The following is a 114212-nucleotide window of genomic DNA, read 5'->3' on the forward strand; positions in this document are numbered from 1 at the left end:
GGTGGCGTAGTCGCCCACGCACTCGACGGGGGTGACGTAGCCGCCGTCCTCGCGCTTGTCGACCAGCATCACGCCGGGAGCTTCGCGCAGGATGTCCTGCGCTTCGCTGGCGGAGATTTCCTTCTCGAACTCGATGTTCAGCGATTCCGAATGGCCGACGAAGACGGGAACGCGCACGCAGGTCGCCGTGACCTTCACCTTGGGATCGAGGATCTTCTTGGTTTCCGCGACCATCTTCCACTCTTCCTTGGTGGAGCCGTCGTCCAGGAAGACGTCGATATGCGGGATCACGTTGAAGGCGATCTGCTTGGTGAACTTCTTCGGTTCGGCCGGATCGCCCACGAAGATGTTGCGCGACTGTTCGAACAGCTCGTCCATGCCCGCCTTGCCCGCGCCCGACACCGACTGATAGGTGGAGACGACGACGCGCTTGATCGTGGCGGCGTCATGCAGGGGCTTGAGCGCGACCACCATCTGCGCGGTCGAGCAGTTGGGGTTGGCGATGATGTTCTTCTTCTTGTAGCCGTCGATCGCGTCCGGGTTCACTTCGGGCACGATCAGGGGCACGTCCGGGTCCATGCGGTAGAGCGACGAATTGTCGATCACGACGCAGCCCGCCGCCGCAGCCCTGGGCGCATATTCCGCCGTCGGGCCGGAACCGGCCGCGAACAGGGCGATGTCCCATCCGGTGAAGTCGAAATGCTCGATATTCTTGCATTTGAGCGTCTTGCCGGTTTCACCGAAATCGATTTCGGTGCCCTGCGACCGGGGCGAGGCGACCGCCGCGATCTCGTCAATCGGGAACTCGCGCTCGGCGAGAATGGTCAGCATTTCGCGGCCCACATTGCCCGTGGCACCAACGACGACGACCTTGTAACCCATGACTAAACACTCCACTCCATGCAAAATTGCGGAGTGCGCGGCATAGCGCCGTTGCGGCAATTGTCCAGTAGTAAGCGGTTCAGGGCGTGGAAGCGCGACTTTCCCCCGCTGGACCGGTGCCGTGGCGGTCGAGGAAATCCACTATGGTGCGCCAAAGGTGGACGGAGACGCCGGGGCCGCCGACACGGTGGGTCTGGCCCGGATAGGCCATCATCTCGAAGGGGACGGCCGCACCCTGCATCTTCGCCATGACGGCGGTGGCGTTGTCGAACACCACATTGTCGTCGGACATGCCGTGGATGAGGAGGAGGGGGTCCTTTATCTTCACCGCCTCCTCGACCGCATCGGAAGCGGGATAGGCGCTGGGCCTGTCCTGCGGCTTGCCCAGATAGCGTTCGGTGTAGTGGGTGTCGTATAGTTCCCACTTCGTGACGGGCGCGCCCGCGACGGCGGCGGAGAAAGTGCCGGGGGCCTTTTCGAGCAGCTTGAGGGACATGTAGCCGCCATAGGACCAGCCATAGGTGGCGATCCGTTGCGGGTCGACATAGGGCTGGCTTTTCAGCCATTCGACGCCCTTGAGCTGGTCGTCCACCTCGACGGTGCCCATGGCGCGGTAGATGTGATCCTCGAACGCCTTGCCGCGGTCGGGGGTGCCGCGATTGTCGATGGCGAAGACGATCCAGCCCTTGCTCACCAGATATTGATAGATGGGCGCGCCCCACTGGTTCGTGACCTGACGGCCCGCGCCGGGGCCGCCATAGTGCAGCATGAAGACAGGGTAGCGTTTGCCGGCCTCCATCGGCGGCGTCATGATGCGGGCGTGGAGGACGGTGCCGTCGGCGGCTTTGAGGGTCGAGAAGCGCGTCCTGGCGTGGGCGGCGAGATAGGGGGCATAGGGGTGGTCGCCCCGGATCGCATTCTCCTCCAGCCATTGGAGTTGCCTGCCGTCCGTGTCGGCGAGGTAGACCTGTTTGGGCTGGTCGGTGTTGCTGCGGGAGATGACGAGGCGGGTGGCCTTGCGGTCCATCACGGCGTCGTTCCACCAGCCGTCCTGGGTGAGTTGCCTGAGCGGCCCGGCCTTGGCGAGGGGGGCGGCGTAGAGTTGCTGCTCCAGCGGTGTTTCGCGGTTGGCGGTGAAGTAGACGAGGCTTTTCGCTTCATCGACGCCGATCACGTCGCGCACTTCCCATGCGCCGTGGGTAAGGGGCGTCCATTTGCCGTCGCGGACATGATAGAGATGGCCGTGGCCCGTCTTTTCCGACCACCACAGGAAGCTGCCGTCGCTCAATGGCCTGAAATTGTTGGAGAGGTTGATCCAGCTTTTCGCGCTTTCGGTGAGGATGACCTTCGCCTTGCCGGTGGCGGGATCGACGGCGAGGAGGTCTAGGCGCTTCTGGTCGCGGCTCTCGCGCTGGACGTAGAGGGTCCTGCCGTCCTTCGACCAGTCGACGCGGGCGAGGTAGATGTCGGTTTCGGGGCCGAGGTCGACCTTGATCCGGGCGCTGCCGTCCGGTTTCATGACGTAGAGGTCGATGAGGGCGTTGGGCGTGCCCGCGGCGGGGTAGCGTTGCTGGTAGACCTTCGTGCCTTCGCCGCCGATGGCGGTGCGGGTGACGATGCCGACCGGGCTTTCATCGACGCGGGCGACGGCGATCAGCGCATCGTCGGGCGACCACCAATAGCCGGTGCGGCGGTCCATTTCCTCCTGCGCGACGAACTCCGCGACGCCCCAACTGAGCGTGTCGCTGGCGTCGGTGGTGAGCTGGCGGGCTTCGCCGCCGATGGGCTGGACGAAGAAATTACCGTCGCGGACGTAGGAGACATATGCGCCTTTCGGGCTGACGACGCCGTTCAGTTCGCCTTCGGGGGAGGCGGTGAGGCGGGTGACCTTGCCGTCGAGGGCGGCGAGGTAGAGGTCGCCGTCCACGGGGACGAGGATGTGCCGGCCATCGGGCGACCAGTCATAAGTGGCGATGCCGGTGCTGCCCGCGACGGAGCGGTCGCGTTCGCGCTGCATCTTTTCGGCTTCGGAGAGTTCCGCGCCGCTGCCGGTCTTCTTCGAATCGACCAGCATCCGCTGCGCGCCGGTCGCTGTGTCGATGGCCCAGAGGTCGAGCCGGTCCTTTTCATCGGCGCGGGGCTTCAGCAGGGTGACGAGCGTGCCGTCGGGCGAGAGCTTCAGGGCGCGGGGCTGGGGGCCGGAAAGGTCGGGACTGGCGAAAACGCGTTCGAGGGTCAGCTTTTCCTGCGCCATGGCGGGGAGGGAAGAGGCGGCGAGGGCCGCGAGCAGCGCGGTCGAGCGGCGGAAGCTGGAGGGCATTGTCATCCTTTCGCGGCGGCGCTGTGCGGGAACGCCTTGTCCTGACGCTGGCTTAGCGCGCCTTGGTCGAAAAGATCAATGTCGGGACATATTATGTCCAGCCATGGCGGCGCTATCGTCCCGATACCAGCTTCTGGAGATCGATCATGGAGCGCAGGAGGCCCACCCCGTGCGGCCCGGCGATGAAGCGCGGTTCCCAGACGGGAGAGAATTTGTCCTTGTAGGCGCGCAGCCCTTCGAAGCCGTAGAAGCCGTCGCCATGCCGATAGAGAAAGGCCCCCGCCTTCACCCACAAGGGGGAAAGGCGGCGCGCCTCCATCCCCGACAAGGGCGCCAGCCCCAGCGTGAACCATGCAAAACCCCGGTCGCGGCCCCATTCCATCAGGCGCAGGAACAGAAAGTCCATCGCGCCATAGGGCATCACTTCGTCATGCCGCATCAGGTCGACCGACAATTCGTTGCGATTGGCGGTCGCCCAGATATTCGCGAAAGCGACGATCCGGCCTTCCCGCCGCACCACCGCGCAATCGAAACGGGCGACATAGGCGGGATCGAACCGGCCCATGCTGAACCGCTTTTCCCTGCGTCCCTTTTGCGCCAGCCAGCCATCCGAAATCCGCTGGAGATCGTCCATGATGCCGTCCAGCCGGGCGGCGGGAACCACTTCGAACGAGGCGCCTTCCCGGATCGCGCGCCTCGTCGCATAGCGCAGGGGCCGGGCCTCCGGACCGTCGAGGGTGAGGCGCTTCAGGTCCACCCGCGCCTCTTCCCCATATTTGACGATGCCCAGGCCCAGATCGACCGCGAGGGGCAGCGCCTCCAGGCTCAACTGGTAGAGGAGCAGGCGGCCCTGGCTCCTGTCCGCCGTCTCGCGCAATTGCCAGAGCAGGTCGGCCCATTCCGTCCGGTCGCCCACCGGATCGCCCATCACGATCCAGCTATGACCCTGAATCCGGTACATGAGGAAGGCCCGCCCCGTGGCGGAGGCGAGGAACAGCTTGTCCCCCGTCATCGCGAGGAAGGCGTCGGTGCGGTCGGCCAGCGCCAGCGCCTGTTGCGGCGGCGCGGCGGAAATGCGGCGCATCAGGCGCGGAGGCACTGCGGGCCGCCACAGCCGCCACAGCGCGGCGGCGACCACCAGCACGCCGCTCGCCAAAGCCGCGCGCAGGAAGCGCGACGCATCGCCGCGCGGGCCGAAGTCCCACCAGAGATGGGTCTGATAATCGACATGCTTATAGGCGAAGAAGCCGATCCAGATCGAAAGCCCCACCGCGACGGTCATCGTCGCCAGCCATGCGGGCGTCAGGACGGCGGCGGTGAATTGGGTGTGGCGGTAGAAGGCGCCGCGCGTCCATTGGAGAAGGGCGGTGATGAGCAGCAGGATGGCCGCTTCCTCATAATCCAGTCCCTTGACCAGCGAGAAGAGCGCGCCCGCGATCAGCAGCGCGCGCGTCATCCAGAAGGCCGCGTCCAGCCTGCGGTACAGGCCCGACGCCAGCAGGATCAGCAATGTCCCGACGATGCTGGCGGCGAAGTGCGACGCCTCCACGAGGAAGAGGGGAAGGAGGTGCGTCACCGAATGGAGGCGGGCGGGAATGGCGGGCAAGGCGCCGGAGATGAGCAGGATCATGCCGCCCACCGCCACCAGCAGCGCCAGCATGACCGGCGCAACGCCGGAGGCCGCGACCTGCGCCCCGTTCAGGAAACGCCCCATCGGCCGCCGCCAGCGGTGGCCTTCATGCCCGGCGATGGCGATGACGCCCAGCAGCAGCGGCAGCAGATAGTAGATGATGCGATAGGCGATCAGCGCGGCCAGCAGGCTGGGCCGGTCCACGTCCGGCAGGGTGGCGACGATCACGGCTTCGAATATGCCCAGCCCGCCTGGAACATGGCTGACCAGCGCCAGGATGATCGCCAGCACATAGCCGAGGAAAAAGGCGGGATAGAGGGAGAGGCCCACATGCGGCACGAGGATGTAGAGCGCGGCGCTGGCGGCGGCGAGGTCGACGCAGGACACCGCCAGCAGGGCCAGCGCCCGGCTTCGCGAGGGGAGGGTGAAGGTCAGGCCGAACAGCGTCGGCGCGCGCCCCTCCCGTCCCGCGCCCGACAGGGCAAGTGCGGCAAGCGCCAGTATCGCGATTCCCGCGCCCCGTTGCAGCGCCGGGGACAGGGTGACACCGCCCAGCGCGACGGCGGCGGGATGGAAGGCCATCAGCGCGCCCGCCATCACGAACACCCCGCCCCAGAAGGTGAGGCTGGCCGATGCGACGATGCGGGCGACTTCGCCTCCCGTCAGGCCCGCCGCCGCATAGATGCGATAGCGCGCCGATCCCCCCGTCAGCAGCGACAGCCCCAGATTGTGGCTCAGCGTATAGCTGCAAAAGGACGCCAGCGCCGCCGTGCGCCACGGCAGGACACGCCCGACGAGGCGCAGCGCGACGAAATCGTAGAAGGTGAGGGCGAGATAGCTGATCGCCGTCAGCCCTAGCGCGAACGCCATGCGCCGGGAGCCGATCATGTGGAATGCGCCCCTGACATCGCGCAGCCGCACTTCGGCAAGCAGGGCATGAAGCGCCGCCAGCCCCAGCGCGCATACCGCCAGCATCGCCAGCAGGCTCAACAGGGTGCGCCGCGCCGCGATCCAGTGCCGCAACGCCGGGACAATGCCGCCTTCCCTTTCGCGAGCGCCGGTCTTGTCAGTCATGACGAACGAGACCGGCCAGTATCAGGCCCGCCAGCAGGGACGCGTTGCGGTTGAAATGATGTCCGCCCGGCACCGTCACGACCTGCGCCAGCCCCCTGGGAATGGCGGGGCAGGCGCTGTCCGTTTCCGCTTGTCCCTTCACGCAGAGCATCGGCACGCCGCGCAGTTGCGCGATGGCGGGAACGGTCGGATAGCTGTCCCCGGAGGGCAGGTTGAGCCAGGAAGCGAGATGGAACTGGAAATCCGCCGAGGCGCTGAGGCCCAGCAGCGCCATCTTCTCCACCCGCGCCCGGTCGGCGGCGGGAAGATGGGCGACGATATGCGGCAGCACGTCCGCGCCGAAGCTGTAGCCGACCAGCAGCACCCTGGGCCGCTGCCAGCGATCCGAATAGCCCCTGATGATGGCGGAAAGATCGGCCGCTGCCCCTTGCGGTGTGCGCCGGCTCCAGAAATAGGACAGGCTGTCCATGCCGGCCACCGGCACGCCCGCCCGCACGAGCTGTCCCGCCACGGCCTTGTCCAGCCCGACCCAGCCGCCGTCGCCCGAATAGAGGACCGCCATCAGATCGGTCCTGGGCGCGGCGTCGTCGGTCACCAGGGTGATGGGCAGGCCGGCGGGAAGCGGGGGATGGCCGTGGGGCGGTGCTTCCGCTTCCGGCACGGGCGTCAGGAAAGGCATGAGTTGCCCCAGCGCCAGCATGTCGGTCGCCGCACCCTCCTGATCCCCTGCCTCGATCAGTCTTGCCGGTCCGGCCCGGTCGATGAAAGAGCGTAGGGCCTTTCCCGGCATGGAACGGGGGAGCGCCGCGCGGATCACGATCCATGGCGAGGGCAACGGTCCGGCAGGCGCGAAAATCCACTGGCGGCGATGCGGGGCGATCCGCGTCCGGACTTTCAAACTGCCTGATTTGCACCATGGCTTCCATCCGGGCAGGGAGGGAGAAAAGCCGATGGAAAGCGCGCTGGCATAGGAGCCGTCCGGTCCCGAGGCCAGCGCCGCATAGGCCAGCGCCCCGCCCTCGCCGCGTCCCACGATCATGGGCTTCCTGTAAAGCGGCACGGCCAGGCGGTGCTGAAGATCGCGGGCGAGGTCGATGATCGCATAATTGGGATTGATGCACCGGCTGGCGTGGCCCAGCCTCTGGAGAAAGGCGGGGGTGGATATGCCCGCCACCAGCATGTCGGCGTCGGCGAGGCGGCGGGCGAGAGCCTGTTCCTCCTGCCGCCAGCCATGGGCATCGGACAGCAGGAGGACGATGCCGCGCGGCGCGCGGCGCGGCCGATCGATCGCGATCCGTCCCATGGCCGGGAAATCATAGGCGAGATCGGCGGGCGGGCTTGCGGCGGCAGGGCGTCGCTCGGCGGCGCGCGACGGCTCCATGCCCGGCGGCATGGCCGTGAGGATGAACGCCGCCGCCAGCAGCAGCGCCCCGATCCCGATCATCGCGCGCCTGATCCGTTTGCCGATCATTCCCCGCCCTTCATGGTCTTTTCGATGCCGGGAACGATGGCGCGCAGGCCGCCCAGCACGGCTGCTGTCAGCGCTTTGTCGTCATGCCGCAGATAATGGTCGCCGGGCAGGCCGAGGATGCTGGCGGCGCTGCCCCTGAGCAGCGGGCAAAGGCTGTCCCGTTCCTCGACGCCATGGATGCAGAGCACGGGCGTCCAGCCGATCCCGCGCACCGCCTCCATCGGGCGGGCGTCGGGCTCTCCGCGATAGGCGAAACCCAGCGGGTCGGCCCGGAAATAGACGTTGCGCGCCGGGACGATCAGGACGATGGCGGCGATCCTGGACCGCAGGTCGGGAGGCAGGCGGGGGGCGGCCGTGGCCACGATGTCCGCGCCGTAGGATTGCCCGACCAGCACGATGCGGGAAGCGCGGTTGCGGTCCAGCGCGATGCGGATCGCGTTCCGGACGATCCGGTCCACCTGCGCGAGCGTGCGGCGGCGGGCGAACAGCATGGGCGAGGCGAAACCCGCCACGGGGAGGCCGTGCCCGCCCAGCGCCGTGGCGACCTGCCCGCTCATGCCGAAACGAAAGCCCATGTCGCCGGAAAGGAACATCGCCGCCACCGGCGCGCGCGCCTGCGCGGAAGGGAAAGGCCGCAAGGCCCGCCATTCAAAGTCCGTCCCATCGGAATAAGGGGCGGCGAACCATAGGGTCCCGATCGCCAGCAGGGCCAGGATAAGGCCGGTCGCCAGCACGGCGAGAAGCCGCCGGAAACCGCGGGAACCTCGTCCGATGCGGCCTGCCCGCATGGCCTGCAACCCTTTCATGCCCCTGTCCTCGATCATGAGAGGAGAGCGATACTGGACGGGGCGGGATTGCGGGGAGATCGTCGGCGTCTGAAATTTTCGCAATGTTGGAGGCGGCGAGGGCGCGGCCGCGGCCGTCGCCCTTCGCAACGATATGCTCCGGATCGCGTCATGGCCGTGGAATAATCCCGCGGCAGAGGCGTATGCTCCTATATGGCAATGCGCGTCTCCCTTCTCCCGGCCGTCGTGTGCGGCGGTCCCGACGGCCATGCCGTCCGCTTCAAGGCGGCGGGAAGCTAGAGTGGCGGCGGGTCCGATGGATGAGATAGGCAAGATGGATATCGAAGCCTATATCGATGGCGAGCTCGATCTGGCGGACCGTCTGGCGGTGGAAGATCATCTTTCGCGCAATCCCGGCCTTGCCGCGCAGGTGATGGCGGATTTTTGCAACCGCAGCGCGCTGCAATTGCTCGCGCTCCGCGATCCCGCCCGCCGCCGCCCGCCGTCGGAAAAAGAACGTCGCCGGGCTTTCTGGAACCGGACGGGCATGGGCATCGCCGCCGTCGGCCTGACGGCGGCGGCGGCCTGCGCGGCATGGGGCATGGCATCCCCGCCGCCATCCTATATCGAGCTGGCCGCCGCATCGCACAGGGCCATCCAGCAACGCGCCGGTCTCGCGGCCTATGAGCCGATTTCCGATCGCACCCAAACGCTGCTTTCCGCTTCCCGCATCGCCATTCCAAGATTGCCGCCGGACTGGCGGGTGTTCGATGTGGAGATGCTCCATACGAGCGGCCTGCCCGCCTTGCTGCTGGCCGTGCAGACGACCGAAGGCCGCGTCTTTTCCATCCTCGCCATTCGCGAGCGTTCCTCCGCGCCGCGCGATCCCGATACGGTGCGGGAGGGCCGCCAGTCGGTCGCCTATTGGCGCAAGGGCGATTTTTCCTATGCGCTGACGGGGGAGGGCGAACCGGACCAGATCGACGCCACGGCGGACGATCTGGCGGATTCCTGGAAAACATGACCTCCATCGACGAATGGATCGCCGGCCTGCTGGCGCTGATTACGGATAACGCGGCCTTGGCGGGACCGGTCATCGGCCTGCTGGCCTTCGCGGAATCGATGATCGTCATAGGGATGTTCGTGCCCGCCATCGCGTTGATGATGGCGATGGGCGGATTGATCGCGGCGGGATTCCTGGACCCGCTGCCCGTTTTGTTCTGGGCCATTGTCGGCTCCATCCTGGGCGACTGGATATCCTATCTTCTGGGCCGCTGGATCGGTCCTTCCGCCTATCGGCGCTGGCCATTGCGCCATCATCGCGCGGCCGTCGCCCGGACGCGCCTGTTCTTCCGGCGATACGGCTTCGTGTCCGTCTTCCTGGGCCGGTTCTTCGGACCGGTGCGGGCCACCATTCCGCTGGTGGCGGGCGTCATGCAGATGCCGGGACGCAGCTTTCAGATGGCCAATATATCCTCGGCCGTCATATGGGTTCCGGCCCTGCTGGCGCCGGGATACCTCGCGGGCGCGAGCCTGCCTGCGGAGATGCTCGACGGGCGGCTGATATTGGGGATGGTCGGGATATTGCTGTTCGTTCCCTTCCTCTTCGCCGCTATCGTGGGGCGTCTCATGCTCCGGCGGCGTTCGACGGGGCGCAGGCCGCCGCAGGTCCGGTCGCGGCCGCGATAAGCCGATGAAGATCCACTATCTGATCACCAGTCTCGAAAGCGGCGGCGCGGAAGCCGCGGTGCCGCGCATCGTCGCCGTCATGCGCAAGGCCGGGCATGCGGTGGAGGTGACCGCATGCGAGCCGCGCGACATGGCGGCCGCGCGGTTGCTGGACGAAGCGGGCATCCCCTATCGCCTCCTGTTCGACAGGCGGCGCAGCAAGCTGGCGACGATCCTGGCTTTCGTCCGCCTCCTCCGGCAGTCCCGCCCCGATGTGATATGGACGTCGCTGAGCGCGGCGGGGCTGGTCGGCATGATCGCGGGGGCGTGGCTGGGGATACCGGTGGTGAGTTGGAAGCATAGCGCCAGCATCCGGCTGCATACCCGCCTGACCCGAGGCTTGAGCCGTTTATGGGTGGCCGATTCCCCGTCGGTGGCGGCGTTCCTGACCAGCGGATTGAACATCCCGCCGGATCGGGTGATGACATGGCCGTTGTTCGAACGGCTCCCTTGCGGACAGGCGCCGCGATGGGACGGCCAGGGCGTGTTGCGGATCGGCAGCGTGGGCCGCCTTCATCCGGTCAAGAATTACGACCTGCTGATCGAGGCGGTGGCCCTGCTGCGGCAATCGCGCCCCGACCTGGCGGACAGGGTTCATCTGACCATCGTGGGCGATGGGCCGGAACGGGCCGCGCTGGAAGGGCTGATCGTCCGTCACGGGTTGCAGTCCATGGTCGCCTTGCCGGGGATGGCTTCGGATGTGCGGCCCTTTCTGGAATCCTGGCATCTCTATGCGCAGCCATCCCGCTATGAAGGCATGTGCCTCGCCGCGCACGAGGCGATGTCGGCCGGATTGCCGGTCATCGTCACGCCCGTGGGCGAACTGCGGGAAAGCGTTCGCGCGAGCGGAGGCGGGCTGTTGCTGGAAGGCGAGGTGGCTGCATCCTGCGCCGGCGCGATCGAGGCGCTGGCCGCGCGACCGGACAGGCTCGCGGCGATGGGGAAGGCCGGTCGGGCCTATATCGAGCGGACCTATGGCGCGGATGCCTTCGAGCGGGCGGGGCTGGCCGTCATGCGCCGGGTCGAGGCATTGGCCGGCGTGGCGGGCCAGGGCTGACCGCCAGGCCCAGGGCTTGCGCGCACCGGATCGCCAGATGGCGGAAGGAACGGACCGTCCGCTTGGCGTCGACCAGCGTGACCGGGCCCGCCTGCGACAGGGTGTGCAGGCCATCGACATGCGGATGGAAGGCATGGGGGGCGACGATATGGGGTCCCGCTTCGAAAGACGGCGCCGCAGCGTCGCGCCATCGCATTTCGCGGATCGAGATGGCCCCGCCATAGGTGCGCCGGCAGTCCTGCGTGGGCAGCAGCAGCGTTTCGCCGCGCCGGATCGGCGTGCCGCCCATCCGTGCGCCACCCTTGTCGAGCAGGACCGGCGCGTCGCCGCACGGCTCCCAAGGCCCCAGCAGATCGTCCGCGCGCGCCAGTTTGAGCGCGCTCGTCCGCCAGGGTTTCGGCGCTGGCGGCGTGTAGAATATCCACCAGCCGCGATCTGTGCGGACAGGCGTGGCGTCGATCGCCGCTTCCGGGAAGAGGAACCGTTCTTCCGGCTGCCAGCGCCAGGGGAAACGGGTCGCGCGATAGAGGGTCAGGCGGCCGGATTTATGGGCTTCGGGCAGCATCCATGTCTCTCCGTCCGCTTCGAATATGAAGGGATAGGAAAGATGCCAGGGCTCCCGCAGGACCGGGCCCCGCTCCACCAGCGCCAGATTTTCGTCCAGGATGAGAAGCTCGATGGCGCCATGGCGGGTGCGATAGTCGTAGGCCTCGACGAAAATATGGAGCAATCCGTCCTTCCACAGGCCGAAAGGATCGGCGATGAACCGCAGCGATCCTTCCGGAGGCAGCCACAGCGTATCGAACCCTTCGAGCGTTCCCGCCGCGACGATCCGGGCCATGGGCGCCTTGACCACGCCGACATGCCAGAGGTCCGTCCGGATCATCCCCGTCGATCCACCACCGTAAATGGCTCCTTATAGCGGGTAATGGGCGACAAGCGTTTCCAGCCGCTGCCGGATGTCGCCGTCAAGGGGGGTGGCTGTCCGATAATCCCGCGCGCCTGAAATCGCCTGTTCCACCATCTCATCATGCCGGCTTCCCATCAGGCCGTTGATCGCGCTGAGAAAGCGGGACATTTTATAGTCATGCTCATTGCGTTCAAGCGACCGCAGCGTGTCGTAGAAGGATGTGTGGCGGCTTACGATCTTGCGCATCGCGTGGAAGGCGTGGCCGGTCAGCTTTTCCTGGGCCAGGGCGTTCTTCAGGCGAAGGATTTCCGCCTTGCGATAGGCGAGGAAAGCGTCGGCGGTATCCAGCCGGATCGCGGACATCCGATGGCTGACGACAGCCCAGACCGGCTTTGACAGCAGCGCGCGGAGAAGCAGCGCATAACCCATGACGGCCCTGCGATGCCGGTTGCGGAAGGCATCCTGCAAATGTCCCATGATGGCGACCGTGATGCTGAAAAGCGGCGGGGGACGGTGGCGCGCATCATAGAGCGTGAGGGCGAAGCGGAGATGCTTGTACCTGGCGCGGATATGCTTGTATTCCCGGCGCCCGGCGGGGTCGAGGTCTCCCTTTCGAAGCAGGACATGCGTCAGCCGCAGCAGATCGGCGCGGCTGACTCCGTCGCTCCAGAATTGCAGGCAGAGCGCGAAGCAGCGCCGCATCCCGTCGCGGGTGCAGTCAAGCCTTATGGGATCGGGCAGGCTGACGACGGGATCGACGACATCGTCGATTTCCACAGCCTCGAAAAGGGCTTCGAGCGTTTCGGCGGGAAACCGTTCCCAACGAGGATGGTTCGTCACATCGCCACCTCTTCATGATGGGACAGCGATGCGCGTCCGCGATAGGCCGCCACGGTCGGGACCAGCGTGAAGAGCGCCTTGAGGATCATGCCCCCGACATAGGCGATCCCGGCCCCGATCAGTCCGAACCCGTGGATCATCGCGACCAGCATCACCCCATATGCCAGCGCGGCCAGTCCTTCCGCCACCAGCGCGGCGCGCTGGCGGCCCGCCATATAGAGGAGGGATTCCAGGGGGAAGGTCGCCGTCGAAACGACCAGCGAAGCCGCCATGACCTGCAAGAGGGAGAAAGCCTCCACATAGCGTTTCCCGAAGACCAGCGAGATCAACGGCTCGCCGCCGGCCATCACCACCAGCAGCATGACGAGACCCAGCCCCCCCGCCAGAACGCCGGTGCGGACGGCGAGCCGCCAGGGTCGCCTGCTGGCGGGGTCGAGCCGCATGATTTCCGGGTAGAAGCTCTTTTCCAGGAAATTGGCGGGCTTTCCCGCCGATTCGAAGAAGGTCGACGCGATCTTGAACAAACCGGCGGCGGCCGGGCCGAGCATCCCGCCGACGATCACGTTGCTGAGCGGGCCCCATGCCGACCAGATCGAATGGGCGATATTGGTGGTCCAGACGAAATCCCACGCCCCCCCGATCCGCCGCGCTGGCGCGAAAAGGCCCGGACGCAGCGCGTGATGGATGTCCCGGCGCTTCAATTCGCGGGCCGCGAAGAACCAGAGGAGCATGTCGCCCGCCAGTTCGGCGACATACCAGGTGATGACGAAGCCCGCGAAACCCAGGCCGCCGGCATAGCAGACGATCCCCCCGATTGCGGTGAGCAGCGGCGTCACGAGTTGCTGGACCGCGAGATGATCGAACCGGTCGAGCGTGCGCAAAATGCCGGTAGGGGTCGCGGCGGTCATGATGGGAATGAGCGTGCAATAGAGCAGGGCGAGATAGACATCCTCCCTCGCGATCCCCACCCACTGCGCGAGGAAGGGCAGAAGCGCCATGCCCGCGATCAGGCCAGCCGCCCCGCTGGCGAGATCGAGGCCGAAGGAGAAGCGGGTGACTTCGCGGAACCGGCCGATATCTTTCCGGACCAGAGCGGGCGCGCCGAAGCGGACGATGAATTGCCAGGTCTGGAACTTGACCAGCGCGCTGACCCCGCTGGCATAGGCCTGCACCACGGCCAGCGTTCCGAACAGGGCAGGGGAAAGGGCATGGCCGGCGCAGGCGAGGGCGATCAGGCTCAAGAGCGCGCCGCCCAGCTTCCCCGACCCCAGATAGGAGGCATTGCGCAGAATGGCGCGAAAGGCGCCATCGGAAAACCAGTGCTTCATCGGGACGCGGAATCAGGCTGGATCGTCATGCCGAACCGGTCCCGCAGCCATTGCGCGATCGCGGCCCTGGCGTTGGCTTCCACATTTTCCAGCGGTTCGTCCGCGTCGATTTCCACCACCGGCGCGCCCTGAAAGGTCAGGCGGGAAAGATCGTCGATCTTGCGGGCGAGGGCGGAGGCGCGATGGTCGGGCTTGCGGGCCTGCGCAACATCGAAGCTGACGTTGAGGCGGAGGACGAGATCCGGCGGATGGGCGACCATGGCGTCGAACTTGCGCCGTTCGCGGCGCGCGAGCCAGCCGACCAGACCGGAGGGGCGGGCGTTGCCCAGTCCCACCCCATCCATGGGGCCGGGCAATTCCACCTGCGGAAAACGGTCGGTGACGATGATATGGCCCGCGCGCCGAAGCGCCATCATGCGCCGGAACCGCCGTTCACGCCGGATGGCGAAGGCGTAGATGCCGACCGCCGTGACCAGTCCCGGTCCTGTCCCGGTCTGGGCCGCCTTTGCCTTCCTGTAGATCGAACGTTCCAGTTTCGGCCCCAGCAGCGGCAAGCGGGCGAGGGACCGGCCGATATTGCCGCTCTGCTTCCCCAGATGACAGACGACCGTCGGGCGGAACCCGGCCAGCCACGATCCCAGAAGGGCGGTCACGGTGGATTTGCCCGAACCGTCGCAGCCCACGACGGCAATCATCGGAGGCAGCGACGGAGGTTCGGAAGAAATCGTATCGGAAGACATGCAGTCCCGGACATTGCGAGGGTTGTGGCGCCAGCGGCTATAGGGAAATGGCTGGAAGCTGGCGATGGCGATTTGCTTTGCCCGAAAACGAACCGCCAGGCCCAGCCTATATCCTGTCATTCATGGTTGCGATGGGGCCGGAACTGCCTTTTCTATGGCGCGCAACGCGGTCGCCAGAACCTCCTCATATGGGCGCGTGGCATCGATCTCGACGATCCGGGCTCCATTATATTTTATGCGAGGCAGGGATTGGGCCTTGTCCCGCAGTTCGGCCAGCGGGTGATCGGATTTGCGCGCATGCGCCGTGTCCGCATCGATGACGAGGCGGATGACCAGCGCGGGCCTCTGCTCCGCCATCCGATCGTAGAGCTTCTGCTCCTGCGCCGCGAGCTTGCGGACGACCCAGTTCCTGCCGCGATCGACGGACAATCCGGGCCCGTCATAGTGGAAACCGGGAATCTCGGCCTGGGGATAGCGCTCCGCGATCATGAGGACGCCGCTCCGCGCCCGGTCCTTCAGCCGGCGCAGTTGCAGCACGCGCCACAAGGAGAAAAGATACATCACGCCCGCCGTGAACGTGCCCGGCAGTTTCTTCTTCATATCCTGCGCGCGGCGCACCTTGGCCGCGAGATAGCGTTCCAGTGCGGGCCCGATGAAGGGCCATCGCTTGATCTTGTCCCCGGTCTCGCCCGAGACGAGGCCCATATAGCGCCGCTCGGCCAATCGATGTTGCCGCAGGCCTGACGCGAGGTCCCGCGCAAGCCGGGTTTTCCCGGAGCCGTCGCACCCCACGACCGCGACGACGCCCGCCAATGTGGCGGCGGCGGGCAACCGGGCTGGTATGCGGAGCGCATGGATTTCTGTGGCGGGGCTCGGCGAAGGGGATTGACGCGCCAGTTTCAACGGATTCATGATATTCCTCGGGCAGATTATATCGTCGTTACCTGTGGTCGCCGACGCTCTAGGGATGTTGCGGGCCGCTTCGATGCGGCGGTGGTCAGGGCTGCGTGGGTTGCGGCCAGCGCGGCCTCCAGAACCGCGGGATAGGGCGCCGCCCCGTCGAGATCGACGATGGACGCCCCATTGAAGGCCAGTGTCGGGATCACGCGGACCTTGTCGCGCAACATGGCAAGCTTGTGGTCGGGCTTGCGGGCATGCGCGGTTTCCGCGTCGACGTTGAGCCTGATGACAAGGGTCGGGATATAGGCGGACATTTCCTCGTAGAGGCGCCGCTCGCGCGCGGCGAGCCAGCGGACGAAGGCCCCCGCCTTTGGCGTGACGGAGAGCCCCGGCCCGTCGAAATAGAAGCCTCCCGCCTCGGCCTGGGGGTAGCGATCGGTGACGATGACGCCGCCCTGGCGGTGCAGCGCCAGCATCCGCCGGAATTTGCGGCGGCGCCAGCGCGACAGGAGGTAGAGGGCGATGGCGGTCAAGGCATCGGGGTCGGCCGGCTTGCCTCCTTCGGCATGGGCGCGCCGGCTCTTGCGGACCAGGAACCGGCCGATGACCGGCCCCAGCAGCGGGACGCCGAGAATGGCGCGCAGGATATTTCCCGAATCCTGCCCCAGATAGACCCTGTGAGTCACGAATCCGTCACAGAGATGTGTGAATAGATCGGCCGTCAAAGTCGATTTGCCCGATCCGTCGCTGCCGACGACCGCGATCAGCCCGGCCAGCGGTTCCCGCGGGTGAATGCCCGGATTGCAGGCGAGGGAAGCCTCCCGGCCGACGCGCTGGTTATCCGGCGCCGTGTCATCCCGCCGGTAGAGATCGTAGGAACATGCTCTGCTCATAGAGCGGTATACGCTTGCGCCGCCGCCGCTATTCCGCCGCCCCGAAATGATTGCGGATAAGGCCCGTCCATCGGGACCGGGATGGGTGGCGGGACGCTTGCGATGGAAGCCGGAATGTCCGCGCGCGCCTGGCATGGCTGCGCGATCCGGCGGATTCAAGCCGGCGCGGCATGGTCAGGCGGAACGACGAAGACGCGATCGTCCCGCGCCTGTGGGGCGATGCGAGCCATCGCGCTCGCTTTTCCGGTTTTCGTGGATACCGCCATGTTGCAGCATGATCTGCCGGAACATGGTGGGCGCGACAGGGATTGAACCTGTGACCCCACCCGTGTGAAGGAGAGTGCCGTCTGTCACCTTCCGCCTTTGTCGTTATTGGCGTTCCCAGATTTGCGTCAATTTAAAAATTTCAATGTTTTCGGTGATTTGATACGTTATATGGGTTTAATCCGGTTTCCGGTGGGGATGAGGTGGGGAAGATTTTCGTGGCATTTTCTGGCCTAAGATTTATCTCTCATATCAGATTCCCCACTGAAAAATAGCCCATTGAAGTCGTCAGGATCGGAAGAAAGGAATGTATAATGACAGATGCTAGGCGTCCCATCGGTCGTCCCAGACGCTTTGCCAAATTTGAAGAGTTTGAAGCCTCCTTGCCAAGTCGCATGACCAAGCGTCCTGTCTATTGCGAGGGGATCGGCATTTTCAAAGGCGCGACCAACGCGACGGTATGGGTAAAAATCAGGCTGCCGCGTGGTGGCACATATCGGGGCCGTTCTATTCCGGCCGGTGGATCGGTCGAGCACAAGCTAGGCAAAAGGTCGTCCTGGGCTTGGCCGCAGCTTGTGGCGGAACGTGACCGCCTGCAAGGCTTGGCAGATCGCGGGGAGCCGCTGGAGGCCGCAGAAGTTGAAACTTTCGCCAAATATGCCTTGGAATGGCTTGAGCGAAAGAAGCCAACACTCAGAAGCTATGGTGTAACCAAGGGCAACATCATTTCTGCGCTGAATCCTTTTTTCGGGAAGAAGGCGCTCAATATCATCACCGTAGGCGACGTAAATCGCTGGATCGGACGACAGAGCGCCAGTTTGAAGCCCGCTTCCGTGCAACGGCAATTGAACGTGTTTAATGCTATCATGAATGATGCCGTCCGCAATGGACTGATCGACCGCAACCCATCTGACAGAGCGGACAGGATCAAAGGCGTTGAGCCACGGTTACGGTTTATCACAGAAAAGGAATGGAAGCAGATTCTTGCTACAGCGGAAGGCATTGAGAAGGAGCAGGATGAGAACAAGGAAAAGATACCTCACCAGATCAGGGGGTGGCTCCGGCATTATGTCGTGTGGGCATACAACTCTGGGATGCGGCGCGCCGAAATTCTCAATCTGACTTGGAATGAAGTGCGAGCAGTGGGCGAAGGCCATACAGTGGTGGAAGTCGCCAACACCAAAACAGGAAAGCCACGTTTCGTTACCTGCACCAAGGAGATGGAAACCATCCTTGCCGATCTTCGCGAGTTGAAGCGCCTTCCGGGAGACGAACGACTATTCCCCATATCCCTAACCACTCTCAAGCGTTCTCTGGCCCGTCTCTGGAAGAAGACCGGCCTACAGGATGTGCGATTGCATGATTTGCGCCGGACTCATGCCACCATATTAATCCAGCGGAACGTCGATCCTCGGACAGTTGCCGGGCGGCTGGGCCATTCGGGAACGGCAATGCTGGCTCGCCATTATGCGGTGGACCTTGGGGACATTGATGCCGCAAGGATATTCAATGCTCCTTTGGTGGAGGCTAAGCCAGTGGACAATGACAACGACCAAGAAGATGAGGTAAGGGCCGGAAATTCTCGTGAATTGGCGGCTTTTGACTAGTCTTTGGTGTGTGGGTTAGTTTGCGGGGTAAAAAATTAGCGGCGGGCAGTTGATTTCCGAGCAGGACGACATAAATCAAAGGTAGGAAGTGGAACGCTTCCTTTTAACGTGGGCCGTTCAAAAGCCTACAAGCGGCCAGTCCGGCGTTCGAGAAGGAGTCTCGACAGCAGAATTTGGCCGTCCGTGGATTGCTTCCAACAATGAAAGCGTTTTTCTATACCGACAAGGATATTGCTCGTCTTCTGAATCTTTCCCCGTCGTGGGTTCGAGGACAGCGACATAAGCGGGCGCATGACCTGCCACATATCTTCACCGTTGAGCCACGCTACATAGGCTCTTCTCCTCGTTACGTTGCTCAAGAAGTCGAGGCTTTTATCGCGGGCCTTGTAGCGTAAGGGGAGCAATCAACATGAAACATGACAACGCCGCCTCTTGGCGCGCCACGGGTTCACTCGCTTGCGCTAAATTCGTCAGCAAGGATATTGAACACCGCGATGGGGCAGCATCGGGTGATCCTGTTCCTTTCCGTCTTCCGACCGGCAAATTCTTTGATGACGCTTTGGATATTCGCGATCCAGAGGGAACGGTTCTCACAAACGAAATCATAGCTCTGATTGCTGCAATTGAGCAAAGGCGGAAAAAGCGCCGTCCAGTCGATGCGTCCAATCACTGGATTCTCGTTCGCAAGATATTGGCCAACGGATTGCGCTGCCATTTCCATAGGCGTCCGCCATACGTTGCCTATCTGCGTAGGACGGAAAGCTATCGGACTGGCCCGTCATGGTTGAACGGCAGGGCGATCGGACACGCTGTTGATCTCTTAGCCTCTCTTATTCACGACGCTCGGTTTCGGGTCCGCTCTGGGCATTTGCTGCGGCTGGCTGTATTGCGCGGACGACCGGCATCGCTGGCGTTTGTTTCACCGCATTCGGATTGATGGGCTTTTCGGGTTGAAGGGCTGGGCTCGGAGTTCTGCGGCGCTGCCGCATGGGCTACGTCGGCGCAGGCTTCAGCCGGAGAACGAGGGCGCGGAACAGGTCGGCATCCGGACAGGCGGAAGCGAAGGCAATGCGGATGCGGCTAGCACTTTCTACGACGCGCGCAGCGACCTTGAGCAGCCGCAGGCGCAAGGTGGTAAACTCCGCGCTTGCCAGAGCAGCGGTCCTGGGCATCGCCTGCTGGATGCGCCATAGCAGCCAGTATGCGGCAGTGTGCAGTATCAGGCGCATCTGATTGGCATTGGCCGAGCGGCACGAGGTTCGGTCGCTGGCGAGCTGGGACTTGTGGCGCTTGATCAGGTTCTCGGCCTGACCACGCGCGCAGTAGAGCGTGTCGTAGATGTGCTCGGCCGATCCTGTTGCCAACGAGGTGACGACATAGCGGATGTCCATGCCCAGCGTGCTGGCCTCGATCCGTGCAACGACGCGACGCTGGCACTTCCAGGTCTTTGCCCCATAGCGGGTCTCGGCATAGTTGCGCAGGACGGGACACTGACGCTGGGCGCGCTTGACCGCGCAGGCATCGGCGACCGCAACAATGGCGGGATCGGCGCGCAGCGCTGAATTGGTGGGCAGGCCGAACACGTAATCGACGCGGGCCGCATCGCAGTAGGCCATGACCTCGGGTCGACCATAGTGCCCGTCGCCGCGGATAGTGATGTGGGTATCGGGCCAATTACGGCGCAGGTGACGCACCAGGCGTCGGATGTGCCCCGCCGCCTCCTTTCCAGAAGGCGTCTTGCCTGTGCGCAGCAGCATGGCCACCGGCCTGCCGGTCGCGGTGTCGTAGATATGGATCGGTAGGAAGCAGCGCTCCCCATGATGCCCGTTCCAGAACGAGAGCTGTTGATAGCCATGCACGACGTCGCACGTGTCGTCGATATCCAGCGTGACCGCTGTCGGAGGGGCGGGATAGCTGGCGCAGTAGATGTCGATCATCGCGGCCATCATGCTGGCCAGTTCGCGCGTAGTCGGTGCATTTTCCCACCGGCTCATCGTCGGTTGGCTGGCCAGCCCCGCGCCCGATTCCGGCAGCTTGCCGAGCGCCAGGCGGAAGCCTGGATCGTCGCGCAGAGCATCGAGATCATCGGCATCCTCATAGCCGCACGCAATCGCGAACACACGGGCACGCAGAATGTCATCCAGGCGATGGATCACCCGCGCTGGATCGCGCGGATCGGCAATACAAGCCGCCAGGCGCTGGCAAATCCCCATCGCGCGCTCGGCCTGTGCAAGCAGTAGAACACCGCCATCCGAGGTAAGCCGGCCACCGTCGAACGCAGCTGTGATTTTCTTGCGGCCGACTGCTGGGAATCCAAATGAGCTTGCGATATCATCGTTCATGGCGGGTGTGGCCCGTGGCATTTTCTGCCCTGCGGCAGGTTCGGCTTAGACACCCAGTTCCTAATTCAGATCAGAGGCTTACGCCACTCCCGCCAACCCTTCAGGACACTTTTGGTGAATAAGGCGGGTTAGTGCAAGCGGGCTTGCTCACAACCTTGAAAGGAGAACCGGGCACGGCATCCACCTACAGGGCTACAGAGAAGCTCTACAGCGTTGCTGAAGGGCATGGCGTGACAGAACAAAGCCTGACGCTCAGATTGCCTCCTGAGCGGCTTGTGAGGCTCCGTAGGGGCAATTTTGAAACGCCACTACTCGACTTCGAGCCAACGGCTAATACCAATCATTGGGCCGTCCTGCTGGAGGCATATAACGGCTTTCTCGCCCAGCAAGATATAGCCCTTGATTTGTCAGCCGATGAGCAGACCGAATGGGTGAAGCGGTTGAACAAGGATAGGAAACGAACCGATCCACGAATTTGTAGGCCTGAATTGATCCAGACAGACCTTTACCGCCAATTTTGCCATGCCTCCTTTGAACAGGGTGGGCGGCTCTATGGCGGATGGTGGATCAACGCGCCAAAAGATTTGAGGAAGAAGATAACGATAAATGGTGAACCTGTTGCCGAATGTGACTATTCCGGTTGCGCTATCCGTATGCTGTATCACGAGAACCGCATAGAATATACAGATGACCCTTATTGGATAGGTATAGTGTCGGATTGCGAAAAAGCAGAAGGTCTTCCACCGGGTTATTTTCGAGAGGGCTTAAAGGCTATCACCCAAACATTGTTGAATGGTGATATGGAGAACCGCCCGGAAAACGCTCGAATATCCTTTTCCTTCAAACCGTATTTTTCTCGCCCGCAGGTTCGTAAGATGCTGTTGGAAAAGCATACTCCTATTGCATCGGCCTTTGGCTCGCGAGCGGGATTGCGGCTCCAACGAAAGGACTCTGATCTGGCTCTATCCATCATCACTGATTTGCGAGAGCAGGGGATAGTTGCCTTACCGATCCATGACTCCTTTTTAGTTCCTCAGAAGGATAAAGAAAATCTTATAAAGTCAATGAATTATCATTATAAGGAAATGATTGGATTTAATCCTATTATTAAATAAGTAATATATAATTACCACTTAGAAATCTTCATATAAGGGAACGAATAACTAAAATCCACACTGTTGCCTAGTAGCCATGGCTGATCCAATCTGGCGTCCATCCTTACCGATATACACTATCCTGATGGACGCCCCAGCTTGCATGAGCGGCTGCGAGCCGTCAAAGGCACAGATATTGTTAACCAGCCTAATACGCTGATCTTCGGTGAATCCCATTCCTTCCTTACTGATATTCGCGGTAAGGAGTAGCTGACTGCCAATGGCTTCAACCCTTGAGACGGTTGTAACGTCGTCAATCGCAACTGGGGTTTGAATCGAAGCAGCGGTATTGCGGAGGTAGCTTTCTAGCTGAGCCGATGAAATGGAAGCAGGTTGTGCCGCGCTGCCACCAGCCGGAGGTTTGTTGATATAGGCAGATGCCATTGGCGGGGCTGGCTTGCACGATTTTGCAATGTCGGCCCCTAACTCCAGTCGTCCTTTTTCCAAGGCAAAGCGCGCCGCTCCTTCGCAATCGCCATTTGCCAACATTTGCCCCACCTTCTTACGGAATGAGTTTTCTCGGCCACGAGCGATCAGAGCGCCGATCCCTTGGCCCAAGGCATAGCCGTCATCGGACTGGCTTGCGCCGCCCATGTCCATAGTGTTGCAGTGGACCATGCCGCTTCCCATCGCCATACAATTCGTGCTGCTCATCTGAGCGTAAGCATCATCTATTCCCGCTGTGAGATATAGCCCTGTCCCGATGGCAAAGCAGGCAATCCAAATTTTACATTTCCGTACATCGCACATAGCAGGCGGCCCCTGTTTCAATATGGCCAGAGAAAATAATCTAAAATATTTAATGATTCATGTAAAAAAAATTACATTTTATAATTTATGTGAAGACGATGCATTCTATTTTATAGAATCAACTGTAAGAAGAAATATGATGTTAAAAATATGATAAAAGTTACAATAGAAATTAAAAGAAGTGAAAGGAGAGATATTATTTTACCTCCTAGGGAAGAGGGATATTCTGAGACTATCTTACAGACACCGACTAAAACACGTTGAAAAATGTATTGAATTTCTCCGAATATGAGCGCAACGAACCCTGTTCCGATAATAAAGTATATGGGAAACAGAATTGAAATTAATGAGAAATTATATTTGAAAAATATAAAATATAATCCAAATATAATCCAAGATAATCCAGAAAATACTCTTAATCCATGGCGTAGAACTTTCATCTTTTTACTTGCGTCATTAAAATTATCATCTGGAGAATCGACTTCTTTGGACATTGCTTGTGAGTTTTGGGATGACTTGTAGAACAACAAGCCGATCAGGAATCCGATAGAGCAAACTGCAACGCCCGGCAGGATAAGGCGCTCAATACGGATCGACCATCCCGCTGCGTTTATCCAATAAGCTGATAGTGCAAAGAGAAACGTGCCTAGAGCGGTAGCCCCGACAACAGGGTAATTGGGCACCTTCAGACTCTCCTTGATGCCACCTCCAGCTATGAGCGCAAGGCAAGGTGCGATTAGCCCCGCCAAACCTAGCCAAAATTCACCTCGTAATATCGCTGGAACGCCAGTGAACATCACCGTGAGAAGGTATGTGAAAATTATCATAGCGCTCGCCCTCGCTGCCATTGAGTCCGGCGCTCCGCGAACCTTGATCCTTCAAGCATGAAGCAGCCTTTTCATAATCAGAAGCTGCTTGCATACCGATCAATAATTAAAAATGAGATATAAAAGCCCGTGGACTGAAAAGCCTCGTTTGCGGCCTAAGCTGTCAAATGGACGAGGAGGCAATCCTTCACGAATTGGGGAAAAGGATCAGGACGCAGCGCAAGCGGATCGGTCTGAGCCAAGAGCAACTTGCCCTTGTTGCGGGCGTGGATCGATCCTACTATGGTGCAGTCGAGCGAGGGGAGCGGAATATAACCTTCCTCGTTCTCTATCGCCTCTGTCTCGCGTTGAAATGCGACGTGGCCTTGCTGACGACAGGACTTCCGCCTGCAATCTCCCGTCGCGCCTGACCCTCATCACGAGTCCTATACGAATGGATAGCGTATCGAGGCTCGGCATGGCGGTTTGAGAATTGAGACTGGCTGGGTTAGTGATACACACCAACGGTTGAGATTCGTGTGAACGTCCCAAACGCTAATCGCTTTGATTTGGCGATTACGCACTTTAAACCTATGGCCGATAAGCGCCTTTTTCGCACCAAAAATGGGCGGGCATTTCTCCACCGCTTTGACGACGAATGTTCTCGTTTAGGATTTCTGCTGCAAATTCGCAGTTGCCTTGATTGTAGGGTTTAGGGTCGATGGCTGGTGCCCCTTTGTCAGCAGCATCAAATGTTGCCCAATGAACGCGATCAGCCGGACCCAGAGGTGAATTCCGATAGAGCGTATAGGTTGGTGTTGCCTCCGAGCTGTCAACGGGCACCGAAGATTCCGCAAAAGTGGGCATCTAAAATTCCCTAGTTTGGCGGGAGGGTTTGTGTCGGTGATCAGCCGTGATGGAGATCGGGCTTTTCCTTTGCTGGCGGGCGGCCGCGCCGTTTCGGCAAGGGCGGCGGGTTGATGGACGGTGCCATGCGCGCATGCTCGGGCAGGAGGTCGGCGTGCTGTCGCATGCGATAGCTGGAGCCCTCGATCTGGATGACCACAGCGTGGTGAAGAAGGCGGTCGAGCAGCGCGGTGGCCACCACCGGATCGCCAAAGACATCACCCCATTCGGCGAAGCCGCGGTTGGATGTCAGGATCATGGCACCCTTTTCGTATCGGGCGTTGACGAGCTGGAAGAAGAGATTGCCGCCGCCGGGCGTGACGGGAAGATACCCGATCTCGTCGACGACGAGCAGGGAGGATCGGCATAGGAAGCGGATCTTCTCGCGCAACGTGCCCTCGCGTTCAGCCTTGGTCAGTGAAGCGATCAGATCGGCGAGCGGGATGAAGTAGACGCTCTTGCCCGCCTTCACGGCCTCGACGGCAAGGGCCGTGGCGATATGGCTTTTCCCGGTACCGGGCGGGCCCAGCAGATGCACCACCTCGGCCCGGTTGATGAAGTCCAGGCCAGCGAGCGCCAGGATGCGGTTCCTGTCGAGCGATGGCTGGAAGGAGAAGTCATATCCGTCCAGCGTCTTGATGATCGGCAGCCTTGCCATGCGCAGGGCTGCCTTGATCCTGCGGTTCTCCCGGAGCGACAGTTCTTCGTTCAGCAATATGTCGATGGCCTCGATGCCATCGATTTTGCCCTGCTCTATGCCGCGCAGGGTGGCGTCGAGCATCTCCAGGGCGCGTGGCATTTTGAGATGGACGAGGCTGCGGCGGATATTATCGACGCGGGATGCGGCACCCCCATGGTTCATGGCCGGTCTCCCCGCGCCAGTTGGCTGCCGATCGCCTGATAGATGGCCAGGGAGCGCACGGCGACATGCTCGCCTACACGACCGATGGCGATTACCTCTTTGCCATGGATACGGCGCTTGGCGCCGCTGCTGCCTGTCCGATGCGCAGGATCGATCCTGTACTGCCGACGCCCCTCAAGAACCGGGTGCTCGGCAATGACCTGGCCCAGGTCTACGATCCGGATCTTGTCGGGTAACTGCTGGATTTCGACGACGCGCCGGGTGCGATCGGGAACGCTGTAGTAATTGCCGCCGACCGAGACCATCCCATCGTGGCTGACGCGGCGCTCCAGCTTCAGAACAGCGTCAAAGCGGCCCGCCGGGAGCAGCTGCAACTCAGGCTGCTCGGCGGCGAAGGCTTCAGCAATAATCCGCTGCGTCGTGCCGTGGACACGGACGTTGGCGACGGTATCGAGCCAGTCGATCAGCTGGACATTGAGATCGTCCAGATTGCGGAAGCTCCGGCCCAGGAAGAAGTCCTTGCGGATATAGCTGAATGGCCGCTCGACCTTTCCCTTGGTCTTGGCCCGATAGGGACGGCAGGCGCGCGGCACGAAGCGATAATGCCCGGCCAGAGCCAGCAATGATCGATTGTAGATGATGTGGCCCTGATCATCTTCCCCGGTCACAGCGGTTTTCATGCGATCGTAGAGGATCTCGATCGGGACGCCGCCGAGCGCTTCAAAGGCCTGCATATGACAGCGCAACAGGCTTTGGAGATCCTGATGCATGACGTAGCGCGCAAACAGGAAGCGCGAATGTCCCAGCACCAGGCTGAACAGCCAGACGATCCGGCTGACGCCGGGCTCATCGGTAAATTCGACGACGAACCGGGCAAAGTCGACCTGTGCCTGCACGCCAGGCGGCGTCTCGAACCGAACCTCAAAGGGCTTGGGGCCGTTTTCCGGCCGGATCGCTGCCAGGAACCGCTTTACCGCGGTATAGGCGCCCATATATCCCAGCTCACGGATTTCCCGCGTCAGGCGCGCCGCAGTCAGATCGGGAAAGGCCGTCACTCGCTCACGCAAAAATTCCAGATAGGGTGCCAGTTTGTTCGGTCGACCCAGCATGCGAGGGCCGTAAACCGGGGCCTCGATGCCCCGTTCGATATATTTTCGGATGGTCTTGGGATCGCGACCAGTGCGTCGGGCAATGGCGGATATCGATACGCCCTGCCGATGTAGTTCGAGGATCATCATCAATTCTCCAAGTCGGATCATCGGCCCCGTCTCCGCGTCTGCAAAGGAGATGAGGACAATGTCGGCTCATCTCATTCTGCCGGGGCTAGCCCCGGCAGAATGAGATGAAGGGGCCACCAACTAGGGAATTTTCAAAGCCCACTTTTGCGGAGAATTGCACGACCGATGACACGAGCAGCCGCCAAGTGCCACTGCACTCACTAAACTGATCCACCTCACTCTGGCTTCTCGACCGGCTTCCTTGAACTTTTTGAGTTGGGATTTATTCGGACGGTAGTGTGCGTGAAGTTCTGCAAAATCGCTTGAGGAGCGAGGCGGTCATGGCAGGCTGGTGATGTTCAACGTCACCGAGGAGACCCGCCATGACCAGGACCGAGATTAAGCCTGCTGTATCCGCTGTCAAAGAGTTGCTGGCGCAGGAGCCGGATGCGCTTCGCGAGATTGTGCGCAGCGTGATGCAGGCGATGCTGGAAGCCGAGATGGACGAGGCGCTGGGCGCGGGCAAGAGCGAGCGCAGCGATGCGCGGCTCGGCTACCGTTCGGGGCATTACCCGCGCACGCTGGTGACGCGGGTCGGCAAGCTGGAGCTGCGGGTGCCGCAGGACCGTGCCGGGCGCTTCTCGACCGAGCTGTTCGAGCGCTACCAGCGGTCGGAGCAGGCGCTGGTGGCGACGCTGGCCGAGATGTATGTCCAGGGCGTTTCGACGCGCAAGGTCAAGGCGATCACCGAAGAGCTGTGCGGCCATGCCTTCTCGGCCTCGACGATCTCGGCGATCAACAAGAAGCTCGATGGCAGCCTGGCGGCCTTTGCCCAGCGCCGCCTCGACGAGCCGTTCCCTTATCTGATCCTTGATGCCCGCTACGAGAAAGTGCGCGAAGGCGGCGTGGTTGGAAGCCAGGCGGTGCTGATCGCGATCGGCATCGACTGGGACGGCAGGCGGCAGATACTGGCCGTGGAGATGGCCAATCGCGAGAGCGCCACGTCATGGAAGGACTTCCTGCTGCGCCTGCGTGACCGGGGCCTGCATGGCACCGAGTTCGTCGTCGCCGACGATCATGCCGGCCTGCGCGCGGCGATCCGCGAGGTGCTGACCGGCGCCGCATACCAGCGCTGCTACGTGCACTTCCTGAGGAACGCGCTCGATCACTTGCCAAGGAAGGCCGACGACGACTGCCTGCAGGAACTGCGCTGGCTCTACGACCGGCGCAACCTCGCCGAGGCCCGCGCCGATCTCGCCCAGTGGCTCGCCCGATGGAGCGCCAAATATCCCAGGCTCACCGACTGGGCCGAGGAGACGATCGAGGAGACCTTCTCCTTCTACCGGCTGCCACGCAGGCATCACAAGCACATGAAAAGCACCAACATGCTCGAACGCTTCAATGAGGAAATCCGGCGGCGAACCTATGTCGTGCGGATATTCCCCAACGCCCCCAGCTGCCTGCGCCTGGTCCGCGCACTCGCCGTCGAAACCCACGAAAACTGGCTCGAAGCCAACCGCTACCTCAATATGGACGAACTGCGCGAGCAGAAGAAAACCGAACTACGCAAAGCCGCATGACCAGCACCATGACCGCCAATTTGCAGAACTTGACGCACACAACCATTCGGACTCACGACCAACTCCCTGATGTAGACTGTAGTAGGAATGCGGATCGCGGGCTTTCCCGGTTCCGTGCCTGTCGAGTGCCCCTCGATCCACTAAGCCATCCATAGTCCTCTTGGCAGTATGCCAGCGCGTGGTTTTCATGATTCTCAGCGCATCACTGACATTCATGCGGCCATGCTGCATTACAAAGTTCACGATTTTCCGCTCTTCGGGTGTGAGTCCAAAAGCAATCGCTTGCCCAAGCCGCATGTAAGCTTCACTGTCTAATGAATTGCTCCTGTCAGCGACATTGTTACGCAGTGTACATAATACGCTAAGTGACCCCATTCTTTCTTGCTTAAATTCAGGCGGCGGAAGGCTTGCGTTCTCCATTTCCGCAACCATGCGCCTAGTGCCTTCACTTATGCAGCGGACCTCCCCATATTCCCGTAATGCAAGCATCAAGAATAAATTGCGCGGCCTATGCGTCCCAACAATATTTTCAGCGGTTATTTGAGGCATGAAGCCACCTGGGCTTTCAATTTCTAATCTGTTGTCAAACATTCTAACAAAAATAGGAGCACTTTTAATGTGATATGATCTATGAACAACGGCATTGACGAGCATTTCGTACCAAGCATCGCGAGGATATTCAGGAACAGTTAAAAATTTACCTTCTCTGAATTCTGTAAACTCGCGGAGGTTATTATCGATTAGAGAAGCCGTATCCTTTATGACGTCTATCACCGTGCCGGATATTAGCCGGTCCTTGATGACATTGTATTCTTTTCCAGATTTAGCTTCGTTCCCATCATATCGTAAAAAGTGGACATAGGCCCCGGGGAACACGGTTTGAACATCACGCGCAAACAATAGTGCACAGGCATTGTTGCACACTAATACGCCACCCTTAGTTCGCGCAAGGTGCGCCGATTGCAATATTTGTTCGGTCGTATGATCCTGTGTGGAATCAACGTTCTTTCGTAGTAACGTCGAAAACCGAGATATTTTACTCATGTCGAAGTCATCAGGATAAATTAGACCACAAGGTTCTTGCTCAAATGAGCGCTCGCCTTTATCGATTCGTTTTTCTTGCTTCTTCTCTTCTGTTAACTTCCGACAATCTTGCCCTAGCCTCTCGTATGCCGTGCCATCAGTTAGTTGGACCACCTTGTCATCGACGTAATTTATTCGTGCCAATACGATGAAATCGTCTTCCCCTTTCTTATTCTTTATGTGCAATCTACGGGTCACGAAGCGCCCATCAGGGCAGAACGTATGCCCCATGCTCTCGGCACCGCTCAATTGATCTTGAGAGAGGTGCTTACAGCCGGACAGCGTTCCGTCATTCTCTACCCCGATTGCAAGAACGCCGCCATCAACGCTAGGTCCATTGCCGAATGCGGAGAGGTACTTCGCAAAGACGCGAGCGTCTGTGTTCCCAGCCTTTCTATCAAAGCGGGCATCTTCAGTCAGTCTGGCGAACAGCGATGGATCATCCGATTCATAAATCTGGTCGGGCTTGTATAACGCCTCAATGGGAGGCCTATCGAGTAGATCAAGAAGTGATAGCTGATTCATCACGCTGCATTCTACCATCTACTCGACGCCTAGTCGACGCCTAGTCGACACCTCTCGCCCGGTGCGGTTAGGGCTGTTGTAGAAGGATGAATTTCTATTTTTTTCCCGTAGCGGCGGAGGCCTATGAGAACGTGCGCTCCGCCAAGGTCATTCATACCCCCCCCCCCGGGAGGGGCGCCACCTTCACTTAATTGGACGGAAGACAATTAGGCAGGAGCGAATCCAGATAGGCAAGGCTCACCCCGGTTTTTAAAGGTGCTTGATGGGGATATGGTGGGGCATCAATCCGTCACCATTTTCTTTAATTTCCTAAGCCATTGAAAACCATCCATAAAGGATGGTGGGCGCGACAGGGATTGAACCTGTGACCCCACCCGTGTGAAGGGTGTGCTCTACCGCTGAGCTACGCGCCCGCTAAGGGAGGTGCGCCATTGGCACCCACGGCGCGGCCTGTCAAGCCGATGGAACAGCCCCCCCGCACAAAATGGTTATGCGCCACGCTTCTCCGCGCTATAGTCGCGGGGTTGTCGAAAAAGGAGTGCTTATCCCATGCGTCAAACCGCTGCCCTCATGATCGCGGGGCTTCTTCTTTCCGCTCTGGCCGCCTGCAATACGGTCAAGGGCGCTGGCCGGGATATCGAGTCCGTCGGCAGGGCCGGTGAGAAGGTCATCAACTGACCTCCCTCAACGTCCGATTACTGGAGGACGCGTCCGGCGAGGACGGACGCGTCCCTGAGCAGGCGGACGCCGTCGCAATCGGGCTCGCCGCAGTCGCAAACCTCCACCGTATAGCGGTTGCCGCACATCACCAGCACATCCTGATCGAAGGAATAGTTGGAAATTCCCGCGCGCTCGACCTTTTCGCGAGCTTTGGACTTGAGGGACATGCACGTCCTTTCCCTGTTGCTGCGATGCACAATGCCAGAGATGGAACTGTTGTTCCAGAGCGCGGCGGGCGATTGTCTCCGAAATGACACATTTGGACGGACGGCGGGCGGCGCTTGCATGGCCGCGCGGTCCATCCCATATGCCGCGCCATGAACGACCAACGCAGCAATTCCATGCCGGTCTGGCATGGCACCACCATCATGTCGGTACGCAAGAACGGGAAAGTCGTCGTCGCGGGCGACGGACAGGTTTCCATGGGGCAGACGGTGATGAAGCCCAATGCCCGCAAGGTGCGCCGCCTGCATGACGGGTCGGTGATCGGCGGTTTTGCGGGCGCGACGGCAGATGCCTTCACTTTGTTCGAGCGGCTGGAGGCGAAGCTGGAGCGGCATAACGGGCAGTTGATGCGCGCCGCCGTCGAACTGGCGAAGGATTGGCGGACGGACAAATATCTGCGCAATCTGGAAGCGATGATGATCGTCGCGGACAAGGATGTGACGTTGATCCTGACCGGCAATGGCGACGTGCTGGAGCCGCTGAACGGCGTGGCGGCGATCGGGTCGGGCGGGAATTACGCGCTGGCGGCCGCCCGCGCGCTGGTGGATTATGAGGAGGACGCCGAAGTCATCGCGCGCAAGGCGATGGCGGTGGCGGCGGACATCTGCGTCTACACCAACGATCAACTGACCATCGAGGAACTGGCGAGCGCGGCCTGACCGCTTGCCTCCCCTGCCTTTTTCCTGCGGATTTCACGAAAAGATGATGAACGACAACCTGACCCCCAAAGCCATCGTATCGGCGCTCGACGCGCATATCATCGGACAGGCGGACGCCAAGCGCGCGGTCGCCGTGGCGCTGCGCAACCGCTGGCGGCGGCAGCGCCTGCCCGCCGACCTGCGCGACGAGGTGACGCCCAAGAACATCCTGATGATCGGCCCTACGGGCTGCGGCAAGACGGAGATCAGCCGCCGCCTCGCCAAGCTGGCCGACGCGCCCTTCGTCAAGGTGGAGGCGACCAAGTTCACCGAGGTCGGCTATGTAGGCCGCGACGTGGAACAGATCGTGCGCGATCTGGTCGAGGAAGCGGTGCGGCTGGAACGCGACCGGCGGCGCGAGGCGGTGCGGGAGGCGGCGTCCGAAGCGGCGATGAACCGGCTGCTCGACGCGCTCACCGGCAAGGAAGCGAGCGAGGCCACGCGGCTGTCCTTCCGCCAGCGGATCGAGGGCGACCAGATGAACGATGTCGAGGTCGAGGTGGAAGTCTCCGACAGTCCCTCCATGCCGATGGAGATTCCCGGCATGGGCGGTCAGGTCGGCATGATCAACCTGTCCGACATGATGTCGAAAGCCTTTGGCCAGCAGCAGAAGAAACGGCGCAAGATGCGCGTCGCCGACGCGTGGGACAAGCTGGTCGAGGAAGAGCAGGACAAAAGGCTGGACCAGGACGATGTGGCTCGCGTCGCCATCGCGAGCGCGGAGCAGAACGGCATCGTCTTTCTTGATGAGATCGACAAGATCGCCGTCAGCGACGTGCGCGGCGGATCGGTGAGCCGCGAGGGCGTGCAGCGCGACCTGCTGCCGCTGATCGAAGGGACGACGGTTTCGACCAAATATGGGCCGCTCAAGACGGATCATATCCTGTTCATCGCGAGCGGGGCGTTCCATGTGGCCAAGCCCAGCGACCTGCTGCCGGAGTTGCAGGGCCGTCTGCCGATCCGGGTGGAGTTGAAGGCGCTGACCGAGGATGACTTCGTGGCGATCCTGTCGGACACCAAGGCGAGCCTCGCCGCGCAATATCGCGCCTTGCTGGCGACGGAGGGGGTGACCATCGACCTGACGCCGGACGGCATCCGCGCCATCGCCCGCATCGCGGCGGAGGTGAACAGCGAGGTCGAGAATATCGGCGCCCGCCGCCTCCAGACCGTGATGGAGAAGCTGCTGGAGGATGTGAGCTTCGAGGCGGAGGACCGGCAGGGCGAGACGCTGACGATCAACCAGGCCTATGTCGAAGGGCAATTGAGCAGCATCGCGCGGGATACCGACCTCAGCAAATATGTGCTTTAGCAGCAGCCGGGGTTGAAGCGCGCTATGCCGAAAAGGATGGAAATGTGAGCGGGACGCAGGTCGAAAAGCTGGAGATCGAGAGCTTCGACGGACTGCCCATCGCGGTGCATGTGATGGGCGCGGGGCGGGACGTGGTGCTGATCCACGGCTATTTCTCCAACGCCCACACGAACTGGATCCGCTATGGCCATGCGGAAAAGCTGGCCGCGAGAGGCTTCCGGGTCATCATGCCGGACCTGCGCGGCCATGGCGATAGCGGGAAGCCGCATGACGCCGCTTCCTATCCGCCCGATGCGCTGATGAAGGATGGGATGGCCCTGGTCGCAGCGCTGGGCCTTTCCGACTATGATCTGGGCGGCTATTCGCTGGGCGCGCGGACGGCGGTGCGGATGGTGGTGAACGGAGCCGCTCCCCGCCGGCTGATCCTTTCGGGCATGGGACTGGAAGGGCTGCGCCACACGAGGGGGCGAGGCGACTATTTCGAGCATGTGCTCACCCATCCCGGCACGTTCGAGCGAGGGTCGTCCGAATGGATGACCGAAGCTTTCCTCAAGACCACCAAAGGCGATCCGCAGGCGTTGCTGCATGTGCTGCAAACCTTTGTCGATACGCCGCGCGATGCCATTGCGGCGATCGCGCAGCCTACCGTCGTCATCAACGGCGCGGAGGACCATGACAATGGATCGGCCGAAGCGATCGTCGACCTGCTGCCCGATGCGCGCTTCGTCGAGATTCCCGGCAACCATATGAGCGCCGTCACGCGCAGGGAGCTGGGGGAGGCGATGGCGGATTTCCTGTCCGCTTGACTGTATCGCCTGCCTAAGTCACTTTGGCCCCATAGAGACATCTGCAAGGGGCTGTTTCCATGAAAATCCTCACCTCCATGGCCGCGCTTGCGGCTGCGCTCGTCATTTCCCCGGCCGGGGCGCAAGCCTCCACGCCGGCCGACGCCAACGCCTTTCTGGACAAGGCGGAAAAGGCGATGTTCGACCAGTCCTTGATCCAGAGCCGCGCGGACTGGATCAACGCCACCTACATCAATGACGACAGCGACGCGCTGGCCGCCTATTTCGGCGCGATCAACACGCGCATGACGGTGGATTATGCGCTGGAGGCCGCGCAGTTCATCGATACGCCGGGGCTGAGCGCGGAAACGAAGCGGCGGCTGACGATGCTGCGGACGGCGCTGACGCTGCCCGCGCCGACGACGCCGGGCGCGGCGGATGAGCTGAATGCGCTCTCGACCAGGCTGCAATCGGAATATGGCCGGGGCAAGGGGACGCTCCAGGGCCAGCCGATCAACGGCAGCGACATCGAGGCGGCGATGGGCACCAACCGCAATCCCGATGAACTCAGGGAGATGTGGGTCAGTTGGCACGACAATGTCGGCGCGCCGATGCGGAGCGATTATACGAAGCTGGTTTCCATCGCCAATGCGGGCGCGAAGGAACTGGGCTTTGCCGATACGGGCGCGATGTGGCGGTCCCAATATGACATGCCCGCCGACGATTTCGCGAAGCTGACCGACAGGATCTGGGCGGAGGTGAAGCCGCTTTACGACGAGCTTCACTGCTATACCCGGACCAAGCTCAACGAGAAATATGGCGAGGCGGTGCAGCCCGCCACCGGGCCGATCCGCGCCGACCTGCTCGGCAATATGTGGGCGCAGGAATGGGGCAATATCTATGACATCGTTGCGCCCAGGGGGGCGGGCGATCTGGGCTACGACATCGGCGACCTGCTGATGGCCAAGGGCTATGATCCGGTGAAGATGGTGAAGGCGGGGGAGGGCTTCTACAGTTCTCTGGGTTTCAAGCCGTTGCCGCAGAGTTTCTGGGAGCGGTCGCAGATCGTGAAGCCGCGCGACCGGGACGTGGTGTGCCACGCATCGGCCTGGGACCTCGACAACAAGGACGACATCCGCATCAAGATGTGCACGAAGGTCAACAGCGACGATTTCGTGACCATCCATCACGAACTGGGCCATAATTATTATCAACGGGCCTATCAGCACCATCCCTATCTCTATCTGAACGGGGCCAATGACGGCTTCCACGAGGCCATCGGGGATTTCGTCGCGCTGTCGATCACGCCGGATTATCTGGTGAAGATCGGGCTGCTCGATCCCGCCAAGGTGCCGGGCGCGGACAAGGATATGGGGCTGCTGCTGCGGCAGGCGATGGACAAGGTGGCGTTCCTGCCCTTTGGCCTGCTGATCGACAAATGGCGCTGGGGCGTGTTCGACGGGTCGATCGCGCCTGGCCGCTATGAGGAGGCGTGGAACGACCTGCGGCGGCAATATCAGGGCGTGGTCCCGCCCGTGTCCCGCGATGAGACGAAGTTCGACGCCGGGGCCAAATATCATATTCCCGGCAATACGCCCTATACGCGCTACTTCCTGGCGCGCGTGCTTCAATTCCAATTCTATGAGGCGGCGTGCCGACAGGCGGGGTGGAAAGGACCGCTGCACCGCTGTTCCTTCTATGGGAACAAGGCGGTAGGGCAGAAACTTAACGCCATGTTGGAAATGGGCGCGTCAAAGCCCTGGCCCGACGCATTGCAGGTTTTCACCGGACAGCGGGACATGTCGGGCAAGGCGATGCTCGCTTATTTCTCACCGTTGCAGAAATGGTTGAAAGAACAGAATAAAGGCAAATCTTGCGGCTGGTAATAACGCATTAAGCATATTAATGGCCGGTTTCGTGAACCCGGCCATCATTGTCCTTTCCCTGCTTTTCTTCACCAGTGCGATCATGGCGATCGCGATGGGAATCGCGTGGTCGCAATTCGGGCGCCGTCGCTATGTGCTCAGTTGGACGGTCGCCTATTGCATATCGGTCCTCCAATGGGTGCTGAACGGCGCGGGATTGTTGTTCGGCAGTCCCTTGCTGATCAGCATGGCGGCGCTGGCGATCATGGCGAGCGCGACGCTTACCTTCGTGGGCGTTTGTCAACGGGCGGGGGCGAGCGTGCCGTGCAAATGGCTGCTGGCGCCCGCCATGCCGTGCGCCCTCGCGAGCGTGTATGCGGCCTTCACGAAGAACGCGCCGCTCGAGGGCATGGCCAGCCCGGCCTATGCGGGGATCGCGATGCTTTGTTCCGCTCTTCGGCTCTGGCCGCGGGGTCGCCGATTCAGCGCGCCCGAGCTGGCCTTTTTCCTGCTGTTGCTGCTGTTCGCCGCCTTTGAGGCCTGTCTGGTGGGGAGCGCGGCGCTGAACTGGGGCCATCCCCGCGAGAACATGGACAGCTACCGGGCGATATTGGCGCTGGGATTGCCGTCCATCTATGTGGGGACATGCGTTTCGGCGGTGCTGGTGGTCGCGGGCGATCTGGCCCATGAACTGCGGCGCAGGATGCAGCGCGACGGCCTGACGGACGTGCTCAACCGGCTGGGGCTGGAGGAAGCGGCGATGCGCGCCATCGCCAATGCCAAGCGGCATGGCCGTCCGCTGGCCCTCGTCATCTGCGATCTGGACGGCTTCAAGGCGCTCAATGACAGTTACGGCCATATCGCGGGGGATGCGGCCCTGCGCGGCTTTGCGCGGCTGGTGTCGATCGCCACGCGGCGGGGCGACATCGTGGGCCGGCTGGGAGGCGACGAGTTCGGGCTGCTGCTGGTCGATACCGATTCGACCGCCGCCGCCGAGGTGATGGAGCGCATCCGCGTGGAGTTCGGGTGCCTGTCGCTGCCGCAAGCGCCCGACGCCAGATTGCAGGCCAGTTTCGGCATCGCCGATCTGCATGAGGACGACCAATGTTTGGACGACATGGTCGCCCGCGCCGACAACGCCCTTTATCAGGCGAAAAAGGAGGGCAAGGACCGGGTCAGCATCTGGCGCTCCGCGGCCTGACGCCCTTCGTCAGCGGAAGGGCGGTTCGTTGAAGGCTCTCAATTTGCGGCTGTGCAGGCGGGGCCCCTCCTGACGGAGCAGCTCGCAGGTTTCGAGGCCGACGCGCAGATGGCCGGCAATCGCTTCCTCATAGAAGCGGTTGGCCTGGCCGGGCAGTTTCAGTTCGCCGTGGATCGGCTTGTCGGACACGCAGAGAAGCGTCCCATAGGGAACGCGGAAACGATAGCCCTGCGCGGCGATGGTGGCCGATTCCATGTCGATCCCGACCGCGCGGGACAGGCTGAAACGCAGGGCCGAGTGGGAATAGCGCAATTCCCAGTTGCGGTCGTCGGTGGTGACGACGGTCCCGGTGCGCAGGCGGCGCTTGAAATCTTCCGCGCCCGCGCCGCCCAGGACGGATTCGGCTGCTTTGGCGAGGGCGACCTGAACCTCCGCAATGGCGGGCACGGGGATTTCCGGCGGCAGCATCGCGTCCAGCACATGATCGTCGCGGAGATAGGCATGGGCCAGAACATAGTCGCCGATCCGCTGGCTGGGCCGCAATCCGCCGCAATGGCCGATCATCAGCCATGCCTCCGGCCGCAGCACCGCCAGATGATCGCAGATGGTCTTGGCGTTGGAAGGCCCGACGCCGATATTGACCAGCGTGATCCCGCTGCGGTCCGGGGCGATGAGATGATAGGCGGGCATCTGATGCCTGCGCCATGCGCTGTCGGCGATCATGCGCGCGGGGTCGGCGGTTTCCGGCGTCACATAGACGCCGCCCGCCCCGGAAAGCGCGGTGAAGCGGCTGCCCGGGCGCTGCAATTCCTGACAGGCCCAGGACACGAACTCATCCACATAGCGGTGATAGTTGGTGAAGAGGATGTAGCGCTGCACATGTTCGGCCGGGGTGCCCGTATAATGTTTCAGGCGCGCGAGGGAAAAGTCCGTCCGCAGGCCGTCGAACAGGGCGAGGGGACGATCCCCCTCGGCATCGGGCGCGAAGAGGCCGTCCGCGATCTCGTCCCCGATTTCAGCCAGTTCGGTAGCCGGGAAATGACGCGCCAGTTCCGTGGGCGGCGTGCCGTCCAGCGCACTGATGTCGAGGCCGTCGAGCACATAAGGGAAGGGGATCTGCTGGTCGCTGACGCCGATTTCCACCTCCACGCCATAGTCGCGGACGAGGAGGTCGATCTGTTCGGCCAGATAATCGGCGAACAGGGCGGGGCGGGTGATGGTGGTGACATAGCGGCCCGGCTTCGAGAGGCGGGCGAAGGAACGTCCGGGCGGCGGGGCATCGGAATCGCTGCCATGGATGATCCGCAGTTCCGGGTAGCAGAAGCGCGCCCGGTTGGAACCGTCCGCGGGCGGCACCCCGCCGGCGCGGGCATAGGTGCGCATGGCTTCCCGCAGGTCTTCGATGGATTTGCGATAGATCGCATCGAGTTGCGTGACGGCGGCCGTGCCAATGCTTTGTGTCATCGGCCCTCGTTACAGCAGGGGCAGGCAGGAGTGAAGGGCCATGCGCTCCGCCCATGGGGGAGCGCATGGAGGCACAGGATCAGAGCTGTTCGAGCATATGGTCGGCCGACGACAGCTTGAAGTCGCCGGGCGCTTCCACATTGAGCTGTTCGACCACGCCATCCTTCACCAGAAGCGAAAAGCGCTGGCCGCGCGTGCCCAGGCCGAACTTGCTGCCGTCCATGACGAGATCCACGGCCTTGGCGAAATCGCCATTGCCGTCGGCCAGCATCGTGACCTTGCCTTCCGCGCCCGCCGATTTGCCCCAGGCATCCATCACGAAGACGTCGTTGACAGCGGTGCAGGCGATTTCATCGACGCCCTTCTGCTTGAGCGCGTCGGCCTTTTCGATGAAGCCCGGCAGGTGCTTGGCGGAACAGGTGGGCGTGAAGGCGCCGGGGACGGAAAAAAGCGCCACGGTCCGGCCGGAAAAGAAGGAATCGGAATCGACGGGCTCCGGTCCGTTCTCCGTCATCTTCGCGAAGGTCGCGGCGGGAAGGCGATCGCCTTTTGCTATGGTCATGCTGCTGTCTCCTGGCCTCGTAAAGCGCGGGAGGTCGGCGCTCGGGCCGTTCATGTCAAGGGCAGGCATCTCTTTTGGGCCGCATCGCCTTGATGGCGGGACGGAGAGGGCTTTGGGAATGCGGAAACAGTGCCTATAGTCGGGCCATGGACGATGTGCGTTTCTATGGCGGCCAGTTCCTGCTGGCCCTGCCGGGCATGGCCGACTGGCGGTTCGACCATTCCGTCATCGCGCTGTGCGTGCATGACGAAAATGGCGCGCTGGGCATTTCCGTGGGCGAGGAGATGGATGGCGTCACCCTGCGCGATCTGCTCGAAAGTTTCGAGATCGACGCGTCGAACGTGCCGGACCGTCCGGTGCTGCGCGGCGGGCCGGTGGAGCCGCGCCGGGGCTTCGTGCTGCATTCGCTGGATTGGGCGGGGCAGGAAATGATTCAGGTCGGGGACAAATGGGGCCTGTCCGGCTCGCTCGACATATTGAAGGCCATTGCAGAGGGCAGGGGACCGAGCCGTTATCTTGTGGCGCTGGGCTATGCAGGCTGGCAGGCGGGGCAGTTGGAGAAGGAAATGACCGGCGACAGCTGGTTCCTTGCCGATGGCGACGCGGACCTTCTGTTCGATACGGCGGCCGAGCGGAAATGGTCCGCGATCTTCGCGTCGGCCGGGATCGATGCATCCCATCTCGTGTGCGGCGCAGGGTCGGCCTGATCGGGGATTTCCACATAAAGGAAACTTTATATTGAGTTGCCACGGCCTGCTTGGATTGATAAAGCGGGCCATCCTCGGCGCTTGAGGCGTCGGCCCATTTTAGTTCGATGGAGATTTCCCTTGGCCACCGCTCCCGCCATCCAGGCGCAGGATTATGTGATTCGCGACATCAGCCTTGCCGACTTCGGCCGCAAGGAAATCGAGATCGCGGAAACCGAGATGCCCGGCCTGATGGCCCTGCGCGAGGAGTTCGGCGCGGCCAAGCCGCTGAAGGGCGCGCGCATCACCGGATCGCTGCACATGACGATCCAGACCGCCGTGCTGATCGAGACTTTGGCGGAACTGGGCGCGGACATCCGCTGGGCATCGTGCAACATCTTCTCGACGCAGGACCATGCCGCCGCCGCCATCGCTGCGCGAGGCATCCCCGTCTTCGCCGTGAAGGGCGAGACGCTGGAGGAATATTGGGACTATGTGATCCGCATCTTCGATTGGGGCGACACGACCTGCAACATGATCCTGGACGATGGCGGCGACGCCACCATGTTCGCCCTGTGGGGCGCGCGGGTCGAAGCCGGTGAAGAACTGTTCACGCCCGGCAATGAGGAAGAGGAAATCTTCGTCGCGACGCTCAAGCGCTTCCTGGCCGAACGTCCGGGTTATCTGACGGAGACGGTCAAGGCCATCAAGGGCGTGTCGGAAGAGACGACCACCGGTGTCCATCGCCTCTATGAACTGGCGAAGAAGGGCAAGCTGCCCTTCCCGGCGATCAATGTGAACGACAGCGTCACCAAGTCGAAGTTCGACAATCTCTATGGCTGCAAGGAATCGCTGGTCGACGCGATCCGCCGCGCCACCGACGTGATGCTGGCGGGCAAGGTCGCCGTGGTCGCGGGCTTCGGCGACGTGGGCAAGGGTTCGGCCGCTTCGCTCCGCAATGGCGGCGCGCGCGTGCTGGTCACCGAGGTCGATCCGATCTGCGCCTTGCAGGCGGCGATGGAAGGCTATGAGGTCGTGACGATGGAAGAGGCGGCGACCCGCGCCGACATCTTCGTGACGGCGACGGGCAATGCCGATGTCATCACCGTCGATCACATGCGCGCGATGAAGAATATGGCGATCGTCTGCAACATCGGCCATTTCGACAGCGAGATCCAGATCGCCGGCCTCAACAACATGAAGTGGACCGAGATCAAGCCGCAGGTCGACGAGGTGGAATTTGCCGATGGCAAGAAGATCATCGTGCTGGCGAAGGGGCGCCTGGTCAATCTGGGCTGCGCGACGGGGCATCCGAGCTTCGTCATGTCCTCGTCCTTCACCAATCAGGTGCTGGCGCAGATCGAACTGTGGACCAAGTCGGGCGAATATAAGAATGAAGTCTATGTGCTGCCCAAGCATCTGGACGAAAAGGTCGCGGCGCTGCATCTCGACAAGCTGGGCGTGAAGCTTTCCAAGCTGACGGAGAAGCAGGCGGCCTATATCGGTGTTTCGGCCGAAGGTCCGTTCAAGCCGGACCATTACCGCTATTGAGGATGAGAGGGGGAGGGCCTTGCCTTCCCCCGGAACCGCGGCTGCGGGTTTCGGGCAAAGGCGGACGTTCAATCTCCGGTCGGCCGTGCCCTTCGACTTCGCTCAGGGCGAACGGAATGAGGAAAGCAAACCGTCCGCTAACCACCCACAAGTCGTCATTCCCGGTTCGCGAATGATATAATCGCTAAAACTTTCTTCCAGCCGCTTCACCCTGCCTGCGAGTTGGGATAGTCCCATGACCATCATGAGCAGGCCCCCCCCATATCGACGCAGCGGTGAAGAAGGCGTAATGACGCCCCTGACCCCGCTTGCCGCCGTCGTGCTGGGCATCGTGCTGGCGCTTTGGCTGGCCGTGGCGGTCTGGGCGATCATGAACGGCACGCGCATGCGCCGTGAAGGGACGCAGGCGCAGGGGCAGTTCGACCGGCTTTCGGTCTTGCTGGGGTCCGCTCCGGCCGCGCCGGTCATCATCCATGCCGATGGTCATGTGGAAGCGTCCGACCGGCTCGCCAAATGGCTGGGCAGGGACCGGGTGCCCGCTTTCCTGTCCGAACTGATCGCGGAAGATGGCGGGCTGGAGCCGGAGGATGCCGCCGCGCTGGGGCGGGAAATCGGCGCGGCGCAGCGGGCGGGGAAAAGCTTCGCGCTGCCGATTCGGGGCGTGGGATCGGCGCGGCTGCTGCTCGTCCGGGGCGCGCCTGCAGGGCCGATGCTGGCGTCGAACGGCGGGGTCGTCCTGTGGATATTCGACGCGACCGACAGCCAGGCGGAAATCGAGACGCTCAAGAGCACGGTCGAACAGCTGCGCGAGGCGTTGCAGGCCGTGGCGGGGCTGGTGGAGGCCGCGCCCTTCCCGATGTGGCACCGGACGCCGGACATGCGGCTCAGCCTGGTCAATACGGCCTACGTCCATGCCGTTGATGGAAACAGCGCGCGGGAGGTCATCGAAAGCGGCATCGAACTGGTCGAGACGGTGGGGGGCATCACCCCCCAGAGCGCCGCCGCCGAAGCCATGGCGGAAGACGCGCCGGTCGCGCGGCTCGTGCCTGCCACCATCGACGGCGAGCGCAGGACCATGCGCGTGGTCGATGTACCGCTGGGCGCGGCGGGCGTGGCCGGGTTCGCCATGGACCAGCATGAGCTGGAACAGGCGCGGGTCGAGCATCGGCGGCTGGAGGCGGCGCAGCGCGACTTGCTGGACCGGCTGTCGGCGGGGGTGGCGCGGTTCGGGCCGGATCGGGCGCTGCGCTTCTGGAATCAGCCCTTCATCAGCCTGTTCGGGCTCCATCAGGACAGGTTGACCGACGGCCCGTTGTTCGAGCGGGTTCTGGATCAGATGCGCGATGCGCGGCGGGTGCCGGAGCATCGGGATTTCCCGGCCTGGCGTTCGGAGCGGCGGGAATGGTTCCTGTCGCCCGATCCACTGGAGGAAAACTGGCTGCTGGCGGACGGCACGCATCTGCGCGTCTATGCCCAGCCTCTGCCGGACGGCGGGCTGCTGCTGATCTTCGAGGATCGGACGGAGCAGGTGCAATTGTCGAGCGCGCGCGACACGCTGTTGCGGGTGCGGACGGCGACGTTCGACAATCTGTTCGAATCGATCGGCGTGTTTTCCTCCGACGGGCGCCTGTCCCTGTGGAACAGCCGGTTCCAGACGACCTGGGGCCTGCCGGAGGAGATGCTGGCGGCTCACCCGCGCATCGACGACCTGATGCAGGCGGTGCAGTCGCGCCTCGCCAAGCCGCAGCAGGTGAACCTCGTCCGCGAACTGGTGCGCGCGGCCACGCTGGAACGCAAGCAGCGGGTGGGGCATGTCGGTTTCGCCGATGGTCATATCTTCGAATTCGCGGCCATTCCGCTGCCGGACGGCAATGCGCTCTTCACCATGCTGGACGTGACCGACAGCCGCCGCGTCGAACAGATATTACGTGACCGTAATGAGGCGCTGGAACAGGCGGACAAGGTGAAGACGGCCTTCGTCGCGAATATGAGCTATGAGTTGCGGACGCCGCTCACCACCATTTCCGGGTTCGCCGAGATGATGAACGCGGGCTATGCCGGCGACCTCAGCGACACGGCGAAGGATTATGTGGACGGCATCCTCCAGAGCACGTCGCGGCTTTCGATGATGATCGACAATGTGCTGGACCTGACCCAGGGGGAGGCGGGCACGCTGTCCATCGAACATGCGCCGGTCGATCTGACCGCGCTGGCGCGGCAAAGCGCGGCGCGGATCGAGCAGGCGGCGGACGCCAAGGGGATCGATCTGGCGGTCGCGTTGCAGGACAGCCTGGGCACGGTGCAGGGCGACGCTCGGCGGATCGGGCAGGCGCTGGACCATCTGCTGGAAAATGCGGTGCGCTATTGCGGCAAGGGCGCGCGAGTGCTGCTGCACGGGGATGGCGGGCCGGACAAGGCGCGGCTGGTGGTGTCGGACAATGGGCCGGGCATCGGAGCGAAGGAGCAGGCGGCGATCTTCGATCCGGCGACGCGGGCCGAGCAGGCACGGCAGGGCGGGAAGGCCGGCATCGGCCTGCCCCTCGCGAGGCAGTTGACAGAAGCGCATGGCGGCGCGTTCCAGCTTGTGTCCGAGCCGCGACAGGGCACGATGGCGGTGATTGAATTGCCCCGTGGCTGAGGATGTCATGATCCTGTCCGGCGAGGAAGCGATGCTGGACCTGGGGCGCGCCCTGGCCGGACATGTCCGCATCGGGGACGTGATCGCGCTGGAAGGCGGGCTGGGCGCGGGCAAGACGACCCTGACGCGCGGGCTGTTGGAGGCGTTGGGACTGGAAGGGGAAGCGCCCAGCCCGAGTTTCGCGCTGGTTCAGCCCTATGACGTGCCCGAAGTGCGGTTGCCGGTGACGCATGTCGACCTTTATCGGATCGACGATCCCGCCGAGATCGCGGAGCTGGCGCTGGACGATTATCTGATGGACAGCCTGCTCGTCATCGAATGGCCGGAGCGGCTGGGGGATGCGCTGTGGCGCCATGCGCTGCGGTTGCGCATAGATATCGCACCGGGCGGCGGTCGGCGCTTGACAGCGGAACTTCCCGAAGATTGGAAAGAGCGATGGCCACAGATATGATCCCGCCCGCCGCCGTTCCCGATTTCCTGATGCGCGCGGGATGGGGGAATGCGGCGATCGTTCCTTTGGCGGGCGACGCGTCGTTCCGGCGCTATTTCCGGGTGGTCGATGGGTCGCGCAGGGCGGTGCTGATGGACGCGCCGCCGCCGCATGAAGACCCGCGCCCGTTCATCGCCATAGCGGAGCATCTGCTGGGACAGGGCTTTGCGGCTCCGGCCATCTATGCCCGCGACCTGGAGGAAGGACTGGTCCTGCTGGAGGATTTCGGCGACCGGCGGGTCAAGGAATTTGTGGAGGACCATCCCGATCAGGAAGGGGAGGTCTATTCGCGCGCCATCCAGTTGCTGGCGGATTTGCATGGGCGTCGGGCGGCGGAGCTTCCGCCCTATGATCGCGCCGTTTATCAGCGCGAGGCAGGTCTGCTGACGGAATGGTATTGTCCGGCGGCGGGGATTGATGTGGACGCGGAAGCCTATATCCGGGCGTGGGATGTGGTTCTGCCGTTGGTCGAACAGTCGGCCAGTCCGGCCGTGACGGTGCTGCGCGATTATCATGCGGAAAATATCATGCTGATCGACCGCCCGGCGATGCATGGGCTGGGCCTCCTCGATTTTCAGGACGCGCTGGCGGGGCATCCGGCCTATGATCTGGTGTCGCTGTTGCAGGATGCGCGGCGCGACGTGTCGCCGGAGATGGAGGCGGCGATGCTGGCGCTTTACCGGGAGATGGCTTCTCCGCCCGCCGATTTCGATGCCGCCTATGCGGTGCTGGGGGCACAGCGCAACGCGAAGATCATCGGCATCTTCACGCGCCTGTGGAAGCGGGACGGGAAGCCGCGCTACCTGTCGTTCCTGCCGCGCATGTGGGGATTGCTGGAGCGGGATCTGGCGCATCCGGCGCTGGCGCCCGTCGCCGAGTGGTTCGCGGCGAATATTCCGGGGGAGAAGCGGCACGACGCGCTGGCGGAGTTCGCGCCCGCATGATCGATACCGCGATGCTGATGGCGGCGGGACTGGGCAAGCGGATGCGGCCCCTGACCGCGACCCGGCCCAAGCCATTGGTGAAGGTGGCGGGGCAGCCGTTGATGGATCATGCCTTGGATCGGCTGGAGGCGGGCGGCATCCGCAAGGTCGTGGTGAACGTCCATTATCTCGCCGATACGGTCGAGGCGCATCTGCGCGCGCGGCGGAGCGAGGCGGAGTTCCTGATTTCCGATGAGCGCGCCCTGCTGCTGGAAACGGGCGGGGGGTTGATGAAGGCGAGGTCCCTGCTGGGGGACAAGCCGTTCATCTGCGCCAATAGCGACAATCTGTGGATCGACGGGCCGCAGGAGACGCTGGGGGCGATGCAGGCGATCTGGGACCCCGCGCGGATGGATGCGCTGCTGCTGCTGGTGCCGCTGGCGCGGGCGCACTGCCATGGCGGACCGGGGGATTTTCACATGGATGCGATGGGGCAGCTGACGCGGCGCAAGCCCGCCCATGTCGCGCCCTTCGTGTTTACGGGGGTTCAGATCATGTCGCCCGCGCTGCTGGCCGATCCGCCTTCGGACGTGTTTTCGACCAACGTCTTCTGGAACCGGGCCATGGAGGCGGGACGGCTCTATGGCGTCTCGCATCAGGGATTGTGGTTCGACGTGGGCACACCGCGCGCGATACCCGTGGTGGAATCCATGCTGAGCCATGGGTGAGCGCAGCCGTCCCGCCCTGTTCAACATACCCGCGCACCGTTCCTTTGCCGATGCGCTGGTCACGGGCATATTGGCGCAGCATGGCGACGATCCGCTGACGCTGGCGCAGGGCATGGTCCTGCTGCCGAGCAACAGGGCGATCCGGGCGATCAGCGATGCCTTCGTGCGGAAATCGGGCGGCGGGTTGCTGCTGCCCCGGCTGGTGGCGCTGGGCGATGCGGAACTGGGCGAGCAGGTTGGCGGGGCGCTCGATCCGATGGGGGAACAGAATGCCATTCCGCCCGCCATAGGGGCGATGCAGCGGCAGATGATCCTGGCGCGGCTGGTTCAGCAGGCGTCGCCCCGGCCGGTGGATGCGGGACAGGCGCTTCAGCTGGGGCAGGCTTTGGGAGCGGTCCTGGACCAGATGCAGGTGGAGCGGCTGCCCGTCACGGCGCTGCGCGACATCCAGCTTTCCGATGCGCTGTCGGCGCATTGGCAGAGATCGCTCGACCTTTTCTCGATCCTTCTGGACCGCTGGCCGCGGGAGTTGGAGCGGCTGGGCTGTATCGACCTTGCCGAGCGGAGGAACCGGCTGTTCGACCGCGTTGCGGCGCGGTGGAAGGAAAGCCCGCCGGGACATTTCGTCGTCGTGGCGGGGGTGTCCACGGCGGCCCCGGCCATTGCGGGGCTGTTGCGGCGCATTGCGATCATGCCGGGCGGGTCGGTGGTGTTCGCGGGCCTGGATCAGCATATGGACGCGGACGCGTGGGAGGCGATCGGGCCTTTCGATCCCGATCCGGTGAGCGGGCGCGCCCCCGCCGGGCATGAAACACATCCCCAATATGGGCTGAAGCGGCTGCTCGACCGGATGAGCGCGACACGCGACGATGTGGCGCAATGGCGGTGGGGAAGCGAGCATGATGCGCGGGCGGTGCGGGGGCGCAATATCTCCAACGCGATGCTGCCGCCGCGCCTGACGACACGCTGGCGGGATTTGAAGACGGCGGATCGCTCGCTGGCGGGCGTGGAGGCGTTGGAGGTCGCCACCCCCGGCGAGGAAGCGCAGGCCATCGCCATCGCCTTGCGCGAGGCGTTGGAGACCAAGGGTAGGACAGCGGCGCTGGTGACGCCCGACCGGCAACTGGCGACCCGCGTGTCGGCGCATCTGAGACGCTGGAATATCGAGGCGGACGATTCCGCCGGCCAGCCGCTTTCCCGCCTGCCGCCCGGCACATTGCTGATCGCGATGGCGCAGGCGGTGGCGGAACGCTTTGCGCCGGTGGCATTGCTGGCCCTGCTCAAGCATCCGCTGGTGATGCGGGGCGAGGATCGCTTGCCATGGCTGGAGCAGGTGCGCGGGCTGGACCTGTTGTTGCGCGGTCCCCGGCCGCAGGCGGGGTTGCAGGGAGTGGACCTTCTGCTGGCTCCACCGGAGGGAGAGGATCGGCAGAGGGACTTGCGGGCGCGCATCGGGGCGTGGTGGCCACAGGCGCGGGCGCTGCTGGTGCCGCTGGAGGCAGCCTTTGCCGGGGCGCCCGATCTGGCCGCGCAACTGGCGGCCGTGCGGGAGCAGGCGGGATTGCTGTCGCGCGAGGCGGTCTGGGCGGGGCATCAGGGACGCGCCGCCGCCGATCTGTTCGCGGAGATGGAGGAATTTGCGGGCGATGGACCACGCGAGACCGATGTTCGTTCACTGCCCCTATTGCTGGATCATATGCTGGGTGGGGTCGCCGTGCGTCCGCCGCAAGGGGGGCACCCCCGCATCGCCATATTGGGGCTGATCGAAGCGCGGCTGATGCAGGCGGACTTCATGGTTCTGGGCGGCCTCAACGAGGGGGTGTGGCCGGGGATGCCCGCGCCCGATCCTTGGCTCGCGCCCAGCATCCGCAAGGAATTGGGGCTGCCGGGGCTGGAGACGCGCATCGGGCTGGCGGCGCATGATCTGGCGAGCGGGCTGGGCGCTCCGCAGGTTCTCATCACGCGGGCCCGGCGGGGGGCCGGAGGCCCGGCGGTGGCTTCGCGGTTCTGGCTACGGTTGAAGGCGATGGCCGGGCCGCAATGGAAATCGGCGGAGCGCTATGCCGATCTGGCCCGGAATATCGACCGGCCCACGCTCTTCGCGCCCGCCGAACGGCCAAGACCCGCTCCGGCGGTGTCCGCCCGGCCCAAGCTGGTGCCCGTCACCGATGTCGACCGGCTGAAGGCCGATCCCTATGCCTTCTATGCGCGGCGTATCCTTCGGCTGTCCCGGCTCGATCCGGTGGATGCCGATGCGGGGCCCGCCTGGCGCGGAACGGCGGTGCATGAAATCCTGCAACGCTGGGCGGAAGCAGGGACGCTCGATCCCACCGATCTGGAAAGCCGGGCGAGGACGATGTTCGAGCAGCCGGAGGTGCATCCGCTGCTGCGCGCCCTGTGGCAGCCGCGCCTGATGGAAGCCGTTCGCTGGATCGCGGCACAGGTGGTCAGGGACCGGGCGGACGGGCGCTCCATATTGGCGGTCGAGAGCGACGGCAGGACGGAAATCTCCGGCATCGTCCTGACCGGGAAAGCCGACCGCATCGACCGGATGCCGGATGGAACGCTGGCCATCGTCGACTACAAGACGGGCAAGCCGCCGAGCGCGAAACAGGTGAAGGCGGGCTTTGCGCTGCAACTGGGGCTGCTGGGGCTGATCGCCGAGCATGGCGGCTTTCCGGGCATCGAAGGACGGCAGATGGCGGGAAGCTTCGAATATTGGTCGCTGGCCAAGAAGGGTGATGCTTTCGGCTATCGGGAAAGCCCGGTCGATCCGCTGGGCAAGCGGGACAAGATCGTGACGGCCGATTTCACCAGCCATGTCTACGACCTGTTCGAGCAGACGGCGGCGGACTATCTGAACGGGACCAAGCCTTTCGAGGCGCAGGTCAATCCCGAAGTCGCCAATTACGGCGATTATGACCAGCTCATGCGGCTGGAGGAATGGTATGGCCGCGACGATGGCTAGGAAGGCCGATCCGCTTCAACCGCTCGCCGGGGAGCAGGCGCTGGCGGCGGCGCCGGATGCGCATGTGTGGCTGTCGGCGTCGGCGGGCACGGGCAAGACCCATGTGCTGACGGCGCGGGTTTTCCGCCTGCTGCTGCAAGGCGTGCGGCCGGAGAATATCCTCTGCCTCACCTTCACCAAGGCCGGTGCCGCCGAAATGGCGGATCGCATTCATGATAGGCTCGCGGCCTGGGTGCAGATGGAGGAAAGCGCCCTTTTCAACGATCTGGAGGCGCTGGGCGAGGAGCCTGGTCCCGAGATGCGGGATCGTGCGCGCCGCCTGTTCGCGGAGGTACTGGAATCGACCGGCGGCGGGCTGCGGATTCAGACGATCCATGGTTTTTGCCAGCAATTGCTGACGTCCTTCCCCCTGGAGGCGGGGCTGGCGCCCGGTTTCCGGCCTCTGGACCAGCGGGAGCAGTCGGCGCTGGCACGACAGGTTCTGGCCGATCTGGCCGTGGAGGCGGACGAGAAGGCGGATGGGATGCTGACCTCCGCCTTGCAGGCGCTCAGCCTGCGTTTGGGGGAAGCCGGAGCCGAGCAGTTCCTGCTGCGGAGCGCGGCGCGGCTGGATGATCTCAATGCGCTGGCGGAGGATATCGGTCCGTGGTTGCGGGGTGAACTGGGGCTGCCGGAGGGCGACGTCGATGACTGGCTGGCGCGGCAATGCGACGATGCGGTTTTCGACATGCGGGCGCTGGGGGCCATTGCCCAGGCCAATGCGGATTGGGCGACGGGGCGCGCTTTGGAGCGTTGCGACCGGATTGCGCGATGGCGGGCGCTGGCGCCGGCGGAGCGGGCGGCGGCGTTGCGCGATCTTCATGGCGCATGGGCGAAGGCGGATGGTGACATTATTTCCGCGAAGGGCTGGGTGCCGCCGGTCGACGGCTATCTGGAGACGGCGGCGCGCTTGCATGGGCGGTGCGCGGAACTGATCGGCGTCAAGGTGCTGGCGGACTATGCCGAATTGCTTGCAAAGGCCTTGCACGCCGGACGGGCCTATGCCCGCGCTTATGCCAGGGCGAAGGAGATTGCGGCGGCGGTGGATTTCGACGACCTGATCGCCCGTACCGCTGCGCTGCTGCAACAAGACGGGATCGCGGACTGGATACGGTACAAGCTGGACCAGCGCGTCGATCATATCCTGGTCGATGAAGCGCAGGACACCAATGTCATCCAGTGGCAGATCATCGGCGCGCTGGCGGCGGAGTTCTTCGCGGGCGAGGGTGCCAAGGGCGACCGGGTCCGCACCATCTTCACGGTCGGGGATTTCAAGCAGGCGATCTTCGGCTTTCAGGGGACCAGCCCCTTTGCCTTCGCTGCCGCGCGAAAGGCTTTCCAAGGACATGCGGAGGATGTGGCGCACCCCTTCCACAACCTGTCGCTCGACCGCAGTTTCCGGTCCACGCCCGCGATATTGGACGTGGTGGACCGCACCATCGCCACTTTGCAGGCTGAACGGCTGGGACTGGAGGACGAGGATGTGCGTCATGTCAGCGCCCATCGCTTTCCGGGCGAGGTGCTGTTGTGGAAGCCCATCGTCGCGGGCCTGAGCGACGATGCCGAAGGGGAGGAGGACTGGGCCGCCGATCAGGAGCGGGTGCTCGCGGCCCGGATCGCGCGGCAGATCCGGCAATGGCTGGACGACGGACTGATGCTGGAAAGCAAGGGGCGGCCCCTGCGTCCGGGCGACATCATGATCCTGGTCCGCCGCCGTAGCGAACTGGCGCGGCTGATCGTGGCCCGGCTCTATGAGGAGAAGGTGGCGGTCGCGGGAATCGACCGGCTGCGGTTGAACTCCCCACTGGCCGTGCGCGATCTGCTGGCGGCGCTGCGCTTTGCGGTGCAGCCGGAGGATGAACTGAATCTGGCGTCGCTGCTCGTTTCTCCCCTGATCGGCTGGAGTCAGGATGAATTGATGGCTCGGCTGATCGGACGGGATCGGAGGGTGGGATTGTGGCGTCATCTGACCGCGACGCTCGACGACGACCTGATCCGGCCCTTACGCGATTTGCTGGCAGGCGCGGATTTCACGACGCCTTATCGCTATCTGGAAGCGATCCTTTCCGGGCCGATGGATGGGCGGCGGCGGCTGATCGAGCGATTGGGCGCGGAAGCCGCCGATCCGATAGAGGAATTGCTGAACGCGGCACTGGCGTTCGAGATGGACGATTATCCATCGCTGCAACGCTTCATCGACTGGTTCGATCGGGGCGAGGTGGAGATCGTTCGCGACGCCGCCGCTCAGGGCGATGCCCTGCGCCTGCTCACGGTCCACGGGGCGAAGGGTTTGCAGGCGCCTGTCGTCATCCTGGCCGATGCCTGCCTCGATCCGGATGCCGGGAACAGGGCGGACACGCTGCAATGGAATGGCCTGCCGATCCTGCCGCCTCGCAAGGAGGAACGGAAGGGGCCGATCGGGCAGGTGGCCGAGGACGCCGTCTCCGCTGATCGGGAGGAGCATTGGCGGCTGCTTTATGTGGCTTTGACCCGTGCGGAGGAGCGGCTGGTGGTGGCCGGGTCGCTCGGGCCGCGCGCGAAGGGAGAGGTGAAGGCCGAAAGCTGGTTTGGCGCGGTAGAGAATGCGCTGATCTCGCTGGAGGCGGAGTGGGAGGCCGATCCGCTATGGGGCGCAACGCGGCGTTGGCGCGGCAGGGAAACGCTGCCGCCCAGACCCTTGCAGGCGGTCGATGAGGAGAAGAAAGCGATTGCCGACGAGCCGCCGGACTGGCTGCATCGGCCCGCGCCGGTCGAGGCGCGTCCGCCGCGCCCGCTCGCGCCTTCCGCGTCGGTGGAGGATGACATGCCCTATCCGCCGCCCAGTCCGGCCATGCGGGCGGCCGCGGAAAGAGGGCGATGGCTCCATGCCCTGTTCCAGCGGCTTCCCGATATCGCGCCCGAAAAACGCCGCGAAAGCGCGGAGCGTTGGCTGGAACAGCAGGGCGCGTCGGATGCCTTGCTGCGGCGGGAGATTGTCGACCATGCCTTGCAGGTGATCGAGGAACCGGGTTTTGCCGCGCTGTTCGGGCCGGGGTCGCTGGCTGAAGCGCCCATTGCCGCCGTGGTCGGGGAAGCGGTCATCGCGGGCACGGTGGATCGGCTCTGCATCGGCGAGGATATGGTCCAGTTGGTCGATTTCAAGACGGGGCGGATCGCGCCTCTCTCCCTGGAAGAGGTGCCGGCGGCCCATGTCAGGCAGATGGCGGCCTATGTCGCCGCGTTGCGGGTGATCTTTCCGATGCGGCGGATCGAAGCGGGGTTGCTCTATACCAGCGCGCCGCGCCTCCTGTCCCTGCCATCGGATTTGCTGGAGGCCAACAAGCCGGGCTTTGCGGGGGCACAGGACAATTTGTGAGGCCCCCCGTTGAGCCGGGGCCTTCCCCGCCCTAGATTGCAAGTCAATTCGAGGAGAATCCCAAAATGGCCACCAAGGCGGTAACCGACAGCAGTTTCCAGAATGACGTCCTGTCTTCCGACAAGCCCGTGCTCGTCGATTTCTGGGCCGAATGGTGCGGGCCATGCAAGATGATCGGCCCGGCCCTGGAAGAGATTTCGGACGAATTGGCGGACAAGGTGACGATCGCCAAGATCAACATCGACGAAAATCCCGATGCCCCGGGCCGCTATGGCGTGCGCGGCATCCCGACCATGATCCTGTTCAAGAATGGCGAGGCCGCCGCGACGAAGGTGGGCGCCGCGCCCAAGAGCGCGCTCAAGGGCTGGATCGAAAGCGTCCTTTGAATTTCCGGGCGGCCGGCCCTGCGCCGGTCGCCTCTTGCTCCGTCAGCGGAAAAGGGTTTCCGCCGCCACGTCCCAGAGACGCGGCGACGATGCGCCCAGAAGCCCGGGCCTCTGGTCTCCCACCTGATAGGATGACCCGTCGAGCCTTCGACAAAGCCCCCCCGCTTCGTTGAGGAAGAGCGTCCCCGCGGCATGATCCCATGGCAGGGTGCGGGAAAAGACGGATATGTCATTCTGTCCCAGGACGAGCCGGGGATATTGTTCGGCGGCGCAGCGGGGAATGTCGACGAGGGTGAACTTGTCGGTGGAGCGGCTTTGTATGTCCGCTCTTTCCTCCGGCGTCATGAAATAGACGGCCAGCGCGGCGACGGGCAGATCGGCCCCGCTCTCCCGCGCCTGGACGGGTTCGCCGTCGATCCGGCTTCCGCCGCCCAGCGCGGCGTGGCAGAGCCGCGAGGTCAGGGGATCGAATATCCATCCGGCCAATGTCGTTCCCGCATCCGCCAGCGCGATCATGATGCCGAACGGGGGCTTGCCCGCCGCGAAATTGCCGGTTCCGTCAATGGGATCGATGATCCAGTTCAACCCGTTGCCAGCGCGCTCCAATATGGCGGGGTCCGCCGCGCAGGCTTCTTCGCCGATGATCGAAGCTTCCGGGAGGATCGCGGCCAGCCCTGCCGCCAGCCGCAGTTCGCTTTCCTTGTCGGCGATGGTGACGAAATCGTCCGCCGCCTTCTCGCTGATCTCATGGGCGGCGAGGTTCCTGTAGCGCGGCATCACGATATCGCGCCCGACCTGCCGCATGAGCGCGGCGACAGGCTCAAGCAAGCCGGCGACGGTCAACTGCGATAGTCCGCGTTGATGGAGATGTAGCCATGCGTCAGGTCGCAGGTCCAGACGGTCGCCCGCCCGTTGCCCAAGCCCAGATCGACCCCGATGCGGATGTCCTGCCCCTTGAGGTGGGCGGCGACCGGCGCTTCGTCATAGCCCTCCACCGCCAGTCCGCCTGTGGCAACCTGGGTCGAACCGAAGCGGATGGAAAGGCGGTCGCGATCCGCAGGCTCCCCGGCCTTGCCCACGGCCATGACGATCCGGCCCCAATTCGCGTCCTCGCCCGCGATCGCCGTCTTCACCAGAGGCGAATTGGCGATGGAAAGCGCGATCCGGTGGGCGCTGGCGTCGCTTTCGGCGCCTTCGACGGTGATCTCGATGAACTTGGACGCGCCTTCGCCGTCGCACACGACCAGATGGGCCAGCTGGCGGCAAAGGTCGGTCAGCGCGGCCTGAAAAGCATCCGCGCCGGGATCGTCCATCGAGGCGAGGGGCGCGTTGCCCGCCTTGCCGGTGGCGAAGGCCAGGACCGTGTCGCTGGTCGACGTGTCGCTGTCCACCGTGATGCAGGAGAAGGTCTGGCGGTTGGCGGCCGACAGCATGGATTGCAGCAGGCCCGGTGCGATGGCGGCGTCGGTGAAGATATAGCCCAGCATCGTCGCCATGTCGGGCGCGATCATGCCGGAGCCCTTGACGATGCCCACCAGGTCCACCCGCTGACCGCCGATCATGGCGGAGGCATGGGCGCCCTTGGGATAGGTGTCGGTGGTGCCGATGGTCTGCGCGGCCTCTTCCCAGCTACAGGCGGGAGCGGCGAAGGCGGCTTCCAGCCCCGCTTCGGCCTTTTCGACCGGCAGGGGCACGCCGATGACGCCGGTCGACGACACGAAAATGTCGGACGGCTTGCAATCGAGGCGATTGGCGACTTTCGCGGCGATGGCCTCCACCGCCGCGCGGCCGCGATGCCCGGTGAAGGCATTGGCGTTGCCCGCATTCACCACCAGCGCCCTGGCCTCACCCAATGGAATGGCGTCGCGGCACCATTCGACCTCCGGCGAGGGGCATTTGCTTTGCGTGGTGACGCCCGCGACTGCCGTGCCCTCGCTCAATTCCACATAGGTGAGATCACAGCGGTCCCATTCCTTGTATCGCGCGCGGGCGACGCGCGGGACCACGCCCGCGATGGATGGCAGCGGCGGAAACGCGGAAGGCGCAAGGGGAGAGCGTTCAGTCATGCTTGCCGATTAGCGCAATCGCCAAGGCCGTCAACGGCGATATGTTTCTTCCCTTTTCCCGCGCCGCACTTTGATTGACTAAAGTCCACACGCTCCCTAAATCGCGGCGCATGTTTGCGTGCGCTTCCTTTCGGGAAGCGGGCGTCCCTTCATTGTCAGGAATTTCCATGTTCGGCGCACTCGCCAAGTCCATCTTCGGATCGTCCAACGACCGCTACGTCAAGTCGCTGGGCAAGACCGTCGACCAGATCGCGTCCTTCGAGCCCGCGATCTCGGCCATGAGCGATGAGGAACTGGTGGCGCAGACGGTGAAATTCCGGCAGCAACTGGCGGAAGGCGCGACGCTGGACGACCTGCTGCCCGAAGCCTTTGCGACGGTGCGGGAAGCGGCCAAGCGGACGCTCGGCCAGCGTCATTATGACGTGCAGATGATCGGCGGCATCGTCCTCCATCGCGGCGAGATCGCGGAAATGCGGACGGGCGAGGGCAAGACGCTCGTCGCCACGCTGGCGACCTATCTCAACGCGCTGGAAGGGAAGGGCGTTCATGTCGTCACCGTCAACGACTATCTGGCGTCGCGCGACTGCGAGTGGATGGGGCAGGTCTATCGCTTCCTGGGGCTGACGACGGGCGTCATCGTCCCCAATCTGAGCGAGGACCAGCGGCGCGAAGCCTATAATGCCGACATCACCTATGCGACGAACAACGAACTGGGCTTCGATTATCTGCGCGACAATATGAAATATGATCGCGCGTCCATGGTGCAGCGCCCGTTCAATTTCGCCATCGTCGACGAGGTGGACTCGATCCTGATCGACGAGGCGCGCACCCCTCTCATCATTTCCGGCCCTACGGACGACAAGTCGGAACTGTATATTTCGGTCGACGCGGTCGTGAAGCAGCTCGTCGATGCCGACTATGAGAAGGACGAGAAACAGCGCACGGTCACGCTGACCGAAGAGGGCACGGAAAAGATCGAGCGGATGCTGGAGGCGGCCGGGCTGTTGCAGGGCGCCAATCTCTACGACTTCGAGAATACCGCCGTCGTCCATCATGTGAATCAGGCGCTGCGGGCCAATGTGATGTTCCGCCGCGACATCGATTATATCGTGAAGGACGGCAAGGTCGTCATCATCGACGAGTTCACCGGCCGCATGATGGATGGCCGCCGCTGGTCCGACGGGCTGCATCAGGCGGTGGAGGCCAAGGAAGGCGTCAATATCGAGCCGGAGAACCAGACGCTAGCCTCCATCACCTTCCAGAATTATTTCCGCATGTATCCCAAGCTGGCGGGCATGACCGGCACGGCCGCGACGGAAGCGACGGAATTCTTCGAAATCTACAAGATGAACGTGGTCACCATCCCGACCAACCGCCCGGTGCAGCGCGTGGATGAGGAAGACACCTTCTACAAGAATCTGGAGGACAAGTTCCGGGGAATCGCCCGGACGATCAAGGAACATGCGGAACAGGGCCAGCCCGTGCTGGTTGGCACCGTCTCCATCGAAAAGTCCGAAATGCTGTCCGAATTCCTGAATCAGGAAGGGGTGAAGCACGCCGTGCTGAACGCTCGCTTCCACGAACATGAAGCGCATATCGTGGCGCAGGCCGGGCGCAAGGGCGCGGTCACCATCGCCACCAACATGGCGGGACGCGGCACCGACATCAAATTGGGCGGCAACCTGGAAATGCGCGTCGAGGACGAGCTTCGCGACATGCCGGAAGGCCCGGAGCGCGACGCCGCCATCGCCCGCATCGACGCGGAGATCGAAGCGGAAAAGGCCGAAGTGCTCGCGGCCGGCGGCCTGTTCGTGCTCGCGACGGAACGGCATGAAAGCCGCCGCATCGACAACCAGCTTCGCGGCCGTTCGGGCCGCCAGGGCGATCCGGGCCTGTCGCGCTTCTACCTCAGCCTTGACGACGACCTGATGCGCATCTTCGGGCCGGACACGATGTTCGCGAAGATGATCCGGTCGAATCTGGAGGATGGAGAGGCCCTGCCACCCTCCAAATGGCTGAGCAAGGCCATCGAAACGGCGCAGCGCAAGGTCGAGGCGCGCAATTACGACATCCGCAAGCAGGTCGTCGAATATGACGACGTGATGAACGACCAGCGCAAGGTCATCTACGAACAGCGCGCCGACATCATGGACGCCGATACGGTCGACGATGTGGTCACCGACATGCGGCATGAGACGGTCAACGATCTGGTTGGCGCCTCCTGCCCCCCCGGCACCTATCCCGAACAGTGGAACATGGCGCGCCTGAAGGAACGGACTGCGGAAATTCTGGGCATCGAACCGGATTTCGACGCATGGCTCGCCGAGGATGCGGTCGATCCGGAAATGATCGAGGAACGGCTTGTCGCGCTGGCCGACGAGGCGGTTGCGGAGAAAATCAAGGAGATCGACGTCGCCGACTGGCACATGATCGAAAAGAGCATCCTGCTCCAGAGCCTCGACCATCACTGGAAGGAGCATCTTTCCACATTGGACGCGCTCCGTCAGGTCGTGCATCTGCGCGCTTATGCCCAGAAAACGCCGATCAACGAGTATAAGCAGGAAGCCTTTGCCCTGTTCGAGCGGATGCTGGGCAACATCCGGGAAGATGTGACCGGCTCCATCGCCCGCGTCCAGTTCCGTCTGGATCAGGCGCCGATGCCGGAGTTCGACCTTCCCGTGCTCCCCGATTTCATCACCACGCACATCGATCCTTTTTCCGGCGAGGATAATAGCGCGGACATCGATGCGGGGCAGACGGGCGGCATCACGACCACCATTCCGCGTCCCCCCGTCGGCAATGCCGAAGCGGGCGAGTTCACGAACCTGAACATCAGCCGGAATGCGCCTTGTCCCTGCGGTTCCGGGCAGAAGTACAAGCATTGCCACGGGGCGCTGGCCTGACGAGCGGACGGCAGGGCGTCTTCGAAGTCGGGAAGAAACCGACGGGAGCATCGCCGACCATATGTCCATCGGCTGCGGCGCTCCGTGATAGCGGAAGCGCGCCTAAGGACATCAATGCCTGCATGAAGTGAAGCGCGAAATCGGGGCGAGTGGGGGATTGCGGGCCGAAGCCGATGAACCGGAGAACTACAGCTACGCTATAGCCCTCTAAATTGAGGAAAAAGCGAATGGCTACGATGGGGTGGAGAACAGAGCGGCGGCTTTTGCTTGCGATCATGCTGAAGCCGACATCTCTGGCGATCTAACGTTGAGCCCACTCACGCAGCAGAATCGCGTATTGCATGGTGTTTTCGTAGACAGGATTCCCGGTGCTGTCGTTTTGGAACGTCACATACTCCAGGAACAAGCCCTCTTGTCTCATACCAAGCTTTTCGCAAAGCCGCCGAGACGAGGTGTTGTGGTCCTCCACATAAGCGTAGATGCGCCTTATCCTTTGACGCGTGAATAAATCAGCGCACAAGGCGTGAGCCGCTTCGAATGCGTAGCCTCGGCCACTGAAGAGAGGATTGAAATTCCAACCCACGGAAACCGTGTCGGGTTGCTGAGGATTTTCCTGGTCATCTGACCAAGCGGGATCGTAATGAACGAATAGGTCGCCTATGAGTTGACCGGTTTCCTTGAGGCAAACCGCGATATACTCATCTTCGCCAGAGCGTTTCAGAACCTCGGCTTCAGCCGCCTTCAGGTCTGCGAGCTTGAGCGAAAAGAAGCAACTCGCAGATGGCTTTTGCAGGTAGGCAAACAAAGCCTCCGCATCACCCACGCGAAAATTCCTGATAGTCAGACGATCGGTTTGGATCGTTTTCAACGGCTCACTTCCTAATATCAGACTTCAGAAATAGTCTGCGGTCATGGTCGCTTCCCTGACACGCTCGCAAGGACCGCTTTATGGCAATGTTGGATTGATTCCAATAACCGCAACGGGGTCAAAAGTCGCCGTAACGCAGGCCTTGTAGATTTATCGGGCTATCGCGCAGAATCGGCCGTTTTGCTGGCCGATTGGTGGGCGTGTGGTTATCGGCGGCAATATCGCGCCATGGAGGGCAATCGGCGGTGTTTGGCGGAAGAGGTGGGATTCGAACCCACGGACGGGTTGCCCCGTCGCTGGTTTTCAAGACCAGTCCCTTAAACCACTCGGGCACTCTTCCATACCGATTCAGCGGCGCGGCTAGAAATCTGCTAGACGGCGGCATTGCCGCAACCTTTAGCCATTTCCCGACCCGCCATTAAGCGATTCTAACTACACCCCTTTTTCGCCGGTCCACACTGCTGAGCGCCGAAACCCCCGTTAGCTTTCAAGACCGCTGCCTTAAACCACTCGGCGACCTGTCCGTGGCTCGCTTCCTAGCGGACGTGGCGCGATTGCCAAGCGCAAAAAGCGGCTGCGCGACCACGCTTTGTCCCGATGGGGTAATAAGGGGATTCACCTGATGCCTTCCCTGTGCCAGAAAAGGGGCAGGGAGATTCTGATGCGTCCGTCCATCCTTTCACTTATCATCGGCTTAGCCGTCATGGCCGTTGGCCCGACCGTAGCGCCAGCCGCCGCCCAAGGTCAGGACGATACGGCGTTTCGCGCCTATCTCGAAAGCTTGCGTCCGAAGGCGCGTGCCATGGGTATTCGCGACGGAACATTGTCGGGTGTGTTCTCGACCCTCACGCCTAATCCCCGCGTGGTGCAACTGGACCAGAATCAGCCCGGCGGCGGCGCCTATTCCCCGATTCCGGCCTTTGAGCCATATCGCGTGAAGCATGTGGATGCCGCGCGGATCAACCGGGGACGCATCGCTTATCAAGCCAACCGCGCCCGTCTTGCGCGCATCGAGGCCGAGACGGGCGTGCCCGAAGAGATCATGGTCGCGATCTATGGCCATGAAACCAACTATGGTTCCTATACCGGCGACTTCGACCTGATCCGTTCGCTCGCGACGCTGGCATGGGAGGGGCGGCGGCGCACCCTGTTCGAGCCAGAATTGCTGGCGACATTGAAGATGCTGGACAATGGCGTGCCGCGCAGCCGCCTGGTCGGCAGCTGGGCGGGCGCCACGGGCTATCCCCAATTCCTGCCGTCGGTCTATCTGCGGCTGGCCAAGGACGGCGACGGCGACGGCAAGGCGGACATCTGGAGCAGCGAAGCCGATGCGCTGGCTTCCATCGCCAATTATTTCGTGCATGCGGGATGGCGCAAGGGCCAGCCCTGGGGCGTGGCGGTGTCCGTACCGGCAGGCTTCAATCGTGCGGCGGTCGCGGCGCGGACGGCGCCGGCCCGTTGCCCCCGCGTGTTCAACAGGCATAGCCGATGGCTCAGCATGGCGGAATGGCGGCGCATGGGGATCGTCCCGTCGAGGGCCGGTTGGCCGGCCGATCATGTGATGGCGACGCTGCTGGAACCCGATGGCCCGGGAAAGACGGCCTATCTGTTGACCAGCAATTACCGGGCGATCCTGGATTATAACTGTTCGAATTTCTATGCCCTGTCAGTTGGCTTGCTGGCGGATGCGGTCCGGCAATGACCCGGCCCGCGCAGGGCTTTGAGAACGCGCCGATCATGGCTAATGATGTCCGCCATTCCCCCCTTTGATTCCATCCCAGCGAAGGCAGCTTCATGAACAAATCCGTCGCAGCGATCCTTTTCGTCGGCCTGCTCGCTTCACCTCTGACCGCGGCCGCGCCGCCTTATACCAGCGAAGCACCGATCGCTTATCTGAAGGATCTGTCGTCGGGCGCCGTCCTCTATGACAAGGGCGGGGAAACGCGGATTCCGCCTGCGTCCATGGCGAAGATGATGACGGCGCACGTCGCCTTTCGCCTGATCCAGAAGGGCGAGTTGAAGCTCGATACCAAGTTCACGGTGCGGCCCGAGACGTGGAAGCAGTGGCATGGTCCGCAGGCCGGTTCCACCATGTTCCTGTCCGCGGGAGAGCAGGTGTCGGTGGAAGACCTGCTGCACGGTATCGTGACGCTTTCGGGCAATGACGCCTGCGTCGTGCTGGCGGAGGGTATTGCCGGCACGGAGCAGGCTTTCGTCGCCCTGATGAATCAGGAAGGGGCTCGTCTGGGCCTCAAGAACAGCCATTTCGGGACCAGCAATGGCTGGCCGGACGAAGGCGTCACCTATGTGACGGCCGAGGATCTGGCGAAGCTGGCGCAGGCCACGATCGAGGAAACGCCGGACCTTTACAAGAAGTTCTACGCGACCAGATCCTTCACCTGGGGCAAGACCATGGGTGGCCGGGATATAGAGCAGGGCAACCGCAATCCGATATTGGGGAAGGTCGCGGGGGCGGACGGCCTCAAGACCGGGCATACGCAGGAAGCCGGATTCGGCTTTACGGGATCGGCCGAGCAGGACGGGCGACGCCTTGTCATGGTCGTCGCCGGGCTGCCGACCTATAATGGCCGGATCGCCGAATCCGTCCGGTTCATGGATTGGGGCTTCAAGGCATGGAAGGCGCAGCCGCTTTTCAAGCAGGGCCAGACCGTCGAAACCGCCGAAGTCCAGTTGGGAAGCGCGACCAGCGTTCCCCTGGTGGCGCCGCAGAACATGGCCGTGACGCTGCCGCGCACCGCTTCCACCAACATCAACGTGAAGGTGGCCTATACAGGGCCGATCAAGGCGCCGATCAGGAAGGGCGACAGGATCGCCGAGCTTATCGTTTCGACGCCGGACACGCCGCCGCAGATCATGCCGCTGGTCGCGGGCGAGGATGTGAGTGAGGCAGGCATCTTCGGACGGCTCTGGAACGGCCTGAAATCGCTGTTCGGGTGACAGCTGCGCGTTTCATTACGCTGGAAGGCGGCGAGGGCGCAGGCAAATCGACCCAGTTGCGCGCGCTGGCGGCGGCCCTGCGCGCGCGCGGGCTGGAGGTCGTGGAAACGCGCGAGCCGGGCGGAAGTCCCGGCGCGGAGGCTATTCGCGACCTGGTGCTGACGGGAAGCGCGGATCGCTGGTCGCCGCGGGCTGAAGCCTTGCTGTTCGCGGCGGCGCGGACGGATCATGTGGAAAGGACCATTCGGCCGGCGCTGCAACGTGGCGCGTGGGTGGTGTCGGATCGCTTTCTCGACAGCAGCCGGGCCTATCAGGGCATGGGCGAATTGACGGACGAGGACATATTGACGCTGCACCGCATCGGCAGCGGCGGTTTCATGCCCGATCGCACTTTCGTGCTGACATTGCCGGACGCGGAGGCCGAAAGCCGCGCTCATATTCGCGACGGCGGCGACAGCGACCGCATCGGGGGACGCGACAGCGCATTCCATCACCGGGTGACCCAAATGTTCAGCCGCTTCGCCGCGATGGAGGGGGACCGTGTTCGCGCCATTGACGCATCCGGTGATGCGCAGGCGGTAACGGCGCGCCTGCTTGAGGGACTGGACGACCTGTTGCCATGACATTCCCCCTTGGCCATGACGCGCAGGCCCGCTTGCTGCTGGAGGCGGCGAGGGGCGGGCGGATGCATCATGCGTGGATATTGTCGGGGCCGAGCGGCATCGGCAAAGCTCGCTTCGCGCGGGCCATGGCCATGCGGCTGCTGGCGGAAGCCGCCGGGCCGCCCATCGACGGGCAGGAGTTCGACGTTCCGGAGGAGCATCCCATCCGGGCTTTGCTGGAAGCCCATGCGCATCCGGACTATGCCGAACTGGCGCTGCTCGAAAAGGACGGCGCCCTCGCACGCAATATCAGCGTGGATCAGATACGCGGGCTTCAGCGGCTGATCCAGTCCGCGCCCTCGCTGTCGGCGCGCCGCGTCGTCGTCATCGACAGCGCCGACGATCTGGAACGGAGCGCGGCGAACGCCCTGCTCAAGAATCTGGAGGAACCGCCGGCCGATATGCTGTTCCTGCTGGTTTCCCATGCGCCGGGACGGCTGTTGCCGACCATTCGATCCCGCTGCCGCACCTTGCGCTTCGATCCGCTCAGCGACGAGATGATGCGGGTGGCGCTATCCCGGTCGGATGCCAGGCCCAAGCCCGAGGAGATCGAAACCCTCCTTGCCGTGGGCGAAGGATCGCCGGGCAGGGCATTGCGCTATGCCGGGCTCAACCTGGACGAGATCGAGGACATATTGCGCTCCATCGCCGTTCAGGGCGACGGGGACAATCGGCAGCGTCTGGCGCTCGCGAAGATGCTGTCCGGCAAGGCCGCCCGTCCGCGATATGAGGCTTTTCTCGAACGAGCGCCCGCGTTCATCGCCCAGGCGGCGCGGGGGCGGGAAGGGGCGGCTTTGGGCAAGGCGCTGGATCATTGGGAAGCGGCCCGGCATCTGGCGGGCGGGGCGGTGATCCTGTCGCTGGAACCGGGCGCCGTGGTTTTCGAGATTGCGGGGCATGTCGCGTCCCTCGCATCCGGGGGACGCTGACGCGCGGAGCGGAAAAGCGGGCTTTCCGCGACGGGCAACACTCGCTAGGGAAGGCGCATGTCGCAGCCCTATACCATCACCACCGCCATCAGCTATCCCAATGGCCGCCCCCATATCGGCCATGCCTATGAGGTGATCGCCACCGACGCGATCGCCCGGTTCCAGCGGATGATGGGCCGCGACGTCTTCTTTCAGACAGGCACGGACGAGCATGGCCTGAAAATGGCCCAGACGGCGCGCGGCCGCGGCATGGAGCCGCGCGACCTGGCGAACGAAATGTCAGGATATTTCAAGGATATGAACGACAGGCTGAATATCAGCTATGATCGCTTCATCCGCACCAGCGAGCCGGACCATCACCGCGCCAGCCAGGCCATCTGGCAGGCGATGGAGGCCAATGGCGACCTTTATCTTGGCCGCTATGAAGGTTGGTATTCGGTTCGCGACGAAGCCTTTTACGACGAGAAGGAATTGAGTGAGGGAGAGGGGGGGCAGAAACTCTCGCCGCAGGGCACGCCCGTCGAATGGACCGTGGAGGAAAGCTGGTTCTTCCGCCTGTCCGCCTATCAGCAGAAACTGCTCGACCTTTATGACAGCCAGCCCGATTTCATTCAGCCTGACAGCCGCCGTAACGAGATCATGCGCTTCGTGGAGGGCGGTCTGTCCGATCTTTCCATTTCACGCACCAGCTTCGATTGGGGCGTGAAGGTTCCGGGTAGCGACGGGCATGTCATGTATGTGTGGGTGGATGCGCTGACCAACTATCTGACCGGGTGCGGCTATCCGGACGATGCCGGGCGCATGGCGCGCTACTGGTCCGAAGGCGGCGATATAACGCATATCATCGGCAAGGATATCGTGCGTTTTCATACGGTTTATTGGCCGGCCTTCCTGATGAGCGCGAAGATTCCCCTGCCCAGGCAGGTGTTCGGCCACGGCTTTCTTCTCAACCGGGGGGAAAAGATGTCGAAATCGCTGGGCAATGTCGCGGACCCGATGGAACTGGCGGAACGTTTCGGCGTCGATCAGCTGCGTTATTTCCTGCTGTCCGAAGTCACATTCGGCAATGACGGCAGCTATAGCGCGGAGGCCATTGTCGCGCGCTCCAACAGCGACCTCGCCAATAGCTTCGGCAATCTCGCCCAGCGGACGTTGAGTTTCATTGCGAAGAATCTCGATGGCCGGCTGCCGGAACCAGCGCCGTCGGATGAAGATAAGGAACTTCTGAGGTCCATATCGGAAGCCACTGATATTTTTAAGAAAGCTATGGCCGATCTCGCGCCGTCGGTGGCGATCGAGGCGTGGATGCGCGCCGTCTTCGCTTGCAATGCCTATATCGACGCGCAGGCGCCATGGGCTTTGCGGAAGACCGATCCGTCGCGGATGGAAGCCGTTCTCGCCACGCTTTATGAAGCCATCGCCCACCTTGCCATCATGATCCAGCCCGTCATTCCGGCGAGCGCATCGGCCCTGCTGGAGCAGATGGGCCTGGACGAGAACCGACGCGATTATGATGCGATCGGGACCGATTGGTATGCGGCCCTGCGTGCTTCGGGCTTTACGCTGGCCCCTCCCAGGCCGCTATTCCCCCGTTTGGAACTGACGGAAGCGGACGCCTGACGCCATGCTGATCGACAGCCATTGCCACCTGAATTACAAGGGGTTGATCGAAGATCAGCAGAATGTGCTTGAACGTGCGAGGGCAGCGGGCGTCGACCTGATGCTCAATATCGCGACGCGGGAGAGCGAATGGGACGATGTTCTGGGCACGGCGCTTCGGGCGCCCGACGTCTGGGCCACGGTGGGCATCCATCCGCACGAAGCCGATGAGCATCCGCATGTCGACACCGCCAAGCTGGTCGAGCGGGCCGCGCATCCTCGCGTCGTCGGCATAGGGGAAACCGGCCTCGACTATTATTACGACCATAGCGACCGCGAGCGTCAGCAGAAGAGCTTCCGCGCCCATATCGCCGCATCCCGCGAAACGGGGCTGCCACTGATCGTCCATACGCGCGATGCGGAGGAAGACACGCTGGCGATCATGCGGGAGGAAATGGGGAAAGGGCCCTATGGCGGGGTCATCCATTGCTTCACCGCCAGCGGGGACTTTGCCGATGCGGCATTGGAACTGGGCTTCTACATCAGCATTTCGGGTATCGTGACCTTCAAGAACGCCCGCGACCTTCAGGAAACGGCGGCCCGGCTGCCGCTGGACCGCCTTCTGATAGAGACGGATTCGCCTTTCCTCGCGCCCGTGCCGCATCGGGGCAAGCCCTGCGAGCCTGCTTATGTTGCCGACACGGCGCGGTTCCTCGCCCGGTTAAGGAATGAAAGCGGTGAGGAGCTGGCAAAAGCGACTTCGGCGAATTTTCGGACGCTTTTCCGCAAGGTCGGCCAAAGCCCGTCAACATGAGTTTCAGGCTCACCATATTGGGTTGCGGCACGTCGTCGGGTGTTCCCCGCATCGGCAATGATTGGGGCGCCTGCGACCCCGATGAGCCGCGAAATTATCGGACGCGCGTTTCCATCCTGGTCGAAAGCCCGACCACGCGCCTTCTGATCGACACCTCGCCGGATTTGCGCACGCAGTTGCTGGCCGCTGACGTGACGCATCTGGATGCGGTGTTGTGGACGCACGATCATGCGGACCATTGCCATGGCTTCGACGATCTGCGGCAGGTATTTCATCATCGGGGCAGTCCCGTGCCCGCCTACGCCCGCGCCGAAACATTGAGGGCGCTCCGCAGGCGCTTTGGCTATGCCTTTGAAGGGAAGGGGGGATATCCTCCCATCGTCGAGTCCCATGTGCTGCCCGATCATCTTGCCATTGGCGACATCGAGATAGGCTGCGTCGATCAACCGCATGGCGATATCATGTCGACGGGGTTCCGCTTCACCCATGGTGGACGCTCCATCGGCTATGCCACGGATTTCCATGAACTGACGCCGGAGATGCTGGCGCTGTTCGACCGGCTGGACATCTGGGTCGTGGATGCCTTGCGGGCGAGGCCGCATCCCACCCATGCCCATCTGGCGCTGACGCTGGAAGGTGTTGCCATGACCCAGCCTGGGCGGGCAATCCTGACGCATATGGACAATAGCATGGATTATGCGACCTTGTCCCGGACGCTGCCGGATGGCGTCGAGCCCGGCTATGACGGCATGGTCGTGGAATTGGAGCAGGGGGCATCCTGATGGATGTGGGAACGGATCAGGCCATGTCGAGCATATGGTATCTGCTCGCCCTCGTCCTTGTCGGTTCCGCTCTTCTGACACGGCGGATACCCCTTGGCGGCATGATGCGGATGGCGCTTTTGTGGGTGGCGATCTTCGCTATCTTGATGATGCTGTTCAGCCTGGCGCAGATATCCGGGCTTTTCCTGCGGGCGGTCGATGCGCCATCCTCAGCGGTGGAGCCCGCCGCCACGCCCAAGGCGCAGATCGAGGGCTCCCATATCCGCATACCCGTCTCCTCCGATGGGCATTATTGGGTGGAAGGCGCGGTCAACGGCACCCCGGTGCGTTTCCTGATCGATAGCGGCGCGAGCGTCACGGCCTTGTCGGAAACCGCGGCCAAGGCGGCGGCGCTCAACATCGATCCCGCGCAGCCAACCGTCATCATGGTCACCGCCAATGGCCGCGTGGAAGCGCAGCGATCGCGGATTGCGACGCTGGCGATCGGCCCGGTCCGGACAAGCGATCTGGAGATCGTCGTCTCGCCCGCCTTTGGCGATGTGAACGTCATCGGGATGAACATGCTGTCCCGCCTCAAAAGCTGGGGCGTGGAAAATGGCGAGATGGTGCTGACGCCGTGACGGCCGCGCCCGATCAGCGGCAAAGGCTGAAGGCCATCATCGGCGGTTCGGCAGGCAATCTGGTCGAATGGTATGACTGGTATGCCTATGCCGCCTTCACGCTGTACTTCGCGCCGCATTTCTTCCCGAGCGAGGACCGGACCGCGCAGCTTCTGAGCGCGGCGGGAATATTCGCCGTCGGTTTCCTGATGCGTCCGATCGGGGCGTGGCTCATGGGCATTTATGCGGACCGCCACGGCCGCAAGAGCGGGCTGACCCTGTCCGTGGCGCTGATGTGCGCGGGATCGCTGCTCATCGCGGTGACGCCCGGTTATGAGAGCATCGGGGTGGCCGCACCGCTGCTGCTGGTGCTGTCCCGATTGATGCAGGGCCTATCGGTCGGCGGCGAATATGGCGCCAGCGCCACCTATCTTTCGGAGATGGCGGGCAGGAGCCGCAGGGGATTCTTCTCCAGCTTTCAATATGTGACCCTGATCGCCGGACAACTCACCGCGATCTGCGTCCTGCTGATATTGCAGCAGATATTGACCGAGGCGCAGCTGGATGCGTGGGGCTGGCGTATTCCCTTCGCCATCGGCGGGGCGCTGGCCGTCATCGTATTCTGGTTGAGGCGTGGGCTTGCGGAAACGCAAAGCTACGCCGTCGCGCAGGCGGAAGGCGCGCCCCGATCCGGTCTGGGGGAGTTGCTGCTGCGTCATCCCCGCGAGACGTTGACGGTGATGTTCCTGACGGCGGGCGGGACGATCGCCTTCTATGCCTATTCCATCTATATGCAGAAATTCCTGGTCAACACGAGCGGCATGAGCCGGGAAACGGCGTCCCAGATCAATGGAATCACCCTGTTTTTCTTCATGCTGATCCAGCCTCTTGCCGGCGCCTTGTCGGACAGGATCGGACGAAAGCCCCTGATGATCGGCTTTGGCGTGCTGGGCGTGACCTGCACCTATCCCATCTTCGCCACTCTGGCCCGGACGAGCGATCCATGGATGGCCGCCATGCTGGTGATGGCCGGCCTCATCATCGTCAGCGGCTATACGTCGATCAACGCCGTGGTGAAGGCAGAGCTTTTCCCGGCGCATATCCGCGCGTTGGGGGTCGCTTTGCCTTACGCGCTCGCCAACACGCTGTTCGGCGGCACGGCGGAATTCGTTGCGCTCTGGTTCAAGCGCAACGACATGGAGAATATATTCTACATCTATGTGAGCGTGATGATCGCGATCTCGCTGGTGGTCTATATCCGGATGCGGGATACGGCGAAGCATAGCCGTATATTGGAAGACTGAGCGCGGATGCACGCCATAGCCGCAGCTGCTACTGCATAGATATTTAACATAATATATATTATCGAACTATCTGGCGTGTAGGCGCAATTTAGAAGAGAGGCAGTTCTGGCCAGTTCGGGAGCATCACCCGCGTTATTGAACGGCGGTGTCGAGCCGCGCGCTCAATAATTGGAGCCAGCGAACTCATCGACCATGAGGCGTGGGTTAAGAATCGCAGCCAACCGCCCTCGCCTCCCAACCTGCCGTCGCTGAGTAGCGCTGGCGGGATGGGCAGCGTCCTTCCACTGGAGCGTGACGGTTCAGCGCGTCAGCTTCTTATAAGCCAGCCGTGTCGGACGGTCAGCCGCATCGCCCAGGCGGCGGCGCTTGTCTTCCTCATACATTTCGAAATTGCCTTCGAACCATTCGACATGACTGTCGCCTTCAAAGGCAAGGATGTGCGTCGCCAGACGGTCGAGGAAGAAGCGATCGTGGCTGATGACCACGGCGCACCCCGCGAAATTCTCCAGAGCATCTTCCAGAGCGCGCAGCGTTTCGACATCAAGGTCATTGGTCGGTTCGTCGAGCAGCAGGACGTTGCCGCCCTCCTTCAGCATCTTGGCCATGTGGACGCGGTTGCGTTCACCGCCGGAAAGCTGGCCGACCTTCTTCTGCTGGTCCGATCCTTTGAAGTTGAACGCGCCGACATAGGCCCGTGTCTGGATTTCATGCTTGCCAATGGACATCAGGTCATGGCCGCCGGAAATCTCCTGCCAGACATTGTGATCGGGATTCAGTGCATCGCGGCTCTGATCGACATAGCCCAGCTTCACCGTCGGCCCGACTTCGATGGAGCCGGAATCGGGCTGCTCCTGTCCGGTGATGAGGCGGAACAGCGTCGATTTACCCGCGCCGTTCGGTCCGATCACGCCCACGATGCCGCCAGGGGGCAGGATGAAATTCAGATCCTCGAACAGCAGCTTGTCGCCATAGGATTTGGTCAGCCCCTTGGCCTCGATCACCTTGCCGCCCAGGCGTTCGGGCGTCTGGATAACGATCTGCGCCTTGCCGGGCGCCCGCTCATTCTGCTTTTCCACCAGTTCGTCGAATGCCCGGATACGCGCCTTGGATTTGGTCTGCCGCGCCTTGGGAGATTGGCGAATCCATTCCAACTCCTCCTTGATCGCCTTCTGGCGGCCCGCTTCCTCGCGATCCTCCTGCTCCATGCGTTTGGCCTTGGCCTCCAGCCAGTTGGAGTAGTTGCCCTCGAAAGGGATACCCCGGCCACGGTCCAATTCCAGCACCCAGCCCACAACATTATCCAGGAAATAACGGTCGTGGGTGACGAGGATGACGTTGCCGGTATAGTTGATGAGATGCTGTTCCAGCCACTGCACGCTTTCCGCGTCGAGATGGTTGGTCGGTTCGTCGAGCAACAGAATATCGGGCTTCTCGAGCAGCAGGCGGCAGAGAGCGATGCGGCGCTTTTCACCCCCCGAGAGATTTTCCACGGACCAGTCGCCGGGAGGGCAACGCAGCGCCTCCATGGCAATCTCAAGCTGGTTGTCAAGCGTCCAGCCATCGACTGCGTCAATCTTTTCCTGAAGCTCGCCCATCTCGGCCATCAGCGCGTCAAAATCGACGTCCTCGGGCGGATCGCCCATGATCATGCTGATTTCATTGAAGCGGTCGATCATGTCGGCCACGCCGCGAACGCCGTCCTTCACATTCTCGATAACGGTCTTTGAATTGTCGAGCTGCGGTTCCTGCGCCAGATAGCCGACCTTGATGCCTTCGGCGGCCCAGGCCTCTCCCTGAAAGTCGGTGTCCAGACCGGCCATTACTTTCATCAGGGTGGATTTGCCCGCGCCGTTGACGCCGATGATGGCGATCTTCGTGCCGGGCAGGAACTGCAGGTGGATGTTGTTGAACACCGGCTTGTTGGCGCCGGGGAAGGTTTTTGTAAGGCCCTTCATGACGAAGCTGTACTGGACGGCCATCGGGACAATCTCTTTCGATATGCTTGGCAGGATTTCTGCACGCCGGTTAGCGAACGGAGCGCCCATTGGCAAATGCGCGCTCTTCTCCATCAGGAAGAAAAGCCTGTGGTTGATGAAAATGCCCTCCCCCCGCCGCCATGTTCGAACAGGCGATTCCTCTTCCCGATGCTCTCATAAAAGGGTGGGAATTATGTGAACTTTTATAGTAGACAACGTTCCGTCGCGTGATTCAGCCGCTTCACCGACACAGAAAAGCATTGATTTGTGCAACGCACACGTTAATGCGGGTCGCTCGCGTAGGGCCACTTATGTAACGTGCCTGACGCGGCATATTGCTATGGGAGCCGTACACAATGAAGAAGATCGCTGTTGTTTTCGCTTCGGCCGGCCTGATGGCCCTCGCCGCTTGCGGTGAGAAGCCGGCCAACGAGACCGCGAACGCTTCGAACGCTGTTGTCGAAAACGTCGTTGAGAACGCTGTGAATGCTGCCGACAACGCCGCGAATGCTGCCGACAACGCTGCGAACGCCGCGAACAACGCCGCGAACACGCTGTAATTTTCGCTTTGGTGAAAACAGGAAGGGCGGGCCGCCGATGCGGCCTGCCCTTTTTGTATGCCGGGTTATTTCCAGCTATGGTACACCGCCTCATTCCGTTGCAAAGGGCGATTGACGGGATGGAGACTTCGCCGCTAAGGCGCTCGACGATGTCGGGGAGTAGCGCAGTCTGGTAGCGCGCCTGCTTTGGGAGCAGGATGTCGCAGGTTCGAATCCTGTCTCCCCGACCATTTCGGCGCACGCGGGCTCGCATCAAGCGATAAGCCGATAACGAGGAACGCATGCCCGCGTAGAGTTGACGTGAGAACAGCCGCTTAGCCTTCGAAGCGAAGGTGAGTGATTAGCGCATCAAAGTCCCAGAAACGTGCCGATAGCCTCGGCGCCTCTCACGCTCGCTCCGCGCCAATCGCCGAAAGCGTTGTCGACGGCGGCTTCCTGATCCTCGATCCGTCCGGGATGTTCCATGACGGCCTGATGGATGGTGTCGAGAATATTATCGGCATCGGTCGCCACCGATCCCAGCCGCCATCCCGCATAACGGGGATCGTCAGCCCAATGCACCTGATGACTGTTCAGAAAGGCAACTGGCCGGGGCTCATGCAGGAACTCATAAAGCTGGCTGGATACGTCGCCCAGATATATGTCGGATGCCAACACATAGCTCATGTCAACCATCTTGCGCGAATGAAAGTCTATGATGATCCGACCGGGCACGGCCAATGCATGCCATTCAGCCATTTCATGAGCCGTCATCCCTTCGCTGATGCGAATATGGGGCGCCACGATCAGATTATAGTGATCCTGACCGGCAAATATCTCGATCAACCTTTGCGCGTCCCGCCAGGATGAAATTTTCGGATCGAAATGTGGGTTATAGAGAACAACCGGTCGCCGCCCATCGGCGAAGAGACGCGGATATTCTTTCCTCCGGGTTCGGGCGAGATAGTCGAGCTTGACATAGCCGCATTGGCGCAAGCGGCTTCGGTCTATATTCTGCTCCCGGACCGCGCGATCGACATCCTTTTTCCCCGGCACGACAATGAGGTCGAATGCTTTGAGCCGGTGTTCAGACCGAGGTGCCCGGTCCCCCGCGCCATGACGAAAATGGATGAGACTGGCATCGGCCATCCCCATTTTCCGAAGTTTGGTGGAGGTGCGCTCCGGAACCACAACGGCGCGGGCATTGTGGTGGCGCCGCGCGATCCTGTATAATAGCGGCAGTTTCTCGATAGCGGGCCGACGGAACCAGCGTCCTACCGTCCTGCTCCATGTGGGTGGCGGCGATGGCGCGATCTTCATCCCCTCCGCGCGCATGGAACGACGGACCTCGGTCAACATCTGGCCCGTTTCACGGTCGCGGTGCAGGCAAGTCACCTGAACGTCCGGATAAAGCCGCGCCGTGGCCGCGGCAACGGGGGCTAGGTGCAGGACCTGATGCACGCCACCGATGAACAGGAAGAGAATCTCGTTATCGCGGCGCCCATCTTGCCGATACGCACGCTGGCTGCTGCGGCTTGAATGAGGGGGAATGTCATGTTTCATTCTCAAATAACGAACGACTGCCCTTTTCGCGGCAGCCCGGACACCTTCCTTTCTTCCCATGTCTACGCATGACGGAGGTGGAAAATTCCCTTTGCCGGTGAACGGCGCCTAAAATTACGACCGCCGCCGCCAAATCTTGCGGGGTAAGGCCCATCCTATTCCGCGCAACGGCAGCGAACGGCTGACGCTGGACCGGAAGTTGGGGGAAGGATTTGGAGATAGATGGTGGGCCCGGCAGGACTCGAACCCGCAACCTAGCCGTTATGAGCGGCCAGCTCTAACCATTGAGCTACAGGCCCCACCTGAAGCGGGCGATAAGGGGCATCAGGCCGCTTTGCAAGCCCGCCCGCTCGTTGAAACGCTTCGCACCAATTCATCCAGCCGCACGTGGCGGACGCCACGGCGAGACAGATGGTCGAGCACGATGTCCCACCATCTGTAGAAGGCATCCATATCCTTCGCGTTCCGGACGTAGGGCGTGTGGCCGGGCTCCAGTGTCGGGGAATGAAAGCTGAAGTTCAGAACCGGCACCCCTTCATCGATCAAGGCGTCGATCGCCATCAGGGCCGCGGTCACGGGCACCCCTTCGGGCGTCAGCGGAATCCGGCTGAGCAAGCCGCCGCGCGAGAACACGGCTGAAAGCGGCCCCATGGCTTGCGATGCCCGGTAAAGGCGTTCCCCTCCCCCTCTCAGCAGGCCGATAAAGGCGGTCGACAGGGGCAGTTCGATCAATGTCCTGTCAGGACCAGCCCAATAGGGATGCACGGGCAAGCCCTGAAAATCAGGTCCATATTGGGCACTGTAGTCGAACCTGCTCCGAACCGAGCTATCGACGATGAAACCGGCTTCTTCCAGCAGACGGGCGGTGTTGCTGCCCACGCCGTAACGGCCCGCCCGATAGGCGATGGGTCTTTCCCCGAAACGCGCGGCTATCCTTTGGCACAGGGCTTCGAGCTTCGCCTGCTCCACCGCTTCGGGCAGCGATCCGGCATAGCTGTTCGCGTCCGATACCTCCTCCACATGGGGCGGGTTGACCCATGGATGCAGGTGAGCGCCGATGTCCGCAGCCCGATCGGAGACCCATTGTCCCATCATCGCGGCGGCCCGATCATCATCGATCACGGGATAATCCGTCACATAGATCGGCTGTATCCCCGCCGCCGCGAAATAGGCCTGGCCACGCGCCATGCCTTTCCATGCAGACACGCGGTGCCCCGTGCGGCTGAAAGGCGCGTTCCAGTCAAATTCCTCTTCCGTATCGACGAAAAGCATGAAACGCGTACCGAAATCGGCATTGAGCGAAATCATGTCTTCCGGCCGAGGGGGAAGCAGCAGATTGCCATCATGGGAAGCCATGGTCATAGCCCCCTTCTATCGCGCAATGGTTGCGATAGGGTTTCGCCGCTACCCCTGTTCGGCCTGCCCTTCGGTCTGGAGGAGTGCAGGCACCGACAGGAGAATCCGTTCCGATTCGATTTCCAGCGCGGCGCCGCATCCCGCCGCAAGGCTGCGGATCAATCGAAGCGAAAAACCAAGGCCGAGCAATGGGCCATCTGCCCAATCTCCCTCCGCCGTATAGCCGGGATCCAGCAGTTCCTTCTCCTCCATGCCCCTCAGCGAGGAAGGCCGGTTGAAGACCAGCATTACACGCCCCGCTCCGCCATCGGGCTGAAACCAGCAGGAACCTGTCAAGTTGTCCCCCGGCGGCGTGACGGAAACCAAGGTCCGCAGGAGATGCTGCACCATCCTCTCCGCCTGGACCGGATCGATCCGAACCGCGGGAAGGCCGGGCGACATGCGAATGTCGACGCGAGAACCGGCTTCCCGAGTTTGATCGGAAAAACGCGCCACCACCTGCGTGATCAACAGCGCGGGGTCGACCGCGTGGGGCGTGATCGGCCCGTCGCCCTGGTGCGCCTTGGCAGCCAAATCGAGTTCATCGAACGCGGCCAGGAGATGCCGGGCATCGACGGCGATCTTGCCTGCCATGTCGCGATAATGGGGACCGGCGGCTCCGAAAAGCTCCTGCTCGATGATCTCCGCAAAGCCAAGGATAGCATTGAGCGGCGTCCGCAGTTCATGAACGAGCTGACGCAAGGAGTCGGCCGGGAATCCCGCGACCGAAGCCGATGCCGCATCAGATGGAATCGCGACCTCATGGATATAGGGGCGGCGCGCCTGCCCCCGATAGCCCTGAAACCGCCCCGACCGGGGATCGAAAAAGGGTGTGGCCGACATCCGCCATTCCCCCGCAAGCGCGCCACCGACGATCTGATACCGACCATGGCGAAACCCGCTGCGCCGTGCGAATGCACCGGCCACATGCCCATCAGGGCCACTGCCGCCGTCCAGCGCCGCTTCGTTCAGCGAAAGGCCGATGAGCGCAGCGCGAGGTTTTTGATCCACCCATATGATCGCACCATGGGCATCGGTTTCGAACGCGAAGGAGCGTATCGTGGTTTCGGGGGATTGCCGCGGCTCCTCCGGCGGAGCGGAATGGCGCTTGGTCCTTGTGAACCGCTGGATCCGGTCGACCAGATTGCGAATCTGGCTTTTGCCCTCGGCCGGATGTGCATCCTCATCGGGAGATGCTTTGCCAAGGGCCATGTCCGGCGTCAGCAGCATGGCCTCCGCCGGGAAGGCGTCGTCCCGTTCCGTGGTGAGCACCAGGTCAGCCGGCCCAAAGGCTTCCAAGGCTCGGCGCGTTTCCGGGCCGATGTCCCGGCGTCCGCGCAGAACGCCGCGCGCCGTAGGGGTGAGGCGTGACAGCAGGGAGGCCCAACCGTCATCCGAAAGCCGCGCGCGGGCAATGGCCGCCGCGGCGATCGAAGGCCGGTCATGGGCGAAAAATTCCACCAAGGCAGGCGAGGAAAGCCGCGATCCCAGTTCCACCACCGTCGCGATACGTTGCGCTTCGGACAATTGGGTGCGTAGATTCGTCAGCCGGTCGAGCAGCGCGGCCCGGTCTTCCCCGGACATGGGACGCTCGGCCCGATCGTGCTGGGCCAGCAGATCCACGCATTGGCGCCAGAGCGTCACCGCTCCTGGACCGCTTCTGCTTTCAGCGGACAGCACCGTCTGCATGACATCGTTGAAACGCACCCGAACCCTCTTTCGCACGGCCAGCGTCAAAAAATGCGACCATCTGTTTGATCCATGGATAAGCCCTCCACGAGCCAAACGAAAGGGGGTCGAACGCCTTTCAGAACCATCGTAGCATTGTGGGACAATTGCATTGTCCTGAAACATTATTATGATGGCGCGCAAGAACCATGTAAGGAAATAATCAGGATAATGGCGAGCCCGAATATCGACGACATCGATCTGCAAATTCTGGGGGAATTGCAGAGGGAGGGCAGGATGACCAATGTCGAACTCGCCCGGAAAGTGGGACTGACCGCGCCTCCCTGCCTGCGCCGCGTGCGTGCGCTGGAGGAAGCGGGGGCCATTACCTCCTATCATGCGGTCGTCGACCCGGCGATGCTCGGCTATATGATCACCGTTTTCGCGATGGTGAGCCTGCGCAGTCAGGCAGAAGCCGACCTGAAGGCCTTCGAGGATCATATCGCGACCCTGCCCGAAGTGCGCGAATGTCATATGCTGAACGGAGAAATCGACTTCATTCTCAAGGTCGTGGCGAAAGACCTTCAGAGCTTTCAGCAATTCCTTACGTCGAAACTGACGCCCGCCCCCAATGTGGTGAGCGTGAAAACCTCGCTCACCATCCGGACCGCCAAGAACCTGCCGGGCGTTCCCCTGCCCGTTTAGGGTAGGGGCCGCCCTGTTCAGGTTCCTTCGAAGGCAGCGCAGGCAGGATTCCGGGCGGAGTTCAACTGCTGGTCGAGGAGGCAGGTACCGTGGGGTTCTGCGCCGTTTTCTGATTTTGCTCCTCGATCCAGATGGACCAGAAGCCTGCCACATTGCTCCAATTGCCCTTCACGTTCGCAAGGGCCGTCTTGGCGCCGGCCAGATCGCCCGACCGTGCCAGGGCGATGCCCAGCCGCGCATTGGCCTGATCGTCGTTGATTCCGCCTTTGGTCAGGGCAAGCTTGTACAGTTCAGCCGCCTTGGGATATTGCGCGAGGGAGAAATAGGTATCCGCCGCAGCCAGGGCCGATGTGCCGTTGCTTGCCGACGAGGCCTTCTTCACGACCGCTGGCAATCCGGCCATTTCCTTTGTCGCCTTGGGCGTGGCGGATTTCAGCAACTGCGCGGTGACGGTCTGGGACGGCATCAGCTTGCCGGCTGAGCGTCCCGCCTCGATGATCGCCTTGGTTTCGGCTGGATAGCCCGCCTTATCGGCAAGCTGCGCATAGGCCTGATAATCGCGCTCGCTCGCCATGGAGCCACTGGCGGCCTGCAAACGGTAAAGATCGAGCTGAATCTGCGGATCGAGCGCCACCGCGGGCAGATAATTGCTCAGCGCCGAACGCCAGTCACGCGTGCTGCCGTAAAGGCTTAGCCTTTCCCTGTAGAGCGCTCCCAGATCGGCCCAGTTCCCGGCCTGATAGGCCAGCGAAATGGCGCGGTCGAACCAGGCGGCGGGAATCTTCTCGCCCGACGCCCGCTTGCGCGTCATGGCTTCCTGGACGAAAGGCCAGGCTTCCTTGGGCTTGTTCTTGCGCAGATAGATGTCCGCCCTCAACAGGCTGGCGTCGATATTGTCATAACCGAGCGTCCGCGCATAGTCGAGTTGTGCCAGGGCATCGTCATAATTGCCGACGACATAGGAAAGATAGCCCGCCACATAGCGTAGCCGGGGCGCATCCGCCTTGGGAACCGAACTGGTCTTGAACATGTCCGTCAGCGCAAGCCGTTCGGCCTGTGTATTCTGACGCTGGACGGCGAGCTGGAACCGCAATCCGGCCGCCGCATAAGCCTCGAAATCGGTGGCGGGCGTCAGCGCGGAAATCCGCGCGCTGGCCGTAGCCGCGTCTCCGGATTTCAATGCCGCCTGAGCCGCCTGCACATTGGTACGGAAGCTTTCCGACATCTCGACGACGGGACCGCCACTATCCTTCTTCTTGGCCGAAGCGGGCGTCACCAGCATGGCCGCGCTCAAGGAAGCGGCCAAGATATAAGCAAATTTCAGATTCTTCCGCATGGCCGTTCCGGCCTCCCCCTCGATTGAATACAGCCTGGCAATGGAACGAGGGCCGAAAGGATCGGCCCTCGTCCGACGTCAGGTCAAGCGCCCTTGCTGGCCAGATAGGACAGCCAAAGCCCAGCGATGGATTTTCGCGAACCGCCCTGCACGGCCTGGAACGCCGTCTTTGCAGAAGCGGTGTCGCCCGCCAGCGTCTTGGCGATGCCCAGACGCGTGTTCACCTCGTCCGCGTCGACGCCGCCCTTCTGCTTGGCGAGTTCGAACATCGTGGCCGCCTTGGCATAATCGCCATAGCCCAGATAGGCGTCGGCGGTCGCGGCCGCGATCTTGCCGTTGGCCGCCTTGCGCGCATCGGCCTCGGCCGAAGCCAACGACCCCTTGTCGCTGGCGATCCGGGAAACGGCCTGCTGGTAGAGGTCGCCCCCCTGCGAGGCGTTCAATACGCCCTTGGAGCGGCCGGCGTCGATGGCCGACTTCACCTCGCCGTAAATACCGGTCTTGGAAGCCATTTCCGCATATTCGGTGAAATCGCCCGCGACCAACAGGCCACCCGAGGCGGCCATCAGGCGCAGCACGTCCAGATTTTCGCGATTGGTGATGTTGGGGTTGGATTGCTGGAACAGGCGGACCAGCGTACGCAAATTCTCGCCACTGGGCGCGGCTTCATAAGCCTGCTTGGCCCAATCCGTCACTTCCGGCAGCTTGGCCGCCGCGGCGCGGCCGACGCCGATCTGATACCATTGGGCGGGGGGCTGCTGCCCGGCGGCCTTGCTCGCGTCGATCGCAGCCTTAAGAGCGGCCAATCCCTGCTGATTGAAGCCGCGAGCCGGTTCGGCGGAAGGATTGGTTGTCCCAGCCTTGCCGAAATAGGCCTGCGCCAGCGTCACATTCACCATTTCGGGCTTGTAGCCCGCTTGAGCGGCGGTCTGCGCACGCTGGATCGCCAGATCGTAATTCTTTGCTTCCAGCGCTCCTTCCGCGGCGATGGCGTTGAACTGTCCGGCCTGTTCCGGTGGCGTCAGGCCGCTATCGAGCATCTGCGTCAGAGCCTCGCTCTGCAACGCCTGATCCTTCGAAGCGATGGATGCGTTCAGCTTGATCGCGCCGATCTGATATTTGTCGTCGTTCGACTTCGCTTTGCTGTCCGCCTCCGCCAGCGCGGCCTTGGCGGCGGCGAAATCCTGCTTATCCGTAGCCGCCTGCGCGACCTGGAGAGCCTTGAGCACATCAGGCGACACGTTGAGCTTGGGGGCGCTCGCCTTCTTGTCCTTCGCCAGAGCGGGAGCCGACACGGCACCGCCGGTCAACGCCAATGCAAGCGCGAGCGCCAGCGGGGTTACGAAACGCATGATCCTCATCTCCTTTTCGCCTGAAGGGGGTCAGGCGACCTACCATGTTGTGCGCCGAATAGGGGATGGCGCGTGAACAGGCTTTGAACAAGCCTATATCTGCGGATTTTGCAACTGTCATGCGCCCGACTTCGTTCCCTTTTTCCGATCGCCGCACGAAATTCCGCGCTTTCCCGCCCGTATATCGAACGGCCCGAGGGGTGACAGATTTGTTTCGCTCCGCTAGTGCAGGCGCAACCATATTCACCCGCCAAAAAGAGAGTCGCCTTGACCGACGAGACCGCCCTCGCCGACCCTTCGGACATCAGCCCCGTCAGCATCGTCGAGGAGATGAAGACGAGCTATCTGGACTATGCCATGTCCGTCATCGTGGCGCGCGCCCTGCCGGACGTGCGCGATGGCCTGAAGCCGGTGCATCGCCGCATTCTCTTCTCCGCGCATGAAAGCGGTTTCCAGCATAACAAGCCCTATCGCAAGTCGGCCCGCATCGTCGGTGACGTGATCGGTAAATATCACCCCCATGGCGACAGCGCGATCTATGACGCGCTGGCGCGCATGACGCAGGACTGGTCGATGCGGGTGCCGTTGATCGACGGTCAGGGCAATTTCGGCTCCATGGACCCCGATCCCCCGGCGGCCATGCGCTACACCGAAGCGCGCCTTGCCAAGGTGACCTCTGCGCTGCTGGACGATCTCGACAAGGACACCGTCGATTTCCAGCCCAATTACGACGCCTCCGAGAGCGAACCGCAGGTCCTGCCCGCCCGCTTCCCCAACCTGCTGGTCAATGGCGCGGGCGGCATCGCGGTCGGCATGGCGACCAACATCCCGCCGCATAACCTGGGCGAAGTGATCCGCGCCTGTCTCGCCTATATCGACAATCCCGGCATCACCGTGGACGAGCTGATCCAGATCGTGCCCGGCCCCGATTTCCCGACCGCGCCGCTGATCCTGGGTCAATCGGGCGCGCGCAGCGCCTATCATACCGGGCGCGGCTCCATCATGATGCGTTCGCGTCATGAGATAGAGGAAGGGCGCGGCGACCGCTGCTCCATCGTGCTCACCGCCATCCCCTATCAGGTCGGCAAGAACGGCCTTGTCGAAAAGATCGCCGAAGCCGCCAAGGACAAGCGGATCGAAGGCATCAGCGACATCCGCGACGAATCGAACCGCGAAGGCGTCCGCATCGTCATGGACCTGAAGCGCGACGCGACGCCCGAAGTCGTGCTGAACCAGCTGTGGCGCAACACGCCCGCACAGTCGAGCTTCCCCGCGAACATGCTCGCCATTCGCGGCGGCCGCCCGGAAATCCTGAACCTTCGCGACATCATCGAAGCGTTCATCCGCTTCCGTGAAGAGGTCATCACCCGCCGCACGAAATATGAACTCAACAAGGCCCGCGACCGCGCGCATATCCTGCTGGGCCTCGTCATCGCGGTCACCAATCTGGACGAGGTGGTCCGCATCATCCGCGGTTCCGCCAGCCCCGCCGATGCGCGCGAATCCCTGCTGGCCCGCGAATGGCCGGTGGAGCAGATCGCCCCCTATCTGCGTCTTGTGGAAGCCATCGAGACCGAAGCGACCGGCGACACCTACCGCCTGTCGGACACGCAGGTGCGCGCCATCCTCGACCTGCGCCTGCATCGCCTGACCGCGCTCGGCCGCGACGAGATCGGCAACGAACTGGCCGAGCTGGCCGCCGCCATCACCGAATATCTCGAAATCCTCGGCAATCGGGTAAGGCTCTACGCCGTCATGCGCGAGGAGTTCGAGATCATCGAACGCGACTTCGCGACCCCGCGCCTTTCGGAAATCACCGCCGCCGCCGACGGCATCGAGGATGAGGACCTGATCGAGCGCGAGGACATGGTCGTCACCGTGACCATGCAGGGCTATATCAAGCGCACCCCGCTCGAAAGCTTCCGGTCGCAGGCGCGCGGCGGCAAGGGCCGGTCCGGCATGGCGACCAAGGATGAGGACGCCATCACCGAATTGTTCGTGACCTCCACGCATACGCCGGTGCTGTTCTTCTCCACCATCGGCAAGGTCTACCGCCTCAAAGTCTGGCGCCTGCCCGAAGGCGGCCCCGCCACACGCGGCCGTCCGATGGTGAACCTGTTGCCGCTGGCTCCGGGCGAGACGATCTCTACCGTCCTGCCCCTGCCGGAGGACGAGGCGGAATGGAGCAACCTCCATGTCATGTTCGCGACGGCGAAGGGCTCAGTCCGCCGCAACAGCATGGACGCTTTCACCAACGTCCCCTCGAACGGCAAGATCGCCATGAAGTTCGAAGGCGAGGATGCCGACGACCGACTGATCGGCGTCGCCCTGCTGAACGAGAGCGACGACGTGCTGCTCGCTACCCGCCAGGGCAAGGCGATCCGCTTCCCCGGCGACGATGTGCGCGAATTCCAGAGCCGCAATTCCACCGGCGTCCGGGGCATCCGCCTTGCCGACAGGGATGAGGTCATTTCCCTCTCCATCCTGCATCGCGCTGGAATCACGGATCAGGAGGAGCGCGACGATTATCTCCGCTTCGCCCCGTGGAAGGCGGAGAAGGAAGGGGCGCCGCACATGGCGGCCGAACGCTTCGAGGCGTTGCAGGCGAAGGAACAATTCATCCTCACCGTCTGCGCCAATGGCTATGGCAAGCTGTCCTCCGCCTATGAATATCGCCGCACCGGCCGGGGTGGCCAGGGCATCACCAATATCGACAATATCGGCCGCAACGGACCGGTCGTGGCCAGCTTCCCGGCGACCCGGCAGGACCAGCTCATGCTCGTCACCGATCAGGCGAAGCTGATCCGCATGGGCCTTTCTTCCCTGCGCGTCATCGGCCGCAATTCGGCGGGCGTGCGCCTCTTCAACGTGGCGGACGGCGAACATGTCGTCAGCGCGGCCCGGATCGATGAAAGCGACGAAGAGGCCGACACTGAAAGCCATGGCGAGGCGTCGGAAGCCACGGAAGCGTGACGGAACTCTTCGCCTACAAGATTCTGACGCGCCCGCAATTCGATCAATTGAAGACTGACGGCGTCTTTCACGGCGCACCGGTCGATCTGGATGACGGCTATATCCACCTCTCCACCCGCGATCAGGCGGCGGAGACGGCAGCAAGGCATTTTGCCGGGCAGGACGATCTGGTGATGCTGATGATGGATCTTGCCCCTTTCGGCGATGCGCTGAAATGGGAGCCGTCGCGTGGCGGCGCGCTCTTCCCGCACCTCTATGCGCCCCTGCTGATGAGCGCAGTCGCGGGCAAGGTGACGCTCCGCCTCGATGAACAGGGGCGGCATCTGTTCCCGGCGGGGTTTTAGTTCATATCGCTGCTTGGAAAGCGCGAACAGGAGCCTCGTCAGGGCCGCGCCTTGTCTACCGCCTCCATGCGAAATACCCGCCCACGCTTCACCCAATAATCGTAGCCGCCCCAGCGAATCCGCCGAGACAGCGCCCCAGCGACCTGCACGGCCAGATGCACCCACGTCACGGCAAAGGGCAGCAACGCATCCCATATCAGCGACCGCGCCGCCTTTCGTGCCTGCGCAGGCTCCACCACGCCGGCAATGATCCGCCTTCGGACCAGAACCCGGCCCCAGGCCGCGCCATAGCCGACGGCCGTTGCACTCCAGCCGCCCCAGCCCAAGGCCCAGAGCCAGCCCACCGCCTGCATCGCCACAACCAGCGTTGCGATCCCCCACATGGCGGGGCTGTTGGTGAAGATATGCCGATATTGCCGTGCCGCAAAGCTGAATGCTGCCCTTCCCCCCTCCTGCAAGGGACTCGCCACCAGCAGGTCGCGCACGGGACGGAGCCGCAGCTTTTCATGCCATCCGGCCAGACCGATGCTCATGTCATCGGACAGACGGCCCGCCAATATCCGGTCCAGATCCAGCCGTTCAGCCGTGGCCCGCGTCATCGCCATGGCCCCTCCCCAGGGCATCGTCGAACCGGGCGCGCGGGGGAGTGTCGCCAATTGCATCTCCACCGCGCCGATCAACGCCAACAGCGGCTTTGCGTCCGGCAGCAGCAGGCGATAGCCCGTCACGATGTCCGCCTTGCCCCGCACCAGCGGAAACAGCAGCCGCCCGATCAGCCGCGCGGGCGGCTCTATGTCCGCGTCGATGAAGACCAGATAGCGGTCGCCTGGCCCTAACGCCCCCAGAGCAGCCCGCAGCTTGTGCACTTTCTGCCCCTCATCGTGGGCCACGCCGGCGCGGACGATGTGCACATCGGGAAAGGTGAGAGCCTCCGCTGCCGGACAAGCCCCCGAAGTCGCCACGATCAATCGGAAAGGCGCGGTCTGCGCCGCCAAGCGCGTCATCAGATCGGCTCCGCCGTCCCAATCGTCGCGGACGCATAGCAGGACGGCGACGCCTTCGGGCGCTTCCTCCTGCCGTTCCGTAGGCAGATGCCGCAGATAGTTGACGACGCCCAGCACCGTCATCCCCTGCAACAACAGCCAAAGCCCCAAGGCCCAACTCATCGCGCGTCCCGCCCTTTACCACCTCGACTGCTGCTGTATGAGCAAAGGGCGATGCTCTCAAACCCCTTTCTCTTCACCCTGTTGCGTTTGCTGCCCACGGCCATGGCCTCGTGGATCGGGGGGTGGCTGTCCGTGACCATCGCGCGCCGAACCATGAAACTGCGCGACCGTCGGGCGCGGACGAACCTCGCCCTGCTGCGCCCCGAGCTCAGCAAAGCCGCGCGCGAGGCGATGCTGACCCGCCGATGGTTCAATCTCGGCCGCACCATGGCGGAACTTGCCAATGTCGACCGGCTCGTCACGCCCCGCCGGATCGCGGTTCAGGATGAAGCCGGTTATCGGGAGGCGCTGGATTCCCCCCGTCCGATGATCTTCCTCACCACCCATATCGGCAATTGGGACCTGCTCGCCGCGCATTTGAAGGCGTCCTGCGACCGTGCCCCGCTGGGCGTCTACGATCCGCCCACCGATCCCGCTCAGGCGAAGATGCTGCAACGCGCCCGCAAAAGCTATATGGGCGAAGCCATCACCGGCGGCGGCGCGGCCCGCTCCATCGTGCGCCACCTGACGAGCAGCGACCGCGCGATGCTCTACATCCTGATCGACGAACGCCGCGACATGCAGGTGGCCTTCCCGCGCTTCGGACGCGACATCGGGGCGAGCGGCAATCTCTCCATCGCGCTGCGCCTCGCCCGCCGCAGCAATGCGCGTTTCCTGCCCTTCTATCTCGCGCGGGAGAAGGGCGCGCATTTCCGGCTGCACTGGCATCCGCCGCTCGACCCGGCCGAAATGGATGACGCCGCATTGCTGGATGCCATCGACGCCTATCTTGGAAAGGCGTGCATCGACCATGCCGACCAGTGGCTTGCGCTGCACGACATGGACCTCACGCGGCCCATCGCGCAGGCGATGTGACTTGCGCGGCCTTCGGGTCTAAAGCCCGTCCCATGTCCCGACTCGCGATCAAGATCTGCGGCCTTTCGACGCCGGACACGGTGGGCGCGGCCGTGCGGGCGGGGGCGGCGCATCTGGGCTTCGTCCACTTCCCCAAAAGCCCCCGTCATGTGGAAGCGGAGCATATCCGCGCATTGGCCGCCCCGGTCCCTTCGCATGTCGGGCGCGTGGCCGTGGTCGTCGATCCGGCGGACGAAACCGTCGCGGCGCTCGCGGCAACCGGCTCTCTCACCGCGCTGCAACTGCATGGCAAGGAAACGCCCGAACGCGCCGCCGCCCTGCGCGCGCGGTTCGGTATCCCGGTGTGGAAAGCCATTTCCGTCAAGACCGGCACCGACATCGCCGCCGCCAAGGCCTATGCGGGCGCGGTGGACCTGCTGCTCTTCGACGCCAAGACGCCGGATGGAGCCGCCCTCCCCGGCGGCATGGGCCTGCGTTTCGACTGGAACCTGCTGCGCGGTGTGGCCGTTCCCGCGCCATGGGGACTTTCCGGCGGCCTTTCCATCGACAATGTCGCGGAGGCCGTCGCGATCACCCGCGCGCCTCTGGTCGACATTTCTTCCGGCGTCGAAAGCGGGCCGGGCATCAAGGATGTGGACAAGATCATCGCCTTCTGCAAAGCGGCTGAACCATCATGACCATTCAGAACTCCCTCCGTTCCCAGCCTGACGCCAGCGGCCATTTCGGTTCCTTCGGCGGCCGCTATGTCGCCGAGACGCTGATGCCGCTGATCCTCGACCTGGAAAAAGTCTATAAGGAAGCCCGGCAGGACCCGGCGTTCGAGGCGGAGTTCGCCGACCTCCTCAAACATTATGTCGGCCGCCCCAGCCCGCTTTACTATGCCGAGCGCCTGACCGAGGCCCTTCGCGCAAACGCGCCGCAGGGCAAGGGCGCGAAAATCTATCTGAAGCGCGAAGAGCTGAACCACACGGGCGCACACAAGATCAACAACTGCATCGGGCAGGTGCTGCTCGCCCGGCGCATGGGCAAGCCGCGCGTCATCGCGGAGACCGGCGCGGGACAGCATGGCGTGGCGACGGCGACGGTGGCGGCGCGTTTCGGCCTGCAATGCACCATCTTCATGGGCGCGAAGGATGTGGCGCGGCAGCAGCCCAATGTGTTCCGCATGAAGCTGCTCGGCGCGGAAGTGATCCCCGTGACGTCCGGCGCGCAGACGCTCAAGGACGCGATGAACGAGGCGTTGCGGCATTGGGTCGCGAACGTCCACGACACTTTCTACATCATCGGCACGGCGGCGGGGCCGCATCCCTATCCCGAACTGGTGCGCGATTTCCAGTCGGTGATCGGCAAGGAAACCCGCGAACAAGTCATAGAAGCGGAAGGGCGTTTGCCGGACATGCTGATCGCCCCTGTAGGAGGCGGTTCCAACGCCATCGGGTTGTTCCATCCTTTCCTGGACGACGCGGAGGTCGCGATGATCGGCGTCGAGGCGGCGGGGGAAGGATTGGACAGGAAACATGCCGCCAGCCTTAGCGGCGGATCGTCCGGCATCCTGCACGGCAACCGCACCTATCTGCTCCAGGACGAGGACGGGCAGATCACGGAGGCGCACAGCATTTCGGCGGGGCTCGACTATCCCGGCATCGGGCCGGAGCATAGCTGGCTGCACGAAATAGGACGCGTCCAGTATATGCCCGTCACGGACGATGAAGCGCTGGCGGCTTTCCAGCGGCTTTCCGCGCTGGAGGGCATCATCCCGGCGCTGGAGTCGGCCCACGCCATCGCGGCGGCGGAGCAGATCGCGCCGACGCTGGATGCGGACAAGCTGATGGTCGTCAATCTTTCCGGCCGGGGAGACAAGGACATCTTCACCGTCGCGCAGGCCCTGGGGGTCGAGATATGACCGCCGACCGCCTTCCCCATCGCTTCGCCGCCTGCAAGGCGCAGGGCCGCGCGGCGCTCGTCACCTTCGTCACGGCGGGCGACCCCCATGTCGCCGCCATGCCCGCCATCCTCGACGCGCTGGTCGCGGGCGGAGCGGACGTGATCGAACTGGGGATGCCCTTTACCGATCCGATGGCGGACGGCCCGGCGATCGAACTGGCGAACCTGCGCAGCCTGGGGTCCGGCACGAAGACCAAGGACATCTTCGCCATCGCCGCCGATTTCCGGGAACGTCATCCCGACGTGCCGCTGGTGCTGATGGGCTATGCCAATCCGATGCTGGCGCGCGGTTCGGCATGGTTCGCGGAGCAGTGCCGGGCGGCGGGCGTGGACGGCGTGATCTGCGTCGACGTGCCGCCGGAGGAAGATGCCGAGATCGGCCCCGCGCTGCGCGGCGCGGGCGTGCACATGATCCGCCTCGCCACGCCGACGACCGACGCGGCCCGCCTGCCCGCCGTGCTGGATGGCGCCAGCGGCTTCCTCTATTATGTCTCCGTCGCGGGCGTGACCGGCAAGCAGCAGGCCGCCCAGGCCGCCGTGGAGCGGGCCGTCGCCCGCCTCAAGGGCGCGACCGACCTGCCCGTTTCCGTGGGTTTCGGCATCAGGACGCCAGAACAGGCGGCCGCCATCGGGCGCGTGGCCGACGGCGTGGTGGTCGGATCGGCCATCGTCGACATCATCGGATCGCATGGGGACGCCGCCGCCCCCTTCGTCCAGGAATGCGTCGCCGCGCTGCGCGGCGCGCTCAACGCCCAGTCACGGGAGCCCGCCGCATGAGCTGGATCAACCGCGTCCGCAACGCCATCCCCTTCATCCCGAAGAAGGAAACCACCGCCGAGACGCTGTGGCACAAATGCCCGGCCTGCGCGGAGATGGTGTTCATCAAGGAGTGGGAGGAGAATCTCTCCGTCTGTCCGCGCTGCGACCATCATGGCCGCATCGGTCCGTCCGAGCGATTCGAGCAGATACTGGACGCGGGCTTCGTCCTGCTGCCCAGCCCGCCGGTGCAGGAAGATCCGCTCAAGTTCCGCGATTCCAAACGCTATCCCGACCGGCTCAAGGCGGCGCGCCAGACGACCGGCGATCAGGAAGCGCTCCTCAACGCGCGCGGGGCGATCGAGGATATGCCCGTCGTCATGGGCGTCCAGAATTTCGCCTTCATGGGCGGGTCCATGGGCATGGGCGTCGGCGCGGCCTTCATCCAGGGCGTCAACGAAGCCATCGGCCATAAATGCCCCTATGTGATCTTCACGGCCGCAGGCGGGGCGCGGATGCAGGAGGGCATATTGTCCCTGATGCAGATGCCGCGATCGACCGTCGCGATCCGGAAGCTGCACGCGGCGGGCCTGCCCTATATCGTCGTGCTGACCGATCCGACCACCGGCGGCGTCACCGCCAGCTATGCGATGCTGGGCGACGTGCAGATTTCCGAACCCAACGCCCTGATCGGCTTCGCGGGCCAGCGCGTCATCGAAAGCACCATCCGCGAAAAGCTGCCCGAAGGATTCCAGCGCGCCGAATATCTGCTGGATCACGGAATGCTCGACATGGTGGTGCATCGCCGGGATTTGCGCGAGACGCTGGCGCGGGTCATCACTTACCTGACGCCCCGCGCCGCCGCATAGAGCATGTCCCGATTAACTGGAATCAAGACATGCTCTATTTTCCTTGTTTAACTTCGTTGCCCTGCCGGGTCCGAGTCGGCAGGTGATTCCACCTGTCTCGACATCACACTAGATAACAACCGGGCGACGGGGGAACGCGCCATGGCCGATCATGCCATTTCCGACGATCCGGAGGTCCAGGCGCAACTGGACCGGCTGGCGACCCTGTCGCCCGGCGCGGACATATTGGGCCTCGATCGCATCGCGCGGCTGCTGGAGCGGCTGGGCGATCCGCACCGGGCGCTGCCGCCGGTCTTTCATGTGGCGGGCACCAACGGCAAAGGGTCGACCTGCGCCTTCCTGCGCGCCGCGCTGGAGGCGGACGGCAAAAGCGTGCATGTCTTCACCTCGCCCCATCTGGTGCGCTTCAACGAGCGCATTCGCGTCGCGAGCGAGTTGATCGGCGATGCCCCGCTGGCCCATTATCTGGAGCGCGTCCTGGATGTCGCCGGGGGGATCGGGGCGAGCTTCTTCGAAGTCACCACGGCGGCGGCTTTCCTGGCCTTTGCCGAGCATCCCGCCGACGCCGCCATCATCGAAGTCGGGCTGGGCGGGCGGCTCGACGCCACCAATGTGATCGCCGATCCGGTCGCCTGCGGCATCGCCCAGCTCGGCATCGACCATCAGGCGTTCCTGGGCGACAGCCTGAAGGCCATCGCGGCGGAAAAGGCGGGCATCGCCAAATCCTCCGCGCCCCTCGTCACGCAGCGTTATCCCGAATCGCTGTTCCCGGTGATGATCGACGCCGCCATGCGCGCGCGCACGACATGGTTCGCCATGGGCACCGATTGGGACGCGGCGGCCTATCGCGACCGGCTTCATTATCGCGATGCGCGAGGGCGAATCGAAACGCCCCTGCCCCGCCTGCCCGGCGCGCATCAGGTGGAAAACGCCGCGCTCGCCTTCGCCATGCTGCGCCATCAACAGGTGGTGGAGGTGCATGAAGCCGCGTTGAAGGCCGCGCCGCTCTGGGCGCATTGGCCCGCGCGGCTGCAACGGCTGGAGCGGGGGCCGTTGCTCGCGCCCTTGCCGGAGGAGGCGACGGTCTGGCTCGACGGCGGCCATAATGCGGCGGCGGGCCAGGCGATCAGCGCCTTTTTCACGCCGGAGCGGCTGGAGGGGCAAAGGCTCCACCTCATCATCGGGATGCTCGCCAACAAAGATCTGGAAGCCTGGCTGGCGCCCTTTGCGGGACAAATCTCGCATATATACGTCCTGCCCGTGAAGGGGCACGAGCATCACGCCGCCGACCGCTTTGCGAAAGTGGCGGCGCTTTGGGACATCGGTTGCTCGAATCATGACAGCGCGAGCGAAGCCATCACCGCCATTGCATCGGGCGGGGATGCCGCGCCCAAGCTGCTGATGGCCGGCTCCCTTTATCTGGCCGGAGAAATTTTACGGTCGAATGGACAATTTCCCGACTGAATAGTGTTGCGATTAATTCTCAATAGCGTACGATGGGCCCCGTTATCAGAGAAAGGCGCATCATGGCATATGGAGAGTCCCCGTCCGTCGACCTGCCCCGGCCGCTTCCGGGAGGATATGGCAACCGCCTGTTCCTCTTCGTGATGCGCCGGATGGCGAGCGCTGGGGTGAACGACGCCCATGCCGCCAATGCGATGCTGGGCGCGTTCGGGCGCAGCTATCGCCGTCCGCTGGTGCTGATGCGCGCGATGATGCTGGAACTGGCCCGCGCGTCGAGCCGCAAGATCATGGTCGCGCCCTGCTGCTGCGCGCGGATGACGACGGACGAGGCGCTGACCATGGAGGCGATCGGCAACGCCCTGCGCCATCCGCATGAAGCCTATGAGCAGGTCGCGTCCCTGCTGGGCAGCGACGACGCGCTGGGGGCGCTTACCTGCTTTCAGGCCGTGGCGCAGGCCCATGCGGATCTGGGCCGCCCGCTCGATCTCTACGCGGCGGGCTGATCGCCTTCCTCCGTCGCTGCGCTGCCGACGCTGGTTTCGACCAGCCCGGCCCGCATCATCAGCCAGAAGAGCGCGATGCCCGGCAGCGCCAGCGCGGTCGTCAGCAGGTAGAAATCGACATAGCCGAACCGTTCGATCATCGCGCCCGCGGTCGTGCCGGTGAGGAAACGCCCGACGACGCTCGCCGCCGCCGAGATCATCGCATATTGCGCCGCCGTGAAGCGCAGGTCGCACAGGGCCGAGAAATAGGCGACGACCGCCACGCCGCCGATGCCGCTCGCGAAATTCTCGAAGCCGATGGCGCCCGCCATGCCGATATTGCTCTTGCCCGCCGCCGCCAGCGCCGCGAAGCTGAAATTGGATACGGCCATCAGGAGGAGGCTGATGAACACCGATCGTTTCAATCCCAGCCGGGCATAGAGCACGCCGCCCACGAAAATCCCCGCCAGCAGCGCCCAGAAACCCACGCCCACGTCGTAGATCGCGATCTCGTCATTGCTGTAGCCGAGGTCGTTGAACAGCAGGCGGAAGGTCAGGTTCGCCAGCGTGTCGCCGATCTTGTGGACCAGGATGAAGAGCAGCACCAGCAGCGCGCCCCTGCGCCTGAAGAAGTCGACGAACGGGCCGATGATCGCCTGCACCAGTTCCCCGCCGCTCTTGCGCGACGCGATCTCCTTGTGCCGTTCCGGCTCGCCGACGACCAGCGCGGCCAGCATCGCGGGCAGCGCGAACAGCGAGCAGGCGATATAGGCCGTGGTCCAGTCCCAATGCTGGGCGAGGATCAGGCCCAGCGCGCCCGCCGCCGCCGCGCCGATGCGCCAGCCATATTGCGACATGCCTGCGCCGATGCCGAGTTGTTCGGGCTTCAATATCTCGATCCGGTATCCGTCGATGATGATGTCGAAGGTCGCGCCCGCGATCCCCAGCAATATCGCCGCCCGCACCGTGCCCATGAGGTCGGCGGCCGGATCGACCAGCGCGAGGTTGACGACCGCCGCCATCACCAGCACGCCCGCCAGCAGCATCCACGACACGCGCTGCCCCAGCCGGTGCAGCAGGGGCAGCTTCACGCCCTCTATCACCCAGGCCCACAGCCATTTGAGGTTATAGGCCAGCAGGACAAGGCTGAACGCCGTCACGCTTTTCTTGTCGATCCCGTCCTGCGCCAGCCGGGACGCCAGGTTGGCGCCGATCATCGCAAAGGGGAAACCAGACGAAATGCCCAGGAACAGCGCGGCCAGCGGCGCTTTTTCCACATAGGGCTTCACGGCGTCCAGCCAGTTTCCGGTGCCCTGCGCGATGTCCGTCATGCGTCCCCCGTGATTGCGCGTTTCCGGCGCACCATATGGGCAAAAATGCGGGAAACAAGCGGCTTGCGCTCAGATCGCCTCTACATCGCCTCTGTAAAGAGGCTGAGCCCCGGCGGCAGGCGGGTCGCACGGCGGCCACGCAGCATCCGGTCCACCACGGCGATGGAGCCGATCAGGTCGCGCGGATGATAGGGCTTGGCGAGGCATCCGACCGCCAGACGGCTGGCGTGGATGGGGCAATGGCCGGTCACGAACAGGACGGGCAATCCTCTTTCCCGCGCATATCGGGCGACGTCTATGCCGTTTCGTGTCCCATGCAGGCTGACGTCGGCGATGACGAGATCCACATCGCCTTCGTCCATAACGCGGATGGCCTGGCCATAATCGTCGACCGTGGAGGCGATGCGATAACCGGCATGGGAAAGGGCGCGTTCATTGTCGAAGGCGACGAGCGGCTCGTCTTCCACCACCAGCACCGTGCGGATCGCGCGCGCCCGGGCCGCCGCCTTCTTTTCATCCCTGACCAGCCCGAAAAACATTTGCCGATCCGCCCTGTTTCCGCCATGTGCCAACCAACGCCGGGTCCATGCGCCCGGTTGCCGGCGCGAATGGCCATCCGCCCTCGCGCAAGCGTTCGCCCGGCACCGTTCGTCACACTTGCCGATGTTCTTCCCATATGGGGAGAGCCAGTCGCCGCGAAAAGGAATGAGCCGTGGAGCCGCCCAGAAAATCAGGACCGCGCCGCCCTGCCCGCCCCGGCGCTTCCGGCAAGCCGGGCGAGGGCCGCGCGCGCACCGGATCGCGTCCGCCACGCCCGGTTCCGGGGCCGGGCAAGCCGAAGGCTGCGGCAACGCGCGCCGCCAATCCGCATCCGGCCCGCGCCGCCGCCAGCGCGGGAGGCAAGGCGGAGCCGCAGCGCATCGCCAAGCTTCTTGCCCGCGCGGGCGTCGCGTCCCGCCGCGAGGTCGAGCGGATGATCGCGGAAGGCCGCATCGCCCTTGATGGAGAGGCGGTTGCGACCCCCGCCACCTTGCTTTCTTCCCTGCATGGGGTGACGGTCGACGGCGTTGCGGTGAACCAGCCCGCGCCGACGCGCCTCTTCCTGTTCCACAAGCCGTCGGGTTTCCTGACGACCGAGCGCGACCCCAGGGGCCGCCCGACCATCTACGACAAGCTGCCCGCCGACCTGCCACGGCTGATGCCGGTCGGGCGGCTGGACATGACGACGGAGGGACTGCTGCTGCTCACCACCGATGGCGAGTTCAAGCGGCAGATGGAACTGCCCGCGACAGGCGTCCCGCGCACCTATCGCGCCCGGGCCTTCGGCGATGTCAGCCAGAACCAGTTGGAAGACCTGTTCGAGGGGATCGAGATAGACGGCATCCGCTATGGCCGGATCGAGGCCAATCTGGAACGCCGCACCGGCCGCAACCAGTGGATCGAAATGACCCTGACCGAGGGCAAGAACCGCGAAGTGCGGCGCGTCCTGGAGCATCTGGGGTTACAGGTGAGCCGCCTGATCCGCACCAGCTACGGCCCCTTTCATCTGGGCGAGCTTCCGTCCGGCGCGGTCGAGGAAGTGCGCCAGCATGACCTGGTCGTCTTTCGCAAGGGTTTGAAGGGGAAGAAGGAATAAAATCCACGGAGCATGCGACAATTCCCGGCTCCCGCCCGTAACCCATTATCCCTTGCCAGCAGAAAACCGGAACCCAGCCATGAGAATCATCGCAGGCCAATGGCGCGGCCGCCCCCTCACCGCCCCCAAGGGCGATGCCACCCGCCCCACGGCGGATCGTACGCGCGAAACGCTTTTCTCGATGCTGCTGAGCCGCCTTGGCTCCTTCGAGGGGCTGGCGGTCGGGGATTTCTTCGCGGGGTCGGGGGCGCTGGGTTTCGAGGCGCTGTCGCGCGGGGCGGCAAGCTGCCTCTTCGTGGAACAGGACCGGACGGCGATCGATGCGATCCGCGCCAATGGCGAGCGTCTGGGCGTAAGAGCCGACATCCGCCCAAGCAGCGTCCTTTCGCTCGGTCCGGCCAGCAGGCCGCTGGACCTCATCTTCATGGACCCGCCCTACCAGACCGGCGCGGGCGCGGTGGCGCTCGACAAGCTCAGCCGACTGGGCTGGACCGGCCCCGCCAGTTGGGTCAGCATCGAAACGGACCGGCGTGAAGATGTGGAGGTGAAGGGCTTCGTCATCGACACGACGCGCGACGTGGGCAAGGCGCGCCTGACGATCCTGCGCCCGGATGATGATAAGCGGACGGAAAGAGCATAAGGCGACCCATGGCCGCCTTATGCAATATGGCGTAGTGGCTTTCCTCAGCGGGGCTTGCGGTTGGCCTTCTTCGCTTTCCGCGCCTCGCTGGGGTTGATGCAGCTATCCTGCACCGTCTTGCTGCAAACGGGATAATCCTTCGCTTCGGTGGGAGGCGGCGTCATATTGCCCCCCATCGTCACGGGATTGGAGGCCGAGCCGGTCGGCGCGGACGGATCGGCGGGCGCATTGGGCGGCGCGGGCTGCATATCGGTAGAGGGAGGGACCGAACCGGTGGGCTGCCCGGCATTGGGATCGGCCTGCCCCGGCACCTGACCGGCTGACGGGTCCGCGGACGGCGGGGGCGCTTCGGCGCCTGCCGGCGGCGCATTGGTCGCCGGCATATCCTGCGCGAAGGTCGCTGCGGGCATGGCGCTCGCGAAGCACATCATGGCGGCACCCGCCAGCATGATCGATCTCATCGGGATATTCCTTTCATTATTCTCTCTTGCCCCGTTCTGCCGCACGGGGCCGTGAAAGAACCGGAATCCGACCGCTGCCGTTCCTGTGCCGGCGACGAACCGTTGCTATTGCGCCGTCAGATGAGCGGGACGCTCAGCCTTCCGGAAAGCGTTCGAACCTGGGAAGATCATGGGCGGCGCCCATCCATGCCACCGCCTCCGCATATTGGATATGCGCGCTGGGCGGAAAGAGCGACGGATCGTCCAGCGTCGCGGTCTGGATATCGATGAAGTCGGGGAAGATCGCCGGATTGGTATAGAATAGTCCCGTCCCGCACCGTCCGCAAAAATGCCGCGTCGCGTCCTCGGATGACCGGTATCGCACCGGATGGCCGCTGACGGTCACGTCCGTTTCGGCGAACAGGGTCCAGCCCATCATCGGCGCACCGCTGCTCCTTCTGCAATCGGTGCAATGGCAAAGCGCGCTGTGCGCGGGCTCGCCCCGGACTTCGTAACGAATGTCGCCGCACTGGCAACCACCGGTGGCCATGGTGTTTCTCCTTGCATGATTCTCTTTTTGTTCTCATACTCGCCTTCCTTCCGCAAGGCCCCGCCTCTTGTTCCGCCATCCCGCCCATCCTAGTTGTTCGCTCATGACGACCGTCGCGCCCTCCCCTTCCGATCCGCCCTATCTTCTGGGCCTGAACGCCCCCCAGCGGGAGGCCGTGCTGACGACGGAAGGGCCGGTCCTCGTCCTCGCCGGCGCGGGCACGGGGAAGACGGCGGCGCTGACGGCACGGCTCGCCCATCTCATCGCCACGCGGCGGGCCTATCCTTCGGAAATCCTCGCCGTCACCTTCACCAACAAGGCGGCGCGGGAAATGCGCGAGCGCGTCGGGCGCATGATCGGCCCGGCGGTCGAAGGGATGCCATGGCTCGGCACCTTCCACGCCATCGCCGCGAAGATGCTGCGCCGCCATGCGGAACTGGTGGGCCTGCAATCCAATTTCACCATCCTCGACACCGACGACCAGCTTCGCCTGATGAAGCAGCTCATCCAGGCGGAGGGCATCGACGAAAAGCGATGGCCCGCGCGCCAGTTGGGCGGCCTGATCGACCAGTGGAAGAACAAGGGCCTGACGCCCGAGGAGATCGGCGCGGGGGAAAGCGAAGCCTATGCGCATGGGCGCGGGCAAAAGCTCTACGCCGCCTATCAGGCCCGATTGCGCGAGGTGAACGCCTGCGACTTCGGCGACCTGCTGCTGCACGTGCTGACGATCCTCAAGCGGCATCGCGACGTGCTGGAAAACTATCAGCAGCGTTTCCGCTATATCATGGTGGACGAATATCAGGACACCAACAGCAGCCAGTATCTCTGGCTCCGCCTGCTGGCCCAGAACCGCAAGAACATCTGCTGCGTGGGCGATGACGACCAGTCCATTTATTCATGGCGCGGGGCGGAGGTCGCCAATATCCTGCGCTTCGAAAAGGATTTTCCGGGCGCGAAGATCGTGCGGCTGGAACAGAATTACCGATCGACGCCGCATATCCTGGGCGCGGCTTCCGGCGTGATCGCGGAGAATGGCAACCGGCTCGGCAAGACGCTCTGGACCGACATCGACGCGGGCGAGAAGGTCCGCGTCATCGGCGTGTGGGACGGGCCGGAGGAAGCACGCCGGGTCGGGGACGAGATCGAGGGGATCGAACGCGGCGGCGGGTCGCTGGACGAGGTGGCCATCCTCGTGCGCGCGCAGCACCAGACCCGCGAGTTCGAGGACCGCTTCATCCAGATCGGCCTGCCCTATCGCATCGTCGGCGGTTTCCGCTTCTATGAGCGCGCCGAAATCCGCGATGCGCTGGCCTATCTGCGGCTGGTGAACCAGCCCGCCGACGACCTGGCGTTCGAGCGGATCGTCAACGTGCCCAAGCGCGGCCTTGGCGACAAGGCCGTCGAAAAGCTGCATCGACTGGCGCGGGCGGAGGGCATTCCCCTGGCGCTCGCCGCCGCGCGCATATTGGATACCGACGAACTGACGCCGCAGGCGCGGCGGTCGCTGGGCGCGTTCATCGGCGACCTGGCGCGCTGGCGCGACCGGGCGGCGCAATTGCCCCATGCCGAACTGGCCCGGCAGATCCTCGACGAAAGCGGCTATACCGCCATGCTTCAGGCGGATCGCACGGCGGAAAGCGCGGGGCGGCTGGAGAACCTCAGCGAACTCGCCCGCGCCATGGAGGAATATGAGACGCTGGGCGCGTTCCTGGAGCATGTCAGCCTCGTCATGGACAATGACGCGCAGGCGGAGGAGCGCAAGGTCACGATCATGACCATCCACGCCGCCAAGGGGCTGGAATTCGACACGGTGTTCCTGGCCGGTTGGGAGGAAGGGATTTTCCCGTCGCAACGCGCCCTCGACGAAGGGGGGCTGAGCGCGCTGGAGGAAGAACGGCGGCTGGCCTATGTGGCGCTCACGCGGGCGCGCAAGGCCTGCATCGTCCTCCACGCCGCGAACCGCCGCATCTATGGCCAGTGGACCAGTTCCATCCCCTCGCGCTTTGTCGGCGAGCTTCCGCCCGAACATGTGGAGGAGGAAAGCAGCATGGCGGGCGGCGCGTCCCTCTGGCGGGCCAACTGGTCGGAGCGGGCCGACCCCTTCGCCGATGTGGGGCGCGGCACGGGCCGCGGCCCCGGCTGGCAGCGCGCACAGCAGAACGGCCAGTTCAGCCGCGAGCCGGTGAGGATCGTCGAAGCACGCGCTTCCGCCGTTTCGCTGGGGAACAAAGGACGGGGCGACATGATGGTGGGGCTGCGCGTCTTCCACCAGAAATTCGGCTATGGCACCGTAGCGGAGATAGAGGGCAACAAGCTGGAGATCGACTTCGAAACGGCCGGGCGCAAGCGGGTGATGGACAGTTTCGTCCATCCGGCATGATCCGTTGGGGCGGATCGCCCGCCCCTGACATGGTTACGCCAACCGGAAATATCGCAAGATCAGATCGGCCCGCTGGACCACCGGTATCTTCGGGAGGAGCCGGACATCATAATGCAGGGATGAAAATGCCGACAGCAGCCGCTCATATTCCTGGATGGCATCCGCCAGCCCATGGGGCCGGTCAGCTTCGGTGACATAGTTTTCAGGCCATGGAGGCGTCATGAAGACGGCGCGGTTGTAGCGTTCGCCCGCATATATCTTCAGCGCGGCTTTTCCGGTGGCATGTTCCAATGCCGCGGCCGCATCGATCAATCCCCTGTCGAAGAACACCATGCCGGGCATGGCTTTCGCTCGCTCCCGATCCTGAAGCGACAATTGGACGGCGCGCTCCGCGAATGCGGAAAGGCTGACCCAGGGCAGCGCACGGCCCGAGCCCTCGCGTTCCTCCGCGATGATCCGGCGGCCCGGTTCGTCAATCACGGCATGGCCCCGCCGCGCCAGTTCGCCGAGCAGGGTGGATTTCCCGCCGCCCGAACAGCCCGATATGACAATGAAGCGATCCATTGCGTCGTCTCCGGTTGTTTGGAATTCCTGGAATGGCGCCGCGACGCGCCACGGCGAGCAGCCGGCATTCTCCGGATGGAGGACAATTCATGCGACGACAGATTTCGGGCAGGAGCGAGCGTGACCTTGAGTTCTCCGCTCCTCACCCAAACCGGCATTCGACAGGCAGGCGGCAACGCGGATGATCGTCTGAAAGAGGCGTGACGGGGCTTAAGCCCCAAACATGTCTACCGATTCGATGGCGGTAACGGCCATGGCCCGACGTGCCGAACGGTGGACATTCCTGGTGGAGCCTAGCGGGATCGAACCGCTGACCTCCTGCATGCCATGCAGGCGCTCTCCCAGCTGAGCTAAGGCCCCGTCCGCAGCGACCGGAAACGGGCCCGGCCGGTCTGCTCATGGATGTGAAGAAGATGGTGGAGCCTAGCGGGATCGAACCGCTGACCTCCTGCATGCCATGCAGGCGCTCTCCCAGCTGAGCTAAGGCCCCGTGTCCATCTTGATGCGCCGCTTGGGTCACGGCGCCTTGGGAGCGCTGCCTCTAAATGGCAGCGGTCCCATTGGCAAGCGCAAAAATGCGCTTAGTGATCGTCGGCGTCATCGTCCTTGCCGGCTTCGACGCCCAGGTCGTCATCGCCGCCCAGATCGACGTCATTGTCGGGCGAATCGCCATCGTCATCGACGTCCAGATCCAGGTCCAGATCGTCATCGGCCGTTTCCAATTCCCCGTCCGCGGTTTCGATGACCTTCTTGGGGGCTTCCTCATAAGGGATCGGCTGCTTCGATTTCAGTACCGGCTCGGGTTCCCAGGCGGTGCCGCAGTTGATGCAGGTGACCGGGTCATCCTTGCCCAGGTCATAGAAGCGCGTGGCGCATTTCGGGCAAGTACGCTTCGTGCCCCATTCAGCCTTGACCATGTCCGGGCTTGTCCTTCTTGAAAATGCTCAAACAGAAATCACGCGGCACGACAAGGTCGTCCGCGAAGCGTCGCGCGCCTTGCCATAGAGGAACGGCGCTGTCAAAAGCCGGGCGCAATTTTTCCTCGTTCAGCACCGGATCGCTCGTGACCGCTTCTTCCGACCAGCCCGCCTCCATGACCTTCACCGCCGCGCCGCCGCTCGCCGGCTCCATCGCCGTGCCGGGGGACAAGAGCATTTCGCACCGTTCCCTGATGCTTTCCGCCCTCGCCGTCGGAGAAAGCAGGATCGAGGGATTGCTGGAAGGCGAGGATGTGCTGGCCACCGCCGCCGCGATGCGGGCCATGGGCGCGGACATAGGGCGGGACGATGGCGGCATCTGGCATGTCCACGGCGTCGGCGTGGGCGGATTGCTCCAGCCGCAGACCGCGCTGGAGATGGGCAATAGCGGCACCTCCACCCGCCTGCTGATGGGCCTGATCGCCAGCCATGCGATCACCGCGACCTTCACCGGCGACGCGTCGCTGAGCAAGCGGCCGATGGCGCGCGTCACCGAACCGCTTTCCCGCATGGGCGCGAGCTTCACGGCAAGCCCCGGCGAGCGCCTTCCGCTCACCATGCGCGGCCTGTGCCCCGCCGTGCCGCTCGATTACCGCCTTCCCGTCGCGTCGGCGCAGGTCAAGTCGGCCATTCTGCTGGCGGGTCTCAACGCGCCCGGCGTCACCCGCATCGTGGAGCCGATCCCCACGCGCGATCATAGCGAACGGATGCTCAGGGGGTTTGGCGCGGAACTGAATGTGGAAACGCAAAGCGACGGCACCCGCATCATCACCCTGCGCGGCGAGGCGGAGTTGCGGCCCCAATCGATCATGGTTCCCGGCGACCCCTCCTCCGCGGCCTTCCCGATCGTGGCGGCGCTGCTGGTTCCGGGATCTCGGATCACGATCATGAATGTGGGCCTCAACGCCACCCGCGCCGGATTGATCGAATTGCTCCGCGCGATGGGCGGCGACATCCTTATCGAAAATCCCCGCGAAGTGGGGGGCGAGCCGGTGGGCGACCTGATCGTCGGCGCCTCCAGCCTCAAGGGCATCGAGCCGGACCCGGCCCTCGCCCCGTCCATGATCGACGAATATCCGGTGGCCTTCATCGCCGCCGCGCTGGCGGAAGGGCGCAGCGTTTTCCGGGGCCTTGAGGAACTGCGCGTCAAGGAATCGGATCGCCTGACCACCATGGCGGAGGGCCTGCGGGCCATCGGCGTCACCGTCGAGGAACTGGAGGATGGCGTCGTCATCGAAGGCAGCGGCGGCGCGCTGCTCGCGGGCGGCGGGCCGATCGCGACGAAGCTCGACCATCGCATCGCCATGAGTTTCGCCGTGGCGGGCCTCGTATCGAGGTCCGGCGTCACCATCGACGACATGCGGCCGGTGGCGACCAGCTTCCCCGGCTTCACCGCCCTGCTTCGTTCGCTGGGCGCGATGGCATGACCATCATCGCCGTCGACGGCCCCGCCGCTTCGGGCAAGGGCACCATCGCCAGGGCGCTGGCCCGCCATTATGGCTTGCCCTGCCTCGACACGGGCCTGCTCTATCGGGCGGTCGGGCTTTCGGTGTTGAAGGCCGGCGGCGATCCGGACCAGGAGGCCGATGCGCTGGCGGCCTGCGATTTCGAGGATGGGTTGCTGAACGACCCCGCCTTGCGAAGCGAGGCCGTGGGCTCCCTCGCTTCCCGCGTATCGGTGCATCCCAGCGTCCGGCAGGCCCTCGTCCAGCGTCAGCGCGACTTTGCGACCCGGCCCGGCGGCGCGATCCTGGACGGGCGGGACATCGGCACCGTCATCGCCCCGGATGCGGACGCCAAGATCTTCGTGACCGCCAGCGTCCATGTCCGCGCCCAGCGCCGCTATGCCGACGCGCTGGAACATGGCGGCCATCCCGACATGGACAGCCTGATCGCCGACATCCAGGCGCGCGACACCCGCGACATGAGCCGGGATCACGCACCGCTGCGCATGGCGGACGGAGCGGACTTGCTAGATACCAGCGATTTGGCTATAGACGCCGCCATCCAACGGGCCATCGCGCTTGTGGATGCCCAGCTTGAAGGTCACCGAAAGGTCTGACCCGTCAAGGCGCGCGGTGTTGCCGTGCGCCCTTTTCGCTTTTCTCGCCTGCGCGTCCGTTACGCCATGGTCTCGCGGATGCCTGTGCCGCGTCCGGCGGCAGGGGCGGTTTGGCCAAAGACCATCGGACACAACCGATTGGCCAGCAATGATGAATGAAGGACAGACTTAATGGCCTCCACGGCATTCCCCTCGCGCGATGATTTCGCCGCGCTTCTCAATGATTCCCTCGGTGGCGAGGATGGCGGCTTCGAAGGCCGCGTCGTCAAGGGCACCGTCACCGGCATCGAAAACGACCTCGCCGTCATCGACGTGGGCCTCAAGAGCGAAGGCCGCGTGCCGCTGCGCGAATTCGCCGCGCCGGGCCAGAAGGCCGACCTGAAGGTCGGCGACGAAGTCGAAGTCTATGTCGACCGCGTCGAAAACGCCCATGGCGAAGCGATGCTCAGCCGCGACCGCGCCCGCCGCGAAGCCGCCTGGGACAAGCTGGAAGCCGAGTTCACCGAAAGCGCCCGCGTCGAAGGCGTCATCTTCGGCCGCGTCAAGGGCGGCTTCACCGTCGATCTCGACGGCGCCGTGGCGTTCCTGCCCGGCAGCCAGGTCGACATCCGCCCCGTGCGCGACGTCACCCCGCTGATGGACATTCCGCAGCCCTTCCAGATCCTGAAGATGGATCGCCGCCGCGGCAACATCGTCGTGTCGCGCCGCGCCATCCTGGAAGAAACCCGCGCCGAACAGCGCAGCGGCCTCATCCAGACCCTGGCCGAGGGCCAGATCATCGAGGGCGTGGTCAAGAACATCACCGATTATGGCGCGTTCGTTGACCTTGGCGGCATTGACGGCCTGCTGCACGTCACCGACCTCAGCTACAAGCGGATCAACCATCCGAGCGAGATGATCAACATCGGCGACACCGTGCGCGTCCAGATCATCCGCATCAACCGCGACACGCAGCGCATCAGCCTGGGCATGAAGCAGCTGGAAAGCGATCCGTGGGAAGGCGCCGCCGCCAAATATCCGGTCGGCGCGAAGCTGTCGGGCCGCGTCACGAACATCACCGAATATGGTGCGTTCGTGGAGCTGGAACCGGGCATCGAAGGCCTCGTCCACGTTTCGGAAATGTCCTGGACCAAGAAGAACGTCCATCCCGGCAAGATCGTTTCGACCAGCCAGGAAGTGGAAGTCATCGTCCTCGAAGTCGATCCGGAAAAGCGCCGCATCTCGCTCGGCCTCAAGCAGGCCCAGTCGAACCCGTGGGACAGCTTCGCCGAGAAGCACCCGGTCGGCTCGACCGTCGAGGGCGAAGTCAAGAACGCGACCGAATTCGGCCTGTTCATCGGCCTGGACGGCGATGTGGACGGCATGGTCCACATGTCCGACATCGCCTGGGGCATTTCCGGCGAGGACGCGCTGGCGCTGCACCGCAAGGGCGAGATGGTTCAGGCTGTCGTTCTCGACATCGACGTCGAGAAGGAGCGCATCAGCCTTGGCATGAAGCAGCTTGAGCGTGGCGGCCCGGCCGCTGGCGGCACCGCTGCCGCTGCCGCTGGCCTGTCGAAGAACTCGGTCGTGACCGTCACGGTCCTGGAAGTCCGCGACGGCGGTCTGGAAGTCCAGGCCGGCGAAGATGGCGCCGCTGGCTTCATCAAGCGCAGCGATCTGGGCCGCGACCGCGACGAGCAGCGTCCGGAGCGCTTCCAGATCGGCCAGAAGTTCGACGCCATGGTGACCGGTTTCGACCGCGCCAAGAAGCCGACCTTCTCGGTCAAGGCCATGCAGATCGCCGAAGAGAAGCAGGCCGTGGCTCAGTACGGTTCTTCCGACAGCGGCGCGTCGCTGGGCGACATCCTTGGCGAAGCGCTCAAGGCCAAGAGCGAAGGATAATTCCTACGCTGTTGATATGTAGATAGAAAAATACCCGGCCGATATTTGATCGGCCGGGTATTTTTTATATTGTTTTTGCTCCGAAACGAATAAAATAGGTCAATTGTCATTTTTCGCCGATTCTCTAAAATAAGGGCGAAACCCAAGGGATATGGGAGGGTCGAATGATCCGTTCTGAACTGATCCAGAAATTGGCTGACGAGAATCCGGAGCTTGGCCCTCAGGATGTCGAGCGAATCGTCGATCTCTTCTTCAAGGAGATTGTGGATCGCCTCTCGACCGGGGGAAGGGTCGAACTGCGCGGCTTTGGCGCATTCACCACCCGCGCGCGGGAAGCGCGGACCGGCCGGAACCCTCGCACCGGCGAACAGGTTCCCGTTTCCGCGAAGAGGGTGCCCTATTTCAAGCCGGGCAAGGAAATGCGGGAGCGCCTCAACAGCTAGGCGTCAGCGCGAACGCGCCGCTTGACGTCCCGCCGCCAAGGCCGCAGGGAGGCATCGCGCGGACGTGGCGAAACCGGTAGACGCAGCGGACTTAAAATCCGCTTCCCCCTGGGAGTATGGGTTCGAGTCCCATCGTCCGCACCATCATTATTTCAGTGCGCCAGCACAAGCGGCACCTTCGCCTCCCGCAGCATGCGCCGCGTCACCCCGCCGAAGACCAGTTCACGCAGGCGGCTGTGGCCGAACGTGCCCATGACCATCCAGTCCGCCGCCAATGCGTTGATGGCGTCGAGCAGCGCCGTCTCCACCGCCTCCTCGCCGCGCGGCCGTCCGTGCACCTGAACGGAGATGCCGTGGCGGGAAAGATATTCCGGCGCATCGGTCGAAGGAAAAGCCTGCTTATCGGCTTCCTCGATCGTCACCAGATGCACTTCCTGCGCCAGTCGCAGCAAAGGGACGGCCGCTCTGATGGCCGCAGCCGCCTCCTGAGACCCGTCCCATGCGACCAGCGCGCGCCCCGGAATCGGGAAGCATTTCGCGGATTGCGGCATGGCAAGAACGGCCGTGCGTCCTCCCAGCGCCAGATCGGCGGCGATGGGCAGGGCATCCTTGAAATCCCTGCGCTGCGCTTCCGGCAGGGTGGCGACGATGACATCGGACAGTTTCGCCGCCCGCAGCAGCGCTCCCACCGGTTCGCCATTCACCTGCCGCCAGTCCCAGCTTACTCCTTCGCGGCTCAGCCGGTCCTCGACCTGGGCGCGGAGCCGATCGTCGATCTCGCGCAATTCATCGGCAAGGGCGGGCGCGAAGGCCGCGCCCCCATACATATCGGCGGCGATAAGATCGGGCGCGGATCGCACCTGCACGCACTGGATATGCGCCTCGCAACAGCGGGCCAGATCGCAAGCCGCCTGAAGACGGCTTTCGGCTCCCCGGTCATCGCGGATATGCAACAGAACGGATTTCATCGCCCATCTCCTCGCCAACCCCTTTTCCCGGTTCTTACTATGCCGCTGGCGCTCTTCACCACCATCAGGGAAAGCCCCTATGAGGGCGCGCTATCGCATATCAACGGGCGGCGGAGTGGGGAATGGCCATGCCTTCCTGACAAGCGCGGGCGAAGAATCCGCTCAGTTCGGCATATTTGGCGGGCATGAGATCGATGCGCAGATGCATTTCCATTTCCGCATCTTCCGAGCGCCTGCGGTAAAGGCGCAGCATACCCGTGGAACACATCCGCTTGATCAGCGTGAACAAGCGCTCGCCCTTCAGCCCGGAGATGTCGGATGCGTCCGCCACGGTATAGGGGATGCCATGAGAGGCATGGATATAAATGTCGGTGAGAATGCTGAGCTGCGGATCGGGAAGCGATTGGCCGGCAAGACGCCCCGAGACGGCCAGCGCGCCGAAATAGGCCGCGCGGGCGAATTCGCCCCGCAAGGCTCGCGGCGGACTACTGCCCAACGGTTCTCTGTCCCAGCGAAAATCCTGCGGGTTGCCCGGTTTCTTTTGCGTTTCGTCAAGCGGCTTCGCGAATCGCGGCTGATTCATGATCCAGTCTCATCCGGTGGTTGGTGCCCCCACCGGAAATGTCGCAGCAAACTTCCAATCTTCCATGAGGCGCGCGGCCGCGCCATTATACGAGATTCATGTATCCCGATGCGCCGCAGCGCCCCTCATGACTGACGGCAACATAGGGGAAAAAGGCTTTTCCCTATAGGATCAGGATCGGCATTCACGCAAAATCCGTAATCCGGACGGGCCGGCCCATCGGCGCTCAAGGTCCAGCAAATAGGACTTGGCTTCCAGGCCACCCGCAAAGCCGGTCAAGGCGCCCCGTTTACCCAGCACACGATGGCAGGGGACGACGATGGAAAGGGGATTTCGGCCATTGGCCGCTCCCACGGCGCGACAGGCCGTGGGCTTGCCGATCCGGCGCGCCAGTTCCTCATAACTGCGCGTCGCCCCATAGCCGATGTCGAGCAGGGCGCGCCAGACCGCCTGTTGAAAGGGCGTTCCCGCGAAATCCAACGGCAGTTGGAAATGACGCCGCTCTCCCGCGAAATATTGGCCGAGTTGAGCCTCCGTCTCCACCAGCAAGGGGTGGCTGGCCGAAGCCCGCGACGCCTCCAAAGGCACCCGGCGGGGATCGTCATGCTCCCATAAAACAGCCTTCAACCCGCCATCGCCGGCCACCAGCTTGAGCCGCCCGACCGGAGACGCCATGACCTTATGCAGAAGCATGATGGAAGGAAGGGCTTATTTCAGCCCTCCGCCCATGGCCCGGTAAAGCTCGATCATATTGGCCGTGCGGGCCAGCCGGGTGGCCAGCAGGCCCTGTTCCGCGGCATAGAGCGCGCGCTGGGAATCGAGCGTCGTCAGGAAACTGTCGATGCCCGCTCGGAAACGGGCTTCCGACAGGGTATAGGCCACGCGCGCGGAATCCCGCAGCGATGTCTGGGCGGCCAGCTGATCGGTCATGGTGCCGCGCCGCGCCAGCGCATCGGCTACCTCCCGGAAGCCTGTCTGGACGCTCTTTTCATAGGTGGCGAGCATCGCGTCATAGGTGGCCCGCGCATAGCGCAGATTGCCCTGATTCCGGCCGAAATCGAAGATGGGCACGCTGGCCGAGGGCGCGACGGACCAATAATCGCTGCCCGACTTGAAGAGGTTGGACAGCCCCAGGCTCATCGTGCCGAAAGCCGCCGTCAGCGATATTCTGGGGAAGAAGGCCGCTCTCGCCGCGCCGATATTCGCATTGGCGGCCAGCAACTGATGCTCCGCCGCCGCGATGTCGGGCCGCCTCAACAGAAGCGAGGATGGCAGGTCGCCGGGCAGATTGTCCAGCGCCACATCCCCCTGCGGCATGGCGTCCGGCAGATCGTCCGCGCCGACCGTGGTCCCGGCCAGCAGATTGAGGGCATTTTGATCCTGCGCCACCAGCGTCGTCGCTTGGGCGATGTCGGCACGCGCCTGATCGTAGCTGGTCTGCGCCTGCCGCACTTCCAGTTCCGATGCGATGCCCTTGGCGAAGCGGGATTTCGTCAATTCCAGCGTCTTGCCGAAAGCCGATTCCAGATCGCGGGCGATCCGCAGTCGTTCCTGATCGGCGGCCATGGTCATCCATGCCGACGCCACTTCCGCGATCAACGCCGTCTGCGCGGCGTTGCGGTTTTCGATGGAGGCGAAATATTGTTCCTGCGCGGCCTTGGTGAGGTTCCTCACCCGCCCGAACAGATCGATTTCCCAGGCGGAGATGCCTACGGACGCGTTATAGACATCCGTGTTGTTCCGCACTCCCGCCATATCCGGGAACTGCACGATAGGCTGTTCCTGATAGGTCGCGCTGCCGTTGAGGCCCACGGTCGGCAGGATGTCGGCGCGCCGCACTTTGAACTGCGCCCTCGCCTGCTCCACATTGGCGAGCGCGATGCGGAGATCGCGATTGTTCGCCAGCGTCGTGCCGATAACGCGCACCAGTCGCGGGTCGACGAAGAAATCCCGCCACGCCGTATCGGCCGGAACAATCGCCGCCTGCCCCTCACCGGCCGCATAGGCCGGGCCTTCGGGGCTGGCTGCGGGAACCGGCAGTTCGGGACGGACATATTTGGGCGCCATGTCGCAGGCCGACAGCGTGACCGCCAGGCTCATCGAAATCAGCGCTTTTCCCTTGAGACCGTTCATCTCTATCAGCTTTCCTGCGGCCGCAGCGCGGCGTCATCCTGAGAGTTTGCGGGTGCATCATGATGCTCGCGGAACAGGCGCTTCACGACGGTGAAGAACACCGGCACGAAGAAGATCGCCAGCACCGTGGCGGACAGCATGCCCCCGACCACCGCCAGACCGATGGCGTTCTGGCCGCCCGCGCCCGCGCCCGTGGACACGGCCAGCGGCAGCACGCCGAAGATGAAGGCGAAGCTGGTCATGAGGATAGGCCGCAGACGCAGCTTGCCCGCCTCCAGCGCGGCCTGGGCGGGGGGAAGTCCCTGCCGCATCCTTTCCTCGGCGAACTCCACGATCAGGATGGCGTTCTTCGCCGACACGCCGATCGTGGTGATGAGGCCGACCTGCAAATAGATGCCATTGTCCAGCCCGGCCAGGCCCGCCATCAGCACGGCCCCGATCACGCCCAGCGGAACGACCATCATCACCGCCAGCGGCACGGACCAGCTTTCATACAGCGCCGCGAGGCACAGAAACACGATCAGCATCGACAGCGCATACAGCGCCGGCGCCTGTCCGCTCGATGTCTTTTCCTCGTAAGAGATGCCGTTCCATTCATAGCCGACGCCGGCGGGCAGCTTCGCGGCATGTTCCTCCATCGCCTTCATCGCCTCGCCACTGCTGACGCCGGGCGCGGGCGCGCCCATGATCTGCATGGAAGGAACGCCGTTGAAGCGCTCGAGGCGAGCGGGGCCATGCGCCCATTCGGTCGTGCTGAAGGCCGACAGGGGCGCCATGTTTCCGCTGACCCCCCGCACATGCAGCGCGCCGATGGAATCGGGACGCGTGCGGAAGGGCGCATCGGCCTGAAGATAGACGCGCTTCACCCGCTCACGGTCGATGAAGTCGTTGACATAGGAGCCGCCCAGCGCCGTGCTGATGGTGTCGTTGACGTCCGCCTGCGCAATGCCGAACGCTCCTGCGGCGGACTGGTCGACGTTCAGCTTCAACTGCGCCGTGTCCTCCAGCCCGTTGGGCCGTACCTGCGCCAGACGCTTGTCGGCCATGGCCATGCCCAGCAACTGGTTCCGCGCTTCCAGCATCTTTTCGTGACCGATGCCACCCATATCCTTGAGTTGGAAGTCGAAGCCCGAAGCATTGCCCAGTTCCTGCACGGCAGGCGGTACGAAGGCGATCGCCATGCCTGCCGAAATCTTTTGAAAGGCGGCGTTGGCGCGCTGCGCCACGGCATTGGCGCCGCGATCCTTGCCCTTGCGTTCGGACCAGTCGCGCAACCTCACGAAAGCCAGGCCTACGTTCTGGCCCTGCCCGACAAAGCCGAACCCGGAAACGGTGAAGACCACCGACACATTCTCTTTTTCGTCCTTCATGTAAAAATCGCGCAGCCGCGCCAATGTGCGTTCGGTTTCCTCCATGGTGGAACCCGCCGGCAGCGAAACCTGGTTGACGAGGCGGCCCTGGTCCTCGTCCGGCAGGAATCCGGTGGGCAGTCGCAGGAACAGCACGCCCATGCCGAGGATGATCGCGGCATAGACCAGCATCGTCCTGCCCCAGTGCCTTTCGACCTTCTCCACACCCTTGCCATAGCGAACGACGCTGCGTTCGAACGTCCGGTTGAACCAGCCGAAAAAGCCCGTATGCTCGCCATGCCCTTCACGTTTGGGACGCAGGATCGTGGCGCACAGGGCTGGCGTCAGGATCAATGCGACGAGCACCGACAAGGCCATCGCGGAAACGATGGTGATCGAGAATTGCCGGAAGATGACGCCCGTGGACCCGCCGAAGAATGCCATGGGCAGGAACACCGCCGACAGCACCAGACCGATGCCGATCAGCGCGCCGCTGATTTCGTCCATGGATTTCTTGGCTGCTTCCTTGGGGTTGAGCCCCTCGTCCTGAATGATGCGCTCGACATTCTCGACCACGACGATGGCGTCGTCGACCAGCAGGCCGATGGCGAGCACCATGCCGAACAGGGTCAATGTGTTGATCGTGAAGCCCGCCGCATAGAGGACCGCCATCGATCCCAACAGCACCACCGGCACCGCGATCGTCGGAATAAGAGTCGCCCGCCAGTTCTGGAGAAAGATGAACATGACGACGAAGACGAGCAGGATCGCTTCGACGAGGGTGTGGATGACCTGTTCGACCGACAGCTTGACGAATGTCGAATTGTCGAGCGGGAAATCATATTTCACCCAGCTTGGGAAGTTCTTGGAGAGCGCCTTCACCTCCGCCTTGACGGCATCCACCGTATCGAGGGCGTTCGCGCCGGGGGCAAGCTTTATGCCGAAACCGGCCGAGGGATGACCGTTGAGTTTCGCGCCGAAGCTGTAATTTTCCGATCCCAGTTCGACCCGCGCGACATCGGACAGATAGACGACCGATCCGTCCGCATTGCTGCGCAAGCGGATCTGCCGGAACTCCTCGGGCGTGCGGAGACGGGATTGCGCCGTCACCGTGGCGTTGAACGCTTGCCCTTCAGGAGAAGGAGCCCCGCCGATCTGTCCCGCGGAAATCTGGGCGTTCTGCGCCCTGATGGCGTTTTTCACGTCCCCCGTGGTGACGCCCAGATTAGCCATCTTGTAGGGATCGAGCCAAATCCGCATGGCATATTGAGCGCCCAGCAACTGCGTGTCGCCCACGCCCTTGACGCGGCTCAGGGGGTCCTGAAGCGTCGAGGCGACGAAATCGCCCGCATCGACCTGATCGTGAATGCCGTCATCGGAATAGATAGCCGCAATCATCAGGAAGGTCGAACTGGACTTGGTGACCCTGAGCCCCTGCTGCTGCACTTCCTGCGGCAGCAAAGGGGTGGCCTGCGCCAGCTTGTTCTGGACCTGAACCTGCGCGATGTCCGCGTCGGTTCCCTGTTCGAAGGTCAGGGTAATGGTAAGATTGCCGGCCGAATCGCTGGTCGACGAGAAGTAGCGCAGATTATCGATGCCCTTGAGCTGCTGCTCGATGATCTGCGTCGTCGTGTTTTCCAGCGTTTGCGCGTTGGCGCCTGGATACATGGCGGCGATCGAAACGGTCGGCGGCGCGATTTCGGGGAATTGCGCCACGGCAAGCCGCTGGATGGACAAGAGTCCCGCGAGCATGATGACGATCGCGAGAACCCATGCGAAGATGGGCCTGTCGATGAAATAGCGGGCCATGTCCTAACGCGCTCCGTCCGCGGGCCGGGTCACCTGTTGCGGCGCACCGGGACGGACATCCGCGCCGGGGCGAAGATTGACCAGCCCTTCCACGATCAGGCGATCGCCTGCCTTGAGCCCTCCGGTCACGATCCATTTGTCGCCGACGGCGCGGTCGACCTGCACCTCGCGCATTTCCGCCTTGTTCTGGGCATTGACGACCATGGCCGTGGCGCGGCCGCGCGCGTCGCGCGTTATGCCTTGCTGCGGCGCCAATATGGCCTCGCGCCTTTGCCCCTCGACGATCCTGGCACGCACATACATGCCCGGCAGCAGCAGGCCGTCCGGATTGGGGAAAGTCGCGCGCAAGGTGACGGCGCCGGAGGTCGGATCGACCGTCACTTCGGAAAACTGCAACCGTCCCTCGATGGGATAGACGCTGCCGTTGGGCAGCAGAAGCTGCACGCGCGCGCCATCGGCTTCACTGACGCCGCCGCTCTTCAACGCCTGCTTCAGGTTGATGACCTCGGCGGCGGATTGCGTTACGTCGACATAGACCGTGTCGGTCCGCTGAATGGTTGCCAATGGGTCCGCCTGCGCCGTCTGCACCAGCGCGCCGGGCGTGAACAGCGAACGACCGATCCGGCCGGAAATCGGTGCTTTTATGCGCGTGAAATTCTGGTTCACCTGCGCCGCCTGGACGGCCGCCCGCTGCGCTGCAACATCGGCGCGAGCCTGTTGGGCGGAGGCCGTGGCATTGTCTGCTTCCTGTTTGCTGACGGCGTTGATCCCGACCAGTTCCTTATAGCGCTGCGCCTGCAAGGTGGCCGCGGAGATCGAGGCCTGCGCCCGCGCCAGATTGCCTTGCGCCTGCGCCAGCGCCGCGCGATATGGCGCGTCGTCGATCTCGTAGAGTGTCTGCCCTGCCCGCACATAGCCGCCTTCCGTGAAGAGGCGGCGGCGGATCACGCCGCTGATCTGGGGCCGCACCTCGGCGGTTTCCACAGCGGCGATCCGTCCCGGCAGTTCCGCCGTCAAAGGCACCGTCTCGACCTTCAGCGTCACGACGCCGACCGCCGGCGGAGGCGGAGCGGGAGGCGCTTCCTTGCCACAACCAGTCAGGGCCAGTGCCGACGCGCAGGCCAGCAGTCCGATGATTGTCCCCTTTTGCATCGATTGCCTATCCGTTCCGATGGAGTTTTGCGATGACCGGAATGAACATTCATTCCGCTTGCCGGTCAGTTAAGAAGATGGCACAATCAATTCAAGGGTAAAAGCAGGATAAGAAACAAAAATGGTTGCAGTGCAGCATGAGCGGAGCGGCAAGGCGCGTATTTTGAACAGCGCGCGCGAACTGTTCACGACCCATGGCTTCCATCAAACCTCGATGGCGGAACTGGCCCTGGCGGCGAAGGTGTCGGTCGGCCAGATCTATCGGCTCTTCAAGGGCAAGGAAGAAATCATAGAGGCGCTGATCAGCGCGGACTTGCATGATCGCACCGCACAGATGGCGGCCCTGCGCCTGCGCCTCGACACCGGGCAGATCGACATCGAACAGACATTCGAGGAGGCCATTTTGCAGAGCCTTCGCGACGTGGACGAGGCCCTGTCTTTCGACATCCTTGCCGAGGCGCTCCGTAATCAGCCGGTAGGGGAAACGGTCAGCGCCATGTGCCAGCACCTTCGGCGCTTTCTGCGGGACTTCGCCTGCGTGGCAAATCCGGACCTGTCGGGAGAGGCGCTCGACGGCGCGGAGGAAGTCATCCTCGCCTGTCTTTTCGGCCTGGGCCATCGAAGCCTGTCCCTGCCGAACCTGTCCGACGAACGCACCGCCAAGCGGGCCGCGCAGATGATCGTCGCGGCGCTGAAAGCCATCCGTTAGCCATCCTTCCTATTGAGCGGCGACCCCTTCGGGCAGGACGACGGCCGACCAGCTTTTTGCGGGCATCAGATATTTGGCGGCCAGTTTCTGAATGTCGCCGGGCGTGACGCTCAGCATATCCTTGGCCATGGTCTGCATCGCCTCGACATATCGCGGGTCATGGGTCGCACCTTCCATCTGGTTCATCCAGAAGGCATTGCCTGTCCCCGCCCGCATCAGCAGTTGCTGCATGGGGGCCACCGCACGCTGCAATTCATCCTGCGTCACCGCCGTTTTGGCGAGATCGGCCGCCGTTTCCTTCACTACATCGTAGAAATAATTCACCCGGTCGGGCCGCACCTGGCTCGACACCAGAATGTAGCCGCCGCTTTCGTAGGAAAAGGGCCAGTTGTTCTGGACGGTGGGCGAGTAGGCCGAACCCTCCGTCGACCGAAGCTTGTCGAACAGGCGGTCGTTGAAGATCTGCGTCAATATCTCCAGTTGCCGCGCCTCTTTGGTAAGCGCGAATCCGCCGGAGGTCGGCCATGCCATCACGGCGGCGGCCTGTTCCTTGTCCCCTTCATGCCGCAGCACCACCGGTTTTGCGACATGGGCGGGAAAGCGCATCACGCGGTTCGCTGCGGGAACGGGTGCGTCGGGCCGGGGAGAAAGAGCGCCGAAGGTCGCGCCCACGGCCTTGATCGCGTCCTCGGCATTCACTTGCCCGAACAATTGCACCTCGATGGGACCGGATGCCAGAATCGGCTCCCATGTCGCGCGGAAATTTTCAGGGGTGAGCTTCCCGATTTCGTCACGCGACGGCGTGCGGAAACGCACATCCTTGTCATGCAGCAACCAGTTGAGATCGCGGCCCAGCACCGAATCGGGGGAACGCGACATCGCATCATAGGCCAGCAGCGCCCCGGATTTGACGCGGGCTATGGGCGCCGGATCCCAGCCGGGCACGGCCAGCTTCGTCGCGAAAAGACGAAGCTGGTCCTTGTAATCGGCGGGACGGGTCACGGCCTGCAACTCAAAGGCATCGTCATCGATGGAGAATTGCATCCCCATGCGGCGCCCATTGGTCAGGTCGTCCAGTTCCCGCTGGCCGAGCTTGCCGATCCCGCTCGCCACCAGCGCATAGTCGGCGGCCCAGCTGGGAACCGGCTTCGTGGGAGAGAAAGCCTGCTGGCCATGGCCGAAGCGCACGTTGATCCGCACCTTTTCGGTTTCGGCATCATTGGCGAACAGCGTCAGCTTGACGCCGTTGGAATAGGTGATCGTCTCCATGCCCTTGAGACCGACCGGCGTCCGCGAAACGACCGTGCCCGGCGTTCCAAGCGGCGGCAGATCGTCCATCGTCACCGCCTTGTCCGCCAGGCGCGCGTTGGCGGCGGCTTGCACCGGCGCAGCCAAGGCGGAAGCCAGTTCCGCGTCGAGCCCCGGCTGCGCTTTCCCGGTAATCAGCATCGCGCGGAATACGCCCGCCGAGAAAAGGCGGCGGGTGGAATCGAGGATTTTCTGCGGCGTCATGGCAGGCTTGCCCGAGCGGAAAATGTCGAGCGCGGCCTGCGGGCTGACCGTGGTTTCGCGAATGTCGACAGCGCTCACCAGATCGGTGGCCTGCTTGGCTCCGGCCTCCGTATCGGCATTTTCGACCTGGATCGCGAGCGCCGTGTCCATCTGGGCATATTCGCGGTCGATTTCCTGCTGGCTGGGCGGCGCCGCCTTCGCATCTTCTATGATGGCGCGGACATCGCTCAGCGCCTTCTTCCAATCATCGCCGGACGGCAGGATGGTGACGAAGGTGCCGTCGGCGGAGCGGCTGACATCCTGCTGGTCGGCGCTCGCCTGGAGGAAGCTGCCGCCTCCCCGCGCGGCGGCTTCGAGACGGCGGCTGACGATCTGGAGCGCCAGCATGTCGGTCAGCTTGTCCTGATTGTAGAGGATCGTGTCGGCACGCGGCTTCCAGGGGCGCAGCCAGGCGAGCGTCAGGCCCATCGGCGCACCCGGCTCCACGGCGACGACGGTGGCGGGGGCCTTGGGATCGGGCTCCCCGAAATCGGGAAGCGGCGCGCCCTTCCCCGCGACCTTCCACGCGTCGAAATTATCCTTGATGAGCTGTTCGGCGAGCGCCGGATCGATATCCCCGGCTATGGCGATCACCGCGTTTTCGGGACGATACCAGCGTTGATGAAAATCCTCCATCTTCGCGGCGGTGATGGCGTTGAGCGTTGCCACCGTGCCTATCGGGCTGCGATCGGCTAGCGGCTGCCCGGCGAAGAAATGCCGCCGCGTGGCGTCCGATATCCGCATTTGCGGGCCGTCGCCTTCGCGCCGTTCGGCCAGCACCACGGCGCGTTCGGCGTTGACGGCGCTGTCGACGATATTGGGATCGATCATCATCCCGGCGAGAATCTTGAGGCTTTCGCCCAGACTGGCCTGCGTCGCCTGCGGCAGGTCAAGCGCATAGGTCGTGCCGGTGGGCGTGGTCTGGGCATTGCTGTCGCTGCCGAAGGTGACGCCCAGACGCTGCCAGATGCGCTTGGATTCGCCATCGGGCACATGGCGCGACCCGCGGAAGGTCAGATGCTCCATGAAATGCGCATAGCCAAGCTCGCCGGGCTGTTCCATCAGCGATCCGGCATCCATCCGCAACCGCACCGAAACCTGCCCCGGCGGCACGCCGTTGCGGCGGATCGCATAGCGCAGCCCGTTGGACAGGGTGCCGAATCGCCATGCGGTATCGATGGGCACATCGCTATTTTCATAGAGCCAGGGACGGGTTTCGGCCTTGGTCGAGCCCGCCACGGCAGGCGAGGCGGGAGTCGCCGTCCGCGCCGCCAGCGGCGCGGGCGCAGCCGCGAGCAGGAGAGCGAGGACGGACAGCGAAGCGGCAGAACGCCGGAAGGGAAAAGTCATAGGCGCAGGAACCTAGCGACATTTTCCTGAATGGCCACTGACAAAAGCGTCGCGGCGAATGGGATGTGCGGCGTTCACCTGTGCCGTGCTCCTGCGAAGGCTCTCACGAGCCACTTGTCTCGTTCGAGTGCCTTCGCAGGAGCACGGCGCACTTCACAATTTAGGGGACGCAACATTGCTTGCCCGACATGCCAGGGAAAGCCGGCATCTCTCTTCTTGAGGCGCAATCATACACAAGAGAGATCCCAGCTTTCGCTGGGATGACTAAGGTTGAATGTCCGCTTCTGGCCGAAATTCGCCAAGGACATCGCTCCCCTCAGGCCGTCAGCGCTTCCTCTTCCAGCCGCCCTTCATGCAATCGCACGACCCGGTCCATCTTTACCGCCAGCCTTTCATTATGCGTGGCGACAAGGGCGGCGGAGCCTTCTTCCCGCACCAGCCGCAGGAACTCGGCCAGCACTATGTCGGCGGTCCGCTCATCCAGATTGCCCGTAGGCTCGTCCGCCAGCACCAGCGCGGGACG

Annotated in this window: 100 protein-coding genes and 7 tRNA genes (2 of these 107 cut by a window edge); 55 read left to right on the top strand and 52 right to left on the bottom strand. The window is 63.4% G+C overall.

Translation table 11 applies throughout. The features are described 5' to 3' along the window. From SCLO_RS03890 to SCLO_RS03910, 5 genes are all read right to left on the bottom strand, one after another. Positions 1-882, bottom strand: partial view of an aspartate-semialdehyde dehydrogenase gene (locus tag SCLO_RS03890; RefSeq protein ID WP_066521223.1) — the 5' portion only. It extends 144 nt beyond the left edge of the window; only the first 882 of its 1026 coding nucleotides appear in the window; its start codon is at positions 880-882; its stop codon lies beyond the left edge, outside the window. A 79-nt stretch (positions 883-961) separates the two neighbouring features. Next, positions 962-3202: a S9 family peptidase gene (locus SCLO_RS03895; protein ID WP_096362090.1), complete on the bottom strand. Its 2241-nt coding sequence runs from the start codon at positions 3200-3202 to the stop codon at positions 962-964. 112 nt (positions 3203-3314) lie between these two features. Beyond that, on the bottom strand, positions 3315-5906 hold the full coding sequence (mprF, locus tag SCLO_RS03900) for a bifunctional lysylphosphatidylglycerol flippase/synthetase MprF (protein WP_083949197.1): 2592 nt from the start codon (positions 5904-5906) through the stop codon (positions 3315-3317). Further along, on the bottom strand, positions 5899-7377 hold the full coding sequence (locus tag SCLO_RS03905; protein WP_066521229.1) for an AcvB/VirJ family lysyl-phosphatidylglycerol hydrolase: 1479 nt from the start codon (positions 7375-7377) through the stop codon (positions 5899-5901). The genes mprF and SCLO_RS03905 overlap by 8 nt, the downstream gene beginning before the upstream one ends. Further along, entirely contained in the window at positions 7374-8201 is an 828-nt protein-coding gene (locus SCLO_RS03910) for a virulence factor (protein ID WP_231923343.1), read from the bottom strand. The genes SCLO_RS03905 and SCLO_RS03910 overlap by 4 nt, the downstream gene beginning before the upstream one ends. A gap of 295 nt (positions 8202-8496) precedes the next feature. On the opposite strand from SCLO_RS03910, the gene SCLO_RS03915 reads away from it, so the two are divergent. The 3 genes from SCLO_RS03915 to SCLO_RS03925 are packed head-to-tail and all read left to right on the top strand — an operon-like array spanning position 8497 to position 10947. Beyond that, the gene (locus tag SCLO_RS03915) at positions 8497-9186 is read left to right on the top strand and encodes an anti-sigma factor family protein (protein ID WP_123905439.1); all 690 of its coding nucleotides are present in this window, start codon (positions 8497-8499) and stop codon (positions 9184-9186) included. Then, positions 9183-9851: a DedA family protein gene (locus SCLO_RS03920; RefSeq protein ID WP_083949198.1), complete on the top strand. Its 669-nt coding sequence runs from the start codon at positions 9183-9185 to the stop codon at positions 9849-9851. The genes SCLO_RS03915 and SCLO_RS03920 overlap by 4 nt, the downstream gene beginning before the upstream one ends. A 4-nt stretch (positions 9852-9855) precedes the next feature. Beyond that, positions 9856-10947 (top strand): glycosyltransferase, encoded by a 1092-nt coding sequence (locus SCLO_RS03925; RefSeq protein WP_066521235.1) that lies wholly within the window; start codon positions 9856-9858, stop codon positions 10945-10947. On the opposite strand, the gene SCLO_RS03930 is transcribed toward SCLO_RS03925, so the two are convergent. The 6 genes from SCLO_RS03930 to SCLO_RS03955 form a co-directional block, all read right to left on the bottom strand. Then, complete coding sequence (locus SCLO_RS03930) at positions 10901-11833, bottom strand: glucosamine inositolphosphorylceramide transferase family protein (protein WP_066521237.1); 933 nt, start codon at positions 11831-11833, stop codon at positions 10901-10903. The genes SCLO_RS03925 and SCLO_RS03930 overlap by 47 nt on opposite strands. A gap of 30 nt (positions 11834-11863) precedes the next feature. Further along, positions 11864-12697 (bottom strand): hypothetical protein, encoded by an 834-nt coding sequence (locus SCLO_RS03935; protein ID WP_066521242.1) that lies wholly within the window; start codon positions 12695-12697, stop codon positions 11864-11866. After that, positions 12694-14025, bottom strand: coding sequence for a lipopolysaccharide biosynthesis protein (locus tag SCLO_RS03940; protein ID WP_066521244.1), 1332 nt, complete (start codon positions 14023-14025; stop codon positions 12694-12696). The genes SCLO_RS03935 and SCLO_RS03940 overlap by 4 nt, the downstream gene beginning before the upstream one ends. Next, complete coding sequence (locus SCLO_RS03945) at positions 14022-14720, bottom strand: nucleoside/nucleotide kinase family protein (RefSeq protein WP_231923344.1); 699 nt, start codon at positions 14718-14720, stop codon at positions 14022-14024. The genes SCLO_RS03940 and SCLO_RS03945 overlap by 4 nt, the downstream gene beginning before the upstream one ends. 165 nt (positions 14721-14885) lie before the next feature. Further along, entirely contained in the window at positions 14886-15677 is a 792-nt protein-coding gene (locus SCLO_RS03950; RefSeq protein WP_217998861.1) for a nucleoside/nucleotide kinase family protein, read from the bottom strand. A 17-nt stretch (positions 15678-15694) separates the two neighbouring features. Next, positions 15695-16558 carry a nucleoside/nucleotide kinase family protein gene (locus tag SCLO_RS03955; protein WP_174521990.1) on the bottom strand — a complete coding sequence of 288 codons (864 nt, stop codon included), beginning with the start codon at positions 16556-16558 and terminating at the stop codon, positions 15695-15697. A gap of 114 nt (positions 16559-16672) precedes the next feature. On the opposite strand from SCLO_RS03955, the gene SCLO_RS03960 reads away from it, so the two are divergent. The 3 genes from SCLO_RS03960 to SCLO_RS23580 all read left to right on the top strand — a co-directional run bounded on the left by SCLO_RS03960 (position 16673) and on the right by SCLO_RS23580 (position 19366). Beyond that, on the top strand, positions 16673-16870 hold the full coding sequence (locus SCLO_RS03960; RefSeq protein ID WP_123905440.1) for a hypothetical protein: 198 nt from the start codon (positions 16673-16675) through the stop codon (positions 16868-16870). Between the two features lie 347 nt (positions 16871-17217). Continuing rightward, the gene (locus tag SCLO_RS03965) at positions 17218-18429 is read left to right on the top strand and encodes a tyrosine-type recombinase/integrase (RefSeq protein WP_066521248.1); all 1212 of its coding nucleotides are present in this window, start codon (positions 17218-17220) and stop codon (positions 18427-18429) included. Positions 18430-18838: 409 nt separating this feature from the next. Further along, positions 18839-19366: a hypothetical protein gene (locus tag SCLO_RS23580; protein WP_179948862.1), complete on the top strand. Its 528-nt coding sequence runs from the start codon at positions 18839-18841 to the stop codon at positions 19364-19366. Between the two features lie 55 nt (positions 19367-19421). Here the strand turns inward: SCLO_RS23580 and SCLO_RS03985 are convergent, their stop codons facing one another. After that, positions 19422-20771 (bottom strand): IS1380-like element ISSp1 family transposase, encoded by a 1350-nt coding sequence (locus SCLO_RS03985; protein WP_013039775.1) that lies wholly within the window; start codon positions 20769-20771, stop codon positions 19422-19424. Positions 20772-20902: 131 nt separating this feature from the next. Here SCLO_RS03985 and SCLO_RS22820 point away from each other — a divergent pair, with 131 nt between their 5' ends. Continuing rightward, positions 20903-21886: a hypothetical protein gene (locus SCLO_RS22820; RefSeq protein ID WP_123905441.1), complete on the top strand. Its 984-nt coding sequence runs from the start codon at positions 20903-20905 to the stop codon at positions 21884-21886. Between the two features lie 48 nt (positions 21887-21934). Here SCLO_RS22820 and SCLO_RS03990 read toward each other — a convergent pair whose 3' ends face one another. Then, positions 21935-22579 carry a hypothetical protein gene (locus tag SCLO_RS03990; RefSeq protein ID WP_123905442.1) on the bottom strand — a complete coding sequence of 215 codons (645 nt, stop codon included), beginning with the start codon at positions 22577-22579 and terminating at the stop codon, positions 21935-21937. A 206-nt stretch (positions 22580-22785) separates the two neighbouring features. Beyond that, positions 22786-23472: a hypothetical protein gene (locus SCLO_RS22825; protein ID WP_145980664.1), complete on the bottom strand. Its 687-nt coding sequence runs from the start codon at positions 23470-23472 to the stop codon at positions 22786-22788. A 197-nt stretch (positions 23473-23669) separates the two neighbouring features. Here SCLO_RS22825 and SCLO_RS03995 point away from each other — a divergent pair, with 197 nt between their 5' ends. Beyond that, positions 23670-23912, top strand: a complete 243-nt coding sequence (locus SCLO_RS03995; protein ID WP_066522410.1) for a helix-turn-helix domain-containing protein — start codon at positions 23670-23672, stop codon at positions 23910-23912. Between the two features lie 160 nt (positions 23913-24072). On the opposite strand, the gene SCLO_RS22830 is transcribed toward SCLO_RS03995, so the two are convergent. From SCLO_RS22830 to istA, 3 genes are read right to left on the bottom strand one after another with little or no spacing between them, the layout of a single operon-like run. Then, a complete protein-coding gene (locus SCLO_RS22830; RefSeq protein ID WP_123905444.1) occupies positions 24073-24348 on the bottom strand; it encodes a hypothetical protein in 276 nt (91 codons plus the stop codon). 40 nt (positions 24349-24388) lie between these two features. Next, positions 24389-25249 (bottom strand): IS21-like element helper ATPase IstB, encoded by an 861-nt coding sequence (istB, locus tag SCLO_RS04000; RefSeq protein ID WP_066522470.1) that lies wholly within the window; start codon positions 25247-25249, stop codon positions 24389-24391. After that, complete coding sequence (istA, locus tag SCLO_RS04005; protein ID WP_096362064.1) at positions 25246-26508, bottom strand: IS21 family transposase; 1263 nt, start codon at positions 26506-26508, stop codon at positions 25246-25248. The genes istB and istA overlap by 4 nt, the downstream gene beginning before the upstream one ends. A 341-nt stretch (positions 26509-26849) precedes the next feature. On the opposite strand from istA, the gene SCLO_RS04010 reads away from it, so the two are divergent. Continuing rightward, positions 26850-28046 carry an IS256 family transposase gene (locus tag SCLO_RS04010; RefSeq protein WP_007684572.1) on the top strand — a complete coding sequence of 399 codons (1197 nt, stop codon included), beginning with the start codon at positions 26850-26852 and terminating at the stop codon, positions 28044-28046. On the opposite strand, the gene SCLO_RS04015 is transcribed toward SCLO_RS04010, so the two are convergent. After that, on the bottom strand, positions 28029-29672 hold the full coding sequence (locus SCLO_RS04015) for an ATP-binding protein (RefSeq protein WP_083948973.1): 1644 nt from the start codon (positions 29670-29672) through the stop codon (positions 28029-28031). The genes SCLO_RS04010 and SCLO_RS04015 overlap by 18 nt on opposite strands. A gap of 320 nt (positions 29673-29992) precedes the next feature. Beyond that, a tRNA-Val gene (locus tag SCLO_RS04020) sits at positions 29993-30067 on the bottom strand. Positions 30068-30203: 136 nt separating this feature from the next. Between SCLO_RS04020 and SCLO_RS04025 the strand changes: the two genes are divergently transcribed. Then, on the top strand, positions 30204-30332 hold the full coding sequence (locus SCLO_RS04025) for an entericidin A/B family lipoprotein (RefSeq protein WP_066513934.1): 129 nt from the start codon (positions 30204-30206) through the stop codon (positions 30330-30332). 17 nt (positions 30333-30349) lie between these two features. On the opposite strand, the gene SCLO_RS04030 is transcribed toward SCLO_RS04025, so the two are convergent. Beyond that, complete coding sequence (locus SCLO_RS04030; RefSeq protein WP_066513935.1) at positions 30350-30541, bottom strand: hypothetical protein; 192 nt, start codon at positions 30539-30541, stop codon at positions 30350-30352. Between the two features lie 150 nt (positions 30542-30691). Here SCLO_RS04030 and hslV point away from each other — a divergent pair, with 150 nt between their 5' ends. The 5 genes from hslV (at position 30692) to SCLO_RS04055 (ending at position 36457) form a co-directional block, all read left to right on the top strand. Further along, positions 30692-31258, top strand: coding sequence for an ATP-dependent protease subunit HslV (gene hslV / locus SCLO_RS04035; RefSeq protein ID WP_066514276.1), 567 nt, complete (start codon positions 30692-30694; stop codon positions 31256-31258). A gap of 46 nt (positions 31259-31304) precedes the next feature. Beyond that, entirely contained in the window at positions 31305-32606 is a 1302-nt protein-coding gene (hslU, locus tag SCLO_RS04040; protein WP_066514278.1) for an ATP-dependent protease ATPase subunit HslU, read from the top strand. 113 nt (positions 32607-32719) lie between these two features. Next, on the top strand, positions 32720-33412 hold the full coding sequence (locus SCLO_RS04045) for an alpha/beta fold hydrolase (protein WP_407695323.1): 693 nt from the start codon (positions 32720-32722) through the stop codon (positions 33410-33412). A gap of 59 nt (positions 33413-33471) precedes the next feature. Beyond that, complete coding sequence (locus SCLO_RS04050) at positions 33472-35277, top strand: M2 family metallopeptidase (protein WP_066513939.1); 1806 nt, start codon at positions 33472-33474, stop codon at positions 35275-35277. Positions 35278-35296: 19 nt separating this feature from the next. Continuing rightward, a complete protein-coding gene (locus SCLO_RS04055) occupies positions 35297-36457 on the top strand; it encodes a GGDEF domain-containing protein (protein WP_231923345.1) in 1161 nt (386 codons plus the stop codon). A 9-nt stretch (positions 36458-36466) separates the two neighbouring features. Here the strand turns inward: SCLO_RS04055 and SCLO_RS04060 are convergent, their stop codons facing one another. Together SCLO_RS04060 and SCLO_RS04065 are read right to left on the bottom strand one after the other, a co-directional pair. Then, positions 36467-37921 carry an AMP nucleosidase gene (locus tag SCLO_RS04060; protein WP_066513941.1) on the bottom strand — a complete coding sequence of 485 codons (1455 nt, stop codon included), beginning with the start codon at positions 37919-37921 and terminating at the stop codon, positions 36467-36469. A 79-nt stretch (positions 37922-38000) separates the two neighbouring features. Beyond that, positions 38001-38483, bottom strand: coding sequence for a peroxiredoxin (locus tag SCLO_RS04065; protein ID WP_066513943.1), 483 nt, complete (start codon positions 38481-38483; stop codon positions 38001-38003). A gap of 146 nt (positions 38484-38629) precedes the next feature. Here SCLO_RS04065 and SCLO_RS04070 point away from each other — a divergent pair, with 146 nt between their 5' ends. The 9 genes from SCLO_RS04070 to trxA all read left to right on the top strand — a co-directional run bounded on the left by SCLO_RS04070 (position 38630) and on the right by trxA (position 52247). Then, complete coding sequence (locus SCLO_RS04070) at positions 38630-39190, top strand: YqgE/AlgH family protein (RefSeq protein ID WP_066513945.1); 561 nt, start codon at positions 38630-38632, stop codon at positions 39188-39190. A 120-nt stretch (positions 39191-39310) separates the two neighbouring features. Next, positions 39311-40720 (top strand): adenosylhomocysteinase, encoded by a 1410-nt coding sequence (gene ahcY / locus SCLO_RS04075; protein ID WP_066513947.1) that lies wholly within the window; start codon positions 39311-39313, stop codon positions 40718-40720. 289 nt (positions 40721-41009) lie between these two features. Further along, a complete protein-coding gene (locus SCLO_RS04080; protein WP_066513950.1) occupies positions 41010-43358 on the top strand; it encodes a sensor histidine kinase in 2349 nt (782 codons plus the stop codon). Between the two features lie 7 nt (positions 43359-43365). After that, entirely contained in the window at positions 43366-43809 is a 444-nt protein-coding gene (gene tsaE / locus SCLO_RS04085; RefSeq protein ID WP_083948976.1) for a tRNA (adenosine(37)-N6)-threonylcarbamoyltransferase complex ATPase subunit type 1 TsaE, read from the top strand. Continuing rightward, positions 43806-44792, top strand: a complete 987-nt coding sequence (locus SCLO_RS04090; protein WP_066513953.1) for an aminoglycoside phosphotransferase family protein — start codon at positions 43806-43808, stop codon at positions 44790-44792. Before tsaE ends, SCLO_RS04090 begins: the two co-directional genes overlap by 4 nt. Next, complete coding sequence (locus SCLO_RS04095) at positions 44789-45499, top strand: nucleotidyltransferase family protein (RefSeq protein WP_066513954.1); 711 nt, start codon at positions 44789-44791, stop codon at positions 45497-45499. Before SCLO_RS04090 ends, SCLO_RS04095 begins: the two co-directional genes overlap by 4 nt. Then, positions 45492-48467: a double-strand break repair protein AddB gene (gene addB, locus SCLO_RS04100; RefSeq protein ID WP_066513955.1), complete on the top strand. Its 2976-nt coding sequence runs from the start codon at positions 45492-45494 to the stop codon at positions 48465-48467. The genes SCLO_RS04095 and addB overlap by 8 nt, the downstream gene beginning before the upstream one ends. Beyond that, positions 48448-51861, top strand: coding sequence for a double-strand break repair helicase AddA (gene addA, locus SCLO_RS04105; protein WP_066513956.1), 3414 nt, complete (start codon positions 48448-48450; stop codon positions 51859-51861). Before addB ends, addA begins: the two co-directional genes overlap by 20 nt. A 65-nt stretch (positions 51862-51926) precedes the next feature. Further along, entirely contained in the window at positions 51927-52247 is a 321-nt protein-coding gene (gene trxA, locus SCLO_RS04110) for a thioredoxin TrxA (protein ID WP_066513961.1), read from the top strand. A gap of 42 nt (positions 52248-52289) precedes the next feature. Here trxA and SCLO_RS04115 read toward each other — a convergent pair whose 3' ends face one another. Genes SCLO_RS04115 through SCLO_RS23240 form a run of 3 tightly spaced genes read right to left on the bottom strand, consistent with a single transcriptional unit; the run spans position 52290 to position 54482 of the window. Then, positions 52290-53051 carry an inositol monophosphatase family protein gene (locus SCLO_RS04115; RefSeq protein ID WP_066514281.1) on the bottom strand — a complete coding sequence of 254 codons (762 nt, stop codon included), beginning with the start codon at positions 53049-53051 and terminating at the stop codon, positions 52290-52292. 35 nt (positions 53052-53086) lie between these two features. Continuing rightward, complete coding sequence (gene argJ / locus SCLO_RS04120; protein ID WP_066513962.1) at positions 53087-54313, bottom strand: bifunctional glutamate N-acetyltransferase/amino-acid acetyltransferase ArgJ; 1227 nt, start codon at positions 54311-54313, stop codon at positions 53087-53089. Next, complete coding sequence (locus SCLO_RS23240) at positions 54306-54482, bottom strand: hypothetical protein (RefSeq protein ID WP_169800532.1); 177 nt, start codon at positions 54480-54482, stop codon at positions 54306-54308. Before SCLO_RS23240 ends, argJ begins: the two co-directional genes overlap by 8 nt. Between SCLO_RS23240 and secA the strand changes: the two genes are divergently transcribed. Next, positions 54481-57216: a preprotein translocase subunit SecA gene (gene secA / locus SCLO_RS04125; RefSeq protein WP_066513963.1), complete on the top strand. Its 2736-nt coding sequence runs from the start codon at positions 54481-54483 to the stop codon at positions 57214-57216. The two genes, SCLO_RS23240 and secA, sit on opposite strands and share 2 nt — an antisense overlap. Positions 57217-57517: 301 nt before the next feature. Here secA and SCLO_RS04130 read toward each other — a convergent pair whose 3' ends face one another. Together SCLO_RS04130 and SCLO_RS04135 are read right to left on the bottom strand one after the other, a co-directional pair. Beyond that, positions 57518-58084 (bottom strand): GNAT family N-acetyltransferase, encoded by a 567-nt coding sequence (locus SCLO_RS04130; protein ID WP_066513965.1) that lies wholly within the window; start codon positions 58082-58084, stop codon positions 57518-57520. A 250-nt stretch (positions 58085-58334) separates the two neighbouring features. Further along, positions 58335-58424, bottom strand: a tRNA-Ser gene (locus tag SCLO_RS04135). A 321-nt stretch (positions 58425-58745) separates the two neighbouring features. On the opposite strand from SCLO_RS04135, the gene SCLO_RS04140 reads away from it, so the two are divergent. From SCLO_RS04140 to SCLO_RS04180, 9 genes are all read left to right on the top strand, one after another. Continuing rightward, a complete protein-coding gene (locus SCLO_RS04140) occupies positions 58746-59786 on the top strand; it encodes a lytic murein transglycosylase (RefSeq protein WP_066513967.1) in 1041 nt (346 codons plus the stop codon). Positions 59787-59878: 92 nt separating this feature from the next. Further along, positions 59879-61042, top strand: a complete 1164-nt coding sequence (locus tag SCLO_RS04145) for a D-alanyl-D-alanine carboxypeptidase family protein (RefSeq protein WP_066513969.1) — start codon at positions 59879-59881, stop codon at positions 61040-61042. Beyond that, entirely contained in the window at positions 61039-61665 is a 627-nt protein-coding gene (gene tmk / locus SCLO_RS04150) for a dTMP kinase (RefSeq protein ID WP_066513970.1), read from the top strand. The genes SCLO_RS04145 and tmk overlap by 4 nt, the downstream gene beginning before the upstream one ends. Continuing rightward, positions 61662-62633, top strand: coding sequence for an AAA family ATPase (locus tag SCLO_RS04155; RefSeq protein WP_066513971.1), 972 nt, complete (start codon positions 61662-61664; stop codon positions 62631-62633). The genes tmk and SCLO_RS04155 overlap by 4 nt, the downstream gene beginning before the upstream one ends. A 57-nt stretch (positions 62634-62690) precedes the next feature. Continuing rightward, a complete protein-coding gene (gene metG / locus SCLO_RS04160; protein ID WP_066513972.1) occupies positions 62691-64253 on the top strand; it encodes a methionine--tRNA ligase in 1563 nt (520 codons plus the stop codon). A 4-nt stretch (positions 64254-64257) separates the two neighbouring features. Next, on the top strand, positions 64258-65046 hold the full coding sequence (locus tag SCLO_RS04165) for a TatD family hydrolase (protein ID WP_066513974.1): 789 nt from the start codon (positions 64258-64260) through the stop codon (positions 65044-65046). Continuing rightward, positions 65043-65828, top strand: coding sequence for an MBL fold metallo-hydrolase (locus SCLO_RS04170; protein ID WP_066513975.1), 786 nt, complete (start codon positions 65043-65045; stop codon positions 65826-65828). Before SCLO_RS04165 ends, SCLO_RS04170 begins: the two co-directional genes overlap by 4 nt. Further along, positions 65828-66448 (top strand): retropepsin-like aspartic protease family protein, encoded by a 621-nt coding sequence (locus tag SCLO_RS04175; protein WP_066513976.1) that lies wholly within the window; start codon positions 65828-65830, stop codon positions 66446-66448. Before SCLO_RS04170 ends, SCLO_RS04175 begins: the two co-directional genes overlap by 1 nt. Continuing rightward, a complete protein-coding gene (locus SCLO_RS04180) occupies positions 66445-67731 on the top strand; it encodes an MFS transporter (protein ID WP_066513977.1) in 1287 nt (428 codons plus the stop codon). Before SCLO_RS04175 ends, SCLO_RS04180 begins: the two co-directional genes overlap by 4 nt. A 299-nt stretch (positions 67732-68030) precedes the next feature. Here the strand turns inward: SCLO_RS04180 and ettA are convergent, their stop codons facing one another. Further along, on the bottom strand, positions 68031-69710 hold the full coding sequence (gene ettA, locus SCLO_RS04185; protein ID WP_066513979.1) for an energy-dependent translational throttle protein EttA: 1680 nt from the start codon (positions 69708-69710) through the stop codon (positions 68031-68033). Positions 69711-70063: 353 nt separating this feature from the next. Between ettA and SCLO_RS04190 the strand changes: the two genes are divergently transcribed. Together SCLO_RS04190 and SCLO_RS04195 are read left to right on the top strand one after the other, a co-directional pair. Next, positions 70064-70267 (top strand): hypothetical protein, encoded by a 204-nt coding sequence (locus tag SCLO_RS04190; protein ID WP_066513980.1) that lies wholly within the window; start codon positions 70064-70066, stop codon positions 70265-70267. Positions 70268-70420: 153 nt separating this feature from the next. Next, positions 70421-70497 (top strand) — tRNA-Pro (locus SCLO_RS04195). Between the two features lie 118 nt (positions 70498-70615). Here the strand turns inward: SCLO_RS04195 and SCLO_RS04200 are convergent. The 4 genes from SCLO_RS04200 to SCLO_RS04215 form a co-directional block, all read right to left on the bottom strand. Further along, positions 70616-71869 (bottom strand): CDP-glycerol glycerophosphotransferase family protein, encoded by a 1254-nt coding sequence (locus SCLO_RS04200; RefSeq protein ID WP_123905445.1) that lies wholly within the window; start codon positions 71867-71869, stop codon positions 70616-70618. 163 nt (positions 71870-72032) lie between these two features. Continuing rightward, positions 72033-72108: transfer RNA gene (locus tag SCLO_RS04205), tRNA-Ile, on the bottom strand. A 25-nt stretch (positions 72109-72133) separates the two neighbouring features. Continuing rightward, positions 72134-73171: a polysaccharide deacetylase family protein gene (locus tag SCLO_RS04210; protein WP_066513984.1), complete on the bottom strand. Its 1038-nt coding sequence runs from the start codon at positions 73169-73171 to the stop codon at positions 72134-72136. A gap of 42 nt (positions 73172-73213) precedes the next feature. Beyond that, positions 73214-74911, bottom strand: a complete 1698-nt coding sequence (locus SCLO_RS04215) for a sensor histidine kinase (protein ID WP_066513986.1) — start codon at positions 74909-74911, stop codon at positions 73214-73216. Between the two features lie 192 nt (positions 74912-75103). Here SCLO_RS04215 and SCLO_RS04220 point away from each other — a divergent pair, with 192 nt between their 5' ends. Beyond that, on the top strand, positions 75104-75577 hold the full coding sequence (locus SCLO_RS04220; RefSeq protein WP_066513987.1) for an Lrp/AsnC family transcriptional regulator: 474 nt from the start codon (positions 75104-75106) through the stop codon (positions 75575-75577). Between the two features lie 61 nt (positions 75578-75638). Here the strand turns inward: SCLO_RS04220 and SCLO_RS04225 are convergent, their stop codons facing one another. Together SCLO_RS04225 and SCLO_RS04230 are read right to left on the bottom strand one after the other, a co-directional pair. Continuing rightward, positions 75639-76913: a tetratricopeptide repeat protein gene (locus SCLO_RS04225; RefSeq protein WP_066513989.1), complete on the bottom strand. Its 1275-nt coding sequence runs from the start codon at positions 76911-76913 to the stop codon at positions 75639-75641. A gap of 83 nt (positions 76914-76996) precedes the next feature. Next, the gene (locus SCLO_RS04230; protein WP_066514282.1) at positions 76997-78265 is read right to left on the bottom strand and encodes a hypothetical protein; all 1269 of its coding nucleotides are present in this window, start codon (positions 78263-78265) and stop codon (positions 76997-76999) included. A gap of 267 nt (positions 78266-78532) precedes the next feature. Between SCLO_RS04230 and gyrA the strand changes: the two genes are divergently transcribed. Next, entirely contained in the window at positions 78533-81238 is a 2706-nt protein-coding gene (gene gyrA / locus SCLO_RS04235) for a DNA gyrase subunit A (RefSeq protein ID WP_066513993.1), read from the top strand. After that, positions 81235-81582, top strand: coding sequence for a DUF952 domain-containing protein (locus tag SCLO_RS04240; protein WP_066513995.1), 348 nt, complete (start codon positions 81235-81237; stop codon positions 81580-81582). The genes gyrA and SCLO_RS04240 overlap by 4 nt, the downstream gene beginning before the upstream one ends. Positions 81583-81620: 38 nt before the next feature. Here SCLO_RS04240 and SCLO_RS04245 read toward each other — a convergent pair whose 3' ends face one another. Further along, on the bottom strand, positions 81621-82748 hold the full coding sequence (locus SCLO_RS04245; protein ID WP_066513997.1) for a glycosyltransferase family protein: 1128 nt from the start codon (positions 82746-82748) through the stop codon (positions 81621-81623). Positions 82749-82799: 51 nt separating this feature from the next. Between SCLO_RS04245 and SCLO_RS04250 the strand changes: the two genes are divergently transcribed. The 7 genes from SCLO_RS04250 (at position 82800) to SCLO_RS04280 (ending at position 89199) form a co-directional block, all read left to right on the top strand. Beyond that, a complete protein-coding gene (locus SCLO_RS04250; RefSeq protein ID WP_066513999.1) occupies positions 82800-83663 on the top strand; it encodes a lysophospholipid acyltransferase family protein in 864 nt (287 codons plus the stop codon). A gap of 32 nt (positions 83664-83695) precedes the next feature. Beyond that, on the top strand, positions 83696-84340 hold the full coding sequence (locus SCLO_RS04255) for a phosphoribosylanthranilate isomerase (RefSeq protein WP_066514000.1): 645 nt from the start codon (positions 83696-83698) through the stop codon (positions 84338-84340). After that, positions 84337-85566 (top strand): tryptophan synthase subunit beta, encoded by a 1230-nt coding sequence (gene trpB / locus SCLO_RS04260; protein WP_066514001.1) that lies wholly within the window; start codon positions 84337-84339, stop codon positions 85564-85566. Before SCLO_RS04255 ends, trpB begins: the two co-directional genes overlap by 4 nt. After that, complete coding sequence (gene trpA, locus SCLO_RS04265; protein ID WP_066514003.1) at positions 85563-86384, top strand: tryptophan synthase subunit alpha; 822 nt, start codon at positions 85563-85565, stop codon at positions 86382-86384. The genes trpB and trpA overlap by 4 nt, the downstream gene beginning before the upstream one ends. Then, complete coding sequence (accD, locus tag SCLO_RS04270) at positions 86381-87232, top strand: acetyl-CoA carboxylase, carboxyltransferase subunit beta (RefSeq protein WP_066514005.1); 852 nt, start codon at positions 86381-86383, stop codon at positions 87230-87232. The genes trpA and accD overlap by 4 nt, the downstream gene beginning before the upstream one ends. A 141-nt stretch (positions 87233-87373) precedes the next feature. Then, on the top strand, positions 87374-88696 hold the full coding sequence (locus tag SCLO_RS04275) for a bifunctional folylpolyglutamate synthase/dihydrofolate synthase (protein WP_066514006.1): 1323 nt from the start codon (positions 87374-87376) through the stop codon (positions 88694-88696). A 62-nt stretch (positions 88697-88758) separates the two neighbouring features. Further along, positions 88759-89199: a DUF6628 family protein gene (locus SCLO_RS04280; RefSeq protein WP_066514008.1), complete on the top strand. Its 441-nt coding sequence runs from the start codon at positions 88759-88761 to the stop codon at positions 89197-89199. Here SCLO_RS04280 and SCLO_RS04285 read toward each other — a convergent pair. Further along, the gene (locus tag SCLO_RS04285; RefSeq protein ID WP_066514010.1) at positions 89184-90509 is read right to left on the bottom strand and encodes an AmpG family muropeptide MFS transporter; all 1326 of its coding nucleotides are present in this window, start codon (positions 90507-90509) and stop codon (positions 89184-89186) included. The two genes, SCLO_RS04280 and SCLO_RS04285, sit on opposite strands and share 16 nt — an antisense overlap. Positions 90510-90589: 80 nt before the next feature. Further along, a complete protein-coding gene (locus SCLO_RS04290; RefSeq protein ID WP_066514011.1) occupies positions 90590-91048 on the bottom strand; it encodes a response regulator in 459 nt (152 codons plus the stop codon). 173 nt (positions 91049-91221) lie between these two features. On the opposite strand from SCLO_RS04290, the gene SCLO_RS04295 reads away from it, so the two are divergent. Both SCLO_RS04295 and rsmD read left to right on the top strand, forming a co-directional pair. Continuing rightward, on the top strand, positions 91222-92145 hold the full coding sequence (locus SCLO_RS04295; protein ID WP_066514013.1) for a pseudouridine synthase: 924 nt from the start codon (positions 91222-91224) through the stop codon (positions 92143-92145). 79 nt (positions 92146-92224) lie between these two features. Next, the gene (gene rsmD / locus SCLO_RS04300) at positions 92225-92785 is read left to right on the top strand and encodes a 16S rRNA (guanine(966)-N(2))-methyltransferase RsmD (RefSeq protein ID WP_066514015.1); all 561 of its coding nucleotides are present in this window, start codon (positions 92225-92227) and stop codon (positions 92783-92785) included. A gap of 44 nt (positions 92786-92829) precedes the next feature. Here rsmD and SCLO_RS04305 read toward each other — a convergent pair whose 3' ends face one another. Together SCLO_RS04305 and SCLO_RS04310 are read right to left on the bottom strand one after the other, a co-directional pair. After that, positions 92830-93246, bottom strand: a complete 417-nt coding sequence (locus SCLO_RS04305; RefSeq protein WP_066514017.1) for a Fe-S oxidoreductase — start codon at positions 93244-93246, stop codon at positions 92830-92832. Between the two features lie 133 nt (positions 93247-93379). Beyond that, complete coding sequence (locus SCLO_RS04310) at positions 93380-93775, bottom strand: GFA family protein (protein WP_066514019.1); 396 nt, start codon at positions 93773-93775, stop codon at positions 93380-93382. A gap of 103 nt (positions 93776-93878) precedes the next feature. Between SCLO_RS04310 and SCLO_RS04315 the strand changes: the two genes are divergently transcribed. Continuing rightward, complete coding sequence (locus SCLO_RS04315) at positions 93879-96155, top strand: ATP-dependent helicase (protein ID WP_066514021.1); 2277 nt, start codon at positions 93879-93881, stop codon at positions 96153-96155. 33 nt (positions 96156-96188) lie between these two features. Here the strand turns inward: SCLO_RS04315 and SCLO_RS04320 are convergent, their stop codons facing one another. From SCLO_RS04320 to SCLO_RS04340, 5 genes are all read right to left on the bottom strand, one after another. Continuing rightward, positions 96189-96719, bottom strand: coding sequence for an AAA family ATPase (locus SCLO_RS04320; RefSeq protein WP_066514022.1), 531 nt, complete (start codon positions 96717-96719; stop codon positions 96189-96191). A 284-nt stretch (positions 96720-97003) separates the two neighbouring features. Continuing rightward, positions 97004-97079, bottom strand: a tRNA-Ala gene (locus SCLO_RS04325). 54 nt (positions 97080-97133) lie between these two features. Then, positions 97134-97209, bottom strand: a tRNA-Ala gene (locus tag SCLO_RS04330). 91 nt (positions 97210-97300) lie between these two features. Then, positions 97301-97636 carry a TIGR02300 family protein gene (locus SCLO_RS04335; protein WP_066514024.1) on the bottom strand — a complete coding sequence of 112 codons (336 nt, stop codon included), beginning with the start codon at positions 97634-97636 and terminating at the stop codon, positions 97301-97303. Beyond that, positions 97623-97823 carry a hypothetical protein gene (locus tag SCLO_RS04340; protein WP_231923346.1) on the bottom strand — a complete coding sequence of 67 codons (201 nt, stop codon included), beginning with the start codon at positions 97821-97823 and terminating at the stop codon, positions 97623-97625. Before SCLO_RS04340 ends, SCLO_RS04335 begins: the two co-directional genes overlap by 14 nt. Here SCLO_RS04340 and aroA point away from each other — a divergent pair. The 5 genes from aroA to SCLO_RS04365 all read left to right on the top strand — a co-directional run bounded on the left by aroA (position 97813) and on the right by SCLO_RS04365 (position 102229). Continuing rightward, positions 97813-99123 (top strand): 3-phosphoshikimate 1-carboxyvinyltransferase, encoded by a 1311-nt coding sequence (aroA, locus tag SCLO_RS04345; protein WP_174521937.1) that lies wholly within the window; start codon positions 97813-97815, stop codon positions 99121-99123. The two genes, SCLO_RS04340 and aroA, sit on opposite strands and share 11 nt — an antisense overlap. Next, positions 99120-99758, top strand: coding sequence for a (d)CMP kinase (cmk, locus tag SCLO_RS04350; protein ID WP_066514030.1), 639 nt, complete (start codon positions 99120-99122; stop codon positions 99756-99758). The genes aroA and cmk overlap by 4 nt, the downstream gene beginning before the upstream one ends. Before the next feature lie 171 nt (positions 99759-99929). Beyond that, complete coding sequence (gene rpsA, locus SCLO_RS04355) at positions 99930-101642, top strand: 30S ribosomal protein S1 (protein ID WP_066514031.1); 1713 nt, start codon at positions 99930-99932, stop codon at positions 101640-101642. 164 nt (positions 101643-101806) lie between these two features. Further along, on the top strand, positions 101807-102085 hold the full coding sequence (locus SCLO_RS04360) for an integration host factor subunit beta (protein ID WP_066514032.1): 279 nt from the start codon (positions 101807-101809) through the stop codon (positions 102083-102085). Positions 102086-102143: 58 nt separating this feature from the next. Further along, a tRNA-Leu gene (locus tag SCLO_RS04365) sits at positions 102144-102229 on the top strand. A gap of 8 nt (positions 102230-102237) precedes the next feature. Here the strand turns inward: SCLO_RS04365 and SCLO_RS04370 are convergent. The 6 genes from SCLO_RS04370 to SCLO_RS04395 form a co-directional block, all read right to left on the bottom strand. Then, positions 102238-103053 carry a universal stress protein gene (locus SCLO_RS04370; protein ID WP_066514033.1) on the bottom strand — a complete coding sequence of 272 codons (816 nt, stop codon included), beginning with the start codon at positions 103051-103053 and terminating at the stop codon, positions 102238-102240. Between the two features lie 100 nt (positions 103054-103153). Further along, positions 103154-103636, bottom strand: coding sequence for a hypothetical protein (locus tag SCLO_RS04375; RefSeq protein WP_066514034.1), 483 nt, complete (start codon positions 103634-103636; stop codon positions 103154-103156). Between the two features lie 171 nt (positions 103637-103807). After that, positions 103808-104332: a methylated-DNA--[protein]-cysteine S-methyltransferase gene (locus SCLO_RS04380; RefSeq protein ID WP_407695324.1), complete on the bottom strand. Its 525-nt coding sequence runs from the start codon at positions 104330-104332 to the stop codon at positions 103808-103810. Between the two features lie 12 nt (positions 104333-104344). Then, positions 104345-105769, bottom strand: a complete 1425-nt coding sequence (locus SCLO_RS04385; RefSeq protein WP_066514037.1) for an efflux transporter outer membrane subunit — start codon at positions 105767-105769, stop codon at positions 104345-104347. A gap of 5 nt (positions 105770-105774) precedes the next feature. Beyond that, positions 105775-108927, bottom strand: coding sequence for an efflux RND transporter permease subunit (locus tag SCLO_RS04390; RefSeq protein WP_066514038.1), 3153 nt, complete (start codon positions 108925-108927; stop codon positions 105775-105777). Positions 108928-108930: 3 nt separating this feature from the next. Further along, positions 108931-110079 (bottom strand): efflux RND transporter periplasmic adaptor subunit, encoded by a 1149-nt coding sequence (locus SCLO_RS04395; RefSeq protein WP_066514040.1) that lies wholly within the window; start codon positions 110077-110079, stop codon positions 108931-108933. A gap of 121 nt (positions 110080-110200) precedes the next feature. On the opposite strand from SCLO_RS04395, the gene SCLO_RS04400 reads away from it, so the two are divergent. Continuing rightward, positions 110201-110788, top strand: a complete 588-nt coding sequence (locus SCLO_RS04400; protein ID WP_066514042.1) for a TetR/AcrR family transcriptional regulator — start codon at positions 110201-110203, stop codon at positions 110786-110788. A 9-nt stretch (positions 110789-110797) separates the two neighbouring features. On the opposite strand, the gene SCLO_RS04405 is transcribed toward SCLO_RS04400, so the two are convergent. Beyond that, on the bottom strand, positions 110798-113689 hold the full coding sequence (locus SCLO_RS04405) for a M16 family metallopeptidase (protein WP_066514044.1): 2892 nt from the start codon (positions 113687-113689) through the stop codon (positions 110798-110800). A gap of 316 nt (positions 113690-114005) precedes the next feature. Next, positions 114006-114212 carry the end of an ABC transporter ATP-binding protein gene (locus SCLO_RS04410; protein WP_066514046.1) on the bottom strand. The gene runs 483 nt beyond the window's last position, so the window shows 207 of its 690 coding nt (coding positions 484-690); the start codon falls outside the window, past its right edge — the gene reads right to left on this strand; its stop codon occupies positions 114006-114008.

Origin of the sequence: Sphingobium cloacae, from assembly GCF_002355855.1 — a bacterium.
Lineage (GTDB): Bacteria > Pseudomonadota > Alphaproteobacteria > Sphingomonadales > Sphingomonadaceae > Sphingobium > Sphingobium cloacae.

What these genes read in the sequence shown, in the direction of transcription:
- SCLO_RS03895 (WP_096362090.1), bottom strand. Translation starts at nt 3,202, where the DNA reads ATGCCCTCCAGCTTCCGCCGCTCGACCGCGCTGCTCGCGGCCCTCGCC.
- mprF (WP_083949197.1), bottom strand. Translation starts at nt 5,906, where the DNA reads ATGACTGACAAGACCGGCGCTCGCGAAAGGGAAGGCGGCATTGTCCCG.
- SCLO_RS03905 (WP_066521229.1), bottom strand. Translation starts at nt 7,377, where the DNA reads ATGATCGGCAAACGGATCAGGCGCGCGATGATCGGGATCGGGGCGCTG.
- SCLO_RS03910 (WP_231923343.1), bottom strand. Translation starts at nt 8,201, where the DNA reads ATGATCGAGGACAGGGGCATGAAAGGGTTGCAGGCCATGCGGGCAGGC.
- SCLO_RS03915 (WP_123905439.1), top strand. Translation starts at nt 8,497, where the DNA reads ATGGATATCGAAGCCTATATCGATGGCGAGCTCGATCTGGCGGACCGT.
- SCLO_RS03920 (WP_083949198.1), top strand. Translation starts at nt 9,183, where the DNA reads ATGACCTCCATCGACGAATGGATCGCCGGCCTGCTGGCGCTGATTACG.
- SCLO_RS03925 (WP_066521235.1), top strand. Translation starts at nt 9,856, where the DNA reads ATGAAGATCCACTATCTGATCACCAGTCTCGAAAGCGGCGGCGCGGAA.
- SCLO_RS03930 (WP_066521237.1), bottom strand. Translation starts at nt 11,833, where the DNA reads ATGATCCGGACGGACCTCTGGCATGTCGGCGTGGTCAAGGCGCCCATG.
- SCLO_RS03940 (WP_066521244.1), bottom strand. Translation starts at nt 14,025, where the DNA reads ATGAAGCACTGGTTTTCCGATGGCGCCTTTCGCGCCATTCTGCGCAAT.
- SCLO_RS03945 (WP_231923344.1), bottom strand. Translation starts at nt 14,720, where the DNA reads ATGATTGCCGTCGTGGGCTGCGACGGTTCGGGCAAATCCACCGTGACC.
- SCLO_RS03950 (WP_217998861.1), bottom strand. Translation starts at nt 15,677, where the DNA reads ATGAATCCGTTGAAACTGGCGCGTCAATCCCCTTCGCCGAGCCCCGCC.
- SCLO_RS03955 (WP_174521990.1), bottom strand. Translation starts at nt 16,558, where the DNA reads ATGAGCAGAGCATGTTCCTACGATCTCTACCGGCGGGATGACACGGCG.
- SCLO_RS03960 (WP_123905440.1), top strand. Translation starts at nt 16,673, where the DNA reads ATGTCCGCGCGCGCCTGGCATGGCTGCGCGATCCGGCGGATTCAAGCC.
- SCLO_RS03965 (WP_066521248.1), top strand. Translation starts at nt 17,218, where the DNA reads ATGACCAAGCGTCCTGTCTATTGCGAGGGGATCGGCATTTTCAAAGGC.
- SCLO_RS23580 (WP_179948862.1), top strand. Translation starts at nt 18,839, where the DNA reads ATGAAACATGACAACGCCGCCTCTTGGCGCGCCACGGGTTCACTCGCT.
- SCLO_RS03985 (WP_013039775.1), bottom strand. Translation starts at nt 20,771, where the DNA reads ATGAACGATGATATCGCAAGCTCATTTGGATTCCCAGCAGTCGGCCGC.
- SCLO_RS03990 (WP_123905442.1), bottom strand. Translation starts at nt 22,579, where the DNA reads ATGAGCAGCACGAATTGTATGGCGATGGGAAGCGGCATGGTCCACTGC.
- SCLO_RS22825 (WP_145980664.1), bottom strand. Translation starts at nt 23,472, where the DNA reads ATGTTCACTGGCGTTCCAGCGATATTACGAGGTGAATTTTGGCTAGGT.
- SCLO_RS03995 (WP_066522410.1), top strand. Translation starts at nt 23,670, where the DNA reads ATGGACGAGGAGGCAATCCTTCACGAATTGGGGAAAAGGATCAGGACG.
- SCLO_RS22830 (WP_123905444.1), bottom strand. Translation starts at nt 24,348, where the DNA reads ATGCCCACTTTTGCGGAATCTTCGGTGCCCGTTGACAGCTCGGAGGCA.
- istB (WP_066522470.1), bottom strand. Translation starts at nt 25,249, where the DNA reads ATGAACCATGGGGGTGCCGCATCCCGCGTCGATAATATCCGCCGCAGC.
- istA (WP_096362064.1), bottom strand. Translation starts at nt 26,508, where the DNA reads ATGATCCGACTTGGAGAATTGATGATGATCCTCGAACTACATCGGCAG.
- SCLO_RS04010 (WP_007684572.1), top strand. Translation starts at nt 26,850, where the DNA reads ATGACCAGGACCGAGATTAAGCCTGCTGTATCCGCTGTCAAAGAGTTG.
- SCLO_RS04015 (WP_083948973.1), bottom strand. Translation starts at nt 29,672, where the DNA reads ATGGTAGAATGCAGCGTGATGAATCAGCTATCACTTCTTGATCTACTC.
- SCLO_RS04025 (WP_066513934.1), top strand. Translation starts at nt 30,204, where the DNA reads ATGCGTCAAACCGCTGCCCTCATGATCGCGGGGCTTCTTCTTTCCGCT.
- SCLO_RS04030 (WP_066513935.1), bottom strand. Translation starts at nt 30,541, where the DNA reads ATGTCCCTCAAGTCCAAAGCTCGCGAAAAGGTCGAGCGCGCGGGAATT.
- hslV (WP_066514276.1), top strand. Translation starts at nt 30,692, where the DNA reads ATGAACGACCAACGCAGCAATTCCATGCCGGTCTGGCATGGCACCACC.
- hslU (WP_066514278.1), top strand. Translation starts at nt 31,305, where the DNA reads ATGAACGACAACCTGACCCCCAAAGCCATCGTATCGGCGCTCGACGCG.
- SCLO_RS04045 (WP_407695323.1), top strand. Translation starts at nt 32,720, where the DNA reads ATGGGCGCGGGGCGGGACGTGGTGCTGATCCACGGCTATTTCTCCAAC.
- SCLO_RS04050 (WP_066513939.1), top strand. Translation starts at nt 33,472, where the DNA reads ATGAAAATCCTCACCTCCATGGCCGCGCTTGCGGCTGCGCTCGTCATT.
- SCLO_RS04055 (WP_231923345.1), top strand. Translation starts at nt 35,297, where the DNA reads ATGGCCGGTTTCGTGAACCCGGCCATCATTGTCCTTTCCCTGCTTTTC.
- SCLO_RS04060 (WP_066513941.1), bottom strand. Translation starts at nt 37,921, where the DNA reads ATGACACAAAGCATTGGCACGGCCGCCGTCACGCAACTCGATGCGATC.
- SCLO_RS04065 (WP_066513943.1), bottom strand. Translation starts at nt 38,483, where the DNA reads ATGACCATAGCAAAAGGCGATCGCCTTCCCGCCGCGACCTTCGCGAAG.
- SCLO_RS04070 (WP_066513945.1), top strand. Translation starts at nt 38,630, where the DNA reads ATGGACGATGTGCGTTTCTATGGCGGCCAGTTCCTGCTGGCCCTGCCG.
- SCLO_RS04080 (WP_066513950.1), top strand. Translation starts at nt 41,010, where the DNA reads ATGACGCCCCTGACCCCGCTTGCCGCCGTCGTGCTGGGCATCGTGCTG.
- tsaE (WP_083948976.1), top strand. Translation starts at nt 43,366, where the DNA reads ATGATCCTGTCCGGCGAGGAAGCGATGCTGGACCTGGGGCGCGCCCTG.
- SCLO_RS04090 (WP_066513953.1), top strand. Translation starts at nt 43,806, where the DNA reads ATGATCCCGCCCGCCGCCGTTCCCGATTTCCTGATGCGCGCGGGATGG.
- SCLO_RS04095 (WP_066513954.1), top strand. Translation starts at nt 44,789, where the DNA reads ATGATCGATACCGCGATGCTGATGGCGGCGGGACTGGGCAAGCGGATG.
- addB (WP_066513955.1), top strand. Translation starts at nt 45,492, where the DNA reads ATGGGTGAGCGCAGCCGTCCCGCCCTGTTCAACATACCCGCGCACCGT.
- addA (WP_066513956.1), top strand. Translation starts at nt 48,448, where the DNA reads ATGGCCGCGACGATGGCTAGGAAGGCCGATCCGCTTCAACCGCTCGCC.
- trxA (WP_066513961.1), top strand. Translation starts at nt 51,927, where the DNA reads ATGGCCACCAAGGCGGTAACCGACAGCAGTTTCCAGAATGACGTCCTG.
- SCLO_RS04115 (WP_066514281.1), bottom strand. Translation starts at nt 53,051, where the DNA reads ATGCGGCAGGTCGGGCGCGATATCGTGATGCCGCGCTACAGGAACCTC.
- argJ (WP_066513962.1), bottom strand. Translation starts at nt 54,313, where the DNA reads ATGACTGAACGCTCTCCCCTTGCGCCTTCCGCGTTTCCGCCGCTGCCA.
- secA (WP_066513963.1), top strand. Translation starts at nt 54,481, where the DNA reads ATGTTCGGCGCACTCGCCAAGTCCATCTTCGGATCGTCCAACGACCGC.
- SCLO_RS23240 (WP_169800532.1), bottom strand. Translation starts at nt 54,482, where the DNA reads ATGGAAATTCCTGACAATGAAGGGACGCCCGCTTCCCGAAAGGAAGCG.
- SCLO_RS04140 (WP_066513967.1), top strand. Translation starts at nt 58,746, where the DNA reads ATGCGTCCGTCCATCCTTTCACTTATCATCGGCTTAGCCGTCATGGCC.
- SCLO_RS04145 (WP_066513969.1), top strand. Translation starts at nt 59,879, where the DNA reads ATGAACAAATCCGTCGCAGCGATCCTTTTCGTCGGCCTGCTCGCTTCA.
- SCLO_RS04155 (WP_066513971.1), top strand. Translation starts at nt 61,662, where the DNA reads ATGACATTCCCCCTTGGCCATGACGCGCAGGCCCGCTTGCTGCTGGAG.
- metG (WP_066513972.1), top strand. Translation starts at nt 62,691, where the DNA reads ATGTCGCAGCCCTATACCATCACCACCGCCATCAGCTATCCCAATGGC.
- SCLO_RS04165 (WP_066513974.1), top strand. Translation starts at nt 64,258, where the DNA reads ATGCTGATCGACAGCCATTGCCACCTGAATTACAAGGGGTTGATCGAA.
- SCLO_RS04170 (WP_066513975.1), top strand. Translation starts at nt 65,043, where the DNA reads ATGAGTTTCAGGCTCACCATATTGGGTTGCGGCACGTCGTCGGGTGTT.
- SCLO_RS04175 (WP_066513976.1), top strand. Translation starts at nt 65,828, where the DNA reads ATGGATGTGGGAACGGATCAGGCCATGTCGAGCATATGGTATCTGCTC.
- ettA (WP_066513979.1), bottom strand. Translation starts at nt 69,710, where the DNA reads ATGGCCGTCCAGTACAGCTTCGTCATGAAGGGCCTTACAAAAACCTTC.
- SCLO_RS04190 (WP_066513980.1), top strand. Translation starts at nt 70,064, where the DNA reads ATGAAGAAGATCGCTGTTGTTTTCGCTTCGGCCGGCCTGATGGCCCTC.
- SCLO_RS04200 (WP_123905445.1), bottom strand. Translation starts at nt 71,869, where the DNA reads ATGGGAAGAAAGGAAGGTGTCCGGGCTGCCGCGAAAAGGGCAGTCGTT.
- SCLO_RS04210 (WP_066513984.1), bottom strand. Translation starts at nt 73,171, where the DNA reads ATGACCATGGCTTCCCATGATGGCAATCTGCTGCTTCCCCCTCGGCCG.
- SCLO_RS04220 (WP_066513987.1), top strand. Translation starts at nt 75,104, where the DNA reads ATGGCGAGCCCGAATATCGACGACATCGATCTGCAAATTCTGGGGGAA.
- SCLO_RS04225 (WP_066513989.1), bottom strand. Translation starts at nt 76,913, where the DNA reads ATGCGGAAGAATCTGAAATTTGCTTATATCTTGGCCGCTTCCTTGAGC.
- SCLO_RS04230 (WP_066514282.1), bottom strand. Translation starts at nt 78,265, where the DNA reads ATGCGTTTCGTAACCCCGCTGGCGCTCGCGCTTGCATTGGCGTTGACC.
- SCLO_RS04245 (WP_066513997.1), bottom strand. Translation starts at nt 82,748, where the DNA reads ATGAGTTGGGCCTTGGGGCTTTGGCTGTTGTTGCAGGGGATGACGGTG.
- SCLO_RS04250 (WP_066513999.1), top strand. Translation starts at nt 82,800, where the DNA reads ATGCTCTCAAACCCCTTTCTCTTCACCCTGTTGCGTTTGCTGCCCACG.
- SCLO_RS04255 (WP_066514000.1), top strand. Translation starts at nt 83,696, where the DNA reads ATGTCCCGACTCGCGATCAAGATCTGCGGCCTTTCGACGCCGGACACG.
- trpB (WP_066514001.1), top strand. Translation starts at nt 84,337, where the DNA reads ATGACCATTCAGAACTCCCTCCGTTCCCAGCCTGACGCCAGCGGCCAT.
- trpA (WP_066514003.1), top strand. Translation starts at nt 85,563, where the DNA reads ATGACCGCCGACCGCCTTCCCCATCGCTTCGCCGCCTGCAAGGCGCAG.
- accD (WP_066514005.1), top strand. Translation starts at nt 86,381, where the DNA reads ATGAGCTGGATCAACCGCGTCCGCAACGCCATCCCCTTCATCCCGAAG.
- SCLO_RS04275 (WP_066514006.1), top strand. Translation starts at nt 87,374, where the DNA reads ATGGCCGATCATGCCATTTCCGACGATCCGGAGGTCCAGGCGCAACTG.
- SCLO_RS04280 (WP_066514008.1), top strand. Translation starts at nt 88,759, where the DNA reads ATGGCATATGGAGAGTCCCCGTCCGTCGACCTGCCCCGGCCGCTTCCG.
- SCLO_RS04285 (WP_066514010.1), bottom strand. Translation starts at nt 90,509, where the DNA reads ATGACGGACATCGCGCAGGGCACCGGAAACTGGCTGGACGCCGTGAAG.
- SCLO_RS04290 (WP_066514011.1), bottom strand. Translation starts at nt 91,048, where the DNA reads ATGTTTTTCGGGCTGGTCAGGGATGAAAAGAAGGCGGCGGCCCGGGCG.
- rsmD (WP_066514015.1), top strand. Translation starts at nt 92,225, where the DNA reads ATGAGAATCATCGCAGGCCAATGGCGCGGCCGCCCCCTCACCGCCCCC.
- SCLO_RS04305 (WP_066514017.1), bottom strand. Translation starts at nt 93,246, where the DNA reads ATGAGATCGATCATGCTGGCGGGTGCCGCCATGATGTGCTTCGCGAGC.
- SCLO_RS04310 (WP_066514019.1), bottom strand. Translation starts at nt 93,775, where the DNA reads ATGGCCACCGGTGGTTGCCAGTGCGGCGACATTCGTTACGAAGTCCGG.
- SCLO_RS04315 (WP_066514021.1), top strand. Translation starts at nt 93,879, where the DNA reads ATGACGACCGTCGCGCCCTCCCCTTCCGATCCGCCCTATCTTCTGGGC.
- SCLO_RS04320 (WP_066514022.1), bottom strand. Translation starts at nt 96,719, where the DNA reads ATGGATCGCTTCATTGTCATATCGGGCTGTTCGGGCGGCGGGAAATCC.
- SCLO_RS04335 (WP_066514024.1), bottom strand. Translation starts at nt 97,636, where the DNA reads ATGGTCAAGGCTGAATGGGGCACGAAGCGTACTTGCCCGAAATGCGCC.
- aroA (WP_174521937.1), top strand. Translation starts at nt 97,813, where the DNA reads ATGACCTTCACCGCCGCGCCGCCGCTCGCCGGCTCCATCGCCGTGCCG.
- cmk (WP_066514030.1), top strand. Translation starts at nt 99,120, where the DNA reads ATGACCATCATCGCCGTCGACGGCCCCGCCGCTTCGGGCAAGGGCACC.
- rpsA (WP_066514031.1), top strand. Translation starts at nt 99,930, where the DNA reads ATGGCCTCCACGGCATTCCCCTCGCGCGATGATTTCGCCGCGCTTCTC.
- SCLO_RS04360 (WP_066514032.1), top strand. Translation starts at nt 101,807, where the DNA reads ATGATCCGTTCTGAACTGATCCAGAAATTGGCTGACGAGAATCCGGAG.
- SCLO_RS04370 (WP_066514033.1), bottom strand. Translation starts at nt 103,053, where the DNA reads ATGAAATCCGTTCTGTTGCATATCCGCGATGACCGGGGAGCCGAAAGC.
- SCLO_RS04375 (WP_066514034.1), bottom strand. Translation starts at nt 103,636, where the DNA reads ATGAATCAGCCGCGATTCGCGAAGCCGCTTGACGAAACGCAAAAGAAA.
- SCLO_RS04385 (WP_066514037.1), bottom strand. Translation starts at nt 105,769, where the DNA reads ATGAACGGTCTCAAGGGAAAAGCGCTGATTTCGATGAGCCTGGCGGTC.
- SCLO_RS04390 (WP_066514038.1), bottom strand. Translation starts at nt 108,927, where the DNA reads ATGGCCCGCTATTTCATCGACAGGCCCATCTTCGCATGGGTTCTCGCG.
- SCLO_RS04395 (WP_066514040.1), bottom strand. Translation starts at nt 110,079, where the DNA reads ATGCAAAAGGGGACAATCATCGGACTGCTGGCCTGCGCGTCGGCACTG.
- SCLO_RS04400 (WP_066514042.1), top strand. Translation starts at nt 110,201, where the DNA reads ATGGTTGCAGTGCAGCATGAGCGGAGCGGCAAGGCGCGTATTTTGAAC.
- SCLO_RS04405 (WP_066514044.1), bottom strand. Translation starts at nt 113,689, where the DNA reads ATGACTTTTCCCTTCCGGCGTTCTGCCGCTTCGCTGTCCGTCCTCGCT.